Origin of the sequence: Methylobacterium sp. V23, from assembly GCF_002917135.1 — a bacterium.
In the GTDB taxonomy this organism is placed as follows: domain Bacteria; phylum Pseudomonadota; class Alphaproteobacteria; order Rhizobiales; family Beijerinckiaceae; genus Methylobacterium.
Genome location: NZ_PDHT01000001.1, coordinates 170,229 through 281,426 on the forward strand (window position 1 = coordinate 170,229; position 111,198 = coordinate 281,426).

Here is a 111,198-nt window from a genome sequence, read left to right on the forward strand (position 1 = left end):
GACCTCGAAGCCGTCGCGGGTCTCCCAGGTCACCGCCAGGGTCCGGCGCATGGCCGGCGTCGGCCGGGCCGGGCGCGGGCGCCGGGCCACCGCCGCCTCGGGGTCGCGGTCCGCCTCGGCGAGGTCGCGCCGTCGCCCGGTGAGGCGGATCGCCAGGGCCAGCAGGCGCGCGGCGAGGCTGGTCACAGCCGGGCCGCGATGGTGTCGCCCACCCGCAGGGCGTTGGCGATGATCGTCAGGGTCGGGTTCACGGCCCCGATCGAGGGGAAGAAGCTCGCATCGGTGACGTAGAGGTTGTCGAGGCCGTGGGCCCGGCAGTCGAGGTCGAGCACGGAGGTCGCCGGGTCCGCGCCGAAGCGCAGCGTCCCGGCCTGGTGCGCGGTGCCGCCGATGGGCGTGTCCTTGCCGAGGTAGAGCGAGCGGTCGAACAGGTGCGGGTGCACGTCGAGCTTGCCGCAGAGGTCGCGCAGCTTCGCCTTGAGGCGGAGATGCCCCTCCATGTTGCTCTCGGTGAGGTCGAGGCGGACCCGTCCGCCTTCGTAGAAGATCCGGTTCTCCGGCCGGGGCAGGTCTTCCGAGGTCAGCCAGAAGTCGAGGGAATGCTTCGCGATCCAGTCGAAGGGCTTCTCGGGAAACCATTGCAGGAAGCCCGGCAGGCCCTCGCCGTGGATCTGCGTGCCGTCGGACTTGCCGACCATCTGGATGTGGCCCAGCGGGAAGTCCCAGTCGTCCGAGCCGAAGTAGAAGTCGTTCAGCCCGAGGGTCTTCTGGAACTTCGTCGGGTTCGGGGTGCGCGAGACCGCCAGCACGGTGGCGTTGTTGTGGCGCATGTAGTTGCGCCCGACCTGGCCGGAGGCGTTGGCGAGCCCCTGCGGGTGCGCGTCGTTGGCCGAGCGCAGCATCAGCAGCGCCGAGGAGAGGGCGCCGCAGGCGACCACCACGACGTCGCCCGTCACCGTGCGGCGCTGCCCCGCGCGCACGAGCCCGACCCCGGTGATCGCACGCCCGCTCGGGCCGGTGAGGAGGCGCTCCACGTAGGCGCCGGTCCAGAGGGTCAGGTTCGGGTACTGGGCGAGCGCCGGGTCGACGCAGATGATCTGCGCATCGGCCTTGCCGTTGGTCAGGCAGGGATAGCCGTCGAAGGCGTCGCAGCGGATGCAGGCCGAGTGCGGCAGGGCCTGGCCGTCGCGCTCGTCGAGCAGCACGCCCACCGGCAGGTGGAAGGGCCGGTGGCCCTCGCGCTTCAGCCCGTCGAAGAGCTCCTGGATGCGCGGCTCGTGGGAGACCGGCGGGTAGGCGTAGGGCTTGGCCGCCGGGGGCTCGGTGGGGTCCTCGCCGCGCAGGCCGTGCACGTGGAAGAGCTCCTCCGCGGCTTGGTAGTAGGGCGCGAAGGTATCGTACTTCACCGGCCATTCGGGCGCGTCGCCGTCGGGGTGGTGCACCACGTCGAAGTCCTGGCTTCGCAGGCGCAGCAGCACCGAGCCGTAGACCTTGCTGTTGCCGCCCACGTAGTAGTGCAGGCCGGGGTGGAAGCTGCGCCCGTCGGCGCCGTACCAGGTCTCGGGCGCCTGGTAGCGCGCATCCACGAACACGGCCTGGCTGTCCCAGTTCTCGCGCTCGCGCGGCAGGTAGCCGCCGCGCTCCAGCAGCAGCACGCGCTTGCCGGTCTGGGCGAGGCGCCAGGCCATGGTGCCGCCGCCGGGGCCCGAGCCCACGATGACCACGTCGTAATGCTCGTCGCTCATGGGTGTCCTTCGCTCATGGGGAGGCCTTCCGCTCATGGGGTCCTTCGCGGGGCTGAGCCTCGGGCGGATCGGGCCATCGATGCCAGCGCCGTGCCGGCCCGCCGGCGGGGTCGCGCCGACGTGAGGCATCCGACGCTTCGAACGTTTGAACCGGGGCGCGGGTGCCGCGTTCAACCGCCGATGGCATCACGTTCGCTTGGGGACGCCGGCGCTCGGAGCCGGCGTCCGCCCCGGGGCGTCGTCGCCGTCGCCGGGGCCATCCCGGCATCGCCCGGGGTTCGCGCGCGCCCCCGTCACAGGTCTGGACCGCTCCTTGCTCACCCTCAGCCTCGTCGTCGCCTTCGCGGTCCGGCTCCTCCTGGTGCTGCTGTTCCTGCCCTTCAGCGCCCTGGACAAGGTCCTGAACTTCCGGGGCGCGGTGGGCCAGGCCCGCGAGCGGGTCTCCAGCACCGGCCTCGCCCGCGCGCTCATCCTCGCCGGGCTGTTCGTCGAGGTGGTGATGTCGGCGGGCATCCTCACCGGCATCGCCGACCGGGCCGCGGCCTTCGTGCTCGCCGGCTATTGCGGCGTCACCGCCCTCCTGTGGAAACAGTTCTGGCGCCCGGGCGATTTCTGGGCCGGCAGCGACAGCAAGGGCCGGGGCCTGTTCTGGGATTTCCTGAAGAACTTCGCCCTGGCCGGCGGGTTTCTGCTCATCACCTTCGGCACCGGGGCGGACACCGTGCGGCTCTTCCTCGCCGATCCGCTGGCCTCGTCGCAGCCCTACCGCACCACCCCCGTCTCCGAGCCCGCCCGGGCGATTCCCTGAGAGATCCTGGAGGAAGTCCATGAGCGACGCGACCGCCCCCGAGAAGCCCCGCGTGCCGTACTGGCACCTCTGGACCGACGCGGAGGGCGTCAGCCACCAGACCCGCTGCGCGCTGACCGATTTCGACATGAAGTCGATGCAGCCGCCCGCCGACCCGCAATGGCAGGGCAGCAAGACCCATGACGGCGCCACCGTGATGGTCACGGTGCAGCCGGTGGGCTGGACCGGCGCCTGGCACGAGAACCCGAAGCCGCAATGGATCATCCCGCTCTCCGGCCGCTGGTTCGTCGAATCCATGGACGGCACCCGGGTCGAGATGGGACCCGGCGAGATCTCCTTCGGGGAGGACCAGAACACCAAGGCCGTCGACGGGCGCCAGGGGCATCTCTCCGGCACCGTCGGGCCTGAGCCCGCCGTGCTGATGGTGGTGCAGTTCGATCGCCCGCCGACCGTCGCCACCCCGTGCCGGTTCCGGTAGCCCCGTGGCCGGTTCCGGTAGCCCCACGGCGTCCAGGCTCCAAAACCCGGGCTTCGAGGTCGTCGATCCGCGCTTTGCCGGGTACATGCTCGGCAATGCCGAACTCGAGGAGCTCGCCACGGGCTTCCGCTGGATCGAGGGGCCGGTCTGGTTCGGGGATGGCGACTGCCTGCTGTTCCAGGACCTGCCCCGCGACCGCACCATGCGCTGGAGCGAGGCCGAGGGCCTGTCGGTCTACCGGTCGCCCTCGCACTTCGCCAACGGCCAGACCCGCGACCGCCAGGGCCGCCTGATCGCCTGCTCGCACCGGAACCGCTGCCTGACCCGGACCGAGTACGACGGCGCCGTCACCACCCTGGTCACCCACCATGCCGGGCGCCGCCTCAACGCCCCCAACGACGTCGTGGTGGCCTCCGACGGCGGGATCTGGTTCACCGACCCGGTCTACGGCATCGCCAACGACTACGAGGGCGGCCGCCAGACCTCCGAGCAGCCGCCGGCGCTCTACCGCCTGGATCCGGGCTCGGGCGAGGTCCGCGCCATGGCCACCGATTTCGACGGCCCGAACGGGCTCGCCTTCTCCCCCGACGAGCGCCGGCTCTACGTGGCCGAGACCGGCGACCAGAGCCGGCCGAACCCGCGCCAGGTCATCCGCGTCTTCGACGTCGGGCCGGACTTCGCCCTCTCGGGCGGCAGGGACTTCCACACCATCTCGCCGGGCTACTGCGACGGGATGCGGGTCGACGAGGACGGCAACGTCTGGAGCAGCGCCGCCGACGGCGTCCACTGCATCGACCCGGCCGGCCACCTCATGGGCAAGATCTTCGTGCCCCACCGGGTCTCGAACCTCACCTTCGGCGGCCGGATGAAGAACCGCCTGTTCATCGGCGGCTCGCACACCCTCTACGCGATCTTCCTCAACCGGCGCGGCGCGCAGACGCCGTGAGCGCCGATCCGCTCCGCCTCAGCCGCATCCGCCTGGTCAGTGCCGATCCCGAGGCCCTGGCCGTGTTCTTCACCACGGCACTCGGGTTTTCCCGCGTGACCTCGACACGACCTCTGGTCGACCAGCGAACCACTTCGGGTGAAACGCGCGTGTCCCTCCGGCTCGGCGCGCAGGCCGTCGACCTCGTGGGATTCGCCCGGGCGGGCCGGCCCTATCCCGACGCTGTGCCGGGCTGGAGCCCCCTGTTCCAGCACATCGCCCTCGTGGTCTCGGACATGGCCGCCGCCTATGCACGCCTCGTCGCCTGCCCGGGCTGGCACCCGATTTCCACGGCCGGGCCGGAGCGCCTGCCCGCGGCCTCGGGCGGGGTGACCGCCTTCAAGTTCCGCGACCCCGAGGGGCATCCCCTTGAATTCCTTGCGTTTCCTCCCGACGGTATACCCGAGGCCTGGCGCCGGGCGGGGTCGGATCCCTGCCTCGGCATCGACCACTCGGCGCTGTCGGTGGCCGAGACCGCGGCCAGCCTCGCCTTCTACGCGGGTCTCGGCTTCTCGGTGGCGTCGCGCTCCACCAATGTCGGCCCGGCGCAGGCCCGCCTCGATGGCGTGCCCGACCCGCACGTCACCGTGACGGGCTTGAGCCCGCCGGGAGCCCCGACGCCGCACGTCGAACTCCTTGCCTATGCAGGCGAATTTCCCCGGGGCGGGTACGTCTGCGGTGACCACGACATCGCCGCCACCGTGCTGGTCTTCGCCGGTGCCGAGGGCGCGCCCCGCCGGCTCCGCGACCCCGACGGCCATCGGCTCTGGCTGACCTGAGACCCGCGCCCGGAACAGCCCGCCCGCGGGTCCGGTTGGCGAATCCGACGCCGTCGCGCTAGCTGGACCGCTGTCCCGCCTGCGTGGTGATCCAAGCCAGCGCGTCCGTCAGATCGAGGAAAGGCGCAGGCCTCGGATAACCAAGGTTGCCGAAACCCACCTCGAGGAACCAGTGTCCGGCCTCCGCGCCATGGTCTGCCGAGAGTTGGATCAGGATCGCCACGAGGAGGCCCTCGGCCATGACCAGCTGGCCTTCCTCATCGCTGCTCTCTGTCCGGATCCGGACGGGCTGGAGGCTCAGAGTCATGGGCCGGGTGGCCTCTTCTGATGCAAGTAGGCGGGATCGAATTCCGCACGGTTCGTGAGCGCATCCCAGTCGTGGATGACGAGGCGCTGCCCCTGGAGGGTCAGCAGCCCCTGACCGCGCAGCTCCTGCAGCACACGGTTGACGTGAACGTTCGAGACGCCGATCGCGTCGGCGATGTCACCCTGGGTGAGGGGCATCTCGCAGGCGAAGTCCCGCGCCAGTCCCATGGCGTGCAGCTTCAGGTAGATCTCGCAGAACAGGTGGGTGATCCGGCCGAGCGTCGAGCGCCGTCCGATATTGGTCATCCACTCCCGGAAGATCGCCGCATCCACGAGGGTATCCCGCCAAAGGGCGGCCGTGATGCCGGGATGATTGCGGGTGAGGTCGAGCATCGCCTCGTGCGGGATGAAGGCCAGGGTGCAGGCCGTCAGGGTGCTGAGGCTATGGTCCATCACCGGCAGGTGCAGGCTCTGCAGATCCGGGATGTCACCCGGGATGTGAACCGACAGGATCTGGCGCTTGCCCTCGTCGAGGAGCTTGTAGCGGAAGGCCCACCCTTCGAGCAGGAGGCAGCACTGCTTGGGATGGTCGCCGTCGCGCACGATGTCCTGATGAGCGCTCAATTGACGGCGCGTGACCGGCAGGCGTTCGATCGCCTGACGCTCGACGTCCGAGACGGTAATGATCGTCTCCAGTTTTCGAATGAGCAGGCTAAGATCGGTGCCGGCGGCAAGGCTCATTGCGAAAGTGCCTTTCTCGGGCAGGTTTGGCGTGGGCAGAAATGACGCATCGGAACTCCGTGAATCGGCCGGTCCGCGTAATCCTTACCTCTTAACATGGAAGCAGGACGGGGAGGTGCGCGCCTTGGCTGAGTCTGCCCGCCTGTATCGACCCCCGCTCCCTGCAAGGAGGTGAGTTCCCGAATGGGCCTGCATTAACAATGCGGAAACGTACGCATTAACAAATGGCAGTGACAGAGTCGCCTCTACGGGGCAGTCTAAAATTATCACGCGGATGTGAATTGGTTTCTGGCCAATGGAAGTGATCCCCGATCTTATCGGAGAACGGGGCCGGAGCATGGAAAACCTCCGACAGGACTTGGTACGCAACCATCTCCTGGCGGCAATGAAACCCGGTGATTTCGCTCGCCTCCAGCCCGATCTCGTCCGGGTTCGGACGCACCTGGACCAGACCCTCATCGTCCCGAACGAACCGGTGCTGCGGGCGTATTTTCCCGAAACTGGCTATGCCTCGGTCGTCGCTGGTACGGATCGGAGCCGGATCGAAGTCGGCGTCATCGGACCCGAGGGGCTGATCGGCGCCACGCCGGTCCTGCTGGGAAGCGACCGCACCCCACACCGCACCTTCGTCCAGGTCCCGGGGGAAATGCTGGCGGTCGACACCGCCCGTCTCGGGGCCGCAGTGGAGGCGTCGTTCTCGCTCCGCACGTGCCTGCTCCGCTTCGTTCAGACCCATCTTATCCAGATCGGCCAAACCGCCTATGGGCATGCGACGCTGCCCCTTCAAATCCGGCTGGCCCGTTGGATTCTCATGTCGCATGACCGGGTGGGCGGGGATGAGATGCCCGTCACTCACGCGTTTCTGGCCCAGACCCTGGGATCCCAACGTTCCGGCGCGACCCTCAGTGTGCAGGCGCTCGAGGCACGGCGACTGATCACGGCCCGGCGCGGTCGGATCACGGTTCGGGATCGCAAGGCACTCGAGGCGCTCGCCGCCAGCAGCTACGGACTGCCCGAGGACGAATATCAACGGCTCATTCCGCCGGGGCCAGACCCAGAGCGCGGCGCAGGAATCTGACCCACCGAGTCCCCTCAGATGTGCGTGGCCCTTCCGGGTCCCAAAGGTGGGGCTTAGGGGCTGGTGTGGAGGCTCGAGCCGTCCCGCCCCTATCGGAGCGCTGAACTTCGGAAGAAGCCCTTCGATCGGAAGATGGAGAATCTGTCTCCTCACTCACCGGAATCATCCATGATTGCGTCGCGCCGGGTTAATGTCCGCAGAATGAATCCTGAAATTCCGAGCCAACCCAGGCGCCTTCAGCCAGATATTCAGCATCTCGGTCTGATGGGCAGGATTCAAGCGCTTCGAAGTTCCTTTGGGAGGACCGGACTTTTCCCAAAATTCAGCGCTCATTGATGGCGAAGTCCAATGTAAATTCTCTAATTTCTGTCGGGTCGACGTTCAATGATGATGAATACTATCACAGTATCGAGAAAATATAGAAAAATTGCCACATAGTCTGTCCAGGGTGAGTTCGAGCGATCCCGCGCCAAGAGGCGACCCGCTTGCGGTTTGTCGTGAGAAATCCCTGTGGACTTGGTCGACCACGCCACCGTACAACTATTCCAAAGACGGAGCCGCCGCCGCGGACATCTGGCGGAGCACGACTCACGACTGGGCAACACGGCAGGAAACGCATGATCCGTTTGAATGTGAACGGCGCCATCCGAGAGGTCGAGGCTGAGCCCGATACGCCGCTTCTATGGGTCATCCGCGAGCAGGCCGGCTTGACCGGCACCAAGTACGGCTGCGGCATTGCGCAGTGCGGCGCCTGCACGGTGCATATCGACGGCACGGCGGTGCGCTCCTGTTCGATGCCGGTCTCCAGCGTCACGCCTGACCAGAAAATCGTGACGATCGAGGGCCTGTCCAAGGATCGCTCGCACCCGGTGCAGAAGGCATGGGCCGAACTCGACGTGCCGCAATGCGGCTTCTGTCAGTCCGGAATGATCATGGCGTCGGCGGCGCTGCTGGCGCAGAACCCGCACCCGAGCGAGGCGCAGATCCGATCCGAGATCACAAACATCTGCCGCTGCGGCACCTACAACCGCGTCTTGGCCGGCATCAAGCTCGCCGCCGATGGCGGCCAGGCCGGTTGAGGAGAGAGCCATGAACGCCCTCGCGAACAAGCCTTCCCGACGTGCCTTCGTGGCCGGCGCGGTTGCCGCCGCCGGAGGCCTCAGCCTCGGATTCCATGTGCCCTTCCCCGGAGCCACCGCGCAGGGGGCTCCGCCGACTCTGGCGCCCGAGGTCAATGCCTGGGTGGTGATCAAGCCGGACGAGACCGTGGTGATCCGCATCGCTCGATCCGAGATGGGCCAGGGCACTCTCACGGGCCTCGCCCAGCTCGTCGCCGAGGAACTCGGCTGCGACTGGAGCAAGGTCGTCACCGAGTATCCTACGCCGGGCCAGAACGTCGCCCGCGGCCGGGTCTGGGGTGATTTCGGCACTGGTGGCAGCCGCGGCATTCGCGAGTCCCAGGACTACGTCCGCAAAGGGGGAGCCGCCGCCCGCATCATGCTGGTCGAAGCGGCGGCCCAGGGTTGGGGCGTCGCTCCCTCGGAGTGCCGGGTCGAGAAGGGCGTGATCAGCCATGCCGGCTCCGGCCACACCACCACCTTCGGTGCGGTGGCCATGGCGGCGGCCAAGGTGACGCCTCCCAAGGACATCATCCTCAAGGATCCTCAGGACTGGACCATCGCCGGCAAGCCGGTGAAGCGCCTGGATACCGTCGAGAAGACCGACGGCAGCCAGGTCTACGGCATCGACCTCAACATGCCCGGCCTGCTGAACGCGGCGATCCGCGACTGCCCCGTCTTCGGCGGTACCGTGAAGAGTTTCGACGCCAAGGCCGTCGAAGGCATGCCCGGGGTCAAGAAGGTCGTCGCGGTGGGCGATTCTGGCGTGGCAGTCATCGCCGACACGTTCTGGCGTGCCAAGACCGCTGTGGAGGCCCTGCCGATCATCTGGGATGAGGGGCCGAACGGGCTGGTTTCCAGCGAGACCATCGCGGCAACCCTGCGCGAGGGCCTCGAGGCCGAGGACGCCTATGTGGGCAACAAGGGCGGCGACGTCGCGGCCGCCCTGAAGGGCGCGGCCCGGGTCGTGGAGGCGACCTACGGCGTGCCGTTCCAGAATCACGCCACCATGGAGCCGATGAACGCTACGGTGCGCTGGACCCCGGAGCGCTGCGAGGCCTGGGCACCGACCCAGAACGGAGAGGCGGCGCTCGCTGCCGTGGCCGAGGCCGCCGGCCTCTCGGCGAAACAGTGCGACGTCTACAAGCTCCTGCTCGGCGGCGGCTTCGGCCGGCGTGGTGCGACCCACGACTGGCTGCGTCAGGCCGTCCTCATCGCGAAGGAGATGCCCGGGACCCCGATCAAGCTGATCTGGACCCGCGAGGAGGACATGACCCACGGGCGCTACCACCCGATCACCCAGTGTCGGATGCGCGCCGGGCTGGACGAAGCCGGCAATGTCACCGGGCTGCACATGCGCATCTCGGGGCAGTCGATCCTGGTCTCGGTGGCGCCAAACCGGATGGTGGACGGCAAGGATCCGGTGGTGTTCCAGGGGCTCAATGCCGGGGGCGCGGAGGCCGCGATCGGCTACGCGATCCCGAACATCCTGGTCGACCACGCCATGCGCAACCCGCACATCCCGCCGGGCTTCTGGCGCGGCGTGAACATGAACCCGAATGCCATCTATCTCGAATGCTTCATGGACGAGCTTGCTCACGCGGCCGGACAGGATCCCTTGGCCTTCCGGCTGAAGCTGATGGAGAAGCACCCCAAGCATCGGGCGGTGCTGCAGGCGGTGGCGGACAAGGCCGGCTGGGGCTCGAAGCCTCCCGCTGGCGTCCACCGGGGCCTCGCCCAGATGATGGGGTTCGGCTCCTACGTGGCAGCGGTGGCCGAGGTCTCCGTCGACGACGACGGGACGGTCAAGGTCCACCGCATTGTCGCAGCCACCGATCCGGGCCATGCCCTCAATCCGCAGCAGATCGACGCCCAGATCGCGGGCTCCTTCGTCTATGGCCTGTCCGCAGCCCTTTACCAGGAATGCACCGTCAAGGATGGTCGCATCGAGCAGACGAATTTCGACACCTACCCGGTGATGCGGCTCCAGGAAATGCCGGTGGTCGAGACGATCGTGATGCCGTCGGGCGGCTTCTGGGGCGGGGTCGGCGAGCCCACCATCGCGGTGGCGGCCCCCGCTGTGTTGAATGCCATCTATGCGGCCACCGGCAAGCGCGTGCGCCAGATGCCGGTGAAGAACACGGACCTGCGCCGGGCGTGATGCGCTTGGCTGTGGTCTCGGCCTGGTTGCTTGCTGGACCGGTCGGGCTTGCCCTGGCGACGGAGCGCCCGCCGCCGGGGGCGTCCGCCTGCGCCGGGTGTCACGTCGAGGGGGCCGCGATGGGGGCGATCGACGGTCGTCCGGCGGCCGAGATCGCGGCGGCGTTGGCTGAGTATCGTTCGGGTGTGCGCCCCGCGAGCATGATGAGCCGCATCGCCAAGGGGTTCTCCGAGGAGGAATCCCGGGCGATCGCCGCCTACCTATCGCGGCAGCGTCCGCCCGGTCCCGAGCCGAGCCAGGAGCGACCATGAGCCCGACCCGCCGCGCGCTCCTCGCCACTGGGGCAGCCTTCGCTTGGGCGCGGCCGGCTCTGGCTCGGGCCGCAGCGAAGGTCGTGGTGATCGGCGGCGGCTTCGGTGGCGCCACCGCCGCGCGCGCGCTCCACTCGGGCGGCCTCGATGTGACCCTGGTCGAGGTGAATTCGACCTACGTTTCCTGTCCGTTCAGCAACGAAGTCATCGCGGGGCTCCAGCCAATGGCGGCCCAGCGGTTCGGCTACGAGGGCCTCGCCCGTGCCGGCATCCGCCTCGTACACGCCGCTGCCATCGGCATCGACGCGGATGCCCGACGGGTGACGCTCTCAGACGGGACTGCTCTCGCCTATGACCGTCTCGTGCTCTCGCCGGGGATCGATCTGCGCTTCGACGCCATTCCTGGCTACGACGCGGCGGCGGCCGAGCGCATGCCCCATGCCTGGAAGGCGGGCGAGCAGACGCTGCTCCTCGCCAGGCAACTCGCCGCGATGCCCGAGGGCGGTACCGTGGTGCTGGCGGTGCCGGGCAATCCCTATCGCTGCCCGCCCGGCCCGTACGAGCGGGCGAGCCTGATCGCCCATGTGCTCAAGACCACCAAGCCCCGCGCGAAGCTGATCCTCCTCGACGCCAAGGACACGTTCTCGAAACAGCGCCTGTTCCAGTCGGCCTGGAAGGCACTCTACCCGACGCAACTCGAATACGTCCCTCTGGCAGAGGGCGGACAGGTCAGTGCCGTCGACCCGGGCGCCATGATCGTCCGTACCGACTTCTCGGACTACAAGGCGGACGTGGCGTGCATCATCCCGCCCCAGCGGGCGGGGCGGATCGCCGCCGTCGCTGGCGTCGCCGATCGCAGCGGCTGGTGCCCGATCGATCCCATGACCTTCGAATCCCGGCTGGTGCCCGGCATCCATGTCATCGGCGACGCGGCCATCGCCGGGGCGATGCCGAAATCCGCGTTCTCGGCCAACGCCCAGGCCAAGGTCTGCGCCGATGCGGTGATCGACCTCCTGGCCGGGCGCGCGCCCGAGACGCCGAAGCTGATCAACACCTGCTACAGCCTGGTGGCGCCCGGCTACGGCATTTCGATCGCGGGCGTCTACCACCCGGCGGGTGGCGTCCTCGCCGACGTGGAGGGCGCCGGCGGCATCAGCCCCGTCGACGCGCCGATGGCCCTGCGCGAGCAGGAAGCCCTCTACGCTGCCGACTGGTACCGAACGATCACCCGGCAGGTCTTCGGGTGAGGCGGGTGCCCGGATGGGTGTGGATCGGCTGCACGATCCTGGCCGCTCGGGCGGAGGCAGGGGCAGAACCGGGTGCGGAGCCCCTGCGACCCGTCGCCGTCGTCGACCGCGAAATCCCCGCGAGCCTGACCGGAGTGCCCGGCGATCCCGTGCGGGGCCGGGCCCTCGTGGTCGACCGCACCAAGGGGCTCTGCCTGCTCTGCCACGCAGGTCCATTTCCCGAAGAACGCTTCCCCGGCAATCTCGGTCCCGACCTCGCGGGCGTCGGTGATCGGCTCGCGCCCGGTGCCCTGCGCCTGCGCCTCGTGGACGGTCGGGTCTTGAACCCGGACACCATCATGCCTTCCTATTACAGCCTTGCAGGCACCAGGCGGGTCGGCGCGGCCTGGCGCGACCGGCCGGTGCTGGCACCTCAAGAGATCGAGGACGTCGTCGCCTTCCTGGCGACGCTACGCGAAACCCCTTCGGAGAGGCCGGCGCCGTGAGCCCGCAGACCCCCCACCGCCCGAGCCGACGCGGTCTCCTCGCCCTCGGGCCCGGCCTCGCCGCGAGCGTGGCCCTGCGCCCGGTGGCGGCCGGGGCCGCGATCCGCACCGAGAGCACGGCCGAGGCCATCCGGCGCTTCGCGGGCGAGGCCGAGATCCACCCGGGGCGCGTCCGCCTCGACCTGCCGCCGCTGGTCGAGAACGGCAATGCGGTGACGATCACGGTGACGGTGGACAGCCCGATGACGCCGGAGGATCACGTCCGCCGCATCGCGGTGTTCAACGACAAGAATCCGCAGCCGAACGTCATCACCGTATACCTAGGGTCGTGTCGAGGTCGCGCCACGATCGCGACCCGGATCCGCCTCGCCGACACGCAACGCATCACCGCCATCGCGGAGACCAGCGACGGCCGCTACTGGTCGACCACGGCCGACGCCATCGTCACCCTCGCCGCCTGCCTGGAGGGCTGAGCCGCCATGGCCCGCACCCTGATCAACGTGCCCAAGACCGCCCAGGCCGGCGAGGTCGTCACGATCAAGACCCTGATCTCGCACCCGATGGAGACCGGCTTCCGGCCGGGGGCCGACGGGCGCATCCGCCCCCGGGACATCATCACGGAGTTCACCTGCCTGTACGACGGCGAGACGGTGTTCCGGGCCGAGCTGTTTCCGGCGACGGCCGCCAACCCCTACCTGACCTTCACCCTGCGGGCGACGCAGACGGGCACGCTCACCTTCACCTGGCGCGGCGACAACGGTTTTTCGCAGACCGAGACCGCGACCCTGACGGTGACGTGAGGCGGCTCGCGCTCCTGATGCTCGCAGCCCTGGCGGCGGGGCCGGTGTGGGCGGAGGGGATCCCCGCGGCCGAGCGGCGCTCGGGCTTCGACACCATGAGCCCCGACATCCAGGCGATGCAGCGCGACGGGATGGCCAACCCGGCCCTGCTCTGGCTCGCGGACGGCGCCGAACTCTGGGGCCGGGCGCCGGCCCCGGGCCGATCCGCCTGCGCCGGCTGCCACGGCGAGGCCGGGACCACGATGCGGGGCGTCGCCGCCGGCTATCCGGCCTGGGATGCCGAGACCGCGGCCCCCATCGATCTCGCGGGCCGGATCCAGGCCTGCCGGCGCCGCCACCAGGGCGCGGAGCCCTATGCCGACGAGAGCCGCGAGCTCCTCGGCCTCGCCACCTACGTCGCCGCCCAGTCCGCGGGCTTGCCGATCACGGTCCCGGACGATCCCCGCCTCGGCCCTGCCCGGGCGGCCGGCAAGGCGCTGTTCACGCAGCGCATGGGCCAGCTCGGCCTGTCCTGCGCCGCCTGCCACGACGACAACCACGGGCGCCGCCTCGGCGCGGCCCTGATCCCGCAGGGCCACCCCACCGGCTATCCGCTCTACCGCCTCGAATGGCAGGGGGTCGGCTCGGTGCAGCGGCGCCTGCGCAACTGCATGACGGGGATGCGGGCCGAGCCCTTCGCCTACGGCGCACCGGAGTTCGTCGCCCTGGAGCGCTACCTCATGGACCGGGCCGCGCCCCTGCCGGTGGAGACCCCGGCGGTGCGCCCATGAGGGTCAGCGGAGTGAGGGTCAGCGGAGTGAAGGTCAGCGGAGCTGGGCCAGCACGAGCCCGCCGGCCGCGGTGAGGAGGACGACGATCCAGGGAGGCGCCCGCCCCGCGGTGAGCAGCACGAAGGCCAGGACCGCGAGGGCGAAGTCGCGGGCATCGCCCACCGCGCTGACCCAGACGGGATCGTAGAGGGCGGCACCCAGGATGCCGACCACGGCGGCGTTGGTGCCGCGCATCGCCGCCTGGGCGCGGGGGCGGGCGCGCAGGCCGTCCCAGTAGGGCAGGGCGCCGTAGACCAGGAGCAGGCCCGGCAGGAAGATCGCCACCAGGGCGATGGCCGCCCCGGGCAGGCCGTTCGGCACCGGGCCGACCGCCGCGCCGAGATAGGCGGCCACGGTGAAGAGCGGTCCCGGCACGGCCTGGGCGGCGCCGTAGCCGGCGAGGAACCGGGCCGGATCGATCCAGCCGGGGCCGACCACCTCCGCCTGCAGCAGCGGCAGCACGACGTGGCCGCCGCCGAACACCAGGGCACCCGCGCGGTAGAAGGCATCGAACAGGGCGAGCCCCTGGCCCGCCGGACCCGCGCCGCCGCTCGGTGCGGGCAGGGCCGGAGCCAGGAGGGTCGGCCCCACGAGCAGCCCCGCGAACAGGATCAGCGCCACCGCGCCGGCCCGGCGCGAGACCGGCACCGCGAGGCGGCCGCCGGTGGCGGCGGGCGCATCCCGGCACAGGAGCAGCCCGGCCGCGGCCCCGAAGGCGATCACCAGCACCTGTCCGACGGCGCCGGGCAAGAAGACGACCCCCATCAGCGCCGCGACGGCGATCCCGGCGCGGGGCCGGTCGGGGGTGAGCGCGCGGGCCATGCCCCAGACGGCCTGGGCCACCACCGCCACGGCCACCAGCTTGAGGCCGTGCAGCACGGCCTCCGCCCAGGGGCCCGTCAGGGCGCCGGCCCCAAGGGCGAAGGCGAGGAGGACGAGCGCGGAGGGCAGCGTGAAGGCCGTCCAGGCGGCGAGCCCGCCGAGGAGTCCGCCGGCCCGCAGCAGCCCGAGGGAGAAGCCGGCCTGGCTGGAAGCCGGTCCGGGCAGGAACTGGCACAGGGCGACGAGGTCGGCGTAGCCCGCCTCGTCGATCCAGCGCCGGCGGTGCACCAGCTCGTCCCGGAAGTAGCCGAGATGCGCGATCGGACCGCCGAAGGAGGTCAGGCCGAGCTTGAGGAACACCCCGAACACCTCGGCGGTCCGGCCGGCGGTCGGGCCGGGCCGGATGGCCGATGTCGGGGACTGAGCCTGTGGATTCACCCGTCGCTCCTGGTTGGCGGTCCGCCGAGCGGACGCCGTGCTGCGAGCCCTACATGCACCGGATCGGAGGCCGGAGGCCATCGCGGACACGGCTTGCGGGCCGCGGTTCGGCGAGGGCTCGGGCGCGGCGTCTCGGCCGGGATGCGCCGCCGGTGCGCCGATGCGGGCCCGACGTCCCCGGCGGAGGGCCGGAACGCCGGAGCGGAGCCGCGGTTGACGCGGCGCGGGACGTCGCGGGCGCGCCAGCGAAACCGGCGCGTCCGGGGCGGACCCCCCACCCGGTGTGTGATGAAGACGAATCGAGGCCGAGCCCGTTCCCGGCACAACGAAGAAGGGCCTCGGATGACAGCGCCAGGACAGAACTGGATCGAGACGCTCCGGGCGTTCGACGCCCGCATTCTCGCCGCGGAGGCGGCGGTCAGGGAGCAGGCCACGCGCGTCATGGAGGCCCTCGAAGAGCGCCACGACATCGCGGCGGCGAAGGCGCGCTTCACGGTTCTCCGGGAGGCCCTCGGCCAGCTCCGGCGGGAGCGGGATGCCTGGCGCGACGCGCTGGCGCCCCAGGACTGAGCGGCGCTTCGCTCGCGAGGCCCGCGCGATTCTCAAACCTGTGCGCTTCCAAGACCCGCGCGATGCCATGGGGGCCTCGATGCCATGGCCCGCCTCGCCCCGGACGCCCGGGACGCGGCGTGCGGCGCAGTCTCAGAACGATCGTGGGCGGATCGGCTGCCGGCGGGCCAGTGCCCCCTTCGGATGAGAGCGAAGACACACGAAAGCAGAATTTCGAAAAACGGATTCATACATTGTGAATTGCTGGCCCGTATGCCGGTAGCGCGTAAGCTTTCAAAAGCGGACCGTATGCAACGCCTAGGCTATAGAGTTCGTATCACAGAAAATTGTCCCGATGCGGTTCGATCAGAAAATCTCTCAAAAGATGGTTTTGAATCGTACAGGGCAAGTCCGCCAGCCTGAGACGACAAGGAAAGCCCTCGGCCTTCGGACTTCCCGTCCCTTCAGACTGGTCGATCGATTCCGCTCGGACAGTCGCGGCGCGACGGCGGTCGAATTCGGGCTGGTCGCAATTCCGTTTTTCACGATGCTTGCGGCGATCATACAGATATCGTTCCAGGTCTGGGCAGCGCAGAACCTCGACTATGCCGTTCAGAAGGCGAGCCGATCGATTCTGACCGGATCGTTTCAGGTGGCCAATAGCGGGCAGCGGGACCCGGCCATTCTCCTGGGACGTCTGCGGGACAATCTCTGCAATTCCGGAGCGCTGATGCCGGCCTTCGACTGCCAGTCGATCAAGCTCGACGTCACGCTCAGCGCCTCCTACGGCAACGGCAGCGTGCCGAGCCCGTTCGACTCGAGCGCGGGCGGCTGGTCCCGCACGGCCGGGACGCAGTTCAACTGTCCGCAGCCGGGCTCAATCGTCATCGTTTCCGCGGCGGCCAAGTTTCCGGTGTTCTTCTCCTTCCTGAAGCTGAGCGCGAATACCTTCGCCGATGGATCCCAGCTGATGCAGTCGACGGCCGTGTTCCGGACGGAGCCCTACCAGACGACGTCAACCACCGGCTGCAACACCTGAGATGGGTTCGCCAGGCTCCTTCGCGTCACCCGCCCGGGTCGTCCAAGCCATCCGGATCCGTGTCCGTTCGTTCGGGCGCGCGACCGGCGGCGTCTCGGCGGTGGAGTTCGCGCTGATCTTCCCGATCATGCTCCTGCTGCTGGTCGGCATCATCGAATTGTCGAATGGGGTCGACAACTGGCGCAAGGTGACCCTCCTGTCGCGCGCCGTCGCGGATCTCACGTCGCAGGGTGACAAGCAGAACCCGATGACGGATGCGGCGATGGCCGACATCCTGCGGTCGGCGAAGCTCATTCTCCGCCCCTTCGACACCACGAACGTCAAGATCGTGGTGAGCGCGCTGGGGGTCGACCTGAAGGGCTTTTCCCTGAGGCCCGTCGTCTGTTCGAGCGCCGCCACGGACAACGCCCAGGCGCGCGCCACCGGGCCCGCCTCCGACCTGAGCGTTCCGCAGGGATTCCAGGTCACCGGCACCCGCTACATCCTCGCGGAGGTGACGATGCCCTACGCGCCGATGCTGGGCAGCGCCCTGGTGAACCAGCTCGGCGGGACCAACGGTCGGATCACCCTGACCGTCAACACGCCCTGGCCGACCCGCGGCGGCCAGCCCTACGGGGCGAACCCCTACAGCGAGGTGCTCCTGCCCAAGGGATCGCCATGCCCCGCCCCGGTGACCTGAATGCGACGGGCTGAGGAGATGATCGTGCGTCGTCCTGGATGGATCCAACGCTTCCTCGTCGATCGTCGCGGGAACGTCGCGGTGATCTTCGCGCTCGCGAGCCTGCCCCTGCTCGCCTTCGCGGGGGCCGCCCTGGATTACGGGACCGCCACGCGGATGCAGGCCAAGCTCCAGGCGGCCACCGACGCGACGGCTCTGAGCCTGTGCCAGACCCCGAGCACGACGACCACGGCGCAGATGCAGACCCAGGCGCAGGTCATGATGGCCGGCTACATGGGAGCCGCCGGCTTGACGGTCGACCCCATCAGCGTGACGACGAACCCGCGCAAGATCGTCCTGGCGACCCATATGAGCTCGCCGGCCCTGTTCGGCCAGCTCACCAAGACGCTGGACCTGAACCCCATCGCCTCCGCGCAATGCGCGACGCCGCTTCCGAAGACGTTCGAGATCGCCCTCGTGCTGGACACCACCGGCTCGATGAGTTCGAGCGGCGGCAGCATGACGAAGATGCAGGCCGCCCAGCAGGCGGCGAACAACTTCATCGACTACGTCCACAACAACCCCGCCTTCACGTCGGATACGCGGATCTCGATCGTTCCCTTCGCGGCGTCCGTCGCGGTCAATCCGGTCACGTACCGGAATGCGACCTGGATCGATAAGCTCGGCAAATCCTCCTATCACTGGACCAACGTGAGCGGCGCCACGGCGGCCGGGTTCACCAGCCGGTTCGGGATCTTCGATTCCCTCAAGACCGTCTCGTCCAGCTGGGGCTGGGGCGGCTGCCTGGAAACCCTGCCCTACCCGCTGAACGTCCAGGATGGGCAACCGGGGGCGAGCGCCGATTCCCTCTACGTCCCGATGTTCGCCCCCGATGAGCCGGGCCAGGGGACGACGTCCTACACGACGTATGCGGGGAACTACACGTTCAACAGCTACCTGAACGACGCGACGGGATCGAATTCCTGCAAGGCGGACAGCAGCCTGAGCTTCGCCGCGACCGAGTCGCGGGCGTGCAAGTACGTCAATCCCCAGGGGGCGGCACCCACCGACAGTTCCTACCTCGCGTTGCCGAACGGCCCCAATTTCGGCTGCACCAGTCAGCCCCTGCAGCGGCTGACCAACGATGTCACGATCCTCAAGTCCCTGGTCTCGAGCCTGAAGCCGCAGGGCGCGACCAACATCCTCGAAGGCCTGATGTGGGGATGGCGCACGGTGTCGCCCAACAGCGTCTTCGGCGACGGCGGCTCCTACGCCTCGGCGAGCGTCAACAAGATCATCATCCTGATGACGGACGGGGCGAACAGCTGGAGCGACAACCCGTACGCGAACTACAACCAGACGTTCTTCTTCTCGATGGGGTATTTCAAGAACGCGGACGGCTCGACGCCGAACGGGCGCCTGCCGCCCAGCTATCAGAATCTCACGAGCACGACCCAGGCGCGCAACGCCCTGGACGCCCTGACCCAGACGGCCTGCACCAATGCCAAGACGGCCGGCATCCAGCTCTACACGATCGGCTTCAGCACCTCGGGGGATCCGATCGACAGCCAGGGCCTGAGCCTGCTGAACGGCTGCGCGAGTTCGCAGAGCCAGGCCTTCATCGCCAACACCTCGGACGCCCTGATCGCGGCCTTCGACCAGATCGGGAAGAGCATCGGAACGCTGCGCCTGACCCAGTGAGGACAGGCCGCCCGGGCCTCACGGACGGGGAGCCTTCGTCCCAGCTCTGTACTCTCACAGGCCCGCGCCGTTCGCGCCCCGGCGGCTCAGCAGGTCCTTGCGGAACTTGGCGTCGAGGCGCTGCATGAAGTGCTCGGCGCAGCACATGTGGTCGTGCATCTCGCGCCGGACGGCCTCGGCATCCTCGGCGCGGTAGGCGGCCACGAGAGCGCGGTGGCTGGCGAGGTTGTGGGCGCCGAAGGCCTCGTGCTCGGTGAGGCTGTCGCTGCGGAACTCCACGAGGTCGCGCAGCAGGCTGTTGAGGAACCGGCACATGAAGGCGAGGAGCGGGTTGTCGCTGGCGTCGCACAGGATGTCGTGGAAATCGACCTCGACCACCCGGCCGACCCCGCGCTGGTCGCCGGCATTGGCGGCCTCGCAGGCGGCCATGTTCTCCTCCAAGCGGCGGAACTCCGCCGCGCCGAGGCGGCCGACCACGCTGACGCCGAGCGTCACCTCCAGGCTGCGGCGCAGGGCGTAGACCTGGGCGAAATCGAGCTCCTGGAAGTGCAGGAAGCGGCGCAGCTGCTGGGCGGCGGCGTCCACCGAGATGGGCCGGATCTCGGGGCCGCCGTTGGGGCCGGACTGCATCGTCACCAGACCCTGGACCTCCAGGGCCTTCAGGGCCTCGCGGATCGTGCCCTTGGCGCAGCCGTAATGCTGCATCAGGGCGCGCTCGTTCGGCAGGCGGTCGCCGGGGGCCAGGCGTTCGCGGGCGATCCGGTTGCAGAGATCCTCCGCGATCTGGTCCGACAGCTTGATCCGCCGCAGGGGCGCGGGCGGGCCGTCCGCCTCGGGCGTGGTCATCGCGGGATCCGGCTCATCGCGGGACCCGGCTCATCGGGGCGGCCAGGCCGCGTCGGCGTCGAGGGGGAAGATCGGACGGGCGAGCTTGGCGAACGGGAACAGCCCGTAATCGGAGCTGGTGACGCCCCGGCTCGCGCATTCCACCACCGCCCGGGCGATGGGCTCGAAGACCGGCCGGCAATACATCCGCGACTTCAGGATCAGCACCCGGGCCGCGGCCGGGTCGAGGCCCGAGCCCGTGAACACGCCGAGGTCCCAGGGCTCGTGCGGCTCCTCCGTGACGAGGATGCGGGCCGCACCCGTGTCGAGCACGGCCGCCCGGCCCATGTGGCAGCTCTGGCCCGTATAGGTCGGTCCGGTGATGACGTATTGCCCGTCGCCCAGGGCCGCCACCGTCCCGCTGACGGGGAGGGGGGCCTGGCGCGGGAAGCCCGGCAGGGGCACGCGGTTGCCGAGGCCGCATGCCACCGGTGCGCCGACGCCCGCGGCGTGCAGGGCCGCCACGGCCTCCGGATCGCAGATCGGGCCGGCGAGGATGCCGTCCATCCCGGCCGCCAGGGCGGCGGCGAGGACGTCCATCACGTCGCAGGTGCCGCCCGACATGCAGTTGTCGCCGTGGTCGAGGAGGAGCACCGGGCCCTCCCCGGGGCCGGCCAGCGCCGCCTGCGCCGCCGCGATGGAGTCCGCCAGCGGCGCCTCCGCGTAGACGAAGTCCTCCCGGGCGTTCCAGAGCCCGGCCGCGAGGTCGCGGGCCGCCGCGTCGGCGGCAGCTTGCGTCTCCGCCGTGACCGTGACGGAGACGCCGGCCTCGGACAGGTCGGCCAGGGAGAAGCCGCCGAAGATCGTGGCGGCGAGGACGCCGGGACGGGCCTCCGCCGCCCGGGCGGCGGCGACGGCCGCCTGCATCGGGCCGGGCACGCGGGTGTCCATGCGCAGGGTGTGGGCGAGCATCGGCGGGTGCACCCAGGCCCGGCACGGGGCCAGGCCCCCGTCGAGCATCCGCCCGACGATGCCGGCGACGCGGGCGCCCGTCTCGGCCATGTCCACGTGCGGATAGGTCTTGAAGCCGGCGATCGCGTCGCAGTTGTCCACCATGCGGCCGGTGATGTTGCCGTGGAGGTCGAGGGCGACGCCGAGCGGCACGCCGGGCGCCAGGGCGCGGATCCGGGCCAGGAGCTCGCCCTCGCCGTCGTCGTGGCTCTCCGTCACCATCGCCCCGTGCAGGTCGAGCAGGATGGCGTCGCAGCCGGGGCGGACCGCGTCGAGGATCGCCGCGGCGAGCGCCGCGAAGGCCGCGTCCGCCACCGGCCCGCTCGGGTTGGCATGGGCCGAGACCGGCACCACGACGGTGGCGCCCCGCGCCTCCCCGAAGCGGATGAAGGCGCCCAGCGCCGTGGTGCTGTCGCGCCCCGCCGCCAGGGCGGCGTCGCCCCAGAGCGGGTTGAACGCCGCCAGCGGCGTCGCCAGCGGCGAGAAGGTGTTGGTCTCGTGGTTCACCCGGGCGGTGACGATACGCATCAGGGTCGCGCCTTCCTGGACATCGGGAATCAGGCCACGGGGGCGTGACGGGCGTCGTAGTCGAGCACCGCGTCGAGCAGGACCTGCGCGCCGGCGGCGCACTCGGACGGGGCGGTGGATTCGGCCGGGTTGTGGCTGAGGCCGCCGGCGCTCGGCACGAACACCATGGTGGTGGGCACCAGCCCGGCGACGTGAGCGGCGTCGTGGCCGGCGCCCGAGACCATGTCGCGGGTGGCGTGGCCGCCCTTCTCCGCCGCGCGCCGGACGCAGGCGATGCAGTCGGGGTCGAAGGCGACCGGGGCCGTCCGGGCGATGACCTGCAGGCGGGTCTCGAGGCCGACCGCGTCGGCGATGCGGGCCAGGGCCGCCTCCAGGGTCGCCTCCATGGCGTCGAGCACCGCGTCCTGCGGGTGGCGCAGGTCCACGGTGAGGAAGACGTGGCCCGGAATGACGTTGTTGGAGTTCGGCGTCACCGTGAGGTGGCCGACGGTGCCCACCGCGTCGGGGGCATGCGCCTGGGCGACGGCGTCCACCGCCTCCACCAGACGGGCGGCGCCCAGGAGGGCGTTGCGCCGCATCGGCATCGGGGTCGAGCCCGTATGGGCGGACCGGCCCTCCAGGGTGACCTCGTACCAGCGCATGCCCTGCACGCCCTGCACCACGCCGATGGTGGCCCCCTGCGCCTCCAGGATCGGGCCCTGCTCGATGTGCAGCTCGAACATCGCGCCGAACGGCACGGAGCCCGCGGGCGCGGCGCCACGGTAGCCGATGGCGTCGAGGGCCGCGCCGAAGCGGGTGCCGGCGCTGTCCTGGCGGGCCTCGGCCCAGTCGCCGGCATAGATGCCCGCATAGACGCCGGAGCCCAGCATGGCGGGGGCGAAGCGCGCGCCCTCCTCGTTGGTCCAGTTCACCAGCAGCAGCGGCGCCTCGGTGACGTAGCCGGCCCCGTCCAGGGTGCGCAGCACCTCGAGCCCGGCCAGCACGCCCAGCACCCCGTCGAACTTGCCGCCGGTGGGCTGGGTGTCGAGGTGGCTGCCCAGGGCGATGGGCTTCAGGTCGGGGTTCCGGCCGGGGCGCAGGGCGAACATGTTGCCCACCGCGTCCACCGTCAGGGTGCAGCCCAGGACCTCGACCTGGGTCCGCAGCCAGTCGCGCACCCGGCGGTCCTCGTCGCTCAGGGTCAGGCGGGCGATGCCGCCGTCGGGGGTGGCGCCGATGGCGGCGGTCTCCGTCAGGGTGTCCCAGAGGCGCTCGGCGTTGATGGTGAGGTTCGACATGGGTGTCCCGGAGTCCCTTCTGCTCACGCCGCCTTCACGCCGAGGAAGCGGTCGCGCGCCGCCTCGTCGGCGACGAAGTCGGCATTGCCGGCCGCGTAGGCGACGCGGCCGAGTTCGAGGATGTAGTGGCGGTCGGCCAGGCTCGTGCAGACCGCCAGGTTCTGCTCCACCAGCAGGATCGGGACCCCGGCGTCGCGGATGGCCCGGATCTGGGCGACGATCTCCTCGACGATGACGGGGGCGAGGCCTTCCACCGGCTCGTCGAGCATGAGGAGCTTCGGCCCGGAGAGGAGGGCGCGGGCGATCGAGAGCATCTGCTGCTCGCCGCCCGAGAGCTGCGCGCCCCCGTTGCGGCGGCGTTCCTCCAGGCGCGGGAACATCGCGTAGATGTCCCGCAGGCCCCAGGGCGAACCCTTGCGCACGGCGATGGCGAGGTTCTCCGCGACGCTGAGCAGGCTGAAGATGCCCCGGTCCTCCGGCACGAGGGTGAGGCCGGCCCGGGCGATGCGGTGGGCGGGCCAGCTCGCCACGTCGGTACCGTGGAAGTGCACCCGGCCGCCGCGGGGGGGCAGGAGGCCGCTGATCGCCTTGAGCGTCGAGGTCTTGCCGGCGCCGTTGCGCCCGAGGAGGCAGACGATCTCGCCGTCGCGCACCTCCAGGCTGACGCCCTGGAGGATGTGGCTCTTGCCGTAGAAGCCCTGGACCCCGTCCAGGCTGAGGGCGACGGGGCCGCTCACGAGACGTGCGCCCGGGCCGGCGTGAGGTCGCCCGTGATCATGTTGCCGAGATAGGCCCGCCGCACCTCCGGGTCGTCGCGGACCCGGGCCGGCGGACCCTCCACCAGCACGCGGCCGGCGCGCATCACCGTCACGGTGTCGGAGATGTTCATGACGATGCCCATGTTGTGCTCGATGAACAGGACGGTGTGGTCGCGGCCGAGATCGCGGATCAGCGCCGTCATGGCGGCGATGTCGTCGATGCCCATGCCGGAGGTCGGCTCGTCGAGGAGGATGATCTTCGGCGCCGCCGCCATCGCCATCCCGACCTCCAGGCGCCGCTGCTGGCCGTGCGAGAGCGCGCCGGCGGCGCGCAGGGCCACCCGGGTGAGGTCGAGGCGCTCCAGCATCGTCTCGGCCATGGCCAGCGCCGGCCGGTTGGCCTCGGCCCGGCGCCAGGGGGCGAGGGCCTGCCAGGGCGTCTTGCCCTGCGCGGCCAGCCGCAGGTTTTCGCGGACGCTGAGCGTCGGGAAGAGGCTGGTGACCTGAAACGAGCGGGCGAGGCCGAGGCGCACGCGCTCGTGGTCGGCCGTGCGGGTGATGTCCCGGCCCGCCAGGGCGATGCGCCCGGCCGAGGGCGCGATCCGGCCGGTCAGCGCGTGGAACAGGGTCGTCTTGCCGGCGCCGTTCGGGCCGATGATCGAGTGGACGCTGTTCTCGGCGATGCGCAGGGTCACGTCCTGGAGGGCGACGAAGCTGCCGTAGCGGACGCCCAGGGCGTCGGTGGCGAGGATCGGCGCGCTCATCGGGCGACCTCCGGTGCCCGGCCGGCGTCGGACGCGGGGAGAGCCTCCGCCACGGGAGCGACCGCGGGATCGGTCACCACGGGCCGGTCCGGCGCCGGGTCGTCGGGGGGCGGCGCCCGCGTCACGAGGGCGACGGCGTGCTCGATCAGGCCCCAGAGGCCGCGCTGCAGGAACAGCGTGATGACGATGAGGAGGAGCCCCAGGAGGAGGAGCCAGCGCGGCCAGATCGCCGAGAGGGCATCGGCGGCGAGCAGGTAGGCGCCGGCCCCGAGGAGCGAGGCGAACAGGTTCGCGCTGCCGCCGACGATCGTCATGATCAGCAGGGTCTCGCTGGTGTGGTAGTCGATGTTCGAGAGGGGTGCGACGCCGATCAGCATGGCGTGGAGCGCGCCCGCGAAGGCCGTCACCGCCCCGGAGATCGCGAAGGCCGCGACCTTGAAGGCCCGAACCGGATAGCCGATCGCCCCGGCCCGGCCCTCGTTGTCGCGGATGGCGAGCAGGGTGCGCCCGAAGGTCGAGAGCGCGACCCGCTGCAGGGCGGCGAAGAGCCCGAGGAAGAGCACGGCCACGAAGGCGTAGTAGGTCCAGGGATCGGACAGGACCGTGCCGGCGAGGCGCGGGCGCGGGATGTCGAGCAGGCCGTTGTCGCCGCCCGTGAGGCCGCTGAAGGTGTAGGCCAGGAAGTAGAACATCTGCGAGAAGGCCAGGGTCAGCATCACGAAGTAGACGCCCTGGCGCCGGATCGAGACCCAGCCCACGGCGGCCGCCACCAGCGCCCCCAGGGCCAGCGACAGCAGCAGCATGACGGGGGCGGGCAGGCCGGCCCGGACGAGGCCGAGCCCGGCGACGTAGCTGCCGAGGCCGAAGAAGATGCCCTGGCCGAAGGAGAGCAGGCCGGTATAGCCCAGCAGCAGATTGCAGGCGGCGACCGCCAGCCCGTAGATCAGGATCTCGCTGGCCAGCGTGCCGGAGCGCATCACGAGGGGCAGGATCAGCACGGCGGCCAGCGCGAGGCCGAACTGCACCAGGGGCCTGTCGAGCAGGGGAATCATCGCGAGCGCCTCCTCAGGCCCGGCCGAACAGGCCGCGCGGCATCGCCATGATGATGCCGGCCATGCCGAGATAGATGACGAGGCGCGCCCCCTCCGGCCACAGGGTGGCCATCAGGCTCTGGGCGATGCCGACGAGGATGCCGGCGGCGAGCGCCCCGGCGTAGCTGCCCATTCCGCCGATCACCACCACCACGAAGGCGATGCCCAGGGCCTCGACGCCCATGAAGGGCTCGACGCCGCGGATGGGGGCGGCCAGCGCCCCGGCCAGCCCCGCCAGCCCGGCGCCGAGGGCGAAGACGGCGGTGTTGATGCGCAGGGTATCGTAGCCGAGGAGCGCCATGTTGGCGGGCGATTCCGACCCGGCCCGCACGATGGCGCCGAGCCGCGTCCGGTCGAGGAGCCACCACAGGCCGGCCGCCAGGATCGCCGTGAAGCCGATCACGAAGAGCCGGTACTCCGGGTAGACGAAATCCCCGAGGATCATCACGCCGCTCAGCGCCTCCGGCGGAGCGACGTTCCCGCCGATGGGCCCCCAGATGATGATGACGAGCTCCTGCACCACCAGGGCGAGGCCGACGGTGACGAGGATGTGGAAGGTGTGGGGCAGCTTGTAGACCCGGCGCAGGAGCAGCCGCTCGGTCAGGGCGGCCAGCCCCGCGACGACGAGGGCGGCCAGCGGCATCGCCACCCAGAAGCTCAGGCCCCGCTCGACGCCCTCGTAGGCGAGGTAGGCCCCCAGCAGGTAGAACGCCCCGTGGGCGAAGTTCACGAACTGCAGCAGCCCGAAGATGATGCTCAGGCCCACTGCCAGCAGGAAGTAGAGCATCCCGAGTCCGAGGCCGTTCAGGATCTGGAACAGGTAGGTCACGGGGTCTCCAGGATCAGGTCAAACCTTGGATCACGTTAAACCTCGGCTGGCGTCGAACCTCGGCTGGCGGGCCACGCCGATCCGAGCGCGACCCGTGATTCCGGGGCCGCGACGCGGAACCCGGACTCCGGAAGACAGGGGGGCGCCTTGCTCGGCTCTGGATCCCGGGCTCGCCCGCGGCGCCCCGGAACGACGCAGCGCGCGAGCGACGACCGATCCCGCGTGGAACCTCGGCGCCGCTTCGCCCTCACGCCACCTTCGTCACGTCATCTTGCAGCCGGCGGCCTCGGGCGAGAGGAACGACTTGCCGGACTGGATCACCTCGGCGAAGTCGTCCTTGTCCTTCATGGCGGACTTCGCCTTGCCCTTGAGCAGGTAGTAATCCTTGATGACCTGGTGGTCGGCGGCGCGGATCTCCTCCTCGCCGGTCAGGCCGGAATAGCGCATCCCTTCGAGCGCCTTGATCACGGCGGGGCCGTCCGCACGGCCGGCCTTGGCGGCGGCGTCGAGGAGCAGCTTGGTGATCTGGTACGAGCCGGCGAAGGAGTAGTTCGGCGTCATCTTGGCGGTCTCGCGGACCTTGGTCACCAGCGCCTTGTTCAGGGGCGAGTCGATGCCGTGCCAGTACTGCGCGCCGAAGTAGACGCCCTCGCAGAGGTCGGCGCCCAGGGCCTCGAACTGCTCCAGGCCTGAGGCCCAGGCGAGCACGATGGTCATGCGCTTCTTGAGGCCGAAGCTCACCGCCTGGCGCAGCGCATCCGAGGATTGCGAGCCGAAGTTGAGGAGCAGCAGTACGTCGGGCTTGGCCGCGATCGCGTTGGTCAGGTAGCCGCTGAACTCCTTCTCGGCCAGCGAGTGGTAGCTGTTGCCGACATGCTCGATGCCCTTTTCCTGGAAGACCGCCTTGGCGGCACTGAGGAGGCCCTCGCCGAACACGTATTGCGGAGTGATCGTGTACCAGCGCTTGGCGTTGGGCATCTGCGCGATGAGGGGACGGACCGTCTGCGCGATGGCGCCGAAGGTCGGCACCGTCCAGCGGAAGGTGCCGCGGTTGCAGTCCGAGCCGGTGATCTCGTCCGCCCCCGCCGTGGTGATGAAGACGCCGTCGGATTTCGCCGCCTCCTTGCCCATCACCAGGGCCTCGGAGGAGAGGATGCCGCCGGCGAAGAGCCGCGTGCCCTGCGCCATCGCCTCCTGCACCTTGCGGGCGGCCGGTGCCGGCTTGCCCTCGGTGTCGATGTCCGCGACCGTGACGGTGCGGCCGAGGATCTTGCCGGCCTCCTGCGCCGCGAAGGCGGCGCCGAGCGACGCATACTTGCCGTTGGCCGCGAAGGCGCCGGAGATCGGCAGCGGGGCGCCGATGACGAGGGGCCCGTCCGCCGCACGGGCACCGCGCAGGATGCCGGACAGCGGGAGACCGGAGGCCCCCAGGGCGGCCGCCGTCAGCGAGGTTTTCAGAAATGCACGACGATCACGCATGGCACCGCTCCTCGCGCTCGCACCGGGCGAACTATCCAAACTATACGCATAGAATATGCGCGTGTTCGTTCCGTCAAGCGCTCGTCGATGTTGCACTGCACTTGCGCAATTGCTGGCCGTAAGCCGGGAATTCAGGCAGCCGATGCCCGTTATCGCTGCAGGATCGGCAGGGCATTGGCGCGCTTCACTTGGCCGAGGGCGAAGCTCGATTCGATCGAGGCGACGCCGTCGAGGCGGGTGAGCTTGTCCTTGAGGAAGCGCTCATAGGCTTCGAGGTCTTCGACCACGATCCGGAGCAGGTAATCCCGCTGCCCCGTCATCAGGTAGCAGTCGACCACCTCGGGCCAGCGGGTGACGGCCACGGCGAAGCGGTCGAGTTCCTCCTCCCGCTGGCGCTCGAGCTTCACCGAGGCGAAGACGCTGACCGGCAGGCCGACCGCGACCTGGTCGACGACGGCGACGTAGCCCTTGATCACCCCCGCCGCCTCCAGCAGGCGCACCCGCCGGGCGCAGGGCGAGGCGGAGAGGCCGACCCGGTCGCCGATCTGCTGCACCGTCAGGCGGGCATCCTCCTGCAGCGCGGCGAGGATCCGGCGATCGATGGCGTCGAGAACAGGTTTTGGCACGAAATGATCTCGCGAGGCATCCGACAGCGCATCTGAGCCAAGGACTTGCGGCACCACAAGGTCGTTTGGCCAGTTTTGCTGGTCCGGCGCGTCTAGGATCATGTCATGAGCGATCCGCGACTGCCCTACCTCGCCGCCCTGGCCCGGAAGAGCCTCTGGCTCTCGACCTGGACCATCCACAACGCCAACCACCTGCGCCCGTCGGCCGACGGGCTGAAGGTGGGCGGGCACCAGGCCTCGTCGGCCTCTCTCTGCGCGATCATGACGACGCTCTACGGCGCGGTGCTGCGCCCCGAGGACCGGGTCGCGGTGAAGCCCCATGCGAGCCCGATCTTCCACGCGCTGCAATACCTGTTCGGCCACCAGACCCGCGAGAAGCTGGCGGCCTTCCGCGCCTTCGGCGGCGCCCAGTCCTATCCCTCGCGGACCAAGGACACCGACGACGTCGATTTCTCCACGGGCTCGGTCGGGCTCGGCGTGGCGCAGACGCTGTTCGCGTCGCTGACCCAGGACTACGTGCGGGCGAAGGGCTGGGGCGGCGACCGGCCCGAGGGCAAGATGGTGGCGCTCATCGGCGACGCCGAGATGGACGAGGGCAACATCTTCGAGGCCCTGCTGGAGGGCTGGAAGCACGGCCTGCGCAACACCTGGTGGATCGTCGACTACAACCGCCAGAGCCTCGACGCGGTGGTGCGCGAGGGGCTGTGGGCGAAGTTCGAGGCGATGTTCCGCAACTTCGGCTGGGACGTGGTCGTGCTGCGGCACGGTACGCTCCAGCGCGCCGCCTTCGCGGAACCGGGCGGGGCGCGCCTCAAGGCCTGGATCGAGGCCTGCCCGAACCAGACCTACTCGGCGCTGGCCTTCCAGGGCGGCGCGGCCTGGCGCCGGCGCCTGACGGAGGAACTCGGCGACCAGGGCGACGTCTCCGCCCTGATCGACCGGCGCTCCGATGCGGAGCTCGCCGCCCTGATGGGCAATCTCGGCGGCCACGACCTGCCGATGCTGCTGGAGGCCTTCGAGGCGGCCCGCGCCCACGACCGCCCGGTCTGCTTCATCGCCTACACGATCAAGGGCCACGGCCTGCCGCTCGCCGGCCACAAGGACAACCATGCGGGCCTGCTGACGCCGACCCAGGTCGAGGCCTTCCGGGCCGAGATGGCGATCCGCCCGGGTCACGAGTGGGAGCCCTTCGAGGGGCTCGAGGTCGCCCCCGACGCGATGCGCCGCTTCCTCGCCGAAGTGCCCTTCGTGCAGCGCGGGCGCCGCCGCTACACGGCGCCGGCGATCCCGGTCCCCGAGCGCTTCGCGGCCCCGACCCAGGCCACGCTCTCGACGCAGGCCGGGTTCGGGCTGCTGATGCACGAGATCGCCAAGTCCGACTCGGCCTTCGCCGATCGGATCGTCACCACCTCGCCCGACGTCACCGTCTCCACCAACCTCGGCGCCTGGGTGAACCGGCGCGGCCTCTTCGCCAAGGAGGCGATGGCCGACGTCTTCCGCAAGGAGCGGATTCCCTCGACCTTCAACTGGACCTTCGCGCCCTCCGGCCAGCACCTCGAGCTCGGCATCGCCGAGTCGAACCTCTTCACCGCGCTCGCGGCCCTCGGCCTGTCGCATGCGATCTTCGGCGAGCGCCTGCTGCCGGTGGGCACGCTCTACGATCCCTTCATCGAGCGCGGCCTCGATGCCCTGAACTACGCCTGCTACCAGGATGCGCGCTTCCTCCTGGTGGCGACGCCGGCGGGCGTCACCCTGGCGCCGGAGGGCGGGGCGCACCAGTCGATCAAGACGCCGCTGATCGGCCTGGGCCAGGACGGGCTCGCCGCCTTCGAGCCGGCCTTCGTCGACGAGCTCGCGGTGCTGCTGCGCTTCGCCTTCGCGCACCTGCAGGGCAGCGGCCCCGCCGAACCGGACCCGGTGACCTGCCTGGCCGATGCGGCGGGCGGCTCCGGCTATTTCCGGCTCTCGACCCGCAGCCTGGAGCAGCCGGTGCGGGCGATCGGCCCGGCGCTGGCCGCCGACATGGTCGCGGGCGCCTACTGGCTGCGGCGGCCCGGTCCGAACGCCGAGGTGGTGGTCGCCTACCAGGGGGCCGTCGCGCCCGAGGCGATCGCCGCCATCGGGCTGATGGCCGAGGACCGGCGCGACGTCGGCCTCCTCGCGGTCACCTCGGCGGATCGGCTGCAGGCCGGCTGGACGGCGGCGCAGGGCCTGCGCGAGCAGGGCCGTCCGGAGGCGTCGAGCCATGTCGAGCGCCTGCTCGCCGACGTGCCCGCCCAGTGCGGCCTCGTCACCGTCCTCGACGGCCATCCGGCCACCCTCGGCTGGCTCGGATCGGTGCACGGGCATCGCACCCGCGCGCTGGGTGTCGCGCAGTTCGGTCAGACCGGCACGATCGCCGACCTCTACCGTCACTTTGGCATCGACGCGCGCGGCATCGCCACGGCGGCCCAGGCGATCGCCCCCGGCCGGGGGATCCGCCACCTGCGCCTTGCCTGACTCAGCGCGGCCGCGAGACCGCGTCCCGGAATGTGTCGCCCGCGGAGCCCGGATCGCCGATCCGACCCCGCAGGGGAGGCCGGATCAGACCCGCAGGGGAGGCCGGATCAGACCCCGATCGCGCCGTTGTGCAGGGCGCGCAGCTCGACGTAGCTCATGGTCTCGCTGCTCCAGCTCGGCCCGTCGCAATCGTGCAGCCGCTTGGGGAGCGGCTTGTGCTTGTCGCCCTGGTAGAACCCCATCACGACGGTCTGGCCGTCGGTATCGTCGCGCTCGATCCGGTAGGCCGGCTGAACGCCCGATCCGAGACGGCTGATCCGAACCCGCAGGCTCGGATTGCGGGCCTGGTCGGGGACCATGTTGCGGTAGACGCCCCTCAGGTATTCGAGGCGGTCGGCGTTCCGGCCCGCGAGATCCGCGATGGAGACGTTCTCGGCAAGCATGGCGGTGGAAGTCATAGATGTCGGCTTTCGGTTGGAGGCAGGGGCGCTTGGCAGCGCCGGTCAGGCGACGGCCGGGGCTTCCTCGGTCGTCACCACGAATCGGGTCAGGGTGTTGGGCCCGAAAGTCAGCGTGAGCGGCACGTCGGCCGCATCCCGGCCGTAGGCGATCAGGATGCGGCCGATCCGCGACGCGTTGTTGCGCGGATCGAAGGTGTGCCAGCGGCCATCGAGGAAAACCTCCATCCAGGCCGCGAAGTCGCCCGGCGCGTGCGGGAGCGGCAGGCCGATGTCGCTGACGTAGCCGTTGCAGTAGCGCGTCGGGATGTTGAGGCAGCGGCAGAAGGCGATGGCGAGGTGCGCGTAGTCGCGACAGACGCCGCGCTGCTCCTCGAACACCTCGAAGGCGGTCCGGGTGGCGCGGGCATGCTCGTAGCCGAAGGTGATCCGGTCGTGGACGTAGTCGCAGATCGCCTGGACGCGGCTCCAGCCCGGCGGCAGGTGGCCGAACAGGTCCCAGGCGATCTGCGAGAGGCGGTCGGTCTCGCAGTAGCGGCTGCCCAGGAGGAACAGGAGGCTGTCGGTCGGGAGCGTTGCGATGGGCGTCTCCGCCGCCGTCGGGTGCGGATGGTCCCCGCGGCCCGCGTCGCGCACGATCGTCTCGGTCTTCAGCGTGAACGTGCCGGCCGGGGCCGTCATCCGCTGGCACCAGTTGCCGAAGCTGTCGCGATAGCCCTCCAGCGGCACCGCGGGGTGCGTGACGAGGTGGTCCGGGCGCTCCAGGTCCGAGACCCGCGAGGCATGGACGTTGAGGGTCGCGATGACCGGGGTGGGCTGGGGGAAGGTGTAGGTCATCTCGCAGCCGACGAGGATGCGCATGGGGCTCTCCGGAATTGTCGTCGCGCGCGGGATGGGGCCGCCGGGCCGAGAGGGGATGTTTTCGAGGGCCGGGGGCGGGGGCCGCCTCAGTGCAGGGTCGGCGGCGGCTCCAGGAACGCGCGCATGCCGCCGCCCGCCTCGACGGCCTCCGTGAACGCGTCGAGGGCGTCCTCGTCGCAGGCGAAGGTGGTGTCCCAGAGGGTCGACCATCCCGCCGGATCGATGACCTCCAGGATCCAGGGATCCTGGGAGCCGGCGAATCGGTAGACGTTCACCGTGACCGTGATGCCGTCCTGGGTCGCCTGTCCGGTCAGGTCCGAGAACTCCATCATCGGTTTCTCGTAGGGCATGCGGTGTCTTTCTCGATGGACGAGGTCACCGCAGGAACCCGGACGAGTCCCCATCACATGAGCCGAATGACAGGTCTTAGCAGAGTTCGGGCCGTCGCGGTTCGAAAATCGCGATCCACCGCAACGACGTGTCGTCCCTCCGATCTTGCGCGCTTAGATTCTGTACTTGTCGAAGCGGGACGGAGCGACCCTTTCGATCCCCGGAAAGTCTGATCCGCCCGCAGGGCTGTATCGGGAAACCGATGCGTCTCCGAGCGCGGGGCGGCGTGGTCCGGGTCTCGGGTTCCCGGGCCGCGAAGCAAGGTTCCGAGACGCCGACCCGAGACACGGGGCCCGACCCGGTCCGGGCCGAAAGCGATCCGGGTTTGGCCAAGCCTTATCCGGTCTCGGCCAGCGATTAGCCGGTCTTGGCCAGCAGAAAGAGCGCGGTGCCGATGGCCAGCAGGGTGCGGGATACCCAGGAGAAGGCGAGGGCGCCCACGCCGTCCTCCAAGGATCGCAGATGGGCGACCTGGGCGAACAGCGCGGCCCAATAGGCGGCCCAGAGACCCAGGACGGCGATCACCCGGAGCGGCCCGGTGGGCTAGATGTCCACCCGGCGCTCGTGCCGCCACAGCGCGATGGCGTGCCGGCGCGCCTCGTAGGCCCGCCGCATGGGTGTGTCGGCGGCACCTTGCGCCTCGGGGCGGTAGCCGAAGCGGAGAACGCCGTCCGAGCCGTAGAGACGCGTCATCTCGGAGCGCCACACCTGATCCGTGCGGGTGAGAACCGCCTCGGTCTCGGCCAATCGGTTCATGGGCATCGGAGCTCGCTGATGTGACGGGATCTTCACCATAACGCGCGCCGACGCCAGAGGCTCCGGAACGCGTTCGGGGCTTTCGCGCGCCATCCCGCTCCCTGGCCGGCTTCGAACGCCCCGCCCGCCGCCTGGCGCCGTGCTCCGGGACCCGGCGTCAGGATTCGCCTTCGGAAAGGGGGCGTGCGCCGTGGATGAAGGCCCTGCCACGGACCACGTCGGCCCCGTGCCGACGACGGCCGGGACCTCTCCGGACCCTCCCGCCCGGAGCGGCACCGGCGCGGCCCGAGACCACCCTGAACCGAGCCGGGCGTAGCCATTGTCAGGTATCCGACCTGGCCCCTAGAGGTAATCCCCTTGGCGGAATTACTTTATCCGATCCACAGAGTATGGTTCGTGACATCAGGGTTTCGTTAACAATCTGACAGTTGTCGCCGTCGTCACGATTGCTGCGGGATGACGTCATCAAATCGTTGAGCCGCTCTGTCCGGAGCGTAAAAGCCTGAGGGATTTACCCTCTCGGCGCCAGACCGACCTTCTACTCTTGCGAGGGGACTCTTTGTCATGCCTACGGTTGATGGCAACCTGAACGATTGGACATCGTCGGCTCGGCTCAATCCCGCAGGCACGACAACGGCCGGATACAGTTTGTATGGCGACCTGTCGGGCGGTGTCCTGACCTTCGCCCTCCAGGCGCCGACGGGGACGTCGATCGGGACGTACACGACGCTCTGGCTGAACACGGACAAGAACGCCACCACCGGCTACAGCATCTGGGGCCTGTACGGCGGCTACGACTACAACATCAATATCGCCGCCGACGGCAAGCCGTACCTCTATCGCGGGGGCGACGGGCAGACGCTCGTCTCGGCGACGCCGCTGACCTTCGCCTACAATGCCGATCACACGGTCCTGGAGGTCAGCGTCTCGGCGGCGCAGATCGAAACCCCGAAGAGCCTCAACGTCCTGGCCGACGTCAACAACAGCGTTTTCCTGCCGGGCGATTACGGGGCCGGCCCCTACACGGTCTCGGATGCGAGCACGCTGCCGGCCCGGACCTATACGGGGCACAAGGTCGGCATCGTCTACTCGGAATCGACGGCGGCGAACTACTTCAGCCCGATGGCGTATTCGCAGCTCTACATGGCAGCGCAGAACCAGGCCGCCGCCGCGGGCGTGCCCTACGACCTCCTGTCGGAATCGGATCTCACCGATCTGACGAAGCTGTCGAACTACGACACGCTGATCTTTCCCTCGTTCCGCAACGTCGCCGCCGCGAAGGCCGCCGCGATCACCGACACCCTGACGAGCCTGGAGAAGAACTACCACGTCGGCATCATCACCGCCGGCGACTTCATGACGAACGACGAGAAGAACGCTCCGCTCCCCGGCGATTCCTACGCGCGCATGAAGGCGCTCCTGGATGTCAGCCGCGTCGACGGGGTCAACGGCGCGAACGTCGAGGTCAAGGCGGCGGCCACGACCAATCCGGTCATGGCGGGGTACGCGGCCGGCGAGTCGATCCACCAGTACACGAACATCAGCACCTCGTACTTCACCAGTACGGACGGGCTCGGAACGACGCTCGCCAATCAGATCGTCAACGGGCAGTCCAACATCGCCGTGATGGCGACGCAGACCGGGGGCAAGAACGTCCACTTCGCCACGGACGGCATGCTGGCCGACAACAACATGCTGGGCCACGCCCTGGATTGGACCATGGCGCCGGCGACGGGGCCGGATGTCAGCCTCCACATGAGCCGGAACAAGGCGATCGTGGCCGCCCGCGTGGACATGGATCAGGCCATGTACACCGACGACGTCCGACCGGCCTCCGGAGCGGGCATCTACGACAAGCTCCTGCCGATCCTGACGCAGTGGAAGCAGGCCTACAACTTCGTCGGTTCCTACTACATCGACGTCGGCAACAATCCGGCCGCGGGCGAGACTACGGACTGGACCTACTCGAAGACGTATTACAACCCGATGCTGGCGATGGGGAACGAGATCGGCTCGCATTCCCTGACCCATCCCGAGGACACCAACGTCCTCACCGCGGCCCAATTCCAGACCGAGTTCCAGCAATCCCGCGCGATCATCGAGCAGCAGCTCGGACTGACCAATATCGGCGCCGCCGTTCCCGGGGCGGGAGAAAATCTCGCGACCGCGCGGCAGATCGCGCAGTACTATCCCTACATCTCCGGCGGCGCCTCCCTGATCGGGGCCGGGTATCCCGGGGCGATCGGCTATCTCAGCCCGACGGCCACCGATCTGAAATCGGTCTACATCGCGCCCAATACCTCCTTCGACTTCACCCTCGTGGGCTATCAGCACCTCACCGCCGCGCAGGCCTCCGCGGCATGGGCCAAGGAGTGGGCGACGCTGACGGCGCATTCCGACCTGCCGGTCGTGGTCTGGCCCTGGCACGATTACGGTCCGACGGATTGGCTGACCGATACGACGGATGCCGGCTACACCCAGCAGATGTTCACGGACTTCATCGCACGGGCCGCGCAGGCGGGCTCGGAGTTCGTGACCCTGAACGATCTGGCGCAGCGCACCGCGACCCTGGAGAAATCCGACGTCAGCTACAGCTTCGATGCGGCGTCGAACGTCCTCACCGCGTCGGCGACCACCGCGGCCGGCGATCTCGGCAAGTTCGCCCTCGACGTCGGCGCCGGCCACACGATCAAGAACGTCGCCGGCTGGTACGCCTACGACAGCAACAGCGTCTTCGTGCCGAAGGCCGGCGGGACCTTCAAGATCGCCCTCGACGGGACCCCGGACGACGTCACCCACCTGACCGCCCTCGCGGACCGGTCCGACCTCCTCAGCGTGACCGGCGACGGCAGCAACCTCAGCTACGCGGTCGTCGGTGAGGGCCACGACCTCATCCAGCTGAAATCCCATGCCGGGCAGATGGTGCAGGTCACCGGGGCGGATGGCGCGAGCCTGTCCGGCAACAGCCTGGACCTGACCCTGAACGGGTTGGGCCAGCACACCGTCTCCGTCGTCCTGGCGTCGGCGCCGGTCGGAACGACGGTGAGCGACTGGATCTTCGGAACGGACGGCGCGGATACGATCAATGGCGCGGGCGGAGCGGACACGCTGCAGGGCCTCAGCGGCAACGACACCTACATCGTCGACAACACCGGCGACAGGATCTTCGAGGCCGTGAATGCCGGGATCGACACCGTTCAAAGCTCGGTGACCTACACGCTGGCGGCCAATCTCGAGAAACTCGTCCTGACGGGGACGAATGCCATCAACGGAACGGGCAATGCCCTGGCGAACGTCCTCACCGGCAACGGCGCGGCGAACACGCTCGCCGGCGGCGACGGCGCCGATCTCCTGGAGGGCAAGGCCGGCAACGATATCCTGACGGGCGGGCTCGGCGCCGACGCCTTCCTCTTCAACAAGGCCGGGCAGGGCATCGATCTCGTGCGCGACTTCTCACGGGCGCAGGGCGACAAGCTCCAGGTGCACGCCTCCGACTACGGGCTCGCGGTCGGCACGCTCGCGAGCGACTGGTTCGAGACGAGCGCCAGCGGTCTCGCCACCAAGGCGCACGCGGAGTTCGTCTTCAACTCGGGGTCGCACACGCTGAGCTGGGATGCGGACGGCATCGGCAGTGCCGCCGCCATCCAGGTCGCCACCTTCTCCAACAACCCGCTGCTCCAGTACCAGGATTTCGCGATCGTGGTTTGATCGGGCGCGGGCGCCCCGGAGGCTTCGCGAACGGGCTTCGCTCGGCACCGCGGGCGATGCCGCGCGGGGGGGGCGCCGCCGGAGAGCCGCCGCGCCGTTCAACGACCGATACGGCCGGCCCTGCTCGACACGGTCAGGCCAGGAAGAGCTCGGTCCGGTCGGAGGGGATCGCGCGCCCCGAAGCACCGGGCCGCCCGTCGATCGGTGCGTCGGCGCCCGAGGCCCGGTGTTCGATGACCTCACCCGATCGCCACGTGATCGCGTTCCGTCGTTCGATCAAGCCCAGCAGGGCGGCGGCGGTCTGCCGAACGCGAACCTGAGTCTGCGTGATCTCGTTGTCGAGCGTGGCATTCAGCGCCTCGAAGACCAGCTCTTCCTTGAAGGCGTATTCTTCGAGGATCTCCTCGATCTCCTGCCGGACGGGATCCAGAAACTCGACGCCGAACCCATCGGCCTCCTGCCGGGCGATCCTGCAGGCGCGCGGCAGATTGCTCCCGCCGATCGTCAGATCGAAATGCGCCGGGACAGCCCGGCCCGTGTTGGGCTTCAGGAAAGCACCGAGCGATGAGATGTCCGTGATGGCGCAACCGATCGCACTGCTGACTTTTGGAACGAAGATCCGTCCGTCGAGCGAGCAGGACTGCCGATAAACTCTTCGTCTGTCTAGCATCATACAAACCCACTGCCGAATTCGTTGGCACTCTCTCGATTTAAGTTCGATAGGTTTCCAAAATTCTAACCGAAAAATATTTCGCTTCCTGTTATTGACTCGCTAAATCTAACAATCCGTATCAATGTAAATCCAATTTTTGCGCATAGATTGCAGTTCCGTATCCGAATAATTCAGCAATCGGGCGTGATACTGTGGGTTCGGATGATCTTGATACGGGAGGTGAGCGCCTTCGGCTCGGTCGCATCAATCTCCGCATCATTCAAACCTGCCACATGCGTCGCGAACTCGGATCATTCGGCTGGACAGGTGTGAACAGGAGACCGCGTTACGCAGTCACGAAGGGTATCGACGACCCACGGAGAAGCCGCGATAGGCCAGACGGATTGCGGCGGCGAAATCCGGCCGCCGGCCAATCGCGGCTCCCTCGGTGTTGCGCTTTTGTTCTAGGCCGCGACGAGCCGGGCGGCCATACTCCGCCCATGTCGATGACCCTGCGCTCCGCCCTCCTGCTGATCAGCCTCGTGCCGCAGGCGGCGACGGCGCAGGTGACGGGCCGGCCCGAGGACGGGCTCGCCGCCCTCGAGCAGGCCTGGCACGCCTGCGTGCGGGATGCGTTCGCCCAGCAGCCGCGGATGCAGAGCCGCGCCGCCTCCCAGCGCAACGCCCTCGATACCTGCCAGGCCCAGGAGGATGCCTTCGTGGCCGCGACGATGACGGCGGTGGAGGCCCGGTCGCGCGAGGCGCGCGCGGGCGAGCCGGCCCGGCGGCCCGCGCTGACCGAGCGGGCGCGCGCCTGGGCCGCCTCCATCGCCAGCGACGTCCTCGATCCGGTCTCGTCCTGGTTCAGCGCCCTGCGCCGGTGAGCGGACGGCCCATCCGGGCCGCCCGAAAGGCCAGGAGGATCCCGGGCACGCCCACGAGGCCGTACAGCACCATCAGGGCCCGGCCGAGGTGCTCGGCGCCGAAGACGGTGTCGGCCAGGAGCCCCAGGAGGGGCGGCCCGGTGCCCGAGGCCGTCAGGGTCACGGCGGCGACGAAGAGGGCGCTGACCCGCCCGCGCAGGCTGACCGGCGTCAGGAACTGCACCCCCGCCACCGCGGGCGGCGCGGTGAACCCGATCACGGCCGTGAGGAGGGTGAAGGCGGCGAGCGAGAGGGTCCGGTCGGAGGCCACCGCCATCACGATCGCGGGCGGCAGGGCCGCCATCAGGCCGAAGCCGAGCAGGCGCGAGGCGGCGGCGCGCCGGCGCGCCCGCGCCACGCGGTCCAGCAACAGGCCCGCGGACAGATGGCCGAGCGGACCGCCGATCAGTAGCAGCCCGCCCAGAACCATGCCGCTCTCCGCGGGGCTCATGCCGTGGTCTCGCACGTAGAGGGTCGGCCCCCAGGCGGCCAGGGTCCGACCCATCAGGACGGCGCAGGCCGCGGCCGCGAAATGGGGCAGGTAGATCCGCCGCCGGCGCAGGATCCACGTCCAGGCGGGCTTCAGCCCCGCCCTGGCGGCGGGCGGGGCCCGTGGCAGCCGGACCGCGACCGCGCCGAGGATCAGCGCGAGGTTGGGCAGGCAGGCGAGGAGGAACAGGGCACGCCAGGGCGGCAGCGGGCCGAGGCCGGGACACGCCAGGCCGCCCCGCAGGACGAGCCAGGCCAGGATCGCGCCGCCGGCGAGCAGGGCGAAGCTCTGCCCGAGGCTGCCGCCCGCCGTGAACAGCGACACGTTCCGGGCCATGCGGCCCTGCGCGGAGCCGTGGGCGATGAGCGAGAGCGAGGCCGGCACGAGTCCGGCCTGCCCCAGTCCGAGGGCGAGCCGGCTGAGGAACAGCACCGCGAAGGAGCCGGCCAGACCGAACCCGAGGGTCGCCAGGGTCCAGAGGCCGATGCTGGCCAGCAGGATCTGCCGGTGGTCCCCCCGATCCGCGAGGCTGCCGATGAGCGGCATGGTCAGCGCGTACAGGATGACGAAGGCCGAGCCGTGGAGCAGGCCGAGCTGGGCGTCGCTGAGGCCGAGCGCCTGCTTGACCGGAGTCGTCACGAGGGTGATCAGGAAGCGGTCGCTGGCCGCCGAGAGCTGCGCGAGGATGAGCAGGGCCAGGGGGCCGAACCCCAGGACCGTGCGGGCCGGAGCCGTGAGTGGGAGCCTTCCGGAGGTCTCGCTCATACGGTCCGCGACGCGCGAAGGGGCCGCCGCACGCCGGGAACGCGGGGCATCAGTAGAGTTCGCTGTGCCAGGCTGCGAGGGGCCAGGACCGATCGCCCCGGGCATGCACGTCGCTGCGCAGCTGCTGGATGGAGGTCCGGAACTGCCCGGGCGGGCGGCCGAAAGCCGTCCGGAAGGCCCGATTGAAATGCTGCTCGCTGGCAAAGCCGTAGGCGTAGGCGAGGGTGGCGATCGAGCGCGTTTCGCCCTGGCGCCGGAGGGCGTCGCGCGCCCGTTCCAGGCGGCGCTGCTGCACGAAGCGGGCGACCCCGCCGTCCCGCAGGAAGGCCCGGTAGAGGAGGCTCCGCGAAATCCCGAGTTCCGCCGCGATGGTCTCGGCGCTGAGGGCGCGGTTCGCGAGGTGCCGCTCCACGTGGGCCTCGGCCTCGCGGCGGCGGCCGGTGTCGTCGGGCCCATCGTGGACCGCGGCCCAGACGATGGCTTCGGTGGGGGCGGCATGGCCGCGAAGCGCGGCGGCCAGGAGCATGCCGAGCACGGCGCTCGACCGCGAGACCACCGCGCTGTCGAGGGTCTCCGAGCGACGGGTCAGGGACACGATGAAATCGGCCACGAGGCCGCCCACGCGCTCCGGAAGGATCGCCCCGTGGAATGTGCGCAGGTCGGGGACCAGGGGCTCGATCAGCTCGCGCGCCACCGGCGTCGAGATCTGCCGCACGCGGTGCGCCCGGCTCAGGTGCGGCAGGGTGTTGTCGCAGACCAGGATCTCCCCCGGTCGGACGCGGCGCTCGTGCCCGGGCGGGCCGGCCAGCAGCTCGCCCTCGAGGAGCAGGTGAAGCGTGATATGGTCGAATCCGTCCTGTCGCACCCGCTGCGGGGATCGGCTGTGCTGAAGCCCGTTCAGGCGGCGCTTGAACAGGATCATCCGATCCAGCCGGTAGGCCTGCACCTGGGCGTAGAAGTCCGGTCCGATCCGTGCGACATCGGCGCCGCCGGCATAGAGGTCACGATACGCCTCGAACGCGAACTCCGGACCGACCTCCTGGGTGGAAAAGGCGAACGACGGAAGCGACACGTCTGGCTGAACCCACCCGATCGATCAGAGGGCCCATCGGACAAATCCCAATCGACCAGTTCCAACACCCCCGGGATAGGGTGTTCCGAACGCGTGAGACAACTCACGGTTTCGTGACCGATGCAAGCGCTAAGTATGAGGCCGTGACATCCGAATTGAGCGCGATGCCGACCCGGCACCAGAGGCGTGTTGGCTCCGGCGCCTCAGACCCCTCGACAATAAAGAGTTCCGCCTCTGTTTCGATGCGGGCGGATCAAGACAGGCCGTCGTCGATGGCCGTGGACGCAGCCCTGGCGCCCAACACACACGCCATCGGACGCGCCGGGATCGGCGACCGGGCCTATACCTTCCCCGGGGCTGTCGCCCGCGCACGGCAACGCCTCGGTAACCGTTACGCCCTAAATCTCACGCACCCCGCCGCTCACCAAACTCCGCGATCCGCACGATGACCAGAGACCAGCTTGCCGCCGAGTTGCTTCGTATTTCCAAGCTGCAACTCAGCGATATTACCCGTGCCGTCAAGAATGGAGAGAAATCGATTGCCTTGAACGAGGTTGTTGATCTTGGCCGACGCCTGAACCGCCTCGCGGATGCGGTCGCGGGACGTCCGGCCCCGGTCGCCACGCCCGCGGCCACCGACGACAGCCTCGTCCAGGCGTGAGCGCCGCTTCGGAGTGGCGGACCGAGCGGAACGTCGCCGCCCGCGCGCGCCTCGACCGTGCCCTACCCGGCATCTTCCCGGCCCCCGTCCTGCGGCACGCCCTGTCGCGCCCGCTGATTCCGCCGACGCCGCGCCTCGCGGTGGAGAGCTACTGGCGCGCCCATCTCCTGCGTGCCGACCGGCTGGCGCGGGCCCTCGCGACGCGCTCGGGCCATCCCGAGGGCTGGACCTGGCGTCTCGGCACCGAGAAGGGATCCGGCCTCGCCGCCAGCTTCCGGATGCCGCCCTCGCCCTTCCGGGAGCCGGCCCATGCGCGCGGCAAGGGCCATTGCTGCATCTGCGGGCAGCCGGTCTACCGCTTCGGCTGGCATCGGGATCTCTGGGGTGCGGGCGTCCCGAACAAGAACGCGCGCTGGCACGCGGCCTGTGTCGCCGCCTGGAAGCTCTGGGTGGCGCCCAGCGACCAGGTGAAGGTTCTGAAAGCGCATCAGCGCCATCGCTGTGCGGCCTCGGGCAAGCGGTTGTTCAAGACCGCCGAGGTCGACCATCGCGTGCCCCTCTACCGCGTCTGGCGGGAACATCGGGACGATCCCTGGCCGACGCTGCTGGGCTTCTGGGGCTCTCCGAACCTCCAGGTCGTCAACCGCGTGGTCCACGTGGAGAAATGTGGCCGCGAGGCCGGCGAGCGGGCGCTGAGCCGGCAGGTCGCGCTCCTGCGCACCGCTTTCCCGGAGGATCGTGCGGAGGAGGCCGCATGGGAGCCCCTGCCGGTCGACGGGACGGGCTGACGGGCCGGGCGGCCCGCGCGCTCAAAGGATTCCCTCGATCAGGCCGAGTTCCTGCGCCTCGCCCGCCTCGATGTACCAGTTCTCGGGCGCCCGCTGCAGCACCGTGTCCAGGGTCACCTGCGAGCCCCGGATGAGGTTCGCGAAGCCTTCGTTCTGGATCTCGATGGAGCACTCGATCTCGTGCAGCGCCGCCTTCACGCTGGCGATGCAGGTCGTGAGCGGTCCGTTCAGCACCACGTGCTTGTCGAGCTTGCGCTCGTGGATCATCAGCCGCGTGCCCCGGGTGAGATAACGGTTCGACCGGGCGAAGAAGCTCATGAAGGTGGTCCCGGCCGAGTAGATCGCGGCCTTGCCGAGGAAGACGAACCGGCGATCCGTCTGGAGGCCGGTCTTGAAGCGGATGTCCTCGCCCATCATCCGGGCGACCTCGGGATCGCCGCCGAGCGTCGTCAGCTCGACCACCACGAGGTTCCGGTCGCCGACCGCGTCGAGCTGGCGGCGAAAATCCCGATACATGTCCTGGTCGACCGTCCCGGACAGGAGGATGGCGGGGGCGTCGAAGGCAGCGGGGGACAAGGGGCTGGTATCCATGGGGGTCCTCCTGTCGGCCGGGACTCGGCCGTCGCAGCGAGAACGCAAGTTCCCGGCCCGGGATCGGTTGCGCCTGCCGTGGACTGAATGGGGGGCGCCTGCGCGGCGCGTGCGGGCGGGGCTCCGGCGCTTCGATCCCCGCCGGGGCATGCCGTGCCGCCCAAGCGGAACCGTCCGATGAGGCTCGCGGATGTGGCGTCGGACTGTGACTGTCGCCCGCCCGGGGAGGGGAGGGCGGGCGCGAGCGATCAGAGCCTCGCAGTCAAGGCGGACGAGCGCCTGCCGACGCGTCTCCGCTTCGGTCGAGCCGGGGACGAAGCGGGAGAATCCAGGGACTGCCGCCCCTCATCCGGTCGGAGCGTCCGGACAAGGTTCCTCGGATCCGGGTTGCCCGGAACGGACTTCGCCGGGCGCCCTCGGCACCGCTGCCTCGGCACCGGTCGACCGGACGTGCGGTCTCAGTACGGGGTGCCGTAATAGGGCTGGCGGCTCGGGCGGTAGCGCTCGCGCACCGGCCGATCGTAGCGGCCCTCGTAGGCGCCCAGATACGGATCGAGGGCGGGATCGCGGTAGTTGCCGTTGTTCACGCCGGCCGAGCGGTCGTTGCCGCTCAGGGCGGCGTAGGGCGACAGGCCGTCGCCGCCGCCGCCGCCGCCGCCGCTGCCGCCCCGTGCCAGCGCATGGCCGCCGAGACCCAGGACGAGGGTGCCCGAGACGAGGGCGCCCAGAACGAGGGTGGCGGAGAGCGCGGTGCGTCGGATGGATGTCGATGTCATCGGAGCATTCGCCATGGAGACCTCCTGTCTCGAGGAGAACGGCCGCGCGGCACGGAAGTTCGGGATGGGGCCGCCCGTCCGGAGGATCAGCGCTCGGCCCTCAGACCCTTGAGGAAGCGGCGTGCGACCTCGCGCACGGCCTCGTCGTCCCGGGTGTCGTCGTCGGCCTTGTCCCAGAGGTGGTCGACGCTGACCTCCAGGCTCTCGAGCAGGCCCGGGTGCTCCTGGGCCAGGAACCGGATCGTTCCGAACAGGAGGTGCTCGGTCGCGAGTTCGCGGTGGCGCGCGTCCGCGATCTGGGACTCGGCGGTGGAGGGGTCGGTTGCGTCATGGCTCATGCCGACACAACGAACGGCCCCGCCGGCGGTTCAGGCGCTCGGACGGTGTTCGCAAGGTTTCTCGTCGTCGTGGCAGGTTCTTTTTCGACTTGGCAGGTTTCTCGTCGACTTGGAACACGCGCGTCCGGTTCAGGGATGATCCCGGGTCGAAGATCTCGGCTTCAGGGTCTCGGACCAAAGATTGCGCACCCCGGATCACGGCCCGGTCACGCACGCCGATGCTTCCGTTTCGCCGCGGGTTCGGCGAGAACCGGGCGGCGCATGGGGGATCGGCCGATTCGACATCCCTCGACCCAGGATCCTCAGCAGACGCACCGGATGGCACCGATCTCTTCTTCCCGCGCGCACGGGTCAGGCCGCCGCATCGACACGGACCTCGCCGCCGGAACCGGTCTCGCGTTCGTGGCCGGCTTCGTCGACGCGGCCGCCTTCATCGCCCTGACCGGCCTGTTCACCGCCCACGTCACCGGCAACTTCGTGCTGCTGGGGGCCGAACTCGTCTCGACCTCGACCGGCGTCGTGGCCAAGCTCCTGGCCCTGCCGGCCTTCGTGGGAGCGGTCGCGGCCACCCGCCTGCTCGCCCTGGCTCTGGAGCGCCGCGGGCTGGCACCCCTGCGCTGGCTGCTGGCCCTCGAGATCGCCCTGCTGGCCACCTTCTGCGTCGCCGGCCTCGCCCTGTCCCCCCTCGGCTCTCCCGACGGCGTCGCGGCGGTGACGGTCGGGATGCTGGGCGTCGCGGCGATGGGGGTCCAGAACGCCATCGGGCGCCTCGGCCTCGCGCATCTCGCCGCCACGACGGTGATGACGGTCAACGTCACCCAGGCGGTGATCGATCTCGTCGACTGGGCGCGGGGCGCGGTGCCGCCGGACGGGGTGGCGCGGGGACGGATGCGCCGGATGCTGCCCGCGGTGCTGGCCTTCGCCGTCGGTGCCCTCGCGGGGGCCTTCGGCGTCGCCGCACTCTCGTTCGGATGCCTCGTCATCCCGATCGCGGTGCTCACGGTGCTCGCGTTCCTCCGCGGGGATTGAGGCGCGTCGCGGAACCGGCCCTCAGGGGCCGCAGGTGAGCAGCCCGTAGGCGGTCAGGCGCTGCCAGGTCATGCCCTCGACCGTCGCCATCGGTCTTACGTAGGGGTCCGCGAGCGGAAAGACGCGCGCCCCGTCCGGCGGCGCCTGGCCCTCCCGCAGGGGCACCACGATCCAGGCGGGCCCGTCCGGAGCCGCGCAGAGCGTCGCGACCGCACCGGCGGGCAGGTCGTCGGCCCGCGGGGGGACCGGGGGGGCAAACGGCCTGCGCTGGGCCTCGGTGGCGAGGCCGAGGGCGATCAGCCGGTCGATCCGCTCGGACCACAGCATCGCCAGGGGGCGCGAGAAGACGATGCTGGCCCCCTGCAGGTTGGTGATCCAGCTCGGCCGACCCAGCGCCAGCCAGGTCTCGGCCCGCCCGTCCAGCCAGAGCACCGCGCCCGGCCGGCGTGCGATGGCCTCGACGAGGCCGGGCAGCAGGGTGCGGTCCTCGATCCGCCGGAACGCGCGCGAGCGCTCGTCCCAGAGGCCCAGGAGCGCCAGGATCAGCGCCACGGCGAGGACCGGCCTGGCGATCCGGGACCGCTCGGCGGCGAGCCACGCGAGGCCGGCTCCGAAGGCGAGCGACGGCACGATCGGGAAGCTGCGGATCAGGCTCAGGCCCAGATGGGCGCCCTCGGGCCGGTTCGCGGCGAGCCAGCCGAGGGCGAGCGCCTCGAGGACGAGGCGGCCGGCGACGAGGAGGCCGACCAGGCCCAGCGTCGCGCGCATCAGGCCGCGCGACGGCGCCAGCCGATCCCGGCGGAGCGCCGCGTGGACGCCGACGGCGAGGAGGCCGGCGGCCGCCGCGATGCGGAGGTCCGTGGCGAACACCCAGGCGAGCCCCAGGAGGGCGAGGGTGATCCGGTCGCCCGGCGTCCCGCGCGAGAGGAGGGTGGCGCACAGGCCCAGGGCGGCGGCCCCGAGGACGGAGGTCACCCAGAGGAAGCGCCAGGGCTGGACCTGGATCACCAGGAGCGACGACCATTGCTCCTCGAACACCGCGGTGGCCGCCACCCCGCCGACGCCCGCCAGGAGCCCGGCCAGGAGGAGCCTGCGCGCCCGGATCGGAACGCGGGTCGCGGCGACGAGGATCGTGGCGGCCTGGACGAGGGGCGGGCCCCAGGCCTGGCTCGGCCAGAGCGTGGGGAAGAGGTCGGCGCAGCGCTGGCGCAGGATCTCGAGGAAGGCGGGATCGACGGGCTGCAGCAGGCGCGCGAACAGCGGCACGCCGAGGTGGGCGGCCCCCAGGACCGCGAGGAGGCCGGGAAGCAGGACCAGCAGCCAGCGCCGGTTCTCCGCCACCAGGGCGAGGCCGAGCACCGCCAGGCCGGCCAGGCCCATGATCGGGTGGACGAGGCTTCCCACGACCATGAAGGCCAGGGCCCATGCGCGGCGGCCGGACAGGCTCGCCGCGAGGCCGGCGAGGACCGCCGCCTCCGCCAGGGTCCGGGGCGTCGCCAGCGCCTCGCCGATGCGGAAGATGCCCGGATAGCCGTAAGAGGCGGGCAGGACCGCCATCGCCGCGAGGACGACCCAGCGCCGCCGGCCGGCGCCCAGGGCCGCCGCCAGGGCCGTTGCGGCGCAGAACCAGGCGATCAGCCCGACGAGGCTGACCGCCAGGGCGGCCGGACCGGGGCCGAGCGTCCCCACCAGCGCCCGCAGAACGACGGGGAACAGGCTGAAGCGCGACTGCCCGTCATGGGTGAACATGAGGTCGCGTCCGACCCCGTCCGGATCAAGGTCCGCCAGGGCCCGCCCGACGTAGATGCGGGCATCGCCGTCGATCCCCTCGTAGGGATGCAGCAGGAGGGTGAGACCCGCCATCCCGAGCACCGGCCAGGCCGCGCGGCGCAGGACCGACGCCCAGCGCGGAACGGTGCCGGTCACGGCGACGGATTCCGGGACTGCCACCGGGCCGTCGGAGGTCCCGGCCGTCGCGCGCATCGTCAGGCCGCCCGGCGCGGCACCATGCGCTCGCTCGTCAGGGCGTCCTGTGCGCCCGAGACGCCCGCCTCGGTGTATTCCGCATCCTCGTTCACGCACCACGGATCGTAGCGGCGCTCTCCGGCGAGGATGTTCTCCACCGTGAGCATCGCGGTCATCATCGCGTGGTCCTGGTTGTTGTACTTGTGCATGCCGTTGCGCCCGACGAGGTGCAGGCTCGGATAGGCGTGTTCGAGGTCCCGCCGGATGGTGGCGACGTGTGCCTTGTAGTCCTCGTCGTAGACCGGATAGGCCTTGGGCTGGCGCACGACGCAGGCGTCGACCACGTCCTCGGAGCGGATCAGCCCGATCTGCCCGATCTCGCGCTTGGCGAGGGCGATCAGGTCGGCATCGGACTGCGCCCAGAGTCCGTCGCCCTCGAAGCAGAAATACTCCAGGCCGAGGCAGGTATGCGCCGCATCGGGCACCATCTCGGGCGACCACGAGCGGAAGTTCTGCACGCGCCCGACCTGCACGGACGGATCGTGGATGTAGATCCAGTTGTCGGGGAAATTGCGGTCCGAGCGCGCGATCAGCGCCACGGTGAGGAAGTCGCGGTATTGCAGGGCGCGGGCCTGGAAGGTGCTGATCGGCGCCGGCGACAGCGATCCGACGAGCTCGCGCAGCGGCGCGGAGGAGATGACGTTGCGCGCCGTGAAGGTCTCGCGCGTGCCGTCGGCGGCCTTGGCCGTCACGGTCCAGAGGCCGGTCCGGGCCTCGTAATGCAGGCCGTCCACGCCCCGGTCGAGGCGCAGCGTTCCGCCCTGGGCCACAACCTTCGCGGCGGCCGCCTCCCACATCATGCCCGGCCCCTTGCGGGGATAGCGGAAGGACTCGATCAGCGTCTTGATCACGGGCTCGCCGGCGCGCGGCGCCTTGCGCAGGCCGAGGGAGCGAACCAGCGCGTCGCGGATCGCGGCCCCGAGATCGAGCCCGTTGATGCGTTGGGCCGCCCAGTCCGCCGAGATGGCGTCGCAGGACATGCCCCAGACCTTCTCCGTGTAGGTCTTGAAGAAGATCGAGAACAGACGCTCGCCGAAGCGGTTGCGGACCCAGTCGTGGAAGCTCTTGGGCTCCGCGATGGGACGGGCGCGCGCGTAGAGGTAGGAGGCGACGCAGGCCGTGCTCTCGAGGATGCCAAGGTTGCGCAGGGCCTCGAAGGCCTTGAGCGGATAGGCGTAGTACTTGCCCTTGTAGAAGATCCGCGACAGGCGCGGCCGCTCGATGAAATCGTCCGGCAGGAGCTCGTCCCAGAGCTCGACCACGGCCTTCGACTTCGAGAAGAAGCGATGGCCGCCGATGTCGAACAGGTAGCCGTTATGCGCGACCGTGCGGCTGATGCCGCCGACCTGGGCCGGATCCTTCTCCAGCACCGTCACCGAGCGCCCGGCCTTCGACAGCAGATACGCGGCGGTCAGGCCGGCGGGTCCCGCCCCGATCACGAGCGTTTCCGAGTGGTGGCTCATCGGGCAGGACCGTCAAGTTAACCGAAGGACGAAACACCCCCGGGGTAGCGCGGGAGTGGTTAAGGAAGCCCTGTCCGCGCCGGTGGCCGAGGCGCCCCGCCCGCCGGCCCAGGGCCCTCGGGATCCGACGCGCCGTCGCCGTCCCGCAGCGTGCGGCGGCCCTCCCGCCCGTCGACCCGGCGCCCCATATGCGGCGGGTCCTCCCGCCGTTCGGAACCGCCTTGCTCAAGATCGCCGCCCTCGCCTTCGTCCTCCTCTACCTCGCGCCCATCGCGATCTCCGCCGCCCTCTACGCCAGCCAGACCCGCGGGGACTGGCGCTCCGCCGACCGGTCCAGCACCGGCCTCCTGCCGCCGGCCGCGACCCACCCGGGGGCGATCGTCCGGATCTTCTCGGCCCGGACGGTGAGCTGGCGCGGCATCATCGCCACCCATAGCTGGATCGTGGTCAAGGATGCGGGGGCGTCCGCCTACCAGCGCTTCGACTACACGGCCTGGGGCCAGCCCATCTGGATCGACCGCTTCGTGCCCGACGGGCGCTGGTTCGGCAGCGTGCCCGACACCATCGTGGCGGCCGACGATGCGGCCGCGGAAGCCATGATCCCGCGTATCCGGGAGACGATCCGAACCTACCGCTACGCGCAGCCAGGGGATTACACGGTGTGGCCGGGCCCGAACTCGAACACCTTCGTGGCCGCCGTGATGAGCGCGGTGCCGGAGATGGCGGCGAGCCTGCCGGCCACCGCGATCGGCAAGGACTTCCCCTACGATGGCCGCTGGATCGGCCTGACGCCATCGCGAACCGGCCTGCGGCTCAACCTCGGCGGCTATGTCGGGCTGACGGTGGGTTGGGTCGAAGGCCTCGAGGTGAACCTGCTCGGTGCCGTGGCGGGCCTCGATCTGCGGCGTCCGGCGCTCAAGCTCCCCGCCCTCGGGCGCGTGGGGTGGTGACGGGCTCGGCCCCCACCGGACTGCATCGAACCATCCGCCCGATCGACCGTTTCCTGGCAGCAGGAGGTGCGCTCATGACCGTCGTGGCTTCGAACAAGATCTGGCTTGAGGGCAGTACCGCGCGGACCGATGGGCTACCGGTCTCCGCCAATCCCTATCCGGCCGGATCGCAGGAGAGCGCGGACTGGCTGGAGGGCTACACCACCGTCGAGGCCGAGCAACTCGTCGCCAGTCCGGATGCCGGGGAGAACCTGTAGGCCGGGCTGGGACGGGTGATCCGCGCTAGTGCATGCGGCTCGCCTTGACCGTTCCGGTCGTCACCGGCTCCGCCAGGGCGGCGGCGAAGGGGTTCAGCCCCCGCTGGTCGACCACGCTGGCCGAGTACAACGACAGCGCCGCCAACAAACCAATCCCCAGCGTGGCCTTCAGAACCGTCCAGAGGCGGCCGGTAGCGGAGTGCATGGTTTCATCCCTGACGTGGCGTTCAGGCTGCTTCGGCCGGGTTCGTGGCACCATGATGGCCGGCTACGGGAAAGCGCCGTCCCTAGGGGGAGACATTAGCCGAGGGCGTGGTCGGTTTCGGGTGTCGCGGATGGCCGTGGTGGCCGTGGGACACCATCCCGATCAGTCCCAGTACGGCGACGGCGGCGAGGATGCGAGGCATCTCGATCAACGTGCCTCGCCGGAACCGGATCCATGGCGCCGCCGCTGGCCGCTCCGAGCTCGGTCGCGCTCGCAAGCGACGTTCGCGCCCGGGCAGGCGTGCACCGACGGCGATCCGGTCCCGTCCCTGCGCCATGCGGCCGGTTCGAGCCATACGGGGCAAGGACGGGCCGAGTTCAAGACCTGGGAACGGGCCGAACCCTGCGACTCCTTGCTTGGCATCGGCAAGGAACGCCCGTGGCTGCGAGGCATTCTCTGCTCACATCCAGACAGCCGTGGCATACCAACGGGTTCCCCGAATGCGCAACCATATCACGCCGGACCATTGTGCCCTGCCGGGGCCGTCGATCGAGGCGGGTCCGGGCTCCAGTGCCGCCCTCGGCACCCAGCGGCTCGAACGACTTCACGACGAGCGGGGCGGGGATGTGACCGGCCCACCGCCCAGGCCGCCCGGTGCCGGCGTTTCGCCGACCTCGGACTTCGAAGGCTTCGGCTCGTTCTCCTGAGCCACCCCACCCCAGACCGCGTTCCCGACGTGATCGCTCTCCCCTGACAGGATTTTTACGATGACCACCCTGACCCATCTCGATGCCACGCCGCTCCAGACCACGAACGATGTCCGCAAGGCCGACGCCAATCGGACCGGGCTGGACAGCACGTCGATGAACCGCGAACACCGTGTCGGAAACACCGTCGACCAGGTGGATCAGGTCAGCAGCGTGACCCTGCTCGGCTTTGCGGTGGCCGGTTCGATCGTGATGCTCGCCGCCCATTGGCTGGTGGGCTGAACCTCCGGGGCGACCGGAGGTCGCCGATCGCTCGTAGCCCCATGGTGAGTACCGATAACATGGACGGATTGATGACCCGCACCTTTCTCACCCGCGCCGCCCTGGCGCTCGCCCTGTCGGCCTCGCCCATGACGGGCGCCGCCTGGGCGGAGTCGCTCGCACCCACCGGTGGCGCGGGAAACACCGGGGTGACCACCCCGTCCATGGCGCCGGGCGCCGCGCCGCGGGCCAGCGACGCTGGAGGTCGCCCTGCGCCGAACGTCGTGGGCAATCCGAGCCCGAATTCCATTCCCGGAAGCAGCCCGGGCCTGAACATCGGCGGCACGCCGACCAGCGGACCGCCCGGGACCGGTGGCGCAGCGGGCGGTCCGTCGATCGGAAACCAGTAGCGGGGCAAACCGCCGGTCCGGGGGCGATGCCCCTGACGCCAACCCCCGGCTGCCGGCGATCGGAGAGGTCGTGAGGAAGGCACCGGAGCGGTCGGTCTACTGGGAGAGCCACCATCCGGCCTGCGGCGTTCGCACAACCGCCGGATGAACCCGGCTCCGCCGTTCGTCTACCTCAGGCCTCCCGAGATCCGGGGGCCGCAGCCTTGACACCCGCGCGGTTCACGCCGTGGCGGGTGTTTTTTCGGCGCCCTCCTGCAACACCGCCACGAATCGTCCCGTGCGACGGGTTTTGGTTGGATCGACCGACCGGACAGGGCGTCCGCGCGGCGCAGGAGTGGCGCGCTGTGCTTCGATAAAGGCGACAACGCCGATCGCGATCCAGCGACCGGTCTTATAGGCAAGACCTGCGATGCCCAGCACAGGGCTGTCTTCCGACGGCTCTTTGGATCTCGTCGCGAAGGGCCGATGCAAACGTGAGAAGATCTTCATGGGCCACCGCGAAGGTCATTTCTGCGGAGGCCGATCCGAACGGCCAGTCGCCCGAAGGCGCGTCCGCACCGGAGATGCCGCAGGCGCGACGCTCGTCCTCGCCTGCTCTTCGTGTGGTGTTCCTGCGTTGAGGTCGACGCCCGATCAACCGTTGGGCCTCATCGCGCCCGCCCGGCTCCGGCCGCGGCGGGTTTTCCTTTGCGGGTTTTCCTCGCCAGGTTTTCCTGGGCGGGTCTCGATGGGAACGACGGAGCGGGCGGACTGTTGCCCTGGTGACCTCGCAACCAGGACCTCCCATGATCAGAACTGCCGCCCTCGCTCTCGGCGCCTCCCTCTTCAGCTTGTCCGCCCTGGCCCAGCCCGCCACGGCCCCCGGGGCCGCCCCCGGCCAACCGCGCGGCGCCGTGGTTCAGGGCCAGCCGAACACCACCGGCAACGACCCCAGCGTGTCCGTCTCACGGGGTGCGACCGGGGCCGAGACGGCGACCACGGACTCGGCCGCGGGTGGTAACGCCGGCAAGCCCGAGCAGGCCGTTCCCAACAGCAGCGCCGGTGGCCGCTGAGACCTGACGGTCTTCAGCAGGAGCCGTCTTCAGCAAGACATGATCTTGGCAAGATCTGCTCTTGGCAGATCTGCTCCTGGCAAGACTAGAACGAGCGACCCGCCCGGCTCACGCCGCGGTGGGTTCTTCTTGTCCGCGGGCAAGGCTTTGACGCCAAACTCACCCATCGTCGATGGCAAAGCTCACCCATCATCGATGGCGATGTCGAACGCCATGCCGCGACCGGGTCCCTGGTCGGCGTAGTCGACGAGGGCGTAGCCGCGCTCGCGCAAGGCGGCGTCGAGAGCGTCCCGGTGCTTTCGGAACGTCTGCCCGATCGCCAGCGGCGTCAGGCGCGGATTGCCCTGACGAAGCTGGTCGACGCCGATGCTCAAGGGCGCGCCCTCGCGATCGGCGATGCGGATGAGGGCGGATGCCAGATCCGCGGCCTTGGTCTCGGCTGCCGATTTCGCCTTGAATGCCATGATGGGATCCTCGTCTCGTCTCGTCCGCGATAGGGGCTGGCCCGGGCGGGTCCCGCCGCGTCCCAGCCTCTCCATCACTCCAGTGATCGATCGCGGGCCTGCGCCCTTCGGACCCTCTGGCATGGGAGGCGGTCCACGCCGGGCACCCGTATCGGCACCGGGCCGCATCCCGGCTCAGATCGTGTTCCGCATTCGTTCTAGCAGATGCGCGGTCGGGATGCACGGGCGAACCGGTCTTCCTGGCAGGTTCGGCGCACCGGACAGAGCCGCCTCCGCGGCGGCGGCAGAGCCGAACGAGGATCAGGGAGCGCGAGGATCGTCGGCCCCCTACAACCAGGCTATAGTATCCGGATCACAAGGACGTGTTTCGCGCCGACGAACTTAACGCATGATAGGATCTGCCTCCGATCAGGGTCACATCAAGCAGAGGTAACGCGGCGTTCACTGAAGCTCTTGACGAAGACCTAAGGCCTTCTGGGCTCAATGCGATGCATGATGCTTACCCTCGTCGCGCTTCTGGAAAGCCAGGCTATCCTCTCCGTCCTGGCCGCAGCGACGATCTGCACCCTGAGCGCTTGGCTGACGCTTCACCTGCTCCGGAACGCCGAAGCCGCGCCGGCGATCCGGCGCGGGCGATGGCTGGCCGGCACGGCCCTCGCGGCCGGTCTCGGAGTCTGGACCACGCATTTCCTCGGCATGCTCGGATACCGGACCGACGTCATCCTGGGTTTCCACTCCGGTACCACCATCGCGTCCGCCCTGATCGCGGTGGTGGCGGTGGGCGTGCCCTTCGCGCTCTCGGCCCTGCCGAAGGGCCGCCTGGCCCGGGGCCTCCTGGGTGCGGTGGCGGGGCTGGGCATCGGCGCGATGCACATCACCGGTATGTCCGCCCTCGAAGGCTGCACACAGAGCCAGTCGGGCACGGCCAACGCCTTGGCGTACCTGCTGGGGGCGGTGGTGATGGCGGGGGTTCGCCTCCTGCCGGGGCGACGGCCCTTCGCTGCGATCGCCTGCGCGCTCATCGTCCTGGCGGTGTGCGGAACACACTTCACCTCCCTGGCCGGGACGGTGCTGGAGGGGCAGCCCACCGCGGCGCTCGGCCCGAACATCCAAGTCGCGCTGAGCATCCTGACCGCTGCCGGCGCGGCGATCCTGATCACCGGTGCCTTCATCGCCCTGGCGGCAACCCGGCGTTTCGAGGCCCAGGAACAGGCCCACCTGAACGTCCTGGCGACGGCGCTCCAGAACATGTCCAACGGCATCCTGAAGATCTCGTCCGCGGGAACCATCGAGCTCTACAACCAGCGCCTTCTCGCCATGCTCGGCCTCGCTCCGGGCGCCGTCCGGGTCGGGATGCCTCTCGCGGACTTTCTCCGGGCCACGGGGAATGCCAACGGATGGGATGCGGAGCGCATCGCCCGTGTGGTGGGCAACCACTGGCTCTGGATGGGCAGCGACGGGGAGACCCGGGTCGAGCACCTCTTCGACGACGGCCGGATCCTGTCGATCGCCTGCCAGCCCGTCGCCGACGGGGCCGTCCTGACCTACGACGACGTGACCCGGGACCGGCGCGCCCAGGCGGAGATCTCGCAACTGGCCTATCACGACCCCCTCACGGGTCTGTGCAACCGGCGCGCGCTCAACGAACGGATGCGCGCCGCGTATCAGGCCGCGGCCCGATCCACCCTGCTCCTGCTCGATCTCGACCGGTTCAAATTCGTCAACGACACCTTCGGCCACGCGATCGGGGACCAGTTGCTCGTCGCGGTGGCGGGCCGGCTGCGCACGCTGATCGGCGAGGCGGACTTCATCGCCCGGCACGGCGGCGACGAACTCGCGATCCTCACGCCAGGCGATGCGACCACGGCCAAGGCCCTCGCGGACCGGATCGTGGCGGAGATCGAGAGGCCCTACACCCTCGCGAGCATGACCGTGGTCGTCGGCTGCAGCATCGGCGTGTGCAGCGTCGACGACAGCACCAGCCCCAGCGACCTGATGCAGCGGGCCGACATCGCCCTGTACGAAGCCAAGCGCCGGGGCCGCGGGTTGGCGGTCGGCTACCAGCCCGGGATGATCGAGGCGATCGCCGCCCGCGGGCATCTCGAGAACGACCTGCGCGGCGCACTCGCCCTGCGGCAGTTCTACCTCGTCTATCAGCCGATCCTGTCGCTCACGAGCGACCGGATCGTCTCCTGCGAAGCCTTGATCCGCTGGAACCATCCGCACCGCGGACTGGTCTCGCCGGATGAGTTCATTCCCCTCGCCGAGGAGAACGGGCTGATCGTCTCGATCGGGCAATGGGTGCTGGACCAGGCCTGCCGGGAGGCCGCGACCTGGCCGGACGAGCGGCATCTGGCCGTCAACGTGTCCGCGGTCCAGCTCCGTTCGCCCCTCCTGCTGGCGCATGTCTCCGAGGCTCTGGCCCGGAGCGGCCTGCCCGCGAGCCGGCTCGAGCTCGAACTGACGGAGACGGCGCTCGTCGAGGACGGGCCGCAGATCGCCCATACCCTGGACGCCCTGCGCCGGCTCGGCATCAAGATCGCGATGGACGATTTCGGGACGGGCTACTCCTCCCTCGCCCACCTGCGCGATCTTCCCCTCGACCGGATCAAGATCGATCGCAGCTTCGTCGCCGCGGCCCTGAACGACCGCCAATCCCTGGCGGTGATCAAGGCGGTGACGCAGATGGGCCGGGACATGAACATCCCGACCCTGGCGGAGGGCGTGGAGAGCCGCGAGCAGCTCGATCTCCTCCGGGCGATCGGCTGCGACGCGGTCCAGGGCTACCTGATCGGCCGGCCCGCCCGTCCCCAGGCGCGCGCCTACCCGGAGAGCGGCACCCGGGCGGCGTAGGCGCCGGACCGCCCGGCAGCCCGCTTCGGCCGGCCGCCGGTGAAGGCGGTGCAACCGCCCGGGGGCTGAACCTCCGGGCGTCCGGTGGTGTGAATGTTAACCCAATCTGGGTGATCGATCGGGTGGCGGCGCGCGGTCGGGACCTGTCCGGATCATCACGCGTTCGGGGGCGTCTTCCGCCCGTTCAGGTAGAGCGATGCAGAACGATTCACGGCTGTTCAGCCTGCCCCGCTGGCGCGTGACACGGTGGCTGACCGATGCGGGCCACGACGTCCCCGACGAGATCCGCAAGGCCCTCGTGGCGAGCCTGTTCGGGACGCTGCCGATCTTCGCCGGGGGGGTCCTGAACACCCTCGCGGTCTCGGCGCTCGTGGCATGGCGGATGCCGCAGAAGCCGTTCCTGCTCTGGTGTGTGCTGGAGTGCGGCATCTGCCTCACCCGCCTCCTGGTGCTCGTCATCGCGCAGCGGGCCGCCGCCGCGCGCCGCAGGACCCCGACCGACCTCTACATCCTGCTCGGCCTCGCCTGGGCCGCGAGCGTCGGCTACGGCACCTTCATCAGCCTGACCAGCGGCGACTGGGTCGTGGCGACTCTGGCCTGCCTCTCCGCGGCGGCCATGGTCGGAGGCATCTCGTTCCGCAACTTCGGTGCGCCGCGCCTGGCGGGGGCGATGATTGTCCTGACGCTCGGCTCCTGCTGCCTCGCCGCGCCCTTCACCGGGGAGCCGCTCCTCCTCATCACATTCCTGCAGATCCCGTTCTACCTCGCGAGCATGAGCGCGGCCGGGTTTCGCCTGAACCGGATGCTGGTGGCCACCATGCAGGCCGAGCGCGACCATGCGTTCCGAGCCCGGCACGACAGCCTGACCGGCCTTCTGAACCGCGCCGGACTGGCGGACGCGATCGCGGCGCGGCGCGATGATCTCGCAGCCCTGCTGTATCTCGACCTCGATGGCTTCAAGGCCATCAACGACACGCATGGCCACGCCGCGGGGGATCAGCTGCTCCAGGCCGTCGCGGAGCGCCTGCGGACCAGCGCGCGGCCGCAGGATGTGGTCGCGCGCATCGGCGGCGACGAGTTCGTCGTCCTCACCGATGTCCTGGCGCCCGCGGCGCTGATCGCGTTCAGCGACCGGATCGTGGCGCAGATCTCCGTTCCCTTCGCCCTGGATCCCGCCCGGACGGTGCAGGTCGGGGTCAGTATCGGGATCGCGCTGGCGCCCGAGCATGGCACCGACCTGGCGGGCCTGCTCTCCGCAGCCGACGCGGCGCTCTATGCCGCCAAGGCCCTGGGCAAGAGCCGCAGCGCCCTCGCACCCCTGCGCGCGGCGGCCTGACCCGACGTGCAAGCAAGCGGTCGGGTTGGTCCGACTGCAGGGCCGGGCGACAATCCCTCGGGGCCGCGTGGCAAAGACCCAGTGACAAGCACCGGGTAAGCCCGGCGCCGGAGCGGGCGGGGCGCATCCGTGTTGGTGACCGCGCCCGGCGCGGCGTCGCTGGGCCGGCCGCGGATCGGTTTCGGCCGAGCTTGCGTTACCGTCCATCGCGACGGACCGGGCGGCACTGGCCTGATTCCCCGATGGCGGCACCTGGGAAAGAGAACGAACCATGGGAACGATCGCGGCAACGCTGGCGACCATCGCGGCGTCCACCTATTCCGACACCCTCGCCGGACTTCCCGCGGGCTTCTCGCCCCTCACGGCCCCAGGGCTCACGAACGGCGCTTACGCCAACCAGAACGCGTACGGGGCGGCGGTGACCGGCACGTTCGGCAATCAAGCCGTCGTCGTCCTGAGCTTCCGGGGGAGCGACGACCGGCAGGATTGGATCAACAACCTGCGCGATATCAACGCCGACTACACCAAGTTCTCCCCGCTGATATCCGCCGTCGACAGCTATGCGTCGCAGCACGACGCCACGGTGATCGTCACGGGACACAGTCTCGGCGGCGCCTTGACCCAGGTCTTCATGGCCAATCATCCGGACACCGGAGACGTGGTCTATCAGGCCGCGACCTTCGGCTCTCCCGGCGCCCTGATCGCATCCGCCGCGGATGACCGCATCGTGAACTACGAGATCGCCGACGACCCGGTGCCTTATCTGGGGATGTACCGGGCCGAGATCGGGCAGACGGCCAGCGCCGACCCGATCTATGCCGGCACCGTGTCCGTGGGACTGTCCACCGCGATCGGGGACGGGGTCACGCCCCAGGACGTGGCGGCCTCCATCCCGAGCCTGACCGCCGACTACGTCAATCGCGGCACCACGGACTACCTCCCGGGGATCAACGGGACGCAGACCACCCTCACATCATCGCAGTTCCTCGATGCGGGCAAATTCCTGAACACCTTCGTGACCTACGGCGCCGAGCACGACGTCTCCGTGTATGTCGCCCGCAGCGGCACCGCATCCGTGCCCGATCCGGTGATTCGGAGCGCCGCGGCCACGGCCGACCAGCCCGATCCGGTGTATCGCTTCTACGACACCAAGACCGGCGATCATTTCTACACGACCAGCGCGGCGGAGAAGGCACAGATCCAGGCCACGCTCCCGGGCTTCACCTTCGAGGGTACGCCGTGGTCCGTCCCGGACGAGAGCGCCGCCACCCACGACGTCTTCCGCTTCTACGATACGAAGACGGGGACCCACTTCTTCACCGACAGCGTGAACGAGCGCGACACCATCCGGGCGAGCCTCCCGAACTACACCTACGAGGGCGTCGCGTTCGAGGCCTACAACGATGCGAACGGCGCGGGGCACATCACCCTGGAGCGCTTCTACAACACGCAGACCGGCCTGCATCACTTTGCGGGCAATGCCGAGGAAGCTGCCGGCATCGTTCAGGGGGCTGCGGGCCCGGGCTGGGTCGACGAGGGCAAGGCCTTCACCGTGCACGTCCCGACGGACGGCCTGCTGCACGCCTGAGCCATCGCCCGGTCCGGCATCCTCGGTCCCGACCGACGCGATGCCGGCGCCCTGGCAGGCCGCAGGGGCGGCGTGACGGTCATCGGGAAGCACCGGCCTACCTTCATCCCCTGGCTCACGTACGAAGGCCGTGGATCTCGATCGCCTGACGATCGCGGGGCGAGCGGGCGGCTTTGCGCCGCTCGGCTCTGCTGATCTGATGACGACCGCTGGCGCAAGCGCTTGGCGGCCCGATGACGGGGGCGGCCGGAGGCCGTCGGCGTATGTCTGCCCGTGTTCGATCACGACAGGGGCGTGATCGAGCGTGGAGAATACCACGCCGTTGCGAAACGCGTTTCGCCGCGTCCCGTCGCGGCACGCGCAGGCGCCTTTTCCCGAGGACGGCCCGGCGCAGTGGAGCGGGTCTCCGAGCCGACCGCCGCCATCGCGGCACGGACGGATCCGGCGATCAACGCGGGCCGACCACCTATCGGGGAGAGGGCTCGACGGGTCCGGGGCGGGGCACGACGCCACGCCGAGCCTGGCCCGGATGGGCGAGCGCAAGACGATCCTCCCACCGCCGAATCGGAACGCCGCGGCGGTCGGGTCGGCCATGAGCGTGTCGAACACGCCGACCCTGTCCGCCTCGAGGATGGCGTCCCGACTTCGACGTTCGCCGGTCGTTCGGGTCTCCATCCGGAACACTTGCGCGCCGCCGATCGAAGAAGCCCGGGACATTCTCGGGCTCCGGCTGCGCCATCATCCGCTCGACTCACTTACGTAATCGGACCGCTCGCATGCGGGGTGGGCGCGTGTTGCAATATCCAGTAAGGATAATTCATGTTCCGCGCGGAAGGGGATTGATAATTCTACTACCTTCGGTAGCTTCGATTTGATCAGAGACTCAAATTCAATCGGCGCCGGCCGGCGAACCATCCCATCCGAGCTTCAGAACATGAACGAGAACGTCAGCGGTCCCAACAGTCCAGCCGTAACTTCCCCCGCGATCGAAGATCTATTTGTCGCAAAAATTATCGTCTGCTTCGAGTCCTTGATGGGCTTTTTTGCTCTGATGACGTCTTCAGGCGAGTGGAAGGACGTGACGTCTTATTCCCCGAAGCTGTTGATCGACGGCACGACATCTGATGCGGGTGAAGCGCTGATGCGCCGTCGGGATGGGGCGGCTTGGCAGTATAGGCGCCAAACCGAGGACGAGGCTTTGGAGATCATGAGCCGCGATGCTTGGTAGCGGATCGCTCTCAGCTCACGTCAGCGCCCGCATCTGCACTTCCAAGACCGGCGCCATGGCCGTTCTCCAATGATCACCTTCGGCCATCTGCCTGATGCGTCGCGGACGGAGTCCAGGCTCTGGCTCGCGGATCCGATCGCGGATGCGCGCGCTTCGGGGAGGCTGGCCCGGGCGCCGGCAATCGTTGCGGGCCGGCAATCGATGCGGGCCAAGCGTGGCAGGCGAGCGAGGGGGAGGGCGACGATGGCTCGGACGGCACTTCTCAGCGCGCCCGTGGACACCCTCGCACGTCGCTTTCGTAAGCCGAGTTGAAACGGGACTTGAGCGTTTCAACTCGGCTCAGAAAAGTGGTGCCGGTTGCGGGACTTGAACTCGCGACCTACCGCTTACAAGGCGGTTGCTCTACCAGCTGAGCTAAACCGGCGTGCCGTCTTGCGCTACCAGTGCCGTTGGCCCCGCGCAAGCCCGCGTGACGTTCCGGTGCCGGATCGTCGGGCGTCAGGCGGCGCGATCGTCGAGGCGGCGGGTATCGGCGAAGATGCGGCCGTCCGGGAAGCGGTAGCGGATGGTCTCCGTGAGGCGTCCCTGGGCGCGGACATCGATGGCGGCCGGGCAGGTGAGCTGGTCCTGCACCGCCATGGCTTCGACCGCCGTCATCGGGACGTCGCGGTCCCCGCCGAGCTGGCGCCACCACTGGACCGCCTTCTCACGCGGGTAACCGACCTGCCCGAGGCCGACCACGATCCGGTGGTGCCGGCCGTCGCGGAGGTGGAACGTGACCGCGAGGTCTTCCGCGGAACCGGAGCCGGCGCGGCTGGCGAAGGTCCAGCCGGCGACGGCCTGCCAGGCCGATTCGGCGCGGACGGGCATCGGCCGGGAGAGGATCGGATGGGCGTCGTCGGCGGAGGCCTCGTGGCTCGGGTCACCCATGTCCGCCTCGGGCTCGACCCAGCAGGCCTCGCAGGTGCTGGCATTGAGGGCAATCAGCGCGCCGCAGCCCGGGCAGGGCTTCGCCCGGATCTCGCCCTCGCGGCCACGAATCGCGGCGGCGCTGCGCGCGGTGACGATGTCAACCGGGCCGTGCATGCGGACGAGGCCGGCATAGTCGAGGATCAGGGCATCCGCCTTGTCCGGGGCCCGGCGCAGGGCGCGACCGACCTGCTGCACGTAGAGCCCGGTGCTCTGGGTCGGCCGCAGCAGGGCGACGAGGTCGACCTCCGGCACGTTGAAGCCGGTGGCGAGGACGCCGACGGAGGTCAGGCAGCGGATCCGGCCCTCGCGGAACGCCCGGACGATGCGGTCCCGCGCCCGCTTGGGCGTCTCGCCCGAGAGGGTCTCGCAGGTGTGGCCCTCGGCCCGGATCGCGTCGCGCACCGCCGTGGCGTGGGCGACGCCGGCGCAGAAGGCGAGCCAGGCCCGGCGGCCCTGCCCGTAGCCGACCATCTCCTCCACCGCCGCGCGGGTGATCCAGTCCTGGTTGACGGCCGCCTCCAGGGCGCTCGGGATGTAGTCGCCCCCGCGCCGCGGCACGCCCGTGACGTCGAGGGTCGTGGCGGTGGCCTTGGAGATGAGCGGCGCGAGGTAGCCCTGATGGATCAGGTCGCCGACATTGGCCTCGTAGACGATGGCTTCGAAGAGCCGGCCCGGGCCCTCGTCCAGGCGCCCGCTGTCGAGGCGGTAGGGCGTGGCGGTCAGGCCGACCACGCGCAGGTCCGGACGCTCGGCGCGCAGGGCGGCCAGGAAGCGGCCGTAGCGGGTCTCGGCGTCGCGGGGGATGAGATGGGCTTCGTCCACGACCACGAGGTCGAAGGCGTCGAGGTCGCGGGTCCGGTTCCAGATCGACTGGATCCCGCAGAACAGCACCTGCGCGCCGGCATCCCGTCGGCCGAGGCCGGCGGAGTAGATGCCCGCCGGTGCCTCCGGCCAGAGCGCCAGGAGTTCGCGGTGGTTCTGCGCGATGAGTTCGCGGCTGTGGGTGACGACGACGATGCGATGGCGGGGCGCGCGATCGAGCATCTCCCGCACCAGGGCGGCGATCACCAGCGACTTGCCGGCACCGGTGGGCAGGACGATGAGGCCGGGGCCTTCCTGCCGAGCCCAGGACGCGTAGAGGGCGTCGAGGCTGGCGCGCTGATAGGGGCGAAGATCCATCGGCGGCGCTTCTAGCGCCTGTCGCCTCCGGCGTCCGTGGCCAATCTGCCGCGCGCCCGGGCCGTCGCGGTTCCGAGGCCCCCATGGCGCGCCCGGGCCACCACGGTCCCCCACGGCCACGCCCGCCGAGGGGTGTCGTTCGGGTGGGGGGACCGTCCGGGTCCGGACCGGGGACGATTCCGACGGTCGGATCGAACCGTGTCGGCGCCGTCGCCCGTCACGCCGGGCGAGTCCGGCGAAGAGGCTCCGCCGGACTCGTCCCTGGGATCGCAGGCCGGACTCAGGCGGCCGCGAGGGCCGCCGCCATCTTCTGCGCGAAGGCGACGGGATCCCGCGGCGTGTCGCCGTCCTGGACCCGGGCGAGGTCGAGGAGCGTCCCGGCCGCCTCGGTGATCGCCTCCTGCGCCTCGACCTTGGCGCTGAGCGCGCGGATCAGGGGATGGCGCGGATTGATCTCCAGGACCGGCATGCCGCCACCGCCCCGGCCAGCCCGGCGCAGGAGCCGCTGCATCTGCAGGTCCGGGCCGTGGCCCGAGGCGGAGAGCACCACGGCGCTCTCGACCAGGCGGTCGGTGGCACGCACGTCGGAGACGTCGGGGCCGAGGGCCTCCTTGAGGGCCGCGACCAGGGCCTCGACGGGGGCGGGGGCCTCTTCGCCCTCGGGCGTTTCGCCCGCGAACTTCGAGAGGTCGACGGCGCCCTGGGTGACCGAGCGCAGGGGCTTGTCGTCGAAGCGGGCCATGGCCTCGGGCCAGAAGGCGTCGACGTGGTCGGAGAGCAGCAGCACCTCGATGCCGCGGGCGCGGAAGCCCTCGAGCTGGGGCGAGCGCTTCAGGGCGTCGGCGTCGTCGGCGACGAGGTAGTAGATCGCCTCCTGCCCGTCCTTCATCCGCGAGACGTACTCGGGCAGGGAGGTCCAGCCCTCGACGGCGGAGGAGTGGAAGCGCAGGAGCGGCGCGATCTCGGCGCGGCGCTCGTGATCCTCGTAGATGCCTTCCTTGAGGACGGGGCCGAAATTCTCCCAGAACGGGCGGTAGCCCTCGGCGTCCTTGGCCCGGGTGGTGAGCTCGGAGAGCACGCGGCCGGTGACGGCGCGGCGGATCTTGGTGAGCACCGGCGTCGCCTGCAGCATCTCGCGGGAGACGTTGAGGGGCAGGTCCTCGGTGTCGACCACGCCCTGGACGAAGCGCAGCCAGGAGGGGAGGAGCTCCGCCTCGTCGGTGATGAACATGCGCCGGACGTGCAGGCGCACCTTGCTGGCGCGCTCGCCCTCCACCGCCTGGAACGGCTTCATGCCGGGCACGAACAGCAGGGCGGAGAATTCCAGTGCGCCTTCCGCGCGCCAGTGCAGCGTCGCCCAGGGCTCGTCGAAGTTCATGCCGACGTGGCGGTAGAACGCGGTGTACTGCTCCGGCGTGACCTCGGACTTGGCCTTGCGCCACAGGGCCGTGCCCTGGTTGGCGTTCTCCTCCTGGCCGTCCTCGCCGCGGATCGCGATCGGCACGGTGATGTGGTCGGCCCATTTGCGCACGACGTGGTCGAGCCGGTAGCTCTCCAGGTACTCGTCGGCATCCGCCTTGAGGTGCAGGACGATGTCGGTGCCGGGCTCCGCACGGGTGGCGGGCTCGAGGGTGTAGCTGCCCTGGCCCTCGGAGGCCCAGGTCCAGGCCTCCTCGGAGCCGGCCCGGCGCGAGGTCACGGTGACCCGGTCGGCGACCATGAAGGCGGAGTAGAAGCCGACGCCGAACTGGCCGATCAGGCTCGGCTTGTCCTCGGGCTTGATGTCGGCGGCATTCTTGGCGTCGCCGAGGGCCTGGCTGAAGGCCCGGGTGCCCGAGCGGGCGATGGTGCCGAGGTTCTGGGCCAACTCCGACTTCGTCATGCCGAGGCCGGCATCGCTGATGGTCAGGGTGCGGGCCGCCTTGTCCGGGACGAGGCGGACCTTGGCATCGGCGGGCAGCGCGGAGGCCTGATCGGTCAGCGCCTCGAAGCGGCGTCGGTCCATGGCGTCGGCGGCGTTGGCCACCAGCTCGCGCAGGAAGATCTCGCGGTCGGAATAGAGGGCATGGACCACGAGGTCCAACAGACGCCCGACCTCGGCACCGAATTCGTGCCGTTCCACGGTGTCGCTCAAGGGAACGCCTCCTGATGTCGAAGAAAGAATGAAGCGTGGGCGATATGCCGTCGCGTTCCGGCGAATTCAATGGCGGCCAAGGTTCGGAGGCGACGGGGCGGGCCGGGCGTTCGGGGCGGAGGGGAAGAGGCATGCGCGGCGCGCAAGCCCGATTTCCCGCTGCCGGCGCGCAACCTTCGCGGGTCTCGGGCGTAGCCGTGCCTTCACGACACGAGACGTCCACCCTCAACGATCGCCGGGAGGCCCGAGATGGAACCGATGAAGCCGATGGAACCGATGAAGCCCATGGAACCCATGAAGCCCATGGAGCCGATGAAGGGATCCGATCCCTGGTGGCCACAGGAGCTGGGGCAGCCCTCCACCAGCGGCGGCCAGAACGACATGCGCTACGCGTTCTTCCCCGACAAGCACCGCCTGCTGATCGAGCGGGACGGCAAGCGGACGACCTATGACAGCGGCGATCACCGGATCAGCGGCGTCGCGCAGTCGAACGGACGCGCGCCGACCTTCTCGAGCCAGAACGGCGACGTCGCCGTGGACGACCTCAAGGTCGTCGACTGATCCGGGCTCGCCGCCGGGGCTCGGCCGACGGGCGCGGGACCCGGCGGCCGCGCCGAGCGGTCCGCCGGCTTCAGGCCACCGCCCGGGCGGTCTCGCTGTTCCCGCGCGACCAGCGCTCGATCGCCCTGGGGACTTCGGAGGCCGGGCTCGGCTTGGCGAAGAAGTAGCCCTGGCCCTCGTCGCAGCCCTCGCTGCGCAGGCGATCGAACTGCGCCTCCGTCTCGATTCCCTCGGCGGTGGTGCGCATGCCGAGGCTGAGGCCGAGGCCGATCACGGCCCGGACGATGAGCCCGGAATCCGTCTTGTTGGTGATGTCGCGGACGAAGGACTGGTCGATCTTGATCTTGTCGAAGGGGAAGCTGCGCAGGTAGCTCAGGGACGAGTAGCCGGTGCCGAAATCGTCCATGGCGATCCGCACGCCCAGGCGGCGCAGGGCATAGAGCGTCGCCAGGGTCGCGAGGTTGTCCTTGAGGAGCACCGATTCGGTGATCTCGAGTTCGAGCCGTCCCGGCGGCAGGCGGCTCTGCGTCAGGGCTTGGCGGACGGCCTCGACGATGACTTCGTCGCGGAACTGCACCGCCGAGACGTTCACCGCGACCTTCAGGCCGTCGGGCCAGCGCATCGCCTCGGTGCAGGCGGTGGTGAGGCACCAGGCGCCGAGCGGCACGATGAGACCGATCTCCTCGGCGACCGCGATGAATTCGCCCGGCGGAACGAGGCCGCGCACGGGGTGGCGCCAGCGTACCAGGGCCTCGAAGCCGCCGATGCGCCGGGCGCGGAAGTCGTAGATCGGCTGGTAGTGCAGCTCGAATTCCTGGCGCGCCAGGGCTTCGCGCAGGTCGAGTTCGAGGGCGCGACGGGCCTGGAGGCTGACATCCATCTCCGCCTCGAAGAAGCGCCAGGTTCCGCGCCCGTCCGCCTTGGCGCGGTAGAGCGCGACGTCGGCATTCTTGAGGAGCTTGTCGCAGGTGGTGCCGTCGCCGGGCGCGAAGCAGATGCCGATGCTGACGCCGACGCTCGCGCGGTGGCCGTCGAGGTCGTAGGGCGCGCTGACCACCTCGACGATCCGCCGGGCCAGCACGGCGGCTTCCTGGGGCTGCTCGGCCTGTGACAGGATGATCGCGAACTCGTCGCCGCCGAGGCGGGCGACGGTGTCGACCTCGCGGACGCAGGCACGCAGGCGGTCCGCGACCGCGCGCAGCAAGGCGTCGCCGACGGGGTGGCCGAGGGTGTCGTTGACTTCCTTGAAGCGGTCGAGGTCGAGGCAGAGCACCGCGAACGGGCTGCCGCGTCCGAGATGGGCGACCGCTTCCTCGATCCGCTCGCCGAACATCGCCCGGTTCGGCAGGCCCGTGAGCACGTCGTGCCGGGCCATGAAGGCGATGCGGGCATCCGCTTCGCGGCGCTCGGTGACGTCCTCGTAGGTCGCCACGAGGCCGCCGCCCCGCACCGCCTTGTGCGAGACCGCGACCACGCGCCCGTCGCCGAGGTGGAGGAAATCGGAATCGACCGCGCCGCCGCTGGCGGTCTCGGCCTGGGCCAGCGCGAAGGCATCGGGCTCGGGCTGCGGGTAGTCGCCGCGCGCGGCGCTGAGCCCCGCGACGTCGCGATAGGACAGGCCGAGGGGAAGCTGCCCGGGCGCGAGGCCGAAGATCTCGCAGTAGCGCCGGTTCACGACGGTGAGGCAGCCGTCGGCGTCGAAGAGGCAGAGGCCCTGGGACATGTTGTCGAGGGCGGTGTCGAGGCGCAGGTTGGTGGCCTGCAGGATGGATTCCTGCTCCTTCAGCAGCGTGATGTCGCTGCAGACCGCGATGAAGCCGCCCGTGCGCGTGGCGCTCCGGCTGACCCGAAGCCAGCGGCCGTCGCCGAGGCGCAGCTCGCTGCGCTCGTCGGTCGTGGCGAGGAGCGCCTGGGCCAGGCTGCCCGGACCGGTCTCGCCCGCCGCGAGGGCGGCGATCGTGGCGCCCGCGGGCCGGGCGCCGGCGGCGAATCCGAGGTAGTCTTCGGCCTGGCTGTTGGTGAGGCTGATCCGCCCGGCCTCGTCGACGACCACGATTCCCTCCCGGGAGGTCTCCAGGGCATCGGCGAGGCGGTCCTCGGCGGAGATCCGCTGCGCGACCTCCTTCTCCATCGCGTGGCGGATGTTGTCGCGCATGGTGCCCATGGCCGACAGAAGCGTGCCGACCTCATCGGCCCCGCCGGCCGGCATCGTGCCGCTGAGGTCGCCACCCGCGATGCGGGTGGCGGCCTGCGAGGCATCGGCGAGCGGCCCCATGATACGGCGGGCCAGGCAGAAGGCGACGGTGCCGGAGAGCAGCACGGCGATCAGGGTGCCGAGGAGGTTGAGCCGGGTCTCGCGGGCCACGATGGCGCGGGCCTGCTGGCGATAGATGAAGCCGTCGCCGGCCGTATAGTTGATGAACAGATCGAAGTTTTCCTCCGCCACCGCCGCATGCCGGTCGAGCTCCGCATAGGCGGCCTCGCTCCGGCCGAAATCGGTGATCCTGGCACGGGCCTCCGTCCACGCGGAGACCGCGCGCTCCGCCGCCTGCGCCGCGCGGGTCGCCCGCTCCGACTGGGCGCGCTCCACGGCGATCTCGAGATCCTCGGCGAGGAGGCGCTGCAGGCTGGCGAGGCGCTCGTCGAGGCTGGTGCGGGCCGACGGATCGGTGACCATCCAGCGCCGCGCCTCGGCCGTGCGCATGCCGGCGAAGTCGGTGGCGGCGGCCCGGGCATAATTGATGGACATCAGCGACCGGTCGAAGGTCTGGCTGACGAGTTCGTCGGCGCGGCGGATGCTCGACGCCGCGGAAAGCCCGAGCGCCCCCGTGATGGCGCTCATCACGAGGAACGCGATCACGATCCGCCCCCGGATCGTGCCGAGCATCGCGGCGACGGCGTCCATCAGGCGCCGGCCGGGACGCGCCCGCGATGTCATCGGGTCTTCGGGCGATGTCATTCAGCCTTGTCCCGTCCCACCACCGCAGCAGGATGGCCGAAAGACGTTAAGGCTATCTTGAGATCGGGCCGGCAGGTTATCCGCTTAACCGGACTTTCACCGAGGCATGTTATGGTTGCGCAGGTTGAGAGTCTCCTAAGCATCGAGACTGTTCGTCGTGATACGGCAGCAGCTCGTTTCGATCCTGATCGTCGTTGGACACACGGAATACGGATGCGGCCCTCGACAATTGCTTGCGTGGCCTTCGGGCTCGTCGGTGCCGTGAGCGGTGGGCTCGCCTGGGCCACCGGCGGTGCGCCCAGCCTGCACGTGTCCCAGAAGGGGCGCGCCTTTCAGCCCAACGCCCTCACGGTTCCGCGCGGCGCCAGCGTGGAGATCGTCAACGACGATGGCGATCTGCTTCACCACGTCTACATCGACGCTCCGAACTTCACCTTCGATTCCGGAGACCTGAAGCCCGGAAGCCGGACCCAGGTCGTCTTCGACGTGCCCGGGACCTTCGCCGTCCTGTGCGGAATCCATCCGAAGATGAAGCTCACCGTCCGGGTCGACGGCCGCTGACATCCGGCGTGATCGACCGTCTTCCGATTCGCGGGCCGCACGGGCTCGTGTCGGGGCCGCCCGCTGCGCGTCCCGTCGTCCCCGCGCGGCGCGCCGGCGACCCTCAGAGCAGGGTCGACCCCTGCAGCACGGCGTGGGCGCCGTAGTAGAGGCCGATGAAGGCCGCCAGGGCCGCCCCGTAGCCCACGGGCGTGAGGGCGAGGTTGCGGAGGCGATAGGGCGATGCGGCGTTGTCGGCCGCGAGGGCCACCATCGCGACGATGATCGGCGCGTGGCCGATGGCGTCGACCTTGCCGAACTCGAAGACCGCCGAGATGAAGGTGGCGGCCAGCAGGATCGCGGCGACCCGGCGGACCAGCGGCGTGCAGACCAGTGCGAACGCCAGGGCGAATTCCACCGCGCCGGCCGCCTTCATGAAGTACTCGCCCGTGAAGCCGAGCGTCATCGCCGGATGCTCGATGAAGAGCGGGAACGACCATTGCGGATAGGCCCACTTCTCGACCGAGGCCCACATCAGCGTGATGGCGGCGGTGTAGCGCACGATGTCGAGGGGGCGGAGGCCGCCGGGCAGGGAGCGGCCGAGGCCGGTCAGCGCGCAATAGGCCGCGACTCCGAGGAAGACCGGGTAATCCGCGAGGTGGAAGGCGCCGTACTGGACCAGGGCGGTCGTGAACAGGACGACGATGCCGAGGGCCGAGAGCGGCATGGTTCGCCGCCACAGGAAGCCGGCCGCGATGGCGAGCTGGAACCACGGGAGCGCGGTGCTGGTCGTCTTCAACTCGGGCGTCAGGATGATGCCGCCGAGCGTCCAGAGCGCGACGAAGAATCCGCCCAGAACCGCACGGAACAGGAGTTCGGTGTTCTCGCGTGCCCAGGCCGTGGTCCGGTCGAGGGATCGGATGAGTGCTGCCCCCAGCACCGTGCCCTCGAGAAGACCACCCACCATCAGGGCCAACACGGAGAGGCCGACCAGCTTCTCGAAATCCGAGCACAGGACCTCGCCGAGGTCGCGGGGCGCGCCGACGAGGTCGTAGGCGCAGAACCATTTCACATGCGCCAGCGCGGAACTCGGGCCCGCGACCGTGAGGACAGCCGTCATCACCATGACTGCGGCGCGGGGCAGCCAACGTCTTCCGGGGAGCATGGAGGGAAGCCCTGTTCACGACACCGGCGCGGGGGCTTGCCGGCGCGATGAAAACTACGCGCCTTCGCTGGTTTGCGGAAGGAACTTGTTAACAGTCCTTTCCAAATGGTTAACCTGTTGCTTGCGGGCATCGGCCGTGATCCCGGTCTGACCGGTCGAATGCACGACGGCCGTGTAACCGTTCGGTGACGATGCCGTCGGAAAGCCTGCGCACGGACATGGTCCGCTCATCCGCGCGGGGCTAAGTCGGGGAACGCCCCGCTTCGACCCGAAGAGCCCGATGATCGCAACCTTGAGCCTGTCGAGCCTGATGGTGGGGACCGGCCTGTCCTACGCGGCGACGCGCGCGCCGAGCCGGGCGGACGCCCTCGAACGCTGGTCCGGGCGGCTTCTCCTCGGTGGGCTCGGCCTCCTCGGGGCCGGTCTGCCACTCTTCCGCTGAGGCGCGTATCCACCCCGGGAGCGTCCCTGGCGAAGGCCGATCCTTCAGTTGAGACGGGGCGGACCCTTGAGGCTGGCCGTACCGTCGGCGCTCAGGGTCTTCAGGAACGCGATCAGGTCGCGCTTCTCGGCGTCGGTCAGCCCCAGCGGCTTGATCGCGGGCGAGCGGCTCGGCCGGGCGATCCCGCCGCGATCGTAGAGGTCGATCACGTCGCGCAGGGAGCCCAGCGAGCCGTCATGCATGTAGGGTCCGCGCTCGGCGACGTCCCGCAGGGTCGGAGTCTTGAACGCGTAGCGCAGCTGCACCGAATCCGGGAAGAATGCGGCCCGTCCCATATCCGCCCCGGTGCCGACGCCGATGTCGTGGAAGGATCCGTCCGTGAACGTCCAGCCCGAATGGCAGCCAGCGCACTGCGCCTTGCCGTTGAAGAGCGCGAACCCGGCCTTCGCATTCGGGCCGATGGCGCGAGCGTCGCCCGCGACCCAGCGATCGAACGGCGCCTCGCCGGAGACGATGGAGCGCTCGAAGGTCGCCAGCGCCAGCTCGACGGTCCGCCGACTGATCGCCTCCTCCGGGCCGCCCGCCGCGGAGCGTTCGGGGAATGCCGCGACGAAGGCGCGGACGTAGCCGGGATCGGCTCTCAGCCGTGCGAGCAAGGTCGCCTCGGGCAGGTTCATCGCGCTGGCGCTGGTGATCGGCGTGAAGGCGACGTTCTCGAGGTCGTGGAATTTGCCGTCCCAGCCGAGGATCGGGTTCTGGGCTACGTCGAGCAGGGTCGGCGTGCGCACCTTCATCGTCGCGCCGGTCTCGCCGATGCCGCGGGGGCGGCCGTCGCTCCACGACTGGGTCGGAAGATGGCAGCTGGCGCAGCTCATGGTGCGCTCGCCCGAGAGGAGCGTATCGAAGAACAGGCGCTGGCCGAGGGCGGCCTTGGCCGGGCTGTAGGGATTTTCGGGCGGGTGGACCACCTCGTCGACGCGCCGATAGGCCTCGCGCAGCGCCGACAGTTCGGCCTGCAGCGTGCTGACATCCGCCTGTTCCGGCTCGCCGGCACCCGAGGTGCGTAATCCGAGCCCCGATGCCGCGAGGGCAATCAGGGCAACGCCGGCAAGCGCGGCGCTCACCCGTCTGCGCATCGCGATCTCCTGATCCGCTCAGCGCTAGTGCGGATCCGTTAACGAAGTCTCACGCGAGGCCGCCCCGGCCCATATGCCGCAGGCGCGAACCGGGACTGATTGGCGCGAACGTTGCTTAGGCCGCTCCAGCCAGCAATGGCTGCGAATCCCGTCAGGTGTCCTGGGATGTCGCATCGCTTCAGGACGAGAGGCTCGGAATGACGAAATACAAACTCGAGTATATTTGGCTCGACGGCTACACTCCGGTGCCGAACCTTCGCGGTAAGACCCAGATCAAGGAATTCGACGCGTTCCCGACCCTTGAGCAGCTTCCGCTTTGGGGCTTCGATGGCAGCTCGACGATGCAGGCCGAAGGCGGCAGCTCCGATTGCATGTTGAAGCCCGTGCGCCACTTCCCCGATTCCACGCGCAAGAACGGCGTGCTGGTGATGTGCGAAGTCATGATGCCGGATGGCGTCACCCCGCACGCCTCCAACAAGCGCGCCACCATCCTGGACGACGATGGCGCCTGGTTCGGCTTCGAGCAGGAGTACTTCTTCTACAAGGACGGCCGTCCCCTCGGCTTCCCCGCCTCCGGCTACCCCGCTCCGCAGGGGCCGTATTACTGCGGTGTCGGCTACAAGGAAGTCGGCAGCATCGCGCGCAAGATCGTCGAGCAGCATCTCGATCTCTGCCTCGATGCCGGCATCAACCACGAGGGCATCAATGCCGAGGTGGCCAAGGGCCAGTGGGAGTTCCAGATCTTCGGCAAGGGCTCCAAGAAGGCCGCCGACGAGATGTGGGTCGCCCGCTACCTGCTGCAGCGCCTGTGCGAGACCTACGAGATCGACGTCGAGTACCATTGCAAGCCGCTCGGCGCGACGGACTGGAACGGCTCGGGCATGCACGCCAACTTCTCGACCGAGCACATGCGCACGGTCGGCGGCAAGGCGTATTTCGAAGCCCTGATGGCGGCCTTCAAGGAGAACCTCGACGACCACATCGCCGTCTACGGCCCCGACAACCACATGCGCCTGACGGGCAAGCACGAGACGGCGGCGATCGACCAGTTCAGCTACGGCGTCGCCGATCGCGGCGCCTCGATCCGCGTGCCGCACAGCTTCGTCAACAACGCGTACAAGGGCTACCTGGAAGATCGCCGTCCCAACAGCCAGGGGGACCCCTACCAGATCGCCTCGCAGATCCTGAAGACCATCTCCTCGGTTCCGACCGAGACCAGCCAGCAGGCGGCCGCCTAAGTTCTAGGCAGTTTTCTGTCTCGTTTGCCGAGAGACTAGGCAGGGCCCGCCGCGTTCCGCGCGGCGGGCCCTTCTTTTTGCCTGTTCGGATGGCAGGGCGATCCAGGCCGCGAGGCCCGCGGCCATCAGGCCCCGAAGATCGACCAGCCCAGCCGCTTGGTCAGCATCTCCAGGGCGATCCGTCCGAGATGGGAATTGCCCGAGGCGTCGAGGCCGGGCGACCACACGGCGATCGAGGCCTTACCCGGCGCGATCGCCAGGATGCCGCCGCCGACGCCGCTCTTGCCCGGAAGTCCCACCCGATAGGCGAACTCCCCCGAGCCGTCGTAGTGCCCGCAGGTCAGCATCACCGCGTTGATGCGGCGCGCCCGCTCGGGTGACACCACGGACAACCCCGTCAGGGGGTTGCGCCCCGAATGCGCGAGGAAGCGGCCTGCCTGGGCGAGCTGTCGGCAGGACATGCTGATGGCGCAGTGATGGAAGTAGACGCCCAGGGTGAAGTCGACCGGATTGTCGAGCACCCCGAAGGATTTCATGTAGTGGGCGAGGGCCATGTTGCGGAAACCCGTCCGCAACTCGGAGGCGGCCACCGCCTCGTCGATGGCGATGCTGGAATCCTGCGCCAGGAACTGCATGAAGCGCAGGATCTCGCCGATGGCCTCACGCGGCTGGTGTCCGGACAGGATCAGGTCCGTGACCGCGATCGCCCCGGCATTGATGAACGGATTGCGCGGGATGCCGCGCTCGCGCTCCAGCTGGACGATGGAGTTGAAGGGGCTGCCCGAGGGTTCGCGCCCGACGCGCCGCCAGAGCCGGTCGCCGGCCATGCCGAGGGCCAGGGTCAGGGTGAAGACCTTGGAGATGCTCTGGATCGAGAAGGGTTCGTCGCTGTCGCCGCCGGCCGCGATCCGCCCCTCGGCATCGATCACCACCAGGCCGAAGGCCCTGGCATCGGCGCCGGCGAGTTCGGGGATGTAGGTCGCCACCTCGCCCCGGTCCGGCCGCGCCCGCATCTCGTCGGCGATCTCGCGAACGACACGGTCGAGATCGGGCACGTCGAGGCTCATGGGCGCTTCCGGCTGGCTGGAACGAGGGTTCGGCGACGCGCGCAAACCCCGGGCCATGCCGGTATCAGGCCTCGGTCGGAAGGGCACGGCGGGGCTGGGTCCCGAGGCTCGACGCTGCCGCTGTATTGTTCAGCTTGGCGACAGGATTGTGCGACTATAGAACCATAACGGCGAAGCTTCGCTGATGTATCGCATTTGTTTCTGACTGTTTCTATTTAATGCTCTTGGTCTTTCGCCTGCATTCGGCAGCTTAAGATCAGATGAATGCTTTTTTCAGAGGTCGTTAAATCGCGCAGCCGTAGCACGGCCGCCGAAATGACGGCGCTCCGGACTCACCGGCCGCGGCCGTCGAGCGATGAGCAGCAATGAGCATTGATTCGAGCGACCCGCATCGCAGCACAGATCCCGGCGATCTCTCCCTCGCCACGCCGTCAGGGGCGTCCCGCGGGGCCGCGGAGACATCGGAGACGATGACGGCTGCGCGCGCCGAGGCAGGCGCATCCGCGGTCGCACGCACGCGCGCTTCGGACGTCGCGCCGGCCCCGTCGTTCCGGGCCCGCGAAGGCGAGGTCCGCATGACGGTGGAGGCCCGCCGGCGCATCGGACGAAACCTGCGCCTCCTCTATGCCGAGGTGCTGGATCAGCCGCTCCCCGACCGCTTCGACGCCCTCCTCGCCGATCTGGCCGCCCGCAGCACCACGCGAGGATCCTCATGACCAACGCGATGTCCCTTCCGGTCGGCACGCCGCAGGGCGCCGATGACGAGATGCGCGAACTCCTGCTCGGTGCGATTCCGGCCCTGCGGGCCTTCGCGTTCTCGCTGACCTACGATCTCGACCGCAGCGACGACCTCGTCCAGGACACCCTGGTGCGGGCCTGGACCAAGGCCGATAGTTTCACCCGGGGCACCAACCTGACGGCCTGGCTGTTCACCATCCTGCGCAACCTGTTCTATTCCGAGCAGCGCAAGCGCAAGCGCGAGGTGGAGGATGCCGACGGGGCGCTGGCCGGGCGCCTGACGAGCCTGCCCGAGCAGGAGATCCGGGTGGAGATGCGCGAGTTCCAGGAGGCCCTGAACGACTTGCCGTTCAGCCAACGCGAGGCCCTGGTGCTCGTGGGGGCGCAGAACTTCACCTACGAGGAGGCGGCGGAGATCTGCGGCGTCGCCGTGGGCACCATGAAGAGCCGTGTCAGCCGCGCACGCGGACGGCTCATCGAGAGCCTCGGGATGAACGGCACCGACGAGATCGGCGCCGATGCGTTCACGCGGGCGGCCCTGGGGCCGCCGCCCGGTTGAGCGGCATCGCCGCTCGGGGGCATCAGCGTGAGCCGGACGCCTCGGGCGCCCGGCTCGGGTTCAAATCAGGGCCGCCCGCACCGCGCGGGCGATCTCGGCGGGCGGGGTATCGTTCCGGTCGCCCAGCAGGCGCCGGCCCGAGGCGATCACCTGCAGGGCTTCGCGGCTGCTGCCGTCGCGCAGGGCCACTGCTTCGAGGTCACGCAGATACTCGATCACGCCCTCTCGGGCCTTGCTGTCGCGGGTCAGCACCGGCTCAACCCGCGACGTGACGTCGTTCGCCACCGAGGCCCAGAATGCGGCCGGTCCGGCGGAATTCTCGTGCATCGTCTCGCTTCCCTGACGTGTGTGGTCGCGCAGGGGTCGACGACCCATTGCCGATGCGGGGCGATCCGCCCCGACACGCACCGGCACCGGTCCGGCCCCGCACTGGGTTAGCAAGAGCGAAGCGGAGCCTTAAATAACGTGGATCAAGACGGCGTCAAAAAGACCATTGGCTGATGATTTTGTAATGTCGAAGTTTTTCACCTGCGATCTATAAGTTGTAGTGCAGTCTTCGCCGGATCTCCGTCTCGGGAACACCGGGCGCGGCTGGCGGGTTCTCGGGTCATGCTCGGATGGTCCCGTAGCGGCCGGTGGCGATCGCGAGGTGCCACCCCTCGGATCCCGATCGTCCGGCGGAACGCGGCCGGGCTGGGGTCGCCCCCGGAGGCAGACCCCTTCGGTTTCGCACGAAACGCCAAGGGAGGCATCCATGGGCCTGTTCACCCGCGATATCAAAACCCTCGACGACCTCTTCGTCCACACGCTCCAAGATATCTATTACGCGGAGAACCAGATCACGAAGGCGCTGCCCAAGATGATCGCCAAGGCGACGCATCCGGAACTGAAGCAGGGCTTCGAGACCCACCTGCGCCAGACCGAGAACCAGATCCTGCGCCTGGAGAAGGTCTTCCAGATGCACGGCCACAGCCCCAAGGCGGTGACCTGTCCGGCGATCAACGGCATCATCGAGGAGGCGAACGAAGTGGCTGGCGAGATCGCCGACAAGGATGTGCTGGACGCGGCCCTCGTGGCCTCGGCCCAGGCGGTGGAGCACTACGAGATCACCCGCTACGGCACGCTGATCGCCTGGGCCAAGCGCCTCGGACGGGACGATTGTGCCGGCGTGCTCCAGCAGAACCTCGACGAGGAGAAGGCCACCGACCACCTGCTCACCGCCATGGCGGAGCGTCAGATCAACCAGCGCGCCGCCTGAGTCCGACTGCGCGGCGCACGGAGGGCCTTGCGCTGATCGGAGCCGTTGCTTTTTGGGTCGCGTCCCGCGCACCCTGATGCGGCCCGGTCGCCCGTCCGCGGCGGATCGAGACTCCCCGACGAGAGGCCCATGGCCCGCAAGCGTGCGCGACCGACCAACGAGATTCTGCTGGAGGCGGCGGTCCGCCTCGGCCTGCCGCCCCGGAGCGTCGAGGTGGAGGCCCTGCGCCTTCATCTCGGCCTGCCGGATTACGGCGGGTTCGTCGAGGATTCGGTGGTCGCCAAGGCCCTGCGCGAACTGAAGGCGCGGCGCGCCTTCGCGGAGGGCGGAGTCGCGGCTGTCAGGAAGGCGATTCCCAGCCTGCGCGCCGCGGTGATGCGGGACGGCAGCATCGCCTGGACCATCCGGACCGTGATCCCTGTCCTCGATGGCGGGCGCCTCGACCTGCGGATCGACGCGAAGCCCGAGACGGGCGTCGCCGGCATCCTGTCCGGCATGGCCCATCGCAACGATCCGAACTGGCGCCTCGAGGATCTCCGGGCTGCCGTTGCCGAGGCGGGGCTGCAGACGGCCAAGTCCCTGCGGCGCGCAGTGGAGCGCCTGCGTGATCAGGTCGCCGAGGACCTGCGCGCGGTGGGCGCCGATGCCGCCACCTATATCGACCATCTCGACCGTTCGCTGCGCTCGCGCGCCTTCCTCCTCTCGCCCAACCTGAACCAGTCGCTCACCGACACCCTGAAGGGGGTCCGCGCCCGCGCCCGCACCGTGGCGCGGGAGGATTCCCGCCTGCGTCGCCTGCGCGACCAGGTCGGCTTCGGTGCCTACATCGAGAAGTTCACCGCGGCCCGGCGCCTCGGCCGGCGCCTCATCTTCCACATGGGCCCGACCAATTCCGGCAAGACCTACGCGGCCCTGGAGATGCTGCGGGCGGCCGAGACCGGCACCTACCTCGCACCCCTGCGTCTCCTCGCGCTGGAGAACTACGAGGCCCTGGCCGAGCGCGGCTTGCGCGCCGGCATGGTCACGGGCGAGGAGACGCTGGGCGACCTCAACCCGACCCACACCGCCCGCACCATCGAGACCGCCGACCTCACGCGGCCCGTCGACGTCGCGGTGATCGACGAGATCCAGATGATCGCCGATCCCGATCGGGGCTGGGCCTGGACCAACGCCCTGTTCGGCGTCGCCGCCCGCACCGTGGTGGTCTGCGGCTCGGACGATGCGCTGGCCGCGGTGCGCCGCGCCGCGGAGGCGGCCAACGAGTCCCTCGAAGTGATCACCTTCGTGCGCAAGACGCCGCTGGTGCTGCAGGATACGCCCGTTCCCATCGAGAAGGTGATGCCGGGCGATGCGGTGGTGGCCTTCTCGCGCCGGGCCGTCCATGAGAACCGCGAGATCCTGGTGGCGGCCGGGCACCGGGTGGCCACGATCTACGGGGCGCTCTCGCCCGAGGTGCGGCGCGCGGAGACCGCGCGCTTCCGGGCCGGCGAGGCCGACGTCCTCGTCACCACCGACGCCATCGGCATGGGCCTCAACCTCGGCCCGCTGAAGCGGATCGTCTTCTCGGCGGTGCGCAAGTGGGACGGGGTCGGCGAGCGGGCGCTGACCAATTCGGAGATCCGCCAGATCGCAGGCCGCGCGGGCCGGTTCGGGCACCAGGACGAGGGCTACGTCGCCGCCGTCGACGAGACCGGGTTGGAGCCGATCCGGGCGGCGTTGGCCGGTGCGCCCACGGCGCCGGCCGCCGACACGCGCTTCTACGTGCGCCCCGACCTCATCGCGATCAATTCCGTGGCGGAGGAGATGCGGACCGACAGCCTGCGCGAGGTGCTGGCGCATTTCGCCCGCGCCACCTTCTACGCCGGCTCGCCGTTCCAACCCTCGGCCCTGGAGGAAATCCTGGAGATTGCGCGCGTGGTCGACAAGGCGCGGCTGCCGATCGCCGAGAAGTTCGCGTTCTCGGTCTGCCCGGTGGACCGGCGCGACCCGGTCTCCCTCGGCATGCTGGAGCGCTGGACCCAGGCCCGGGCGGCAGGCACGACGGTTCCGGCCCTGCGGGCGAACCTCGCGGGCGAACTGGATTATCAGGAACGGACGGTGAAGCTCGCCAGCGCCTATCTCTGGCTGTCGCGGCGCTTTCCCGAGACCTTCGACGATGCCGAGGCCATGCGCACGATGCGGGCCCGGGCCAACGGCGAGATCGAGCGTCATCTCCGAGAGACGGCGACCCGCAAGGTCGAGCGCCGGACGCGCCGGGCGGGCGCGCGGGGCTGAGCCCGGTCGCCTTCGGGCCATGAAGGCCGGTCGGCCAGGGGAGGGGACACCCCCTCCCCGACGCCGATCCGGGATGGTGCGTTCAGACCTCTGGGATCAGGCCGACTTGAGGTGCGCGGCCAAGTGCTTGTTCATCTCGAACATGGTGCACTTGTCCTTGCCGAAGACCTTCTTCAGCTTGTCGTCGGCCAGGATCTCGCGCTTGTTCTCGGGATTCTGGAGGTTGTGCTTCTTGATGTATTCCCAGACCTTGCTGACCACCTCGCCGCGCGGCAGGGCGGCGTCGCCGACGACGGCGGCGAGCTCGGAGGAGGGCTTCAGCGGCTGCTGCAAGGCGTTCGGCTTGGCGCCATCACCCTTCGGCGCGGCGACCTTCTTGCCCTTGGCGGCAGGCTTCTCGGCGTCCTTCGGGGCAGCCTTGGGGGCGGCCTTCTCGGCGGTCTTGGTGGTGCTCTTTGCCATGGGGTGTTCCTCCGGATGTCGACGGTGAGCGCCGGTACGCCCACGGCCGGTGGCCTCGCAGCGCATAGCTGCAACAACTAAGCGGTGCCGCGAGCGTTCCAAGGGAAAACCGCCCTCGGCGCGCCCGTCATCCACAGGCGCGGCGGCTCAGATCCGGTCGAGGCCGCTCCCTGCCGAGGTGAGATCGCCTCGACTGGGATGAGAACTTCAGCGGTGTCGCCCTGTACTTTGGCCTGAAGTCGAAGCAAGCCCTGGTCACGGCGGTCGGGGGCTATCCGCGGAAAGTCATGGCTCTGCAGTGCTTTAAGGGAGTTCCGGCGGCGCCGGGCCGGTGCGCCCTCCGGCACGGACCCCCATCGCGGACACGGCTCGGGCGACGTGCGAGGACGCGAAGCCGGCCTGAGCCGGGCCGACTGCCCAGGGGCGCCGGCCCGAGCGCAAGAATTTCCCGCCACGATCAAGAATTTCCCGCCACGATGAAGATTTCACCGGTCGAACGGGAGCGCACGACGGAAATTTCGGTGTCGGGACCCGTTGCGGGGCCACTTCGGCCGATTTCGGGACGGGGCGGCGGCCGGGGGATCACCGAACCTTAAGGGCGATCGACGAAACCGGGAGCATGATCCTCCTGGCCTTCACGCTCTCGCTCGGCGCCGCCGTCGCGCTCATCATCGGCCTCGGCACGCTGGTCTCCATCGAGGCCCAGGCGGGTCCCGACGGCCGCGCGGATGCCGGTCTGATCTGACGGACGCCCCCGAACCGCCCGCGTCCTCGAACGTTGCGCCAGGGTTCCGTCCCGGTCGCGATCACCCCTTCATGTTCGACAGCTCCGTCGCCTCGTCCCTCGACAGCACGGCCCACATCATCCAGATCGCCCTGACGCCCGTCTTCCTGCTGTCGGGCATCGCGACGCTCCTCAACGTCTTCGGCACGCGCCTCGCTCGGGTGGCCGATCAGGCGGAGCGCATCTCGCAAGCGATCGACGGCGCCTCGGGTCTCGAGCAGGTCCGCCTCGCGCGACGCATGAACGCCCTGCGCCGGCGCTCCCTCGCCCTCGATGCCGCCGTGATCCTCGGAGCTCTGGGCGGAGTTGCCACCTGCGGAGCCGTTCTGACGCTGTTCGTCGGAGCCCTCCGGGACGCCACCGTCGCGGACATCCTGTTCGTGCTGTTCGGCCTCGCCATCCTCTGCACCTTGAGCGCCCTGATGGTCTTCGGGTTCGAGATGCTGCTGGCGAGCCGCGGGATGCGCCAGCGGGTGGCCGTGCGGCAGATCGAGGTGGCCGAGGAGACCGGCGTGCCGGTGGACGAGCGGGCCTGAGTCCGGAACCCCCGCGCGGGTGGCGGCTTGTCCGGTCGAGCGCCGCATCCGGCGCCCTCGCCCCGAGACGCCACTCTGCAAGAGGAATGCGCATGCCGACGGACCTCCCGAACGAGCGCAGCATCCGCCCGACCGGCTCGATGGAACTCGACCCCTCGGCCGAGGGTGTCGCGATCGACGAGACCCGGCGCCTGATCGCCTCGAACAAGGTCGAGGGCACCGCCGCCTACAGCCGCGCGGGCGAGCATATCGGGACCGTCTACAACTTCATGGTCGACAAGGTCTCCGGCCAGGTCGCCTACGCCGTCATCTCGTTCGGCGGCTTCCTCGGGCTCGGCGAGAGCTACCATCCCGTGCCCTGGCGGGCGCTGACCTACAGCGTCGATCTCGGCGGCTACATCGTGGACATCGACCAGGACACCCTCGCGGGCGCGCCAAGCCACGGCCCCGGCGAGGATCCCTTCACCGACCCGGCCTTCGGCGAGCGCGTCGATGGTCATTACGGCGGCTCCAAGGTGCCCACGGCCTGAACGGGCCCGCCGCCCGCGGGCTCGCGCCGGACCGGTCAGCCCTCCGGCGACGCCAGGATCCGGTCGAAGTCGAGGAGCGCCGTCTCGATCACGATCTGCGTGCGGCTGATGACGTCGAGCTTGCGCAGGATCTCGGAGACATGCGCCTTCACGGTGGAATCCCCGACCTGGAGTTCGTGCGCGATCTGCTTGTTGAGCTTGCCCTGGCGGATCATCGCCAGCACCCGCACCTGTTGCGGCGTGAGGCTCGCGACCCGCTCGGCGATCGGCGCCTTGCGGGCGAATGACGCGGGCAGCGTCGCGTTCGGCAGATTCGCCGGGACCGAGAGGCCGCCGGCCAGGACGTCGGCGATGGCCTGCGTCAGCGTCGCCTTGTCGACCGCCTTGGGCACGAAGCCGGCGGCGCCGTGATCCAGCGCCTCCCGGATGATGCGCGGATCCTCCAGGCCGGAGACGACGAGGATCGGGACCCGCGGCGCCTGCGCCCGGATCGCCAGCAGGCCTTCAAAGCCCGTCACGCCCTGCATCGACAGGTCCAAGAGAATGATTTCGATAACGGGGTGCGCTGCCAGTACGGCGCAGGCGCTGGCGATGCTGTCGGCCTCGTGCCGCGTCGCATCCGGGTAGGCGAGGCCCACGGCGCTGGCGAGGGCGTCGCGGAAGAGCGGGTGATCGTCGACGATGAGGAGGTGCATGCCCGTTCCACCCGGTGCGTGCGCCCCTGTTCCGGAGCTGTTCGGTGCCGCATTGCGCGGGAACCGGCCGCCCGACATACTCGTGTCACCGCGGAGAACCGGGCGTCAAGTCCGGCACGCGTCGCGCAAGCGGGGGGATGGAACGTGGCAGAGGGGACGCAGGTGCGCACGCATCTGTGCGGCATCACGACGGCGTGGACGGACGCCGCCGCGGCCGACGGGGCCGTCGCCGAGATCGGCGCCGCCATCAGCCCGCATCCCGTCGCCCAGATCGTGGTGTTCTTCTCGGCCGACTACGACGTCGAGACCCTGAATCGCGCGCTCTGCGCGCGCTTTCCGGGGGCGGGCATCGCGGGCTGCACCATGTCGGGCGGCATCTCGCCGGCCGGCGGCCTCGATCGCGGCCTCGTCGCCATCGCCTTCCCGAAGGCGGGCTTTCGCATCGTCTCCACGCTCCTGGACGCCATCGATCACCTCGACGTGGAGCGGACCGCCTCCAGCGTGCGGGCCCTGCGCCGAAGCCTCGACGGCGCCGGCGCGGATCCGGCCTCCGGCGGCTGCTTCGCCCTCTCGCTGATCGACGGGCTCACCAACGCCGAGGAGACTGTGGTCTCGGCCATCGCCTGGGCCCTGGACGGCATCCCCCTCGTGGGTGGCTCGGCGGGCGACGACCTCACCTTCCGCGAGACGGTGCTGCTCCATGACGGCCGCATCCATCGGCGCGCCGCCGTGCTGCTCCTCGTGGAGTCCGATTTCCCGATCCAGATCTTCAAGAGCGACAATTTCGAGCCGACCGGGACCAAGTTCGTGGTCACCGCCTCCGACGACGAGCAGCGTACCGTCCACGAGCTCAATGCCGAGCCGGCGGCGCGCGAATACGCCATGGCGGTGGGGCTCGATCCCGAGCGCTTGTCGCCGATGAGCTTTGCCGCCTATCCGCTCGCCGTGAAGGTCGGGGGCGAGTATTTCTGCCGATCGATCCGGCGCATGAACGCGGACGGCTCGCTCAGCTTCTTCTGCGCCCTCGACGAGGGCGTGGTGCTCACCCTGGCGCGCCCGCGCGACATCGTGGCGGCCACGGCGGCCGAACTCGCCCGCCTCGACGCGGCGCTGGGCGGCATCGATCTCGTCATCGGCTTCGAGTGCGTGCTGCGCCGCCTCGATGCCGAGAGCCGGCAGGTGCGGCACGGTATCGTCGACCTCTACCGGCGCTACGCCATCGTCGGCTTCGACACCTACGGCGAGCAGTACCGGTCGATGCACCTCAACCAGACCTTCACGGGCATCGCCATCGGGCGTGGCGCGCCGGGCGCGGTCGAGCCATGATCCGGCTGCCGCCCGAGACCGCGTCCCCCGCCCCGGGGGAGGACGCGAACCTGCGGCGCATCGCCAAGCTCGAGCGCATCAACGCGGCCCTGATGGCCCATGTCGAGCGCAGCATGGACCAGCAGGGCGGGGCCTACTCCCTGTTCCAGACCGCCACCATGCTGGAGGGGCGCGTCCGCACCCGCACCGAGGAACTGACCGGGCTGATGCACCGCCTGGAGCGCTCCAACGCGGCCCTGGTGGCGGCCAAGGAGGAGGCCGAGAACGCCAACCGCTCGAAGACCCGCTTCCTCGCCGCCGCGAGTCACGACCTGCTGCAGCCGCTGAACGCGGCCCGGCTCTCGGCCTCGGCCCTGGCCGACCTCGGCCTCGGTCCGGAGGCCGCGGCGATCTCGGGGCAGATCGAGCGCGGGCTCCAGATCATCGAGGACCTGATCAAGACCCTCCTCGACATCTCGAAGCTCGATGCCGGCGTGGTGCGCCCGGCGATCAAGCCGGTGGCCCTCGGCGAGCTTCTCGCCGGCATCGCCGCGAGCTTCCGGCCCTTCGCCGAGCGCAAGGGACTGCGCCTCACCGTGCGCGGGCCCCACCTCGCGGTGGCGAGCGATCCGATGCTGCTCCAGCGCATCCTGCAGAATCTCGTCTCGAACGCCATCCGCTACACCCGACGGGGCGGCGTGCTGGTGGCGATCCGCCGCCGCGGGGAGGCCTGCCGCATCGAGGTGCTCGACACCGGCTGCGGCATCGCACCGGCGGAGCAGAGCCTCGTCTTCGAGGAATTCTTCCGGGGCGGCGTCGAGGGGGAGGGGGGCGAGCCGGGCCTCGGCCTCGGCCTCTCCATCGTGCGCCGCATGGCCCAGGCCCTCGATCATCCCCTCGATCTCGCTTCCCGGGTCGGGCACGGCACCCGCATGGCCCTGACTGTCCCCGTGAGCCTGACGCCGCCGGAGCGCGCGGTTCCGGTCAGCCCCGTGACGACCCGGCTCACCGGCGCGCGGGTGCTCGTGGTGGAGAACGATCCGCCCACCGCCGACGCCCTGGAGCGCCTCCTGCGCACCTGGGACGCCGAGGTCCGCGTTCATCGCGACCTGGCCGGGGTGGAGGCGTCGCTGGCGGCGGGGATGCGCCTGCCGGACCTGCTCATCCTCGACTACCATCTCGACAACGGTGCCTGCGGCCTCGACGTGGCAACCCATCTCCAGGCCCGCACCGGATCGCGCTTGCCGGTGATCGTCACCACCGCCAACCACTCCCCCGAGATCGAGGCGCAGGTCGCCGGGCACGGGGCGCAACTCGTCCATAAGCCGGTGCGCCCGGCCGCGTTGCGGGCGCTGCTGACCTACCTGCTGGCCTGAGAGGGCCCGCGAAGGAGGCGCACCCCAAGAGTATTTTGAATAATCTTGGCCGTATCGGAGGCATCGTTCCGTCTTGGTGCGGTTGGGCCGCAGGAACGTGAAATCTTTTGTAGCCTCGCTTTCAGTTCAGTTTGATGCTCGATTGAAAAATTTGCATTGCACCAAGATCAAATTGCGCTGCAACGACAGTTGAAGCGCCCTTGCGAAGCTTCCTGGGGATCTTTACGCTCGCGCGCCAGAATAAGACTTCCCCGTGCGCGTCCTGCTGCAGGTCCTGACCTGTCGCCCGTCGCCGGCCTGGGGTGTGGAGGACGGCCCGGTTCATGAAGAAAAACAAGGTCATCACGGCTGGCGAGGCGATCGCGCTGATCCGGCACAACGACGTGGTCACCACGACGGGGTTCGTCCAGAGCTGCATCCCGGAGGCGCTGCATGCCGCCCTGGAGAAGCGCTTCGTCGACACCGGCGCGCCCCGCGACCTCACCCTGATCATGACGGCGGGGGCGGGCGACAGCAAAGGCCTCGGTACCGGGCGCCTGCACCACGAGGGCCTGCTGAAGCGCGTCATCGCCGCCAATTTCGGCCGCATGCCGAAGGTCGCCAAGGCCGCGCAGGCGAACAAGATCCTCGGCTACAACCTGCCCCAGGGCGTGATCTCGCAGCTCTACCGGGCCTGCGCCGCCGGCCAGCCGGGACTGTTCTCCAAGGTGGGCCTGCACACCTACGTCGATCCGCGCCACGGCGGCGCCCGGGTCAACACCGTAACCCAGGACGAGATCGTCAAGCTGGTCGAGGTCGATGGCGAGGAGTGGCTGTTCTACACGGCCACCAAGATCGACGTCGCCTTCATCCGCGGCACCTCGGCCGACCCGTCGGGCAACATCTCCTTCGAGAAGGAGGCGCTGACCCTGGACTGCCTCGCCCAGGCCATGGCCGCGCGCAACAACGGCGGCATCGTCATCGCCCAGGTCGAGCGCATCGTCGATGACGGCTTCCTGCTGCCCAAGGACGTCCGCGTCCCCGGCATCCTGGTGGATTGCGTCGTCCTGGCCGAGCCCGAGATGCACCGCATGAACTACGGCGTGCAGCACGATGCGGCGCTGGCCGGCCAGATCCGCGTGCCCGTGAGCGGCATGAAGAAGATGCCCCTCGACGCCCGCAAGGTCATCGCCCGGCGCGCGGCCTTCGAGCTGCCGCCCAACGGCGTCGTCAATCTCGGCGTCGGCGCCCCCGAGGGCATCTCGGCGGTGGCCAACGAGGAGAAGGTCACCCCCTACATCACCCTGACCACCGAGGCCGGTGCTGTGGGCGGCGTCCTGGCCTCCGGGTCGAGCTTCGGCGCGGCGACGAACGCCGACTGCGTCATCGATCAGAACCAGATGTTCGACTTCTACGATGGCGGCGGCCTCGACATGACCTGCCTCGGCCTCGCCGAGTGCGACCAGCACGGCAACGTCAACACCAGCATGTTCGGTGGCCGCCTCAACGGCTGCGGCGGCTTCATCAACATCAGCCAGAACGCCCGCTCCGTGGTCTTCGCCGGCACCTTCACGGTGGGCGGGCTGGAGACCGTGATCGAGGACGGCAAGCTCCGCATCGTCACGGAAGGCCGCTCGCAGAAGTTCCTGCCGCAGGTGGAGCAGATCACCTTCAGCGGGCACTATGCGCAGATGCGCGCGCAGCCGGTGATCTACGTCACCGAGCGTTGCGTCTTCCAGCTCACCGATGAGGGGCTGGAACTCATCGAGGTCGCGCCCGGCATCGAGATCGAGCGGGACATCCTGCCCCATATGGGCTTCCGGCCGATCATCAAGCAGCCGATGCCGATGGATGCCCGCCTGTTCCGCGACGAGCCGATGGAACTGCTGGCCGACCTGCTGAACCTCAACCTCGCCGAGCGGGTGAGCTACGACACCGAGCGCAACATCCTGTTCGTGAACCTGGAGGGCTGGCACGCCCGTGCCAAGAGCGACCTCGATGATCTGCGCATGGTGCTGGTGGGCGCCTGCAAGAAGGCCGGCCAGCGGGTCAACACGGTCGTCAACCATGACGGGTTCCGCATCAACGAGAACCTGTACGACGACTATGCGCACATGATCCAATACCTGCAGGCGAACTACTATCTCACCACCACCCGCTACGCGACCAGCGCCTTCCTGCGCCTCAAGATGGAGGAGGCCCTCAACCGCCGCGGCCTCGCCCCCCACGTCTTCGAGCGCAAGGAGGACGCCCACGCCTTCCTCGAAGGCGCCGGCAAGGTCCGCCGCGCCTCCACGGCGATCGCCTCGGCGGCCTGAGGCCGAGCGCATTGTCGCCCCGGCTCCCAGTGCCGCGTGAGAATGAGGCGCGCTCATGGTTCTTGCGTCGGCGTCTGCGCGCCGGCACAACCGTTCCGTGCCGCCCCCTCGTCCCAGTCTGCCGGCCCTCGGGGCCTTCCTGGCGATCGCGAAGCATCGCAGCTTCCGGCGTGCGGGCCTGGAACTCGGCGTCAGCGCCTCGGCCCTGAGCCATGCCCTCAAGGGCCTGGAGACGCAGCTTGGCGTCCGGCTTCTCAACCGGACCAACCGGAGCGTCACCCTCACCGCCGCCGGCGAGGAGTTCTTCGCGTCGCTCGACGGGCCTTTCCTGGCGATCGGGCAGGCCGTCGAGGCGCTGAACCGCCATCGCGGCGCGCCGGCCGGGCATGTGCGCCTCAACGTTCCGGAGCATGCGAGCGAACTCCTTCTCGCACCGGTCCTTCCCGTCTTCCTCGCCCGCTACCCGGACATCGCGATCGATGTGCGCGTGTCGAACAGCCTGCTCGACGTGGTCGACGCGGGCGCCGATGCCGGGATCCGCTACGGCGACACGGTCCCGGAGGACATGGTCGCCCAGCGCCTCTCCGCCGACATCCGCTGGGTCGTGGTGGGCGCGCCCGTTTACCTGGACCGCTTCGGGGTCCCGGCGCATCCCCACGACCTTCTCGCCCATCGCGGCCTGCGCGTCCGGCTCGGCGACGACCGGATCTACCATTGGGAGTTCGAGCGGCAGGGCGAGGCCATCGCCGTCGATGTGCCGGGGGCGCTGACGCTCGATCAGACCGGTCTCGCGGTCGCCCTCGCCCGGGCCGGAGCGGGCCTTGCCTACCTGCCCGAGCCCTGCGTGACGCCGCTGATCGGGGAGGGCGCGCTCCGGTGCGTCCTCGGCGACTGGTCCCCGGCCGGCGCCGCCTTCCACCTCTATTATCCGGGCCGCCGCCAGCTGCCGACGGGCCTGCGCCTGCTCACGGCCCTCATCCGCGAGATGCGCCCCCTCGGCTTCTAGGCCCCGTCGCGTCCGCCCACCACGATGAGCGATGTTCATCGCTCCGGTGAGGCGCTGCCGGCTCACGCCCCCGGGTCTCGCCGCCTACATCGAGGCGGACGCTCCGGGTCGCGGGGCCGATGGCGACGCCGTCATCGGACCCTCACCCATCCGGGGCGCCGCGCTCTCCGAACTCGCGAGGTCCCGCCATGTCCCGTCCCGATCGATTCACCGGCCGTGTCGCCCTCGTCACCGGAGCCGCCAGCGGCATCGGGCAGGCCACGGCCGTCGCCTTCGCCCGTGAAGGCGCCCGGGTCGCCATCCTCGATCGGACCGCGGACGCGCTGCAGGCGACTGCGGAGGCGGTTCGGGCGGCCGGCGGCGAGGGTCTGGTCCTCGCCTGCGACATCGCGCGGTCCGAGCAGGTGGAGGCGGCGATCGCCGAGACGGTGGCGACCTTCGGCCGGCTCGACATCGCCTTCAACAATGCCGGCGTCGAGAACGTCGCGGCACCGGTGGCGGAGATCGCCCTGGCGGACTGGGACCGCATCCTCGACATCAACCTGCGCGGCACCTTCGTCTGCATGAAGCACGAGATCGCGCAGATGCTGAGCCAGGGCGGTGGCGTGATCGTGAACACCGCGTCGGGTGCCGGTATCCGGGGCGTCGCGGGGGGCGCCAGCTACGCGGCCTCGAAGCACGCCGTCATCGGCCTCACCAAGTCGGCCGCCCTCGACTACGCCACCGCCAACATCCGGGTGAACGTCGTCCTGCCGGGCAACATCGCGACGCCGATGATGGACCGCTTCACCGGGGGCGACATCCAGAAGGCGATCGACCTGGAGCCGGTCGGCCGCCTGGGCCGGCCCGAGGAGATCGCCGAGGCGGTCCTCTGGATGAGCGCCGACCTCGGCGCCTTCGTCACCGGCGCCGCGGTCTCGGTCGATGGCGGCTGGTCGCTCTGATCCGCCCGTCCGCCACGCGGGCCGTGCCCGGCTGAGATAGCGGCGGTTGCGGGACGCGCCGCGGCCTGAGAAGACGGTGGAATGATCGTCCGTTCGCGCCCGAGCCTCCTCGACATCCTGTTCACCCTGCGCGGCTCGATCCTGCCGCAGGTCGCCCTCAAGGTCCTGGGCATCACCCTCGTGGCGGTGGTCGTGGTGGCGGTGGAGCGGCGCTGGCCCGAGGCGTTCCCGATCACGGCCGGCGTCGGGCCCTTCACCCTGATCGGCATCGCCCTGTCGATCTTCCTGAGCTTCCGCAACAGCGCCTGCTACGACCGCTGGTGGGAAGGCCGCCGCGCCTGGGGCAGCCTCGTGGTCGAGACCCGGGGGGTCGCGCGGCTCGTGACCGCCCTCCTGCCGGGGGAGTCCGTCGAGCCCCTGCGGGCCCGCACCCTGCGACGGCTCTCGGCCTTCGCCCACGCCCTGCATGCACAGCTTCGCGGCGGCGATCCGCACACGGCGGCCGCGCCCTGGCTTCCGGAGGCGGAGGTCGCGCCGCTGGCCCGGCATCCGACCGCGGCGGATGCGGTGCTGGCCGGGCTCACCGCCGATCTCGCCAACGCCTATCGCCGGGGCGTCCTCACCGACGTGCTGTTGGCCGCCCTGGAGCACAAGATCGCCGCCCTGGCCCAGGTCCAGGTGGTCTGCGAGCGCATCCAGAACACGCCGCTGCCCTTCGCCTACACCCTGCTCCTCTACCGCACCGCATGGATCTACTGCCTCCTGCTGCCCTTCGGCCTCGCGGCCTCCCTCGGCTGGGCGACGCCGGTGGCGACGGCCCTGGTCGCCTACACCTTCTTCGGCCTCGATGCCCTGGGCGACGAGCTCGAGGAGCCCTTCGGCCTCGCGCCGAACGACCTGCCCCTCGACGCGCTGCTGCACACCGTCGACGGCATCGTCCTCGACGCCCTCGGCGAGACCGCGCCGCCGCCCCTGGTGCCGAAGCGCTACCTGCTGACCTGAGGGCGCCGTGCCGTGCGACCGACGGTGCCGGCCCGGTTGCCTCGGCCGGCCTCGAAGAAGCGGTTCGACGGGCCCGGGAGGCCGAGACGGGCGCGTCGGGTCGAGCTCGCCGACGCGCGGCGGAACGGCCCCCGCCGCTGAAGCTCCGGCACCGAGGACAACCGTGCCACGCGCCCGCAGCGTGGCGGGGTCGACAGCGGACACGTCCCGCAGCGTCCGCCATCGACCCGCGGCGCTCAATATTCCCAGAAGATCCGCTGCAACTCCTTGGCGTCCTGCATCTTCGTCAGGGCGACGGCGGCGAGGATCTTGGCCTTCTGGGGGTTGAGATCGTGGGCGACCACCCAATCGTACTTGTCGTCGGGCTGCTCGGCGTTGCGCAGGACGAAGCCGTCGCCGACGCGGGAGGAGCGGATGATCTGCACGCCCTTGGACCGGATGTCCTTCAGCGTGTCGACGAGGTAGCCCGCCACCGAACCGTTGCCGGTGCCCGCGTGGATGATCGCCTTGGCGCCGCCCGCCACCGCGCTGGTGTAGGCCTCGGGGTGCATGTTGCCCGAGCCGTACACGATGGCGACCTCGGGCAGGCTGTCGATGCCGTCGATGTTGAACTCGGAGGTGGTGCCGTGACGCTTCACCGGCGCGCGGAACCAGTAGGTCTTGCCCTCCACGACCATGCCGAGCGGTCCCCACTGGCTGAAGAAGGCCGAGGGCTTGATGTTGACCCGTTTGGTGGTGTCGCGCCCGGCCTGAATCTCGTCGTTCATGGTCAGGAGCACGCCCTTCGCACGCGCATCCTTGGCGCCCGCCACGGTGACGGCGTCGAGGAGGTTGAGGGCGCCGTCCGCCGAGATCGCGGTCGAGGGACGCATCGAGGCCACCATCACGATGGGCTTGTCGGTCTTCACCACGAGGTCGAGGAAGAAGGCCGTCTCCTCCACGGTGTCGGTGCCGTGGGTGATGACGACGCCGTCGACGTCGTCGCGCTTGACCAGGGCCGAGACCTTCTTGGCGAGCTCGATGAGCTGGGCGTTGGTGAAGCTCTCCGAGGCGATCTGGAAGGCCTGCTCGCCGCGCACCTCCGCCACCCCGGCGATGGCCGGCACGGCGGCAATGAGCTTGTCCACCGGCACCTTGGCGGCCTGGTAGGTGGCGCTGTTGGCCGCATCTGCGCCGGCTCCCGCGATGGTGCCGCCCGTGGCGACGATGACGACGCGGGGCTTGCCCGAGGCGGCGGGGGCGGGGGCCGTCTCGCCGGGCTTGGCCGGGATCGGCCCCTCCAGCGCGATCGCGGGGAGAGCAGTTCCGACCATCAGGGCCATCAGGGCGATCGGCAGGGTACGGCGCATGGGGATTCTCGGGTCGTTTCGGGAGCGGCATTGTGGCGCCCCGCACGGGCGAGGCCCAGCCGAAAAACGCGCCCGTGACGGATCAATCCCGAGGCATCGGGAAAACTGTCAGGGGGAGGTCGGATCGCGCGCGCCGCCGGGCTGCCTTCGGGGGCATCCCGTCGGGATCAACCCGCGGGGGCCTTGCGCACCCGCCCGTCCGGGGCGAGGAGGCTGAGCGCTGCTGCGGAGATCGAGCGGAACGAACCGATCATGACCATCGATCACATCGATCTGTCCCGGGTCGACCTCAACCTCCTGGTCGCCCTCGACGCGCTCCTGGCCGAGCGCAGCGTCACCCGGGCCGCCGCCCGCATCGGCATCGGCCAGTCGGCGATGAGCAGCAGCCTGGCGCGCCTGCGCACCTTGTTCTCCGACGAGCTCCTGACGCGCGCGCCCGAGGGCATGCGTCCGACGCCCCGCGCCCTGGCCCTGGCCGAGCCGGTGCGGACCCTGCTGCGGCAGGTCCAGGCGCTGGTGCGCCGCGACGCCGAGTTCGATCCGCGTACGGTGACCCGCACCTTCACCATCGGCCTGCCCGACAGCGCGGAGGTGCTGATCGGCCCCCGCCTCCTCGCCCACTTGCGGAGGGAGGCGCCGGGCATCAGCCTGCTGCTGCGCTCCATCGACCGCATCCGCATCCTGCAGGAACTCGATGCGGACCGGGTCGACCTCGGCATCGGCTTCTTCTCGGAAGGGCAGACCCACCACAAGCAGCGCCTGCTTACCGCGACAGCTATCTCTGCATGTTCAATGCCGAGCTCGTCGGCCTGGCGCCGCCGATCTCGCTCGACGACTACCTCCGCTTTCCCCACGTGCTCACCAGCCTCAAGGAGACCGCTCACGGGGTGGTCGACGATGCCCTGGCGCGGCTCGGGCGCCGACGCACGCTCGCGGTGACGACGCCGCGCTTCCTCGCCGTACCCTTCCTGGTGCGCAGTGCGCCCGTGCTGACCACGATGCATGCCCGGCTCGCGACCTTCTTCGCGGGTGCGCTGGGCCTCACCGTGAGTCCGGCCCCGGTCGCCCTGGAGGATGTCGCGATCTCGATGCTCTGGCACGCCTCCTACGACGACGATCCCGCCCATCGCTGGCTGCGCCGGACCCTCCTCGCCCTGGTGGACGAGCCCACCGGAACGATCTGACCCTCGGAGGCGGGAGCCAGCCACGGAAGCGGCACAATCCTGCGTAATTTCCGCGGCGCGTGAGGATTCGCACGGATGTGATTCGCTGGGAGGCGGGGTTCGTTACCGTTCATCAACCGTTCGGTGATTCCCTCCCACAGTGACGCTTCTGGATTTGCACAGGCTCTTCGGGATCAAAGGAACGGAGCTATGAAGAACTCGCTGGTCGCGGCCCTCGTGGCCACCACGGTCGCCGTCGCGGCGATCCCGAGCGCCCAGGCGCGCGATGGCATCAGCCCGGGCGGCGCGGCCGCTCTCGGCGTGCTCGGCGGCCTCGCCGTCGGCGGCGCCATCGCCTCGTCGCAGAACGACGGCGGCTACTACCCCGGCCGCCCGGTCTACCGGGCCCCGCGCCCGGTCTACGTCGAGGAAGAGGTCTGCCACATGGAACGCCGCGGCTACGTCGACGCCTACGGCTACGAGCACATCCGCCGCGTCCGCGTCTGCGAATAAGGCAGACCAAGGGGCGAGCGGCCGCCCCGGCGCGGCCCCGCCACGATCCGGTTCGATGACAATCCAGACGGCCCCGCCTCCACGGCGGGGCCGTTCTCGTTCCGGCTGCGCCCTGGCGGAGTCCTTGGCTGCGCCCCTGCGCCGGAACCGCTCGCCAGCGTTGTCTCCCTCACGCCGATCCGTGGGCAGCACCGCGGCAGCGACCCGGCGCCAAGAATGTAATTGTATTAGTTCTAAAATGTTGCCTTGCGATCACGTCGCGTAGTTGATTGGTTTTATCCCCTGACCCGCACGTTGACCGTCTGAAATTTTTGTTTCAATTGGCCACAATACATTTGGTCATAGGTCAAACCGTGCCGCTTTTCTTTGTGATTCTATCAGCACAACCGAAGCGCGTTGGATTCAACTTAAGGATGGCCCTGGCCAGTTCGGCGGCTGCTCTGGTTGCGAGTGCGGTTACTCCGGCGACTGCGCAGCAATCCAGCCCGCCGAGCGCGTCGAGCGTGACCCTGGATACCCTGGAGGTCGTCGGCGACCGTCGCGGGGGGACGGCGATCGCCGCGGCGGAGGATCCCCGCGGACCCGTCGCCGGCTATGTCGCGACCCGTTCCGTCTCCAGCACCAAGACCGACACCGCGATCATCCGGACGCCTCAGGCGATCTCCGTGGTGGGACGTCAGCAGATCGACGACCAGAAGCCGGCCTCGCTCGCCGAGGCGACGCGCTATGCGCCGGGTGTCCGCGGCGAGACCTTCGGCGCCGACCCGCGCAACGACTGGTTCCTGATCCGCGGCTTCACGGCCCAGGAATCCGGCTACTTCCTCGACGGCCTGCAACTGTTCACCTCGGCCTTCGCCACCTGGAAGCTGGAGCCCTTCGGCCTCGAGCGGCTCGAGATCCTGCGCGGGCCGAATTCCGGCCTCTACGGCGGCGCCAGCCCCGGCGGCATCATCAACGCCGTGAGCAAGCGACCCCCGATCGTGCCGATCCGCTACGTGGAGACCGGAGTCGACAATTACGGCAATGCCTATGCGGGCTTCGACATCGGCGGTCCGGTGGACGCGCCGGGCACCGAGGGCAAGCTGTTCTACCGCCTCGTCGGCCTCGGCCGGGCCGGCGGCACGCAGGTCGACTACGTCAACAACGACCGGTTCTTCTTCGCGCCCTCGATCACCTGGAAACCCGACGCCGACACTTCGCTCACCGTCCTCGCCCAGGTGCAGCGCGACCGCGCCGGCACCCAGAACTTCCTGCCCTACGAGGGCACGGTGACGCCGGCGCCCTTCGGCTTCATCAAGACGAGCCGCTTCACCGGCGATCCGGCGACCGACCGACTGACCCGGTCCCAGGACATGATCGGCTACGAGTTCGAGCACCGCTTCGACAACGACATCAAGTTCCGCCAGAACGCGCGCCACGGCACCGTCACCGTCAATCTCTTCAACCGGTACGGCGGCGGCTACGCCACGACGCCGGCGGCGGGCGACCTCAGCCGGTTCGACTTCTTCACCCGCGGCGCCGCGGTGCAGAGCGACATCGACAACCAACTGGTCATCCCGTTCCGCACGGGAGATTTCGGGCACACGGTGCTCGCCGGCTTCGAGTATCGCCGCTACCAGATCGACGATTACCAATCCTTCGGCTTCGGTCCGTCGCTGAACCTGATCCGGCCGATCTACCCCAACACACCACTCAACCTGGGCGCGCCCTACCAGAACGCACTGATCACCCAGAACCAGTTCGCGGCCTACCTGCAGGACGAGATCACCTTCGGGAACTTCTCCCTGGTGCTCAGCGGCCGGCACGATTGGGTGGCCACCGACAACGACAATCGCATCGGCGCCAGCACCAGCCGCGACACCAGCGCCTTCAGCGGCCGCGTCGCCCTGATCTACAACGACGAATCCGGGCTCGCCCCCTACGTCTCCTATGCGCAGGGCTTCAACCCGACCGTCGGCCTCAACGGTGTGACCGGCCAGCTCCTGCTGCCCGAGCGGAGTGAGCAGACCGAGGTCGGCCTGAAGTACAAGCCCCCGGGCTTCGACGGCTACTTCGCCGCCGCCCTGTTCGACCTGACCCGCTCGAACGTCGTGACCACCAATCCGCTCAACGTCCAGCAGGTGGTTCAGACCGGCGCGGTGAACTCGCGCGGCGCCGAGATCGAGATGGTGGCCAATCTCGCCCCCGGCCTGCGGGCCATCGCTTCCTACACGGCCTACGACCTCTCGGTGACCCGCGACCTCAACAGCGCGCTCCTGGGCCGGACGCCGACCAACACCCCCGAGCAGTACGGCTCGCTGTTCATGGACTACACCTTCCAGAGCGGCGTCCTGCGCGGCTTCGGTTTCGGCGGAGGCGTACGCGGCGTCGGACGCTCCTTCGCGGACCAGGCCAACGAATTCCGCGTGCCGGGCTACGTCGTCGGCGACCTCGTCGCCCACTACGATTGGGAAGGCTGGCGCTTCGCCCTCAACGTCTCGAACGTCTCGGACGAGCGGATCGTCAACAGCTGCAGCACCGTCACGGCCTGCTACTACGGCGAGCGCCGCCGGGTGCTCGGCAGCATCGGCTACCGCTGGTAGCCGGGAGGGCCGGTCCCCGCGGGATCAACCCGCGGCGACCGGCTCACAGCGGCTGATACGTGTGCTCCTCGGCCGGGAAGGTGCCGGAGCGGACCTCGTCCGCGTAGTCCTTGACGGCGGCCTCGATCTGGCCCCGCAGGGTGCCGAAGCGCTTCACGAATTTCGGTACGCGGTCGCTGAGGCCCAGCATGTCCTCGAGAACGAGGATCTGCCCGTCGCAGGCCATGGTGGCGCCGATGCCGATCGTGGGCGTGGTGATGTCGGGGGAGGTGGCGATGGCCCGGGCCACCGGCTCGACGATGCCTTCCATCACAATGGCGAAGGCGCCCGCGTCGTTGATGGCGCGGGCATCGGCCATCAGGCGGCGCTCGCCGTCGGCCTCGCGACCCTGCACCTTGAAGCCCCCCATGGTGTTCACCGACTGGGGGGTCAGGCCGATATGGCCCATCACCGGGACCCCGCGCTCCACCAGGAAGGCCACGGTCTCGGCGAAGCGTGCCCCGCCCTCCATCTTGATCGCCCCTGCGCCCGTCTCCTTGAGCACGCGGGCGGCGTTGAGAAAGGCCTGCTGCGGACTCGCCTCGTAGGAGCCGAACGGCATGTCCACGACCACGAGGGCCCGCGAAGTCCCGCGGATCACCGCCTGCGCCTGGACGATCATCATCTCCAGGGTGACGGGCAGGGTCGATTCCATGCCGTGCATCAGCATGCCGAGGGAATCGCCCACGAGGATGAAGTCGCAGTACGGGTCGAGGATGCCGGCGGTGTGGGCATGGTAGGCGGTCAGCGCGATGATCTTGCGCCCCTCGGCCTTGCGCTTGGCCAGGTCGATCGCGCGGATGCGGCGGGACTGAACGGCTTGCGACATGGAACTCCACCCGGCTGGTGCGGATCGCCGGAACGCGGCGGACCGTCTGCTGGTGGGGTCTCTATACACGGCCTCGCCCGCGCGCGCGCGGGCCGAAGTAACGGTCTCCCGGCATTGTCGCCGGGCATCCGATACGCTTCTTCTGTAAGTGGTATACCAGATATCACGTCGCCGGACACAGGTCTTTCCGGCGAAGGTCCGTGCGTCCCAAGTCTTGCCCGGGGGCGTCGATAGCAGCGATGGCGTCGCTGCTCCGTGCTCTCTCCGGGCGTTTCCTCCCTAGACTTGCGGGCGCCTGTGGGTGCCTTTATTCCGCCACAACGGAACCGCTGTCAACTGCGCAGGCGCTGGTATGTCGGCGGAGGGGTGCAGATAATTTAAGCGTTGCCGGAGAACTCGAAAACATCGTGCCCGATCAAGGGGTTCGTTTTGCGCTGCCACCATCCGGCAGATCTTCCGCGCGACAGGTTTTCAGCCGCGGCCGGCCCGTCTGGCCCGGAGGCTCGCGCCCGGGTCCTTGATCTAGCGCTGGACCTCACCCCCGGCCGGGGCATTCCAGGCGGCATCCTGTGGCACGACCGTGGTCGGATGGCGCTCCTGCCACCCCTCGATGCCCTCGGGGAACCAGTGCACGCGGGTATAGCCCTGGAGCACCAGCCGCTTGGCCGCATTCCAGCTGCCCCAGCACTCCGGATGGCAGAAGGCGACGATGGCCCGGCCCTTGTCGCCGTCGGTCAGCGCCGCGACGCGCCGCAGGAACAGGGCTTCGCGCGCCGGATCGAGGGGCGCGGCGCCGGCACTGGCCATCCAGACCGCACCGGGAATCGAGCGATGGGCGGGCAGCCAGGGCCGGTCGTCCGGGAAACCCGCCGGGCGCCGGTCGGCCAGGGACACGTCGAGCAGGACCGGCTTGTCGCGGGCAATCAGGGCATCGAGGGCGTCGATGTCGATGACCGTGGCACCCGACAGGGTGGCGGGGGTGTAGCCCCGTTGCGGCCCGGTCCAGATCCCGTCCGGCTCCGGCACGTTCAAAGGGGAATCCGCCGGGCTGGCTGCCGCCAGGACGAGCATGGCGGTTCCCGCGACCGCGAGCCGGACGAGCCGCTGCATCATGGCGGACCCGCTCAGTTCGTGGCGCTCGGCGCCGCGAAGCTGTGCTCCCAGCGGCCGTTCTGATTGTCCGTGGCCACGACCTTGATCGGCCCCCGGCCCTCCGGCTGCAGGCCGAAATTGATCACCGGGTTCGAGGCGATGGAGATGTCGCCGTCGAGGGTCAGGATGGTCTGGTCGCCGCGGGTGATCGCGACTTTGTTGATGTAGCGGGCCGGCGTGTAGTCGCGGGTGATCTGGTTCATCTGCATGCCGCTGAAGTTCGGGTGACGGATCATCAGCGTCGCCTCCACGGGGCGCCCGGGCTGGGCCTCCGCGAATTTCAGCTTCATGTCGCCCATCCCCTTCATCGCCTCCTCGTCGCTCATCCCCATGGGCGCCGAGCATCCGCCGGAGGCCTTCACGAACTTCGTCGTCTCGAAGAGCTGTCCGTCCTTGGTCTCCACCACCGCGTGGATGTTGGTGTAATTGTTCACCCGCACCCGGAGCTTGATCTCGCCGGCATCCGCTCCCGGGCCGAAGGCGATGTGGGCGGCGTAGGGCGAGGGGTTGTCGTCGATGACGAGGTGGACCCCGGCGATCCGGTCCTTCTCGGGCATCGTCAGGGTGATGGGCACCAGGGCGGCGTCCATCGCCCGCACCGGGGCGTCGACCTTCACGAGGCTGTCGGTGGCTGCGATCTGACGATCCCCGAAGATCGACTTCTGGATCTCCTTCCAGCGCGCGAGGCGCTCGGCCTCGTCGTCGCTCGCGCCGGCGGCGTGAGCCATGATCGGGCACAGCACCGAGCCGGCGGTGGCCAGGGGCGGGGCGAGGGTCAGCGCCGCGAGGACGGAGCGGACGAGGACGGGTTTGGCTGAGCGCGTCACGGCGTTTCTCCTGGTCAACGATCGATGTCGGATCTGTGCAGCATCATGTGGCGTGGGCGATGCTCGGCTCAAGTTGCCGGCTCACTCCCACTCCAGTTCCTTGAAGGCCTGGGTGACGTTGCGGCCGTTATAGGTGTCGAACAGGACCCACCGGTCGCGCTCGGACTGACCGACCGTCTGCACCGCCTTTTCGATCGGCACATCCGCCGCGATGGCCTTCCGGGTCTCGTCCCGGAGGGTCGTGAGGTAGCGGGTGAGGTCGTCGAGGGCAGGCGCGAGATCGACCAGTCTCGGGCCGTGCCCCGGAACGGCCTGGGTCGCGCCCATCGCGCGCAGGCGGTCCGCCTCCTTGAGCCAGCCCACGAGGCTGCCGTCGAGGGAGGGGATGCGGGTCACGAACAGGAGGTCTGCGGGAAACAGGACGCCGCTCGCCGAATCGCGCATGGAGAGGTCGCAGGTCGTATGCGCGGCGCCGTGGGCGGTGAAGCGCAGGATGCGCCCGCCGAGATCCACCTCGGCACCGTCCGCCACCTCCAGGGTGGGATAGACCACGCTGCCGGCCCGGTCGGCACCCAGGATCTCCGCGAGGCGCCCGCGATAATAGTCGCCCCGGGCATCCAGGGCGGCGCGCAGGGCATGGTGGCCCACATAGACCGGCTTGTCCTCGGCGAAGGCCGCCGCCCCGAAGCAATGGTCGGGGTGGACGTGGGTCAGCACCACGTGGCTGATCGGCTTGTCCGTACGCTTGCGGATCTCCGCGCGCAGCCAGGCTCCGTCGGCGAGGCTGCCACCGGATTCGGTGACGAGCACGGACCGGTCGCCGACGATGAAGCCGATATTGGCGATGGCATCGTGGTTCTCGGGGGTCGCCTCCGCGTCTGGACCGCGCCGGATGAAGATGCCGGGACTGACTTCCTGCAGGTCGAAGCCCTCGGCCGACCGTCCGAGGGTCGGCAGGCAGCACAGGCACAGGCCGCCGAACAGGGCGCCGCGCCGCGTGGTGCTCCAGCGTGAGCGGCCGGCATTCGCCCGCATGATCGTCCTCCGTTTTGTTGTTCTACCAATTAGTCGGTAGATTTCCCCCGGCGTCAACGGCATAACGCGGTAGGCCGGGTGCCAGGCGATCACGGACCCGCGTGCGGGCACCAACCGATGCGGGCGGCCACCCAGAAGGAGACCATGAGACGATGAGGGATACCCGCGCCGCGCTGTTGCTGCAGGCGGAGACCCTGGTGCGGCGCCGGGGCTATGCCGGCTTCAGCTATGCCGACCTGGCCGAGACGGTCGGGATCCGGAAGGCGAGCATCCATCACCACTTCGCCACCAAGTCCGATCTCGCCCATGCCCTGGTGGCCGCCTACGACGCCCGCTACGACGCCGCCCTGGCCGGGATTTGCGCCGACGAGCCGGACGCGATCGGTCGAATCGCCGCCTACGGCGCGCTCTACCTCGGCGGCGTCGAGGCGGGCCTCGGCTGTCTCTGCGCCGTCCTGGCCATCGAGGGGGAGGCCCTGCCGGCCTCCCTGCGCGCCGACATCGTCGGCTTCTTCGAGAAACACATCGCCTGGCTCGAGGGCGTGCTCGCCGAGGGGATCGCAGCCGGCTGTGTCCGCGCGTCCGCCGAGCCTGGACCCACGGCCCGCATGGTGATCGCCGCCCTCGAAGGGGCGCTGCTCATGGAGCGCCTGCTGGCAGGAGCGGCGGGCTTTCGCGGCACGCTCACGGCGCTCTGCGATGGGCTGCGGGCCGCGGGGTCCGTTCCGACCGGGGTTTCATCCCACCGGATTGATACAATATAACAGGCCGCAGCGACGCCTCCCGCGCCATCGACGAAGAGCCTCCATGTCCGACAGCCCGAACACCGCCTCCACGAAGATCCCCGTCACCGTGCTCACCGGCTACCTGGGCGCGGGCAAGACCACGCTCCTCAACCGCATCCTCACCGAGAACCATGGCAAGCGCTACGCCGTGATCGTCAACGAGTTCGGCGAGATCGGCATCGACAACGACCTCATCATCGGCGCCGACGAGGAGGTGTTCGAGATGAACAACGGCTGCGTCTGCTGCACCGTGCGCGGCGACCTCATCCGCATCATGGACGGCCTGGTGAAGCGGCGCGGCAAGTTCGATGCGATCATCGTCGAGACCACCGGCCTCGCGGATCCCGCTCCCGTCGCCCAGACCTTCTTCATCGACGAGGATGTCGGTGCGGCCGCGCGCCTCGACGCGGTGGTGACGGTGGCTGACGCCAAGTGGCTCTCGGATCGGCTGAAGGACGCCCCGGAGGCCAAGAACCAGATCGCCTTCGCGGACGTGATCCTGCTGAACAAGGCCGATTTGGTGGAGGAGGCCGACCTCGCCCGGGTCGAGGGTCAGATCCGGGCGATCAACCCCTACGCCAAGGTCCACCGCACCGAGCGCTGCGCGGTGCCCCTCGAGGCGGTGCTGGAACGCAACGCCTTCGACCTGGGCCGCATCCTCGACATCGAGCCCGACTTCCTGGAGGAGGGGCACCACCATCACCACGACGACGACATGCAGTCGGTTTCGGCGAAGATCGACGGCCCGGTCGACCCCGAGAAGTTCATGCCCTGGATCTCGACCCTGACCCAGGTTCAGGGGCCGGACATCCTGCGCTGCAAGGGCATCGTAGCCTTCCCGAACGAGCCGCAGCGCTTCGTTTTCCAGGGCGTCCACCAGATCCTCGACGGCGACCTTCAGGGGCCGTGGAAGGACGACGAGCCGCGTGTCTCGCGCGTGGTCTTCATCGGCCGCAAGCTCGATCCGGAGGCGATCCGCGCCGGCTTCGAGGATTGCAAGGCCGCCTGACAGCCAGCCGGCTGGCCCGGCACCGGCGCGACGGGGGCCAGGCGTCCGCCCGGGCCGTTACGCGGCCTTCACGCCGGCCAGGAATTGCGACACCTCCTGGCCGAGGTTTTCGGAGTGGCGCGACAGCGCCCTGGCGGCACTCAGGACCTGGCTGGCGGCGGCCCCCGTCGATCCTGCGCCGGCGCGGACCTGCGCGATGTTGCTGGTCACCTCCTGGGTGCCCTGCGCGGCTTCCTGGACGTTCCGGGCGATTTCCCGGGTGGCGGCGCCCTGCTGTTCCATCGCGGCGGCGATGCCGTTCGCATAGGTGGACATGTCGGCGATGGTCCGGCCGATGCGAGTGATGTCGGACACCACCTCGCCGGTGGCCCCCTGGATCTCGCCGATCTTGGCGCGGATCTCCTCGGTGGCCCGCGCGGTCTGCCCGGCCAGTTCCTTCACTTCGGTCGCCACCACGGCAAAGCCCCGGCCGGCCTCACCGGCCCGGGCCGCCTCGATGGTGGCGTTGAGCGCCAGCAGGTTGGTCTGGCCGGCGATGTTGGTGATCATGGCGACGACGTCGGTGATGCTGGTCGCAACCTCCGTCAGCCGCTGCACGGTCGCCTCGGTGCGGTGCGTGTCGTCCACCGCTTGATTGGCCAGGCTGGAAGATTGGCTGACCTGAGTCACGATCTCCTGGATCGAGGCCGACATCTCCTCGCTGGCGGCCGCGACCGTGTGCACGTTGGCGGAGGTTTCTTCTGCCGCGCTCGCCACCGTCGTTGCCTGCCGGATCGACTGATCCGCCGTGGAAGCCATCGATTGGGCGGTGGCTTCCATCTCGGTGGCCGCCCCCGCCAGTCCGTGCGTCAGGTTGGAGACGTTGGCCTCGAAGCGCTTCGTCAGCCCGTCGAGCACTTCGGCCCGGCGGACCTTCGCCTGGTTCTCGGCGTCCTGCTCGGCCGCCAATCGACGGCCGTCGATCGCGTTACGCTTGAACACTTCCAGGGAGCGCGCCAGCAGGCCGATCTCATCCTTGCGGTCGGTGCCGTCGACGGTGACCGTCAGGTCGCCGCTCGCGAGACGGCCCATCGCAGCGCCCATGGCGTTCACCGGACGGGCGATCGCGAAGATTACGATCAGGCCGGCACTGCCCAGGGCGGCCAGCAGCCCGACGGCGGCCGAGGACAACAGCATGGTCGTGGTGCTCCTCACGATCTCGTCAGCGTGAGCGGCGCTCGCCTTCAACTCAGACTTGACCAGGTTAATCCGCTGAGTGGCCTGATCGCGCAGCTTGACCCGCAACGGTGCCGCCTCGGCCTGCGCGATCGTGTTTCCGGCCACCGGATCGTTGTTCAGAGCGGCCTCGGAGGAGCGGTTCAGAACGGCGAAGTAGACCTCCAGCCCACGCCGAAGGTCGGCGTTCGCCGCAACGCGATCGGGCGTATCGGCGAGGGCGGCAAGTTTGGCCTGCGCCTCGTAGGTCGCCTCGATGGCGGCGGCTTGCCGGGCCCTGAAGTCCTTGCTCCTCGGCCCGGTCGAATGGATGAGGATGTTGCGGTTCTGGAGTGCGGCTTCGGTCATGGCGATCTGCAGGTTGAGCGCATGGCCCTGACGTGCCGTCTGCACCTGGACGATCTCCCGCGTCTGATCCGCAAGCTGGGACAGGGCCTGGCGGGCGTAGATCACCAGACCGAGGGCGACCAGGGTCGTCATGACCAGCGGGATGATGATCTTCACCAGAAGACTGAAATTCTTGAGCGTCTTCATCGAAAGTTCCGCCTTGCAGATCGGGGATTGAATTTACGTTCTCCGGAATAGCCTTTTTCGATGAAATAGATGTTAAATTTAGGCCTTCTACTCGGTCAAACGAAGCGTCGATCTGCATATAATATCGGCATCACACCTCCATTGGACGTTATGGACAAGTTGATACGGTATAATATTGACTCTATTCGATGAGTATTTATACTGCTCGGTTACGAGATAGAAGAAGAGAAAGAGAGATCTTCCGCGTGCTGCCGCCTGCAGGATCCAGGGAATCGATCGGCGTTCCTCGCTCGGCAAGGGGGCCATTGCTGCAGACGGTTTTTGCGAATGCGCTTGAGCCCTCGTGAAACCTCTTCGAAACGCGCCCTCTTCGAACGGCCTGATCCTCGGGGCAGGCGAGACTTCGACACTGGATCGCAACACTTGGTTTACCATTCCGGCACAGGATCGAATCCGTGCCGGCGTGATGCTGCCGGCCGCGATCGGCTGCCCTGTCCGGGCGCCGTGAGGCTCCGGAGAGCGCTGATTCCATGATGTCCCGCGCCGAACGCACGCCCCTGACGGACTGGTGGTGGACCGTCGACCGCGGCCTGCTCGCCGGGCTCGGGGCGCTCATGGTGGCGGGCCTTGTCTTCCTCATGGGCGGCGGGCCGCCCGTGGCCGAGAAGATCGGCCTGCCGACCTTCCACTTCCTCAACCGGCAGGCCCTCTACCTCGCCCCCACGATCCTCATCATCGTCGGCGTCTCGTTCCTGTCCCTGCGCCACATCCGGCGCGTTGCGCTCTTCACCTGGATGATGGGCGTCGCGCTCTGCATCCTGGCGAGCAAGTTCGGCCCGGAGATCAAGGGGGCCCATCGCTGGATCCAGTTCGGCGCCATCGGCATCCAGCCCTCGGAATTCGTGAAGCCCGCCTTCGTGGTGGTGGCGGCCTGGGCCTTCTCGGAAGGCGCCCAGCGGCGCGACATGCCCGGCGGCCTGCTGGCGATCCTGCTCCTGCCGGTCACCATCGTGCCCCTCGTGCTGCAGCCCGATTTCGGCCAGACCATGCTCATCACCATCGTCTGGTGCGCCCTGTTCTTCGTGGCCGGCCTGCACTGGTTCTGGGTGGCGGGTCTCGGCGTCGGCGGCCTGATCGGCGTCGCCACGGCCTACCGCTTCCTGCACCACGTCCGCGAGCGCATCGACCGCTTCCTCGACAGCGATTCCGGCGACAACTTCCAGGGCTACTGGGCCCGGCAATCGTTCAACTCCGGCGGCTGGTTCGGCACCGGCCCGGGGGAGGGCGTCGCCAAGCGCCACCTGCCCGATGCGCACACCGACTTCATCTTCTCGGTGACGGGCGAGGAGTTCGGTACCATCGTGTGTCTCGGCCTCGTCCTGCTGTTCGCCTACATCGTCATGCGGGGCCTGAAGCTGGCGCGCCGCACGGACGACACCTTCTCGCGCCTGGCCATCACGGGCCTGACCACCCTGTTCGGTCTCCAGGCCTGCATCAACATGGCGGTCAACGTCCGGCTGATGCCCGCCAAGGGCATGACGCTGCCCTTCGTCTCCTACGGCGGCTCGTCGTTGATCTCGCTGGCTCTCGGTATGGGCTTCCTCGTGGCCTTGACCCGCAAGCGCCCTCGGACCACCACCCTGAGCCAGAAGCCGCCGGGCACCGCCCCGGCGACGATCGCCGGAGTGATGCGTTGACCGTTGCGACCGCCACGATCCTGCTCTGTGCCGGTGGCACGGGCGGGCACCTGTTCCCCGCCGAGAGCCTGGCGCACGCCCTGCGCGCCCGGGGCGTCCGGGTCGTGCTCGCCACCGATGCCCGCGTGGATTCCATCGCCGCCGGCTTCCCGGCCTCCGAGATCGTCACCATCGCGGCGGCAACGCCCTCCGGCCGCTCCCTGATCAAGCGCGGCGCCGCGCTCCTCACCCTCGGACGGGGCTTCGGCGTCGCCGCCCGGCAGATCAAGCGCATCAACCCGGCCGCCATCGTGGGCTTCGGCGGCTACCCGACGGTGCCGCCGATGCTGGCCGGCCAGATCCTGCGCGTGCCTACCGTCCTGCACGAGCAGAACGCCGTGATGGGACGGGCCAATGCCTTCCTGGCGCGCGGGGCGCGGGCCATCGCCACCGGCTTCCGGGAGGTCCGGGGCGTTCCGGCCAAGGCCCTGGCCCCCCGGACCCACACCGGCAATCCGTTGCGGCCGGCGGTGCTCGAGGCCGCGAAGCTCGCCTATCCGCCCGTCGGCGCCGGCGCCCCCCTCCACCTCCTCGTCTTCGGCGGCAGCCAGGGCGCCCGGGTGATGGGCGAGGTCGTGCCCAGCGCCATCGCCAACCTGCCCGCCGACCTGCGCGCCCGGCTCCATCTCGTACAGCAGGTCCGGGCCGAGGACCTGACGCAGGTCCAGAATCTCTATCTCGGCCTGGGCCTGGCCGGCTTCGAGGCCGCACCCTTCTTCAAGGACCTGCCCGCCCGCATGGCGGCGGCGCATCTCGTCATCGGCCGCTCGGGCGCCTCGACGGTCTCGGAACTCGCCGCCATCGGCCGGCCCGCCATCCTGGTGCCGCTGCCCGGCGCCCTCGACCAGGACCAGGCGGCCAACGCCGCGACGCTCGCCGCCATCGGCGCCGCGCAGGCGATCCCGCAATCCGCCTTCACGCCGGACCGGCTGACGGCGGAGCTCGTCGACCTCTTCACCAATCCCGAGAAATTGACCGCGGCGGCCTCAGCCGCCAAAAGCGCTGGAATTCACGACGCCGCCGAGCGGCTCGCCGACATCGTCATCGCGACGGCGGCGCGTCCCTGAGCCCTCCCGCCTGGTAGATCCCGTCGGCGCCGATCCGTCCGCGTCCGACGCCCCTGAGACTGGTCCTTCCCATGAAGCTGCCCGACAAGCTCGGTCCCATCCACTTCATCGGCATCGGCGGCATCGGCATGTCCGGCATCGCCGAGGTGATGCACAACCTCGGCTATACCGTGCAGGGGTCGGATGCCAACGACAACGCCAACGTCCGGCGCCTGGCCGAGAAGGGCATGCGCACCTTCATCGGTCACGAGGCCGGCAACGTCGAGGAGGCGGCCCTCGTGGTGGTCTCCACCGCGATCCGCCGCGACAATCCGGAGCTGGTCGCCGCCCGCGAGCGCCGCCTGCCGGTGGTGCGCCGGGCCGAGATGCTGGCCGAGCTGATGCGCTTCAAGTCCTGCGTCGCCATCGCGGGCACCCACGGCAAGACCACGACGACCTCCCTCGTCGCCACCCTGCTGGATGCCGGCAACCTCGACCCCACGGTGATCAACGGCGGCATCATCAACGCCTACGGCACCAATGCCCGCATGGGTGAGGGCGAGTGGATGGTGGTGGAGGCCGACGAATCCGACGGCACCTTCCTGAAGCTGCCGGCGGACGTCGCCATCGTCACCAACATCGACCCCGAGCATCTCGATCATTTCGGTTCGTTCGACGCGGTGAAGGACGCCTTCCGGCGCTTCATCGACAACATCCCGTTCTACGGCTTCGCCGTGATGTGCATCGACCATCCGATCGTGCAGGACCTCGTCGGACACATCGAGGACCGCCGCATCATCACCTACGGCGAGAATCCTCAGGCCGATGTCCGCCTCATCGACGTCGACCTGCGTGGCGGCCAGAGCCGCTTCCGCGTGATGATCCGCGATCGCCGCCCGGGCTTCCGCATGGAGATGGAGGACCTCGTCCTGCCGATGCCGGGCAAGCACAACGCCCTGAATGCCACCGCGGCGCTCGCCGTCGCGCACGAGCTCGGCGTCGAGCCGGAGGCGATCCGCAAGGCGCTCGCCGGCTTCGGCGGCGTCAAGCGCCGCTTCACCCGGACCGGCACTTGGAACGGCGCCCTGATCTTCGACGATTACGGACACCATCCGGTGGAGATCAAGGCGGTGCTGAAGGCGGCCCGTGCCTCCACCGAGGGCAACGTCATCGCCATCGTGCAGCCGCACCGCTACACGCGCCTCGCCTCGCTGTTCGACGATTTCTGCACCTGCTTCAACGATGCCGACACGGTCATCGTCGCCCCCGTCTACGCGGCGGGCGAGGCGCCGATCGAGGGCATGGACCGCGACGGGCTCGTCTCGGGCCTGAAATCGCGGGGCCATCGCGACGCGATCGCGCTACAGCGCTCCGAGGACCTCGCCGGCATCGTGGCCGGCCGCGCCAAGCCCGGCGACTACGTCGTGTGCCTCGGCGCCGGCAACATCACGCAATGGGCCTACGCCCTCCCGGGCGAACTCGCGGCCCTCGACGGCGTGACGGCGTGAGCCGCCGATGCGTGCCGCTTCGAGGGCGCGCACGCGCTTCCGCCGGATCTTGCAGGGCAACCAAACGGGGTCCGGGCCGCGCCACTGTTCGCACCTGAGGGACCGGCGCTCCGCCGGCTTCCCGTTCGTCTGGCCGCAGCCGGTGGGCGGTTCCATCGCCGACGTCGTCTGTCGCGCGCTGCGGTTCCTCGTCGGCGCGGACGGCAGCCAGCAGGCCGGGAACAGGCGCGATCACGTCAGGGATGCCTGGCTGGCCGCGGGCGGCGATCGCGGCCTGCGCTTTTGGAACATCGACATCATGCAACAGACCGAGTGCGTCAGCGCGACGATCCTCGCTGCCCTCCCAGCCTCTCCCCATCGGCGGGGCAAGGCCCTCTCCCCGCAGGCGACGAGAGGGGAGGGGCGCTCATGACCGCATTCCCGGACATCACCCCCGACATCCGTGCGAAGGCGCCGGCCCTGCGCGGGCGGCTCATCGCCAACCAGCCGCTCTCGGACCTGACCTGGTTCCGGGTCGGCGGCCCGGCGCAGGTGCTGTTCACCCCGGCCGACGCGGAAGACCTCGGTCTTCTGCTCTCGGTCCTCGATCCGGACATGCCCGTGACGGTGATCGGCCTCGGCTCGAACCTCATCGTGCGCGACGGTGGCGTACCCGGCGTCGTGGTGCGCCTCGGCGGCCGGGCCTTCGGCACGGTGGAGATCGACGGCGAGACCCTGCGGGTCGGGACCGCGGTGCCGGACATGCGCCTTGCCAAGGCGGCAGCCGAGGCCGGCCTCGACGGGCTCGCGTTCTTTCGCGGCATTCCCGGTTCGGTCGGCGGCGCGCTGCGCATGAATGCCGGTGCCCATGGCGGCGAGACCACCGACGTGCTGGTGGAGGCCCACGGCGTCGACCGCCGGGGCGAGGCGCGTCGCTTCACCCATGCGGAGATGGGCTTCACCTATCGGCACAGCGGCGCCCCCGACGACGTGATCTTTACGCATGCGGTGTTCCGCGGGCGGCCCGGCGAGCGGGCGGCCATCGAGGCCGAGATGGACCGGGTGACGGCGGCGCGCGAGGCGGCCCAGCCGATCCGCGAGCGCACCGGCGGCTCGACCTTCAAGAACCCGCCCGGAGCCAAGGCCTGGCAACTCGTCGACGCGGCCGGCTGCCGTGGCCTGACGGTCGGCGGCGCGCAGGTCTCCGAGATGCACTGCAACTTCCTGATCAACCGCGACAATGCCACGGCGGCCGACATCGAGGGGCTCGGCGAAGAGGTCCGCCGACGCGTGCGCGAGACCTCCGGCGTCGAACTCCACTGGGAGATCAAGCGCATCGGAATGTCGACACCTGCGGGGTAAGGCGGTAAGACGTAAGGCTGCTGACGGGAGAGGCCAGTGACTGGGCGGGACGTTCTGACGGCCTACTCGAAGGTCTCTGTGAAGAGCCAGACCGTGCTACCCGCCGAAGTTCGCGCACGCCTCGGCGTCGGCCCGGGTGATCGTCTTCGCTACGTGATCACGCCGGACGGTATCCGCATCGAAAAGGCGCGGCCCGAGGGTGAAGATCCCTTCGTGACCTTCACGGAATGGGCCGGTGCCGCCGACGAAGAAGCCTATGGCAATCTCTAGGGACCCCGACGGACGCATGGTGTCCGCGGGCGCCGTGGTGGTTGTCCCGTTTCCCTATTCCGACCGTCTCGCCGAGAAGCGTCGCCCGGCCGTCGTGGTCTCGGGACAGGCCGTCGCCGAGGCGGGATTCGTCTGGATCGCCATGATCACCAGTGCGAACAACCCCGCGATGGGGGGCGATCAGGCGATCGACGATCTTGTTGCTGCCGGGCTTGATGCGCCGTCCGTCGTCAGGCCCCTCAAGCTGGCCTGCATCGAACCCGCTCTCATCCTCAGGCGGATCGGGACACTGCCGCCGCTGGCGGCCGGCGCGGTTTTCGAGGCGATCCGCGACAGGATCGGGCCGGGAAGGCCGGCGTGACGACGCAATCCATGTTCGTGCAAACCCCAGGAGTCCCCATGTCCAAGCACGTCGCCGTCCTGATGGGCGGGTGGTCCTCCGAGCGGCCGGTCTCGCTGAATTCGGGCCATGCCTGCGCCGATGCCCTGGAGGGCCAGGGTTTCCGCGTCACGCGGGTCGACGTCCAGCCGGACATCGCGACGGTGCTCACCGAGCTGCGGCCCGACGTGGCCTTCAACGCGCTGCACGGTCCGGCGGGTGAGGACGGCACCATCCAGGGGCTGCTGGAGCTGCTCCGCATCCCCTACACGCATTCCGGCGTGCTCGCCTCGGCGCTGGCGATGCATAAGGAACGTGCCAAAGTGATCATGCGGGCGGCCGGCGTGAGCGTCCCGGAGGGCCGCGTCGTTAACCGTCATGAGGCCGCAAAGTCACACGTGCTGACGCCGCCCTACGTGCTCAAGCCGGTGGCCGAGGGCTCCTCCATGGGGGTCATCATCGTGCGGGACGGACGCTCCCATCCGCCCCAGGAAGTGGGCCGGGAGGATTGGGGCTATGGCGATGAAATCCTTGCGGAAACCTATGTCGCCGGGCGCGAGCTGACCTGCGCCGTGATGGGCGACAGGGCCCTCGGGGTGATCGAGATCAAGCCGGCTTCGGGGGAGTGGTACGACTTCGACGCGAAGTACGCCGAGGGGGGGTCGATCCACGTTCTCCCGGCAGAAATTAAACCAAATCTTTACCAGCGTGTCCAAGAGTTGTCGTTAACGGCGCATCAAGCACTCGGGTGCCGGGGCATCAGCCGTGCGGACCTTCGCTACGACGACACACCGGGGGGAACCGGTGCCCTCGTCGTGCTGGAGGTCAACACGCAACCCGGCATGACGAAGACGAGCTTGGTCCCGGAGATGGCAGCCCATGCGGGCTATAGTTTCGGTGAGCTCGTCCAATGGATGGTGGGGGACGCAACGTTGGGCCGGTAGGGGCCGAAGGCCCGTTCGGCGGCCAGGGTCCGCTCGGGCCCGCCGCCGGCACGGTCGCCTCCGTTCGTGCGTCGCTGGCCGCCCGCCTGCGCCGCATCACGCCTCCCGGTCGCCGCTCGCGCCTCGCTAACCCGATCGAGCGGCGCATCCCGCGCCACCTCGGCACGGCGGGCTTCTCCCTCTCCTTCGCGGCCCTCGCCCTCGCCGGCTTCGTCGGCAGCGGCGCCTATGATCGCTTCGTGGCCGAGCACGGCCGCCCCCTCGACATCGCGGCGCGGATCGCCGGCTTCGGCGTCGAGCGCGTCACCATCTCGGGGATCGCCCGCCTCTACGAGCGCGAGGTCTTGCAGGCCGCCGGCATCGACGGGCACTCCTCGGTGGTCTTCCTCGATGTGGCGGAGGCCCGCGAGCGCCTCTTGGCGGTCCCGCTGATCGCCAGCGCCTCCGTGCGCAAGGTTTACCCGAACGAGATCGTCATCACCCAGGTCGAGCGCGAGCCCGCCGCCCTGTGGCAGCGCAACGGCGAGATTGCCGTGATCGCCGCCGACGGAACGGTGATCGACCAGATGCGCGACGACCGCTACGCCGCGCTTCCCCTCGTGGTCGGCGACGACGCCAACCTCAAGCTCAAGGACTACCTCGCCCTGATCGAGGCGGCCGGCTCGCTAGCCGAGCGGGTCAAGGCCGGGACCTACGTCTCCGGCCGTCGCTGGACCCTCAAGCTCGACGGCGTCGACATCCGCCTGCCCGAGACGGGCGCCACCGAGGCCCTGGCCCGGTTGGTCAAGCTCGAGCGCGACAACCGCATTCTCGAGAAGGACATCATCGCGGTGGACCTGCGCATGCCCGACCGGGTGGTGGTGCGGCTCACCGAGGAAGCGGCCGCGGCCCGCGCCGAATCCCAGAAGAAGTCCAAGCCCAAGGGGACCAGCACATGAGCCGCACGATCCGTCCGGCGCATCCCGCGTCCCGTCCCCGTTTCACCGCCTCCGCCCGGTAGCCCGATGCACGACCCGCACGGCCTCACCCCACGCCTGAAGCCCCTCTCCGCCCGGCGCAGCACCACCCTCTCGGTGCTCGACATCGGAACGAGCAAGGTCGTCTGCCTCATCGCCGAGCTCCAGCCGGCCGAGGCCCTCACCACCCTGCGCGGGCGCACCCACTTCGCCCGCGTCATCGGCATCGGCCACCAGCGTTCGCAGGGTCTCAAGGGCGGCGTCATCGTCGACCTCGAGGCGGCCGAGAGCGCGATCCGCCAGGCGGTCCACGCCGCCGAGCGGATGGCGAAGGTCGAGGTGCAGTCGGTCATCGTCAACATGTCCGGCGGCCGGATCGGATCGCAGCACTTCGAGGCCCGCGTCGGCACCCGCACCGGCACCGTCACGGGTTCCGACGTGGAGCGCGTGCTGGAAACCGCCTCGGCCCACGGCGTCAGCCCCGGCCGTGCCGTGCTCCATGCCCTGCCCACCGGCTACGCCATCGACGGCCAGGGCACGGTCATCGATCCCTTGGGCATGATGGGCGACGCCCTCGGGGTCGACCTCCACGTCGTCACCGGCGAGGCGGCTGCCGCCCGCAACCTCATGCTCGCCGTCGAGCACTGCCACCTCGGCGTCGAGGCGGTGATCGCCACGCCCTACGCCGCCGGCCTCTCGGCCCTGGTGGACGACGAAGCCGAGATGGGCGTCGCCGTGGTCGACATGGGCGGCGGCACCACCAGCGTCGGCGTCTTCTCCGGCGGCCACCTCGTCCACGTGGACGCGGTCGCGGTCGGCGGGCACCACGTCACCATGGATATCGCGCGCGGCCTCTCCACCCGGGTCGCCGCGGCCGAGCGCCTCAAGACCCTCTACGGCTCGGCCATCGCCACCGCCTCCGACGAGCGCGACATGATCGCGGTCCACGGGGTGGGCGAGGATGAGGGCGATGCCCCCAACCACGTGCCGCGCTCGCAGCTCGTGCGGATCATCCGCCCGCGCGT

The 111,198-nt window shown here is 69.6% G+C and carries 109 protein-coding genes, 1 tRNA gene and 2 pseudogenes (2 of these 112 running past the window's edge); 66 read left to right on the forward strand and 46 right to left on the reverse strand.

The features are described from left to right. Together CRT23_RS00725 and CRT23_RS00730 are read right to left on the reverse strand one after the other, a co-directional pair. Positions 1 to 186, reverse strand: the beginning of a protein-coding gene (locus tag CRT23_RS00725) for an alpha/beta hydrolase (protein WP_103708216.1). It extends 786 nt beyond the left edge of the window; only the first 186 of its 972 coding nucleotides appear in the window; it begins with the start codon at positions 184 to 186; its stop codon lies beyond the left edge, outside the window. Continuing rightward, positions 183 to 1,745: a GMC family oxidoreductase gene (locus CRT23_RS00730; RefSeq protein ID WP_103708217.1), complete on the reverse strand. Its 1,563-nt coding sequence runs from the start codon at positions 1,743 to 1,745 to the stop codon at positions 183 to 185. Before CRT23_RS00730 ends, CRT23_RS00725 begins: the two co-directional genes overlap by 4 nt. A gap of 313 nt (positions 1,746 to 2,058) precedes the next feature. Between CRT23_RS00730 and CRT23_RS00735 the strand changes: the two genes are divergently transcribed. From CRT23_RS00735 to CRT23_RS00750, 4 genes are all read left to right on the forward strand, one after another. Continuing rightward, positions 2,059 to 2,553, forward strand: a complete 495-nt coding sequence (locus CRT23_RS00735) for a DoxX family membrane protein (protein WP_055947001.1) — start codon at positions 2,059 to 2,061, stop codon at positions 2,551 to 2,553. Between the two features lie 19 nt (positions 2,554 to 2,572). After that, positions 2,573 to 3,031, forward strand: coding sequence for a hypothetical protein (locus CRT23_RS00740; RefSeq protein ID WP_055947003.1), 459 nt, complete (start codon positions 2,573 to 2,575; stop codon positions 3,029 to 3,031). A gap of 85 nt (positions 3,032 to 3,116) precedes the next feature. Continuing rightward, entirely contained in the window at positions 3,117 to 3,977 is an 861-nt protein-coding gene (locus tag CRT23_RS00745; RefSeq protein WP_103708218.1) for an SMP-30/gluconolactonase/LRE family protein, read from the forward strand. Continuing rightward, positions 3,974 to 4,795, forward strand: coding sequence for a VOC family protein (locus CRT23_RS00750; RefSeq protein WP_103708219.1), 822 nt, complete (start codon positions 3,974 to 3,976; stop codon positions 4,793 to 4,795). The genes CRT23_RS00745 and CRT23_RS00750 overlap by 4 nt, the downstream gene beginning before the upstream one ends. A gap of 58 nt (positions 4,796 to 4,853) precedes the next feature. Here the strand turns inward: CRT23_RS00750 and CRT23_RS00755 are convergent, their stop codons facing one another. Both CRT23_RS00755 and CRT23_RS00760 read right to left on the reverse strand, forming a co-directional pair. Further along, positions 4,854 to 5,102, reverse strand: coding sequence for a hypothetical protein (locus CRT23_RS00755; protein ID WP_055947007.1), 249 nt, complete (start codon positions 5,100 to 5,102; stop codon positions 4,854 to 4,856). Beyond that, positions 5,099 to 5,842 carry a Crp/Fnr family transcriptional regulator gene (locus CRT23_RS00760; RefSeq protein WP_103708220.1) on the reverse strand — a complete coding sequence of 248 codons (744 nt, stop codon included), beginning with the start codon at positions 5,840 to 5,842 and terminating at the stop codon, positions 5,099 to 5,101. Before CRT23_RS00760 ends, CRT23_RS00755 begins: the two co-directional genes overlap by 4 nt. A gap of 337 nt (positions 5,843 to 6,179) precedes the next feature. Here CRT23_RS00760 and CRT23_RS00765 point away from each other — a divergent pair, with 337 nt between their 5' ends. The 9 genes from CRT23_RS00765 (at position 6,180) to soxA (ending at position 13,812) form a co-directional block, all read left to right on the forward strand. Further along, complete coding sequence (locus CRT23_RS00765) at positions 6,180 to 6,920, forward strand: Crp/Fnr family transcriptional regulator (RefSeq protein WP_103708531.1); 741 nt, start codon at positions 6,180 to 6,182, stop codon at positions 6,918 to 6,920. 617 nt (positions 6,921 to 7,537) lie between these two features. Then, positions 7,538 to 7,999: a (2Fe-2S)-binding protein gene (locus tag CRT23_RS00770; RefSeq protein ID WP_055947009.1), complete on the forward strand. Its 462-nt coding sequence runs from the start codon at positions 7,538 to 7,540 to the stop codon at positions 7,997 to 7,999. Positions 8,000 to 8,009: 10 nt separating this feature from the next. Further along, positions 8,010 to 10,199 (forward strand): molybdopterin cofactor-binding domain-containing protein, encoded by a 2,190-nt coding sequence (locus tag CRT23_RS00775; RefSeq protein WP_103708221.1) that lies wholly within the window; start codon positions 8,010 to 8,012, stop codon positions 10,197 to 10,199. Beyond that, positions 10,199 to 10,510: a cytochrome C gene (locus CRT23_RS00780; RefSeq protein WP_245435925.1), complete on the forward strand. Its 312-nt coding sequence runs from the start codon at positions 10,199 to 10,201 to the stop codon at positions 10,508 to 10,510. The genes CRT23_RS00775 and CRT23_RS00780 overlap by 1 nt, the downstream gene beginning before the upstream one ends. Further along, the gene (locus tag CRT23_RS00785) at positions 10,507 to 11,757 is read left to right on the forward strand and encodes an NAD(P)/FAD-dependent oxidoreductase (protein WP_103708222.1); all 1,251 of its coding nucleotides are present in this window, start codon (positions 10,507 to 10,509) and stop codon (positions 11,755 to 11,757) included. The genes CRT23_RS00780 and CRT23_RS00785 overlap by 4 nt, the downstream gene beginning before the upstream one ends. Before the next feature lie 83 nt (positions 11,758 to 11,840). Then, entirely contained in the window at positions 11,841 to 12,242 is a 402-nt protein-coding gene (gene soxX, locus CRT23_RS00790) for a sulfur oxidation c-type cytochrome SoxX (protein WP_244477198.1), read from the forward strand. After that, the gene (locus CRT23_RS00795) at positions 12,239 to 12,715 is read left to right on the forward strand and encodes a SoxY-related AACIE arm protein (RefSeq protein ID WP_055947020.1); all 477 of its coding nucleotides are present in this window, start codon (positions 12,239 to 12,241) and stop codon (positions 12,713 to 12,715) included. Before soxX ends, CRT23_RS00795 begins: the two co-directional genes overlap by 4 nt. 6 nt (positions 12,716 to 12,721) lie before the next feature. After that, positions 12,722 to 13,042 (forward strand): thiosulfate oxidation carrier complex protein SoxZ, encoded by a 321-nt coding sequence (gene soxZ / locus CRT23_RS00800; RefSeq protein WP_055947022.1) that lies wholly within the window; start codon positions 12,722 to 12,724, stop codon positions 13,040 to 13,042. 17 nt (positions 13,043 to 13,059) lie between these two features. Continuing rightward, a complete protein-coding gene (soxA, locus tag CRT23_RS00805; protein WP_103708533.1) occupies positions 13,060 to 13,812 on the forward strand; it encodes a sulfur oxidation c-type cytochrome SoxA in 753 nt (250 codons plus the stop codon). A gap of 33 nt (positions 13,813 to 13,845) precedes the next feature. Here soxA and chrA read toward each other — a convergent pair whose 3' ends face one another. Beyond that, entirely contained in the window at positions 13,846 to 15,111 is a 1,266-nt protein-coding gene (gene chrA, locus CRT23_RS00810; protein WP_245435887.1) for a chromate efflux transporter, read from the reverse strand. A gap of 342 nt (positions 15,112 to 15,453) precedes the next feature. Between chrA and CRT23_RS00815 the strand changes: the two genes are divergently transcribed. The 4 genes from CRT23_RS00815 (at position 15,454) to CRT23_RS00830 (ending at position 19,058) form a co-directional block, all read left to right on the forward strand. Beyond that, entirely contained in the window at positions 15,454 to 15,681 is a 228-nt protein-coding gene (locus tag CRT23_RS00815; protein ID WP_055947024.1) for a hypothetical protein, read from the forward strand. A 334-nt stretch (positions 15,682 to 16,015) separates the two neighbouring features. After that, positions 16,016 to 16,699 carry a TadE/TadG family type IV pilus assembly protein gene (locus CRT23_RS00820; RefSeq protein ID WP_245435889.1) on the forward strand — a complete coding sequence of 228 codons (684 nt, stop codon included), beginning with the start codon at positions 16,016 to 16,018 and terminating at the stop codon, positions 16,697 to 16,699. Position 16,700: 1 nt separating this feature from the next. Next, positions 16,701 to 17,378 carry a TadE/TadG family type IV pilus assembly protein gene (locus CRT23_RS00825; RefSeq protein WP_103708224.1) on the forward strand — a complete coding sequence of 226 codons (678 nt, stop codon included), beginning with the start codon at positions 16,701 to 16,703 and terminating at the stop codon, positions 17,376 to 17,378. A 24-nt stretch (positions 17,379 to 17,402) separates the two neighbouring features. Further along, positions 17,403 to 19,058: a pilus assembly protein gene (locus CRT23_RS00830; RefSeq protein ID WP_244477164.1), complete on the forward strand. Its 1,656-nt coding sequence runs from the start codon at positions 17,403 to 17,405 to the stop codon at positions 19,056 to 19,058. Positions 19,059 to 19,112: 54 nt separating this feature from the next. On the opposite strand, the gene CRT23_RS00835 is transcribed toward CRT23_RS00830, so the two are convergent. The 9 genes from CRT23_RS00835 to CRT23_RS00875 all read right to left on the reverse strand — a co-directional run bounded on the left by CRT23_RS00835 (position 19,113) and on the right by CRT23_RS00875 (position 28,246). Next, positions 19,113 to 19,904, reverse strand: a complete 792-nt coding sequence (locus tag CRT23_RS00835; protein WP_055947030.1) for an FCD domain-containing protein — start codon at positions 19,902 to 19,904, stop codon at positions 19,113 to 19,115. Positions 19,905 to 19,934: 30 nt separating this feature from the next. Continuing rightward, positions 19,935 to 21,422 (reverse strand): M81 family metallopeptidase, encoded by a 1,488-nt coding sequence (locus CRT23_RS00840; RefSeq protein ID WP_103708225.1) that lies wholly within the window; start codon positions 21,420 to 21,422, stop codon positions 19,935 to 19,937. Positions 21,423 to 21,451: 29 nt separating this feature from the next. Then, positions 21,452 to 22,699, reverse strand: coding sequence for a M20 family metallo-hydrolase (locus CRT23_RS00845; protein ID WP_103708226.1), 1,248 nt, complete (start codon positions 22,697 to 22,699; stop codon positions 21,452 to 21,454). Positions 22,700 to 22,722: 23 nt separating this feature from the next. Then, positions 22,723 to 23,436 carry an ABC transporter ATP-binding protein gene (locus CRT23_RS00850; protein WP_103708227.1) on the reverse strand — a complete coding sequence of 238 codons (714 nt, stop codon included), beginning with the start codon at positions 23,434 to 23,436 and terminating at the stop codon, positions 22,723 to 22,725. Next, a complete protein-coding gene (locus tag CRT23_RS00855) occupies positions 23,433 to 24,221 on the reverse strand; it encodes an ABC transporter ATP-binding protein (RefSeq protein ID WP_103708228.1) in 789 nt (262 codons plus the stop codon). The genes CRT23_RS00850 and CRT23_RS00855 overlap by 4 nt, the downstream gene beginning before the upstream one ends. Further along, positions 24,218 to 25,273: a branched-chain amino acid ABC transporter permease gene (locus tag CRT23_RS00860; RefSeq protein WP_103708229.1), complete on the reverse strand. Its 1,056-nt coding sequence runs from the start codon at positions 25,271 to 25,273 to the stop codon at positions 24,218 to 24,220. The genes CRT23_RS00855 and CRT23_RS00860 overlap by 4 nt, the downstream gene beginning before the upstream one ends. Positions 25,274 to 25,286: 13 nt before the next feature. Beyond that, the gene (locus tag CRT23_RS00865) at positions 25,287 to 26,141 is read right to left on the reverse strand and encodes a branched-chain amino acid ABC transporter permease (protein ID WP_082512791.1); all 855 of its coding nucleotides are present in this window, start codon (positions 26,139 to 26,141) and stop codon (positions 25,287 to 25,289) included. Between the two features lie 261 nt (positions 26,142 to 26,402). Continuing rightward, the gene (locus CRT23_RS00870) at positions 26,403 to 27,620 is read right to left on the reverse strand and encodes an ABC transporter substrate-binding protein (RefSeq protein ID WP_082512792.1); all 1,218 of its coding nucleotides are present in this window, start codon (positions 27,618 to 27,620) and stop codon (positions 26,403 to 26,405) included. 149 nt (positions 27,621 to 27,769) lie between these two features. Then, positions 27,770 to 28,246 (reverse strand): Lrp/AsnC family transcriptional regulator, encoded by a 477-nt coding sequence (locus tag CRT23_RS00875; protein ID WP_055947040.1) that lies wholly within the window; start codon positions 28,244 to 28,246, stop codon positions 27,770 to 27,772. Between the two features lie 105 nt (positions 28,247 to 28,351). Between CRT23_RS00875 and CRT23_RS00880 the strand changes: the two genes are divergently transcribed. Further along, complete coding sequence (locus CRT23_RS00880; RefSeq protein WP_103708230.1) at positions 28,352 to 30,745, forward strand: transketolase; 2,394 nt, start codon at positions 28,352 to 28,354, stop codon at positions 30,743 to 30,745. Between the two features lie 107 nt (positions 30,746 to 30,852). Here CRT23_RS00880 and CRT23_RS00885 read toward each other — a convergent pair whose 3' ends face one another. The 5 genes from CRT23_RS00885 to CRT23_RS00900 form a co-directional block, all read right to left on the reverse strand. Continuing rightward, a complete protein-coding gene (locus tag CRT23_RS00885; RefSeq protein ID WP_055947043.1) occupies positions 30,853 to 31,203 on the reverse strand; it encodes a hypothetical protein in 351 nt (116 codons plus the stop codon). A gap of 45 nt (positions 31,204 to 31,248) precedes the next feature. Beyond that, on the reverse strand, positions 31,249 to 32,064 hold the full coding sequence (locus CRT23_RS00890) for a transglutaminase family protein (RefSeq protein ID WP_055947045.1): 816 nt from the start codon (positions 32,062 to 32,064) through the stop codon (positions 31,249 to 31,251). A gap of 86 nt (positions 32,065 to 32,150) precedes the next feature. Further along, positions 32,151 to 32,414, reverse strand: coding sequence for a hypothetical protein (locus tag CRT23_RS00895; RefSeq protein ID WP_244477165.1), 264 nt, complete (start codon positions 32,412 to 32,414; stop codon positions 32,151 to 32,153). Between the two features lie 397 nt (positions 32,415 to 32,811). Continuing rightward, positions 32,812 to 32,979: a hypothetical protein gene (locus CRT23_RS28310; protein WP_181017219.1), complete on the reverse strand. Its 168-nt coding sequence runs from the start codon at positions 32,977 to 32,979 to the stop codon at positions 32,812 to 32,814. Positions 32,980 to 32,997: 18 nt separating this feature from the next. Continuing rightward, positions 32,998 to 33,210: a hypothetical protein gene (locus CRT23_RS00900; RefSeq protein WP_244477166.1), complete on the reverse strand. Its 213-nt coding sequence runs from the start codon at positions 33,208 to 33,210 to the stop codon at positions 32,998 to 33,000. A 648-nt stretch (positions 33,211 to 33,858) separates the two neighbouring features. Between CRT23_RS00900 and CRT23_RS27660 the strand changes: the two genes are divergently transcribed. The 3 genes from CRT23_RS27660 to CRT23_RS00915 all read left to right on the forward strand — a co-directional run bounded on the left by CRT23_RS27660 (position 33,859) and on the right by CRT23_RS00915 (position 38,454). Further along, entirely contained in the window at positions 33,859 to 36,918 is a 3,060-nt protein-coding gene (locus tag CRT23_RS27660) for a polysaccharide deacetylase family protein (protein WP_181017220.1), read from the forward strand. Positions 36,919 to 37,144: 226 nt separating this feature from the next. Beyond that, positions 37,145 to 37,486 carry a hypothetical protein gene (locus tag CRT23_RS29025; RefSeq protein WP_244477167.1) on the forward strand — a complete coding sequence of 114 codons (342 nt, stop codon included), beginning with the start codon at positions 37,145 to 37,147 and terminating at the stop codon, positions 37,484 to 37,486. Between the two features lie 584 nt (positions 37,487 to 38,070). After that, a complete protein-coding gene (locus tag CRT23_RS00915; protein ID WP_103708232.1) occupies positions 38,071 to 38,454 on the forward strand; it encodes a hypothetical protein in 384 nt (127 codons plus the stop codon). Here the strand turns inward: CRT23_RS00915 and CRT23_RS00920 are convergent. Together CRT23_RS00920 and CRT23_RS00925 are read right to left on the reverse strand one after the other, a co-directional pair. Continuing rightward, entirely contained in the window at positions 38,435 to 39,748 is a 1,314-nt protein-coding gene (locus CRT23_RS00920; protein ID WP_103708233.1) for an MFS transporter, read from the reverse strand. The two genes, CRT23_RS00915 and CRT23_RS00920, sit on opposite strands and share 20 nt — an antisense overlap. Before the next feature lie 49 nt (positions 39,749 to 39,797). Continuing rightward, on the reverse strand, positions 39,798 to 40,820 hold the full coding sequence (locus tag CRT23_RS00925) for a helix-turn-helix domain-containing protein (RefSeq protein WP_103708234.1): 1,023 nt from the start codon (positions 40,818 to 40,820) through the stop codon (positions 39,798 to 39,800). A 445-nt stretch (positions 40,821 to 41,265) separates the two neighbouring features. On the opposite strand from CRT23_RS00925, the gene CRT23_RS00930 reads away from it, so the two are divergent. Further along, positions 41,266 to 41,481 (forward strand): hypothetical protein, encoded by a 216-nt coding sequence (locus CRT23_RS00930; protein WP_103708235.1) that lies wholly within the window; start codon positions 41,266 to 41,268, stop codon positions 41,479 to 41,481. Next, positions 41,478 to 42,269 (forward strand): hypothetical protein, encoded by a 792-nt coding sequence (locus tag CRT23_RS00935; RefSeq protein ID WP_103708236.1) that lies wholly within the window; start codon positions 41,478 to 41,480, stop codon positions 42,267 to 42,269. The genes CRT23_RS00930 and CRT23_RS00935 overlap by 4 nt, the downstream gene beginning before the upstream one ends. 21 nt (positions 42,270 to 42,290) lie before the next feature. Here the strand turns inward: CRT23_RS00935 and CRT23_RS00940 are convergent, their stop codons facing one another. The 3 genes from CRT23_RS00940 to CRT23_RS00950 form a co-directional block, all read right to left on the reverse strand. Then, the gene (locus CRT23_RS00940) at positions 42,291 to 42,860 is read right to left on the reverse strand and encodes a hypothetical protein (protein ID WP_055947059.1); all 570 of its coding nucleotides are present in this window, start codon (positions 42,858 to 42,860) and stop codon (positions 42,291 to 42,293) included. 458 nt (positions 42,861 to 43,318) lie between these two features. Continuing rightward, positions 43,319 to 43,636 (reverse strand): hypothetical protein, encoded by a 318-nt coding sequence (locus tag CRT23_RS00945; RefSeq protein WP_103708537.1) that lies wholly within the window; start codon positions 43,634 to 43,636, stop codon positions 43,319 to 43,321. Between the two features lie 86 nt (positions 43,637 to 43,722). Next, entirely contained in the window at positions 43,723 to 43,974 is a 252-nt protein-coding gene (locus tag CRT23_RS00950; protein ID WP_181017221.1) for a hypothetical protein, read from the reverse strand. Positions 43,975 to 44,292: 318 nt separating this feature from the next. On the opposite strand from CRT23_RS00950, the gene CRT23_RS00955 reads away from it, so the two are divergent. Next, positions 44,293 to 45,003, forward strand: coding sequence for a YoaK family protein (locus CRT23_RS00955; protein ID WP_103708237.1), 711 nt, complete (start codon positions 44,293 to 44,295; stop codon positions 45,001 to 45,003). A gap of 21 nt (positions 45,004 to 45,024) precedes the next feature. On the opposite strand, the gene CRT23_RS00960 is transcribed toward CRT23_RS00955, so the two are convergent. Together CRT23_RS00960 and CRT23_RS00965 are read right to left on the reverse strand one after the other, a co-directional pair. Then, positions 45,025 to 46,986, reverse strand: a complete 1,962-nt coding sequence (locus CRT23_RS00960; protein ID WP_103708238.1) for a hypothetical protein — start codon at positions 46,984 to 46,986, stop codon at positions 45,025 to 45,027. Positions 46,987 to 46,988: 2 nt separating this feature from the next. Continuing rightward, complete coding sequence (locus CRT23_RS00965; RefSeq protein ID WP_055947064.1) at positions 46,989 to 48,491, reverse strand: NAD(P)/FAD-dependent oxidoreductase; 1,503 nt, start codon at positions 48,489 to 48,491, stop codon at positions 46,989 to 46,991. Between the two features lie 188 nt (positions 48,492 to 48,679). On the opposite strand from CRT23_RS00965, the gene CRT23_RS00970 reads away from it, so the two are divergent. After that, positions 48,680 to 49,441 (forward strand): DUF3750 domain-containing protein, encoded by a 762-nt coding sequence (locus CRT23_RS00970; protein ID WP_103708239.1) that lies wholly within the window; start codon positions 48,680 to 48,682, stop codon positions 49,439 to 49,441. A gap of 74 nt (positions 49,442 to 49,515) precedes the next feature. Further along, complete coding sequence (locus tag CRT23_RS00975; RefSeq protein ID WP_055947067.1) at positions 49,516 to 49,698, forward strand: hypothetical protein; 183 nt, start codon at positions 49,516 to 49,518, stop codon at positions 49,696 to 49,698. A gap of 25 nt (positions 49,699 to 49,723) precedes the next feature. Here the strand turns inward: CRT23_RS00975 and CRT23_RS00980 are convergent, their stop codons facing one another. Next, positions 49,724 to 49,903 carry a hypothetical protein gene (locus CRT23_RS00980; protein ID WP_055947068.1) on the reverse strand — a complete coding sequence of 60 codons (180 nt, stop codon included), beginning with the start codon at positions 49,901 to 49,903 and terminating at the stop codon, positions 49,724 to 49,726. Positions 49,904 to 50,403: 500 nt separating this feature from the next. Here CRT23_RS00980 and CRT23_RS00985 point away from each other — a divergent pair, with 500 nt between their 5' ends. The 3 genes from CRT23_RS00985 (at position 50,404) to CRT23_RS00995 (ending at position 51,281) form a co-directional block, all read left to right on the forward strand. Then, positions 50,404 to 50,610, forward strand: a complete 207-nt coding sequence (locus CRT23_RS00985) for a hypothetical protein (protein ID WP_103708240.1) — start codon at positions 50,404 to 50,406, stop codon at positions 50,608 to 50,610. Positions 50,611 to 50,670: 60 nt separating this feature from the next. After that, on the forward strand, positions 50,671 to 50,892 hold the full coding sequence (locus CRT23_RS00990) for a hypothetical protein (RefSeq protein WP_055947070.1): 222 nt from the start codon (positions 50,671 to 50,673) through the stop codon (positions 50,890 to 50,892). 71 nt (positions 50,893 to 50,963) lie between these two features. Next, a complete protein-coding gene (locus tag CRT23_RS00995) occupies positions 50,964 to 51,281 on the forward strand; it encodes a hypothetical protein (protein ID WP_103708539.1) in 318 nt (105 codons plus the stop codon). Between the two features lie 219 nt (positions 51,282 to 51,500). Here the strand turns inward: CRT23_RS00995 and CRT23_RS27665 are convergent, their stop codons facing one another. Beyond that, the gene (locus tag CRT23_RS27665) at positions 51,501 to 51,770 is read right to left on the reverse strand and encodes a hypothetical protein (RefSeq protein ID WP_146056307.1); all 270 of its coding nucleotides are present in this window, start codon (positions 51,768 to 51,770) and stop codon (positions 51,501 to 51,503) included. A gap of 296 nt (positions 51,771 to 52,066) precedes the next feature. Between CRT23_RS27665 and CRT23_RS01000 the strand changes: the two genes are divergently transcribed. Then, the gene (locus tag CRT23_RS01000; RefSeq protein ID WP_103708241.1) at positions 52,067 to 52,333 is read left to right on the forward strand and encodes a hypothetical protein; all 267 of its coding nucleotides are present in this window, start codon (positions 52,067 to 52,069) and stop codon (positions 52,331 to 52,333) included. A gap of 182 nt (positions 52,334 to 52,515) precedes the next feature. On the opposite strand, the gene CRT23_RS01005 is transcribed toward CRT23_RS01000, so the two are convergent. Beyond that, the gene (locus CRT23_RS01005) at positions 52,516 to 52,797 is read right to left on the reverse strand and encodes an adenylosuccinate synthase (RefSeq protein ID WP_103708242.1); all 282 of its coding nucleotides are present in this window, start codon (positions 52,795 to 52,797) and stop codon (positions 52,516 to 52,518) included. A gap of 492 nt (positions 52,798 to 53,289) precedes the next feature. Between CRT23_RS01005 and CRT23_RS01010 the strand changes: the two genes are divergently transcribed. From CRT23_RS01010 to CRT23_RS01030, 4 genes are all read left to right on the forward strand, one after another. Beyond that, a complete protein-coding gene (locus CRT23_RS01010; protein ID WP_181017222.1) occupies positions 53,290 to 55,650 on the forward strand; it encodes an EAL domain-containing protein in 2,361 nt (786 codons plus the stop codon). Positions 55,651 to 55,846: 196 nt separating this feature from the next. Further along, the gene (locus CRT23_RS01015; protein WP_103708244.1) at positions 55,847 to 56,986 is read left to right on the forward strand and encodes a GGDEF domain-containing protein; all 1,140 of its coding nucleotides are present in this window, start codon (positions 55,847 to 55,849) and stop codon (positions 56,984 to 56,986) included. Positions 56,987 to 57,257: 271 nt separating this feature from the next. Further along, a complete protein-coding gene (locus CRT23_RS01020; protein ID WP_103708245.1) occupies positions 57,258 to 58,574 on the forward strand; it encodes a hypothetical protein in 1,317 nt (438 codons plus the stop codon). A gap of 934 nt (positions 58,575 to 59,508) precedes the next feature. Further along, positions 59,509 to 59,802, forward strand: a complete 294-nt coding sequence (locus CRT23_RS01030; RefSeq protein ID WP_103708247.1) for a hypothetical protein — start codon at positions 59,509 to 59,511, stop codon at positions 59,800 to 59,802. A 348-nt stretch (positions 59,803 to 60,150) separates the two neighbouring features. Here CRT23_RS01030 and CRT23_RS01035 read toward each other — a convergent pair. The 3 genes from CRT23_RS01035 to htpG form a co-directional block, all read right to left on the reverse strand. After that, positions 60,151 to 60,226 (reverse strand) — tRNA-Thr (locus CRT23_RS01035). A 74-nt stretch (positions 60,227 to 60,300) separates the two neighbouring features. Beyond that, a complete protein-coding gene (locus CRT23_RS01040; RefSeq protein WP_103708248.1) occupies positions 60,301 to 61,953 on the reverse strand; it encodes a DEAD/DEAH box helicase in 1,653 nt (550 codons plus the stop codon). A gap of 280 nt (positions 61,954 to 62,233) precedes the next feature. Continuing rightward, complete coding sequence (gene htpG, locus CRT23_RS01045; RefSeq protein WP_103708249.1) at positions 62,234 to 64,087, reverse strand: molecular chaperone HtpG; 1,854 nt, start codon at positions 64,085 to 64,087, stop codon at positions 62,234 to 62,236. Positions 64,088 to 64,345: 258 nt separating this feature from the next. Between htpG and CRT23_RS01050 the strand changes: the two genes are divergently transcribed. Then, positions 64,346 to 64,648 carry a hypothetical protein gene (locus tag CRT23_RS01050; protein WP_348628827.1) on the forward strand — a complete coding sequence of 101 codons (303 nt, stop codon included), beginning with the start codon at positions 64,346 to 64,348 and terminating at the stop codon, positions 64,646 to 64,648. A gap of 70 nt (positions 64,649 to 64,718) precedes the next feature. On the opposite strand, the gene CRT23_RS01055 is transcribed toward CRT23_RS01050, so the two are convergent. Beyond that, positions 64,719 to 67,607, reverse strand: a complete 2,889-nt coding sequence (locus CRT23_RS01055) for an EAL domain-containing protein (RefSeq protein ID WP_245435891.1) — start codon at positions 67,605 to 67,607, stop codon at positions 64,719 to 64,721. A gap of 213 nt (positions 67,608 to 67,820) precedes the next feature. On the opposite strand from CRT23_RS01055, the gene CRT23_RS01060 reads away from it, so the two are divergent. Then, entirely contained in the window at positions 67,821 to 68,168 is a 348-nt protein-coding gene (locus tag CRT23_RS01060; protein WP_055947087.1) for a cupredoxin domain-containing protein, read from the forward strand. A 103-nt stretch (positions 68,169 to 68,271) separates the two neighbouring features. Here CRT23_RS01060 and CRT23_RS01065 read toward each other — a convergent pair whose 3' ends face one another. Next, the gene (locus CRT23_RS01065; RefSeq protein WP_103708542.1) at positions 68,272 to 69,267 is read right to left on the reverse strand and encodes a hypothetical protein; all 996 of its coding nucleotides are present in this window, start codon (positions 69,265 to 69,267) and stop codon (positions 68,272 to 68,274) included. 325 nt (positions 69,268 to 69,592) lie between these two features. On the opposite strand from CRT23_RS01065, the gene CRT23_RS28315 reads away from it, so the two are divergent. Then, on the forward strand, positions 69,593 to 69,754 hold the full coding sequence (locus tag CRT23_RS28315) for a hypothetical protein (RefSeq protein ID WP_181017223.1): 162 nt from the start codon (positions 69,593 to 69,595) through the stop codon (positions 69,752 to 69,754). Positions 69,755 to 69,798: 44 nt separating this feature from the next. Here CRT23_RS28315 and CRT23_RS01070 read toward each other — a convergent pair whose 3' ends face one another. Beyond that, the gene (locus tag CRT23_RS01070) at positions 69,799 to 70,890 is read right to left on the reverse strand and encodes a cytochrome c peroxidase (RefSeq protein ID WP_103708251.1); all 1,092 of its coding nucleotides are present in this window, start codon (positions 70,888 to 70,890) and stop codon (positions 69,799 to 69,801) included. Positions 70,891 to 71,087: 197 nt separating this feature from the next. Here CRT23_RS01070 and CRT23_RS01075 point away from each other — a divergent pair, with 197 nt between their 5' ends. Further along, complete coding sequence (locus CRT23_RS01075) at positions 71,088 to 72,128, forward strand: glutamine synthetase beta-grasp domain-containing protein (protein ID WP_055947091.1); 1,041 nt, start codon at positions 71,088 to 71,090, stop codon at positions 72,126 to 72,128. 125 nt (positions 72,129 to 72,253) lie between these two features. On the opposite strand, the gene CRT23_RS01080 is transcribed toward CRT23_RS01075, so the two are convergent. Next, the gene (locus CRT23_RS01080; protein ID WP_055948718.1) at positions 72,254 to 73,183 is read right to left on the reverse strand and encodes a glutaminase; all 930 of its coding nucleotides are present in this window, start codon (positions 73,181 to 73,183) and stop codon (positions 72,254 to 72,256) included. Positions 73,184 to 73,665: 482 nt separating this feature from the next. On the opposite strand from CRT23_RS01080, the gene CRT23_RS01085 reads away from it, so the two are divergent. After that, positions 73,666 to 73,911 (forward strand): NepR family anti-sigma factor, encoded by a 246-nt coding sequence (locus CRT23_RS01085; protein WP_103708543.1) that lies wholly within the window; start codon positions 73,666 to 73,668, stop codon positions 73,909 to 73,911. After that, a complete protein-coding gene (locus tag CRT23_RS01090; protein WP_082512794.1) occupies positions 73,908 to 74,492 on the forward strand; it encodes a sigma-70 family RNA polymerase sigma factor in 585 nt (194 codons plus the stop codon). Before CRT23_RS01085 ends, CRT23_RS01090 begins: the two co-directional genes overlap by 4 nt. A 60-nt stretch (positions 74,493 to 74,552) precedes the next feature. On the opposite strand, the gene CRT23_RS01095 is transcribed toward CRT23_RS01090, so the two are convergent. Further along, on the reverse strand, positions 74,553 to 74,819 hold the full coding sequence (locus CRT23_RS01095; RefSeq protein WP_055947093.1) for a hypothetical protein: 267 nt from the start codon (positions 74,817 to 74,819) through the stop codon (positions 74,553 to 74,555). A 427-nt stretch (positions 74,820 to 75,246) separates the two neighbouring features. Here CRT23_RS01095 and CRT23_RS01100 point away from each other — a divergent pair, with 427 nt between their 5' ends. Next, entirely contained in the window at positions 75,247 to 75,750 is a 504-nt protein-coding gene (locus tag CRT23_RS01100; protein WP_055947094.1) for a ferritin-like domain-containing protein, read from the forward strand. Positions 75,751 to 75,879: 129 nt separating this feature from the next. Beyond that, positions 75,880 to 78,024, forward strand: coding sequence for a helicase-related protein (locus CRT23_RS01105; RefSeq protein WP_103708252.1), 2,145 nt, complete (start codon positions 75,880 to 75,882; stop codon positions 78,022 to 78,024). A gap of 96 nt (positions 78,025 to 78,120) precedes the next feature. Here the strand turns inward: CRT23_RS01105 and CRT23_RS01110 are convergent, their stop codons facing one another. After that, complete coding sequence (locus tag CRT23_RS01110; RefSeq protein ID WP_055947098.1) at positions 78,121 to 78,486, reverse strand: SWIB/MDM2 domain-containing protein; 366 nt, start codon at positions 78,484 to 78,486, stop codon at positions 78,121 to 78,123. 619 nt (positions 78,487 to 79,105) lie between these two features. Here CRT23_RS01110 and CRT23_RS29545 point away from each other — a divergent pair. The 3 genes from CRT23_RS29545 (at position 79,106) to CRT23_RS01120 (ending at position 80,336) form a co-directional block, all read left to right on the forward strand. After that, entirely contained in the window at positions 79,106 to 79,231 is a 126-nt protein-coding gene (locus CRT23_RS29545; RefSeq protein ID WP_280137520.1) for a hypothetical protein, read from the forward strand. 71 nt (positions 79,232 to 79,302) lie between these two features. Then, a complete protein-coding gene (locus tag CRT23_RS01115; RefSeq protein ID WP_103708253.1) occupies positions 79,303 to 79,806 on the forward strand; it encodes a DUF2721 domain-containing protein in 504 nt (167 codons plus the stop codon). Positions 79,807 to 79,898: 92 nt separating this feature from the next. Continuing rightward, complete coding sequence (locus tag CRT23_RS01120) at positions 79,899 to 80,336, forward strand: PRC-barrel domain-containing protein (protein ID WP_055948728.1); 438 nt, start codon at positions 79,899 to 79,901, stop codon at positions 80,334 to 80,336. A 35-nt stretch (positions 80,337 to 80,371) separates the two neighbouring features. Here CRT23_RS01120 and CRT23_RS01125 read toward each other — a convergent pair whose 3' ends face one another. Next, positions 80,372 to 81,031 (reverse strand): response regulator transcription factor, encoded by a 660-nt coding sequence (locus CRT23_RS01125; RefSeq protein WP_103708254.1) that lies wholly within the window; start codon positions 81,029 to 81,031, stop codon positions 80,372 to 80,374. Between the two features lie 144 nt (positions 81,032 to 81,175). Between CRT23_RS01125 and CRT23_RS01130 the strand changes: the two genes are divergently transcribed. The 6 genes from CRT23_RS01130 (at position 81,176) to CRT23_RS01155 (ending at position 88,961) form a co-directional block, all read left to right on the forward strand. Continuing rightward, the gene (locus CRT23_RS01130; protein WP_103708255.1) at positions 81,176 to 82,357 is read left to right on the forward strand and encodes an FIST N-terminal domain-containing protein; all 1,182 of its coding nucleotides are present in this window, start codon (positions 81,176 to 81,178) and stop codon (positions 82,355 to 82,357) included. Then, positions 82,354 to 83,712, forward strand: coding sequence for an ATP-binding protein (locus tag CRT23_RS01135; RefSeq protein WP_103708256.1), 1,359 nt, complete (start codon positions 82,354 to 82,356; stop codon positions 83,710 to 83,712). Before CRT23_RS01130 ends, CRT23_RS01135 begins: the two co-directional genes overlap by 4 nt. 323 nt (positions 83,713 to 84,035) lie before the next feature. Further along, positions 84,036 to 86,009: a CoA-transferase gene (locus CRT23_RS01140; protein WP_055947109.1), complete on the forward strand. Its 1,974-nt coding sequence runs from the start codon at positions 84,036 to 84,038 to the stop codon at positions 86,007 to 86,009. 97 nt (positions 86,010 to 86,106) lie between these two features. Next, a complete protein-coding gene (locus tag CRT23_RS01145) occupies positions 86,107 to 87,015 on the forward strand; it encodes a LysR family transcriptional regulator (RefSeq protein ID WP_245435892.1) in 909 nt (302 codons plus the stop codon). A gap of 188 nt (positions 87,016 to 87,203) precedes the next feature. After that, the gene (locus CRT23_RS01150; protein WP_103708258.1) at positions 87,204 to 87,959 is read left to right on the forward strand and encodes a glucose 1-dehydrogenase; all 756 of its coding nucleotides are present in this window, start codon (positions 87,204 to 87,206) and stop codon (positions 87,957 to 87,959) included. 81 nt (positions 87,960 to 88,040) lie between these two features. Continuing rightward, positions 88,041 to 88,961: a bestrophin family protein gene (locus CRT23_RS01155; protein WP_103708259.1), complete on the forward strand. Its 921-nt coding sequence runs from the start codon at positions 88,041 to 88,043 to the stop codon at positions 88,959 to 88,961. Here the strand turns inward: CRT23_RS01155 and CRT23_RS29030 are convergent. Beyond that, positions 88,946 to 89,125 (reverse strand): annotated as a pseudogene (locus tag CRT23_RS29030) (hypothetical protein); the annotation flags it as partial. The gene CRT23_RS01155 and the pseudogene CRT23_RS29030 sit on opposite strands and share 16 nt — an antisense overlap. Positions 89,126 to 89,197: 72 nt before the next feature. Then, the gene (locus CRT23_RS01165) at positions 89,198 to 90,310 is read right to left on the reverse strand and encodes an asparaginase (protein WP_103708261.1); all 1,113 of its coding nucleotides are present in this window, start codon (positions 90,308 to 90,310) and stop codon (positions 89,198 to 89,200) included. A gap of 252 nt (positions 90,311 to 90,562) precedes the next feature. Here CRT23_RS01165 and CRT23_RS01170 point away from each other — a divergent pair. From CRT23_RS01170 to CRT23_RS01180, 3 genes and pseudogenes are all read left to right on the forward strand, one after another. Beyond that, positions 90,563 to 91,494 (forward strand): annotated as a pseudogene (locus tag CRT23_RS01170) (LysR family transcriptional regulator). Positions 91,495 to 91,683: 189 nt separating this feature from the next. Then, entirely contained in the window at positions 91,684 to 91,986 is a 303-nt protein-coding gene (locus tag CRT23_RS01175; protein WP_055947116.1) for a hypothetical protein, read from the forward strand. A gap of 503 nt (positions 91,987 to 92,489) precedes the next feature. Then, positions 92,490 to 94,568: a TonB-dependent siderophore receptor gene (locus tag CRT23_RS01180; protein ID WP_245435893.1), complete on the forward strand. Its 2,079-nt coding sequence runs from the start codon at positions 92,490 to 92,492 to the stop codon at positions 94,566 to 94,568. Between the two features lie 43 nt (positions 94,569 to 94,611). Here the strand turns inward: CRT23_RS01180 and panB are convergent, their stop codons facing one another. The 4 genes from panB to CRT23_RS01200 form a co-directional block, all read right to left on the reverse strand. Then, positions 94,612 to 95,436, reverse strand: coding sequence for a 3-methyl-2-oxobutanoate hydroxymethyltransferase (gene panB, locus CRT23_RS01185; protein ID WP_055947120.1), 825 nt, complete (start codon positions 95,434 to 95,436; stop codon positions 94,612 to 94,614). Between the two features lie 522 nt (positions 95,437 to 95,958). Continuing rightward, positions 95,959 to 96,546 carry a rhodanese-like domain-containing protein gene (locus CRT23_RS01190; protein WP_103708544.1) on the reverse strand — a complete coding sequence of 196 codons (588 nt, stop codon included), beginning with the start codon at positions 96,544 to 96,546 and terminating at the stop codon, positions 95,959 to 95,961. Between the two features lie 14 nt (positions 96,547 to 96,560). Then, positions 96,561 to 97,316, reverse strand: coding sequence for a quinoprotein dehydrogenase-associated SoxYZ-like carrier (locus CRT23_RS01195; protein WP_055948740.1), 756 nt, complete (start codon positions 97,314 to 97,316; stop codon positions 96,561 to 96,563). A gap of 180 nt (positions 97,317 to 97,496) precedes the next feature. After that, on the reverse strand, positions 97,497 to 98,450 hold the full coding sequence (locus CRT23_RS01200) for a quinoprotein relay system zinc metallohydrolase 2 (RefSeq protein ID WP_103708263.1): 954 nt from the start codon (positions 98,448 to 98,450) through the stop codon (positions 97,497 to 97,499). A gap of 152 nt (positions 98,451 to 98,602) precedes the next feature. Between CRT23_RS01200 and CRT23_RS01205 the strand changes: the two genes are divergently transcribed. Beyond that, positions 98,603 to 99,214, forward strand: coding sequence for a TetR/AcrR family transcriptional regulator (locus CRT23_RS01205; RefSeq protein ID WP_103708264.1), 612 nt, complete (start codon positions 98,603 to 98,605; stop codon positions 99,212 to 99,214). 43 nt (positions 99,215 to 99,257) lie between these two features. After that, positions 99,258 to 100,244 (forward strand): GTP-binding protein, encoded by a 987-nt coding sequence (locus tag CRT23_RS01210; RefSeq protein ID WP_055947126.1) that lies wholly within the window; start codon positions 99,258 to 99,260, stop codon positions 100,242 to 100,244. A gap of 57 nt (positions 100,245 to 100,301) precedes the next feature. Here the strand turns inward: CRT23_RS01210 and CRT23_RS01215 are convergent, their stop codons facing one another. Further along, complete coding sequence (locus CRT23_RS01215; RefSeq protein WP_103708265.1) at positions 100,302 to 101,993, reverse strand: methyl-accepting chemotaxis protein; 1,692 nt, start codon at positions 101,991 to 101,993, stop codon at positions 100,302 to 100,304. Positions 101,994 to 102,523: 530 nt separating this feature from the next. On the opposite strand from CRT23_RS01215, the gene CRT23_RS01220 reads away from it, so the two are divergent. From CRT23_RS01220 to ftsA, 10 genes are all read left to right on the forward strand, one after another. After that, on the forward strand, positions 102,524 to 103,690 hold the full coding sequence (locus CRT23_RS01220) for a putative peptidoglycan glycosyltransferase FtsW (protein ID WP_055947130.1): 1,167 nt from the start codon (positions 102,524 to 102,526) through the stop codon (positions 103,688 to 103,690). Continuing rightward, entirely contained in the window at positions 103,687 to 104,796 is a 1,110-nt protein-coding gene (gene murG, locus CRT23_RS01225) for an undecaprenyldiphospho-muramoylpentapeptide beta-N-acetylglucosaminyltransferase (RefSeq protein ID WP_055947131.1), read from the forward strand. Before CRT23_RS01220 ends, murG begins: the two co-directional genes overlap by 4 nt. A 71-nt stretch (positions 104,797 to 104,867) precedes the next feature. Beyond that, entirely contained in the window at positions 104,868 to 106,283 is a 1,416-nt protein-coding gene (gene murC / locus CRT23_RS01230) for a UDP-N-acetylmuramate--L-alanine ligase (RefSeq protein WP_055947133.1), read from the forward strand. A gap of 7 nt (positions 106,284 to 106,290) precedes the next feature. Continuing rightward, positions 106,291 to 106,695, forward strand: coding sequence for a DUF559 domain-containing protein (locus CRT23_RS01235; RefSeq protein ID WP_103708266.1), 405 nt, complete (start codon positions 106,291 to 106,293; stop codon positions 106,693 to 106,695). Continuing rightward, positions 106,692 to 107,624: a UDP-N-acetylmuramate dehydrogenase gene (gene murB / locus CRT23_RS01240; protein WP_055947138.1), complete on the forward strand. Its 933-nt coding sequence runs from the start codon at positions 106,692 to 106,694 to the stop codon at positions 107,622 to 107,624. Before CRT23_RS01235 ends, murB begins: the two co-directional genes overlap by 4 nt. Positions 107,625 to 107,702: 78 nt before the next feature. Continuing rightward, positions 107,703 to 107,894: an AbrB/MazE/SpoVT family DNA-binding domain-containing protein gene (locus tag CRT23_RS01245; protein WP_244477170.1), complete on the forward strand. Its 192-nt coding sequence runs from the start codon at positions 107,703 to 107,705 to the stop codon at positions 107,892 to 107,894. After that, entirely contained in the window at positions 107,860 to 108,255 is a 396-nt protein-coding gene (locus CRT23_RS01250; protein WP_245435895.1) for a type II toxin-antitoxin system PemK/MazF family toxin, read from the forward strand. The genes CRT23_RS01245 and CRT23_RS01250 overlap by 35 nt, the downstream gene beginning before the upstream one ends. Before the next feature lie 38 nt (positions 108,256 to 108,293). Continuing rightward, positions 108,294 to 109,217 carry a D-alanine--D-alanine ligase gene (locus CRT23_RS01255; RefSeq protein WP_055947143.1) on the forward strand — a complete coding sequence of 308 codons (924 nt, stop codon included), beginning with the start codon at positions 108,294 to 108,296 and terminating at the stop codon, positions 109,215 to 109,217. Beyond that, complete coding sequence (locus tag CRT23_RS01260; RefSeq protein ID WP_103708268.1) at positions 109,184 to 110,155, forward strand: cell division protein FtsQ/DivIB; 972 nt, start codon at positions 109,184 to 109,186, stop codon at positions 110,153 to 110,155. The genes CRT23_RS01255 and CRT23_RS01260 overlap by 34 nt, the downstream gene beginning before the upstream one ends. Before the next feature lie 66 nt (positions 110,156 to 110,221). Then, positions 110,222 to 111,198, forward strand: the 5' portion of a protein-coding gene (ftsA, locus tag CRT23_RS01265; RefSeq protein ID WP_103708269.1) for a cell division protein FtsA. Its footprint extends 346 nt past the window's final position; only the first 977 of its 1,323 coding nucleotides appear in the window; the start codon lies at positions 110,222 to 110,224; its stop codon lies beyond the right edge, outside the window.

Bases quoted from the DNA above. Each gene is read 5' to 3' on its own strand.
- CRT23_RS00760 (WP_103708220.1), bottom strand. From the start codon at position 5,842: ATGAGCCTTGCCGCCGGCACCGATCTTAGCCTGCTCATTCGAAAACTG.
- CRT23_RS01215 (WP_103708265.1), bottom strand. From the start codon at position 101,993: ATGAAGACGCTCAAGAATTTCAGTCTTCTGGTGAAGATCATCATCCCG.
- CRT23_RS00990 (WP_055947070.1), top strand. From the start codon at position 50,671: ATGACCACCCTGACCCATCTCGATGCCACGCCGCTCCAGACCACGAAC.
- CRT23_RS00780 (WP_245435925.1), top strand. From the start codon at position 10,199: ATGCGCTTGGCTGTGGTCTCGGCCTGGTTGCTTGCTGGACCGGTCGGG.
- CRT23_RS01235 (WP_103708266.1), top strand. From the start codon at position 106,291: ATGCGTGCCGCTTCGAGGGCGCGCACGCGCTTCCGCCGGATCTTGCAG.
- CRT23_RS01195 (WP_055948740.1), bottom strand. From the start codon at position 97,316: ATGGCTCACGCCGCCGGCGCGAGCGACGACGAGGCCGAGCGCCTCGCG.
- CRT23_RS00940 (WP_055947059.1), bottom strand. From the start codon at position 42,860: ATGGATACCAGCCCCTTGTCCCCCGCTGCCTTCGACGCCCCCGCCATC.
- CRT23_RS00985 (WP_103708240.1), top strand. From the start codon at position 50,404: ATGCGCAACCATATCACGCCGGACCATTGTGCCCTGCCGGGGCCGTCG.
- CRT23_RS01075 (WP_055947091.1), top strand. From the start codon at position 71,088: ATGACGAAATACAAACTCGAGTATATTTGGCTCGACGGCTACACTCCG.
- CRT23_RS01260 (WP_103708268.1), top strand. From the start codon at position 109,184: ATGGATGGTGGGGGACGCAACGTTGGGCCGGTAGGGGCCGAAGGCCCG.
- CRT23_RS01200 (WP_103708263.1), bottom strand. From the start codon at position 98,450: ATGCGGGCGAATGCCGGCCGCTCACGCTGGAGCACCACGCGGCGCGGC.
- CRT23_RS01085 (WP_103708543.1), top strand. From the start codon at position 73,666: ATGACGGCTGCGCGCGCCGAGGCAGGCGCATCCGCGGTCGCACGCACG.
- CRT23_RS00815 (WP_055947024.1), top strand. From the start codon at position 15,454: ATGACAGCGCCAGGACAGAACTGGATCGAGACGCTCCGGGCGTTCGAC.
- CRT23_RS01005 (WP_103708242.1), bottom strand. From the start codon at position 52,797: ATGGCATTCAAGGCGAAATCGGCAGCCGAGACCAAGGCCGCGGATCTG.
- CRT23_RS01020 (WP_103708245.1), top strand. From the start codon at position 57,258: ATGGGAACGATCGCGGCAACGCTGGCGACCATCGCGGCGTCCACCTAT.
- CRT23_RS01065 (WP_103708542.1), bottom strand. From the start codon at position 69,267: ATGACGGCTGTCCTCACGGTCGCGGGCCCGAGTTCCGCGCTGGCGCAT.
- CRT23_RS00785 (WP_103708222.1), top strand. From the start codon at position 10,507: ATGAGCCCGACCCGCCGCGCGCTCCTCGCCACTGGGGCAGCCTTCGCT.
- CRT23_RS00745 (WP_103708218.1), top strand. From the start codon at position 3,117: ATGCTCGGCAATGCCGAACTCGAGGAGCTCGCCACGGGCTTCCGCTGG.
- CRT23_RS00970 (WP_103708239.1), top strand. From the start codon at position 48,680: ATGCGGCGGGTCCTCCCGCCGTTCGGAACCGCCTTGCTCAAGATCGCC.
- CRT23_RS01150 (WP_103708258.1), top strand. From the start codon at position 87,204: ATGTCCCGTCCCGATCGATTCACCGGCCGTGTCGCCCTCGTCACCGGA.
- CRT23_RS00855 (WP_103708228.1), bottom strand. From the start codon at position 24,221: ATGAGCGCGCCGATCCTCGCCACCGACGCCCTGGGCGTCCGCTACGGC.
- CRT23_RS00775 (WP_103708221.1), top strand. From the start codon at position 8,010: ATGAACGCCCTCGCGAACAAGCCTTCCCGACGTGCCTTCGTGGCCGGC.
- CRT23_RS00840 (WP_103708225.1), bottom strand. From the start codon at position 21,422: ATGCGTATCGTCACCGCCCGGGTGAACCACGAGACCAACACCTTCTCG.
- CRT23_RS00770 (WP_055947009.1), top strand. From the start codon at position 7,538: ATGATCCGTTTGAATGTGAACGGCGCCATCCGAGAGGTCGAGGCTGAG.
- CRT23_RS01100 (WP_055947094.1), top strand. From the start codon at position 75,247: ATGGGCCTGTTCACCCGCGATATCAAAACCCTCGACGACCTCTTCGTC.
- CRT23_RS01050 (WP_348628827.1), top strand. From the start codon at position 64,346: ATGAAGCCGATGGAACCGATGAAGCCCATGGAACCCATGAAGCCCATG.
- CRT23_RS01015 (WP_103708244.1), top strand. From the start codon at position 55,847: ATGCAGAACGATTCACGGCTGTTCAGCCTGCCCCGCTGGCGCGTGACA.
- CRT23_RS01000 (WP_103708241.1), top strand. From the start codon at position 52,067: ATGATCAGAACTGCCGCCCTCGCTCTCGGCGCCTCCCTCTTCAGCTTG.
- CRT23_RS27665 (WP_146056307.1), bottom strand. From the start codon at position 51,770: ATGAAGATCTTCTCACGTTTGCATCGGCCCTTCGCGACGAGATCCAAA.
- CRT23_RS00980 (WP_055947068.1), bottom strand. From the start codon at position 49,903: ATGCACTCCGCTACCGGCCGCCTCTGGACGGTTCTGAAGGCCACGCTG.
- CRT23_RS01135 (WP_103708256.1), top strand. From the start codon at position 82,354: ATGATCCGGCTGCCGCCCGAGACCGCGTCCCCCGCCCCGGGGGAGGAC.
- CRT23_RS00900 (WP_244477166.1), bottom strand. From the start codon at position 33,210: ATGAACCGATTGGCCGAGACCGAGGCGGTTCTCACCCGCACGGATCAG.
- CRT23_RS00895 (WP_244477165.1), bottom strand. From the start codon at position 32,414: ATGCCCTACGAGAAACCGATGATGGAGTTCTCGGACCTGACCGGACAG.
- CRT23_RS01090 (WP_082512794.1), top strand. From the start codon at position 73,908: ATGACCAACGCGATGTCCCTTCCGGTCGGCACGCCGCAGGGCGCCGAT.
- CRT23_RS01120 (WP_055948728.1), top strand. From the start codon at position 79,899: ATGCCGACGGACCTCCCGAACGAGCGCAGCATCCGCCCGACCGGCTCG.
- panB (WP_055947120.1), bottom strand. From the start codon at position 95,436: ATGTCGCAAGCCGTTCAGTCCCGCCGCATCCGCGCGATCGACCTGGCC.
- CRT23_RS00890 (WP_055947045.1), bottom strand. From the start codon at position 32,064: ATGCGCATCCTCGTCGGCTGCGAGATGACCTACACCTTCCCCCAGCCC.
- CRT23_RS00870 (WP_082512792.1), bottom strand. From the start codon at position 27,620: ATGCGTGATCGTCGTGCATTTCTGAAAACCTCGCTGACGGCGGCCGCC.
- CRT23_RS01110 (WP_055947098.1), bottom strand. From the start codon at position 78,486: ATGGCAAAGAGCACCACCAAGACCGCCGAGAAGGCCGCCCCCAAGGCT.
- CRT23_RS00885 (WP_055947043.1), bottom strand. From the start codon at position 31,203: ATGACTTCCACCGCCATGCTTGCCGAGAACGTCTCCATCGCGGATCTC.
- CRT23_RS00845 (WP_103708226.1), bottom strand. From the start codon at position 22,699: ATGTCGAACCTCACCATCAACGCCGAGCGCCTCTGGGACACCCTGACG.
- CRT23_RS01105 (WP_103708252.1), top strand. From the start codon at position 75,880: ATGGCCCGCAAGCGTGCGCGACCGACCAACGAGATTCTGCTGGAGGCG.
- CRT23_RS00945 (WP_103708537.1), bottom strand. From the start codon at position 43,636: ATGACATCGACATCCATCCGACGCACCGCGCTCTCCGCCACCCTCGTT.
- CRT23_RS00765 (WP_103708531.1), top strand. From the start codon at position 6,180: ATGGAAAACCTCCGACAGGACTTGGTACGCAACCATCTCCTGGCGGCA.
- CRT23_RS28315 (WP_181017223.1), top strand. From the start codon at position 69,593: ATGATCGCAACCTTGAGCCTGTCGAGCCTGATGGTGGGGACCGGCCTG.
- CRT23_RS00920 (WP_103708233.1), bottom strand. From the start codon at position 39,748: ATGAGCGAGACCTCCGGAAGGCTCCCACTCACGGCTCCGGCCCGCACG.
- CRT23_RS01095 (WP_055947093.1), bottom strand. From the start codon at position 74,819: ATGCACGAGAATTCCGCCGGACCGGCCGCATTCTGGGCCTCGGTGGCG.
- CRT23_RS00960 (WP_103708238.1), bottom strand. From the start codon at position 46,986: ATGCGCGCGACGGCCGGGACCTCCGACGGCCCGGTGGCAGTCCCGGAA.
- murB (WP_055947138.1), top strand. From the start codon at position 106,692: ATGACCGCATTCCCGGACATCACCCCCGACATCCGTGCGAAGGCGCCG.
- CRT23_RS01210 (WP_055947126.1), top strand. From the start codon at position 99,258: ATGTCCGACAGCCCGAACACCGCCTCCACGAAGATCCCCGTCACCGTG.
- CRT23_RS00915 (WP_103708232.1), top strand. From the start codon at position 38,071: ATGTCGATGACCCTGCGCTCCGCCCTCCTGCTGATCAGCCTCGTGCCG.
- CRT23_RS00820 (WP_245435889.1), top strand. From the start codon at position 16,016: ATGCGGTTCGATCAGAAAATCTCTCAAAAGATGGTTTTGAATCGTACA.
- CRT23_RS00880 (WP_103708230.1), top strand. From the start codon at position 28,352: ATGAGCGATCCGCGACTGCCCTACCTCGCCGCCCTGGCCCGGAAGAGC.
- CRT23_RS01190 (WP_103708544.1), bottom strand. From the start codon at position 96,546: ATGCAGCGGCTCGTCCGGCTCGCGGTCGCGGGAACCGCCATGCTCGTC.
- CRT23_RS00975 (WP_055947067.1), top strand. From the start codon at position 49,516: ATGACCGTCGTGGCTTCGAACAAGATCTGGCTTGAGGGCAGTACCGCG.
- CRT23_RS00995 (WP_103708539.1), top strand. From the start codon at position 50,964: ATGACCCGCACCTTTCTCACCCGCGCCGCCCTGGCGCTCGCCCTGTCG.
- soxA (WP_103708533.1), top strand. From the start codon at position 13,060: ATGCTCGCAGCCCTGGCGGCGGGGCCGGTGTGGGCGGAGGGGATCCCC.
- CRT23_RS00740 (WP_055947003.1), top strand. From the start codon at position 2,573: ATGAGCGACGCGACCGCCCCCGAGAAGCCCCGCGTGCCGTACTGGCAC.
- CRT23_RS00950 (WP_181017221.1), bottom strand. From the start codon at position 43,974: ATGAGCCATGACGCAACCGACCCCTCCACCGCCGAGTCCCAGATCGCG.
- CRT23_RS00755 (WP_055947007.1), bottom strand. From the start codon at position 5,102: ATGACTCTGAGCCTCCAGCCCGTCCGGATCCGGACAGAGAGCAGCGAT.
- CRT23_RS00835 (WP_055947030.1), bottom strand. From the start codon at position 19,904: ATGACCACGCCCGAGGCGGACGGCCCGCCCGCGCCCCTGCGGCGGATC.
- CRT23_RS01175 (WP_055947116.1), top strand. From the start codon at position 91,684: ATGAAGAACTCGCTGGTCGCGGCCCTCGTGGCCACCACGGTCGCCGTC.
- CRT23_RS00965 (WP_055947064.1), bottom strand. From the start codon at position 48,491: ATGAGCCACCACTCGGAAACGCTCGTGATCGGGGCGGGACCCGCCGGC.
- CRT23_RS01010 (WP_181017222.1), top strand. From the start codon at position 53,290: ATGATGCTTACCCTCGTCGCGCTTCTGGAAAGCCAGGCTATCCTCTCC.
- CRT23_RS01205 (WP_103708264.1), top strand. From the start codon at position 98,603: ATGAGGGATACCCGCGCCGCGCTGTTGCTGCAGGCGGAGACCCTGGTG.
- CRT23_RS00955 (WP_103708237.1), top strand. From the start codon at position 44,293: ATGGCACCGATCTCTTCTTCCCGCGCGCACGGGTCAGGCCGCCGCATC.
- CRT23_RS01125 (WP_103708254.1), bottom strand. From the start codon at position 81,031: ATGCACCTCCTCATCGTCGACGATCACCCGCTCTTCCGCGACGCCCTC.
- soxZ (WP_055947022.1), top strand. From the start codon at position 12,722: ATGGCCCGCACCCTGATCAACGTGCCCAAGACCGCCCAGGCCGGCGAG.
- CRT23_RS01115 (WP_103708253.1), top strand. From the start codon at position 79,303: ATGTTCGACAGCTCCGTCGCCTCGTCCCTCGACAGCACGGCCCACATC.
- CRT23_RS29545 (WP_280137520.1), top strand. From the start codon at position 79,106: ATGATCCTCCTGGCCTTCACGCTCTCGCTCGGCGCCGCCGTCGCGCTC.
- CRT23_RS01040 (WP_103708248.1), bottom strand. From the start codon at position 61,953: ATGGATCTTCGCCCCTATCAGCGCGCCAGCCTCGACGCCCTCTACGCG.
- CRT23_RS01030 (WP_103708247.1), top strand. From the start codon at position 59,509: ATGAACGAGAACGTCAGCGGTCCCAACAGTCCAGCCGTAACTTCCCCC.
- CRT23_RS00825 (WP_103708224.1), top strand. From the start codon at position 16,701: ATGGGTTCGCCAGGCTCCTTCGCGTCACCCGCCCGGGTCGTCCAAGCC.
- CRT23_RS01255 (WP_055947143.1), top strand. From the start codon at position 108,294: ATGTCCAAGCACGTCGCCGTCCTGATGGGCGGGTGGTCCTCCGAGCGG.
- CRT23_RS01155 (WP_103708259.1), top strand. From the start codon at position 88,041: ATGATCGTCCGTTCGCGCCCGAGCCTCCTCGACATCCTGTTCACCCTG.
- CRT23_RS01055 (WP_245435891.1), bottom strand. From the start codon at position 67,607: ATGACATCGCCCGAAGACCCGATGACATCGCGGGCGCGTCCCGGCCGG.
- murC (WP_055947133.1), top strand. From the start codon at position 104,868: ATGAAGCTGCCCGACAAGCTCGGTCCCATCCACTTCATCGGCATCGGC.
- CRT23_RS01070 (WP_103708251.1), bottom strand. From the start codon at position 70,890: ATGCGCAGACGGGTGAGCGCCGCGCTTGCCGGCGTTGCCCTGATTGCC.
- CRT23_RS00860 (WP_103708229.1), bottom strand. From the start codon at position 25,273: ATGATTCCCCTGCTCGACAGGCCCCTGGTGCAGTTCGGCCTCGCGCTG.
- CRT23_RS00730 (WP_103708217.1), bottom strand. From the start codon at position 1,745: ATGAGCGACGAGCATTACGACGTGGTCATCGTGGGCTCGGGCCCCGGC.
- CRT23_RS01165 (WP_103708261.1), bottom strand. From the start codon at position 90,310: ATGCGCCGTACCCTGCCGATCGCCCTGATGGCCCTGATGGTCGGAACT.
- CRT23_RS01220 (WP_055947130.1), top strand. From the start codon at position 102,524: ATGATGTCCCGCGCCGAACGCACGCCCCTGACGGACTGGTGGTGGACC.
- CRT23_RS01060 (WP_055947087.1), top strand. From the start codon at position 67,821: ATGCGGCCCTCGACAATTGCTTGCGTGGCCTTCGGGCTCGTCGGTGCC.
- CRT23_RS00930 (WP_103708235.1), top strand. From the start codon at position 41,266: ATGACCAGAGACCAGCTTGCCGCCGAGTTGCTTCGTATTTCCAAGCTG.
- CRT23_RS01140 (WP_055947109.1), top strand. From the start codon at position 84,036: ATGAAGAAAAACAAGGTCATCACGGCTGGCGAGGCGATCGCGCTGATC.